This window comes from Labrenzia sp. 5N (assembly GCF_012395805.1).
GTDB lineage: Bacteria > Pseudomonadota > Alphaproteobacteria > Rhizobiales > Stappiaceae > Roseibium > Roseibium algicola.
In genome coordinates, this window is record NZ_JAAZTM010000020.1 from 230,687 (window position 1) to 346,029 (window position 115,343).

The following is a 115,343-nucleotide window of genomic DNA, read 5'->3' on the forward strand; positions in this document are numbered from 1 at the left end:
CGATCCCACGCGGGAAGTCATCATGGTCGCAATGACCATAAATGGTGCGCTCGCGGCAATTCTCGTGGGTGTCATCGCCTTCGAGATCCTGAAGTTGTGGCAAGCGCGGCGGCGTGGACGGGCTGCTGCTCGCCTTCACGTGAGGGTCGTGGCTCTGTTCAGTGTGGTTGCTGCTGTACCGGCCGTTCTCATGGCGATTCTGGCGGCGATTACATTGGACCGCGGCCTTGATCGCTGGTTCGAGGACCGGACGCGTCAGATTATCGACAACGCCCTGACCGTTGCTCAGGCCTATCTTCAGGAACACGCCAGGGTTCTGCGCGGCGACCTGATCGCCATGACCAACGATATCGACCGGGCAAAGGCGGTTTATGAATTCGAGCCGACCCGTTTCGATCAGTTCTTTGCAACGCAGGTTTCCCTTCGCGGTATCCTCGCAGCCTTTATCCTGAACGAAAACGGCGAGGTGGTCACCCGCGTCGTCATAGATCCCAACGCGGAAGTGCCGCTGCCGCCTGCCGACAGCTTCTTCAAGGCAAAATCCGGGGATCCGATCCTGATCGCACCGGGAAGTTCCAACCTGGTCGGCGGTGTCATGAAATTGTCCGCCTATGACAATTTCTATCTTTATGCCGTTCGCGCCATAGATCCGCGCGTTGTCGAATATCTGCGTCTTGCCGAGACGGGTGCTTCGCAATACCAGCAGATGGAGAATAGCCGCTTTGGCGTCCAGGTGGCCTTTGCTCTGGTCTATCTCGGCGTTGCGCTGGTGTTGCTCTTGTCGGCGATCTGGATAGGTTTCGGGTTTGCCAATCGACTTGTTTCGCCGATCCGAACGTTGATTTCGGCAGCCGACGAGGTGTCCAAAGGCAATCTCGTCGTCAAGGTTCCGACCGAGAAATCCGGTGGTGACCTCGCCAACCTGGGCGAAACCTTCAACAAGATGACCGGTCAGCTTCTCGGGCAGCGTGATGCGCTTCTGGCGGCGAACGAGCAGATCGACCGCCGCCGCCGCTTCAACGAAGCCGTTCTTTCCGGAGTGTCCACCGGCGTCATTGGCGTTGACGATGAAGCCTCGATCATGCTGATCAACCGCTCCGCCCTGGAATTGCTGCAGCTGGATGAAGTGCAGATCCTGAACAAGTCTCTGATCGAGGTGGTTCCTGAGCTGAACGACTGCATTTCCGATGTCTTGAAGAATGACAGTGACAGGGTTCCGGAAACGCAGATCGAGATCACGCGGGGCGGACGCCTGCGTACGATCAACGTGCGTATAACGAGGGAGCAGTCTACCCGGCGCGAACATGGTTTTGTGGTGACGCTGGATGACATTACAGATCTGGTTTCGGCACAGCGCAATTCGGCCTGGGCGGATGTTGCCCGGCGCATCGCGCATGAGATCAAGAATCCGCTGACACCGATCCAGCTCTCGGCAGAACGCATACGCCGCCGCTACGGCAAACGCATCGAGGAGGACCGGGAAGTCTTCGATCAATGCATCGACACCATTGTTCGGCAGGTGGGCGATATCGGTCAGATGGTGGACGAGTTCTCGTCCTTCGCCCGTATGCGCAAGCCAACGAAGACATCTGGAGATCTGCGCGAGGCGGTGCGCGATGCGGCGTTCATGCAGTCGGTGGCAAATCCGGAAATCAGTGTTACCGCGGATGTTCCGTCCAGTCCGGTGACGGCTGTCTTTGACGCGCGTCTCGTTGGCCAGGCTCTGACCAATGTGGTCAAGAATGCTGCGGAGGCGGTGAGTGCGCGCATTGGAGACGATTTGCCCAAAGGCAAGGTGACCGTGCATTTGCGCGGTGAACTGGAAGACGGCAGCGGCCGGATCGTGATTGATGTCATCGACAATGGCATCGGGCTGCCGGAAGAAAATCGCAGCCGGCTTTTGGAACCCTATATGACAACCCGGGAGAAGGGGACGGGCCTTGGCCTTGCCATCGTCCGCAAGATCCTGGAAGACCACGGCGGTGGCATCGAATTGCTCGACGCCCCCAAAACCAACCCAGAGGACACGGGCACGCTCGTTCGACTGACATTGGCAGCACATGCCGAGATCGAGCCGGAGACCGACCTGCAAAACCAGACTGTGACTGCCCATGGCGCATGATATTCTTGTCGTAGACGACGAAACCGATATTCGCGAAATGATTGCCGGCATCCTGGATGATGACGGTTATGGAACGCGGACCGCGCATGATTCAGACAGCGCCCTGGCCGCAGTGAAGGAGCGCAAGCCTTCGCTTGTCATTTTGGATATCTGGTTGATGGGAAGCCGCCTCGACGGCCTTGCCCTACTCGATATCTTCCGTGAAACGGATCCTGAAATGCCGGTCGTGATCATCTCCGGTCACGGCAACATTGAAACAGCGGTTTCTGCCATCAAGCGCGGGGCCTACGATTACATCGAAAAGCCGTTCAAGGCAGACCGGCTGGTTCATATCGTCGAGCGCGCCCTGGAAGCTTCCAGCCTGAAACGTGAAATCCGCGATCTGAAGCAGCGCAGCGGCGAAACCAGCGAAATCATTGGCAATTCCTCGGCAGCTCACAACCTTCGGCAAACCATCCAGAAGATTGCGGGAACGAACAGTCGTATCCTGATCGTCGGTCCTTCCGGTGCGGGCAAGGAGCGTGCTGCCCGGATGATCCACGACATGTCGCCGCGTGCCAAAAGCCCGTTCGTTGTGCTGAACGCTGCAACCATCACGCCGTCTCGGATGGAAGAAGAACTCTTCGGCATCGAGGATGAAAACGGCAATCTGCGCAAGATTGGTGCGCTGGAAGAAGCGCATGGCGGTACGCTTTACCTCGACGAAGTCGCCGACATGCCCGCCGAGACCCAGGGGAAAATCCTGCGGGTTCTCGTGGAGCAGAGCTTCGCTCGTGTTGGCGGCACCCAGAAGGTTCAGGTCGACATTCGCATCCTGTCCTCGACATCTAAAAATCTCGAAGAACACATTGCGTCGGGACTGTTCCGGCAGGATCTCTACCACCGTCTGAGCGTGGTTCCCCTGCGTGTGCCCGGTCTTGCGGAACGGCGTGAGGATATTCCGGTATTGGTGCATCACTTCATGCACCAGATCTCCGGTGCTTCGGGCATTCCGCAGAGGCCTATCGGTGATGACGCCATGGCGGTTCTGCAAACGCATGACTGGCCGGGCAACGTGCGTCAGTTACGCAACAACGTCGAACGTCTAATGATTCTGAGTCGCGGCGATCCGGACAGCACCATCACCGCGGATTTGCTGCCAGCGGAAATCGGAGAAACTCTGCCGAGCCTGCCCACGTCAGGTACGGGAGAACACCTGATGTCCGTACCGTTGCGGGAGGCCCGGGAGATCTTCGAGCGTGAATATCTTCAGGCTCAAATCAAGAGATTTGACGGGAACATCTCGCGGACTGCCGAATTTGTCGGTATGGAACGGTCTGCGCTTCACCGGAAGCTGAAAACCCTAGGCATGACCTGAGGCACTTCGGGAAGCGATAGGTAACGGCAAGGCGGGAAAGGGATCTTTCCATGAAAATCGTGATTTGCGGCGCGGGGCAGGTGGGCTACGGCATTGCCGAGCGTCTTGCTGCGGAACAGAACGACGTGTCCGTGATCGATTCTTCTCCGCAACTGATCAACGCCATTGGGGATCAGCTGGACGTGCGTGGCTTTGTCGGCCATGGCGCGCATCCGGACGTTCTTGCACAGGCCGGGGCCGAAGAGGCCGACATGATTGTTGCCGTCACGCTTTATGACGAGGTCAACATGGTGGCCTGTCAGGTGGCGCATTCGCTCTTCAACGTTCCCACAAAGGTCGCCCGTATCCGGGCGCAATCCTATTTGCAGGGGCGCTGGCGCAATCTGTTTTCGCGCGATCACATGCCGATCGACGTGATCATCTCGCCAGAAATCGAAGTTGGCGAGATGGTACTGCGTCGTCTGGCGCTTCCGGGCGCCGTCGAGACTGTCCGGTTTGCCGACGACCAGGTTGTTGTCGTCGGGATCATGTGCGAGGAGGACTGCCCGGTGGTGGACACTCCCTTGCGCCAGCTTACCGAACTCTTCCCGGACCTTGGGGCCGTTGTCGTCGGCCTTTATCGCAACAACAGGCTGTTTGTTCCCAAGAGCAGCGATTCCATTCTGACTGGTGATCTTGCCTATGTGGTTGCCCGCCGCGACCAGGTTCGCAGAACGCTGAGCATTTTCGGACACGAGGAACCGGAAGCGGCCCGTGTCGTGATTTGCGGTGGTGGCAACATCGGGCTCTATGTCGCCAAGGCACTTGAACAGCGTCAGTCCGGAACGAAGATCAAGCTTATCGAAGCCTCCCGTGAGCGGGCGATGGCTGTTGCCGATGAGTTGAAGCGATCGGTTATCCTGCATGGCAGCGCGCTGGATCAGACGATCCTGAATGAAGCCGATGCCGGCGATGCCGATACCATGGTGGCTCTCACCAACGAGGATGAAGTCAACATTCTGTCTTCCGTCATGGCGAAGAAGCTTGGCTGCAAGCGCTCCTTGTCGCTGTTGAACAATCCGAGTTACCCGGCTTTTGCCAACGCGCTGGGGATTGATGCGTTTATCAACCCGCGCGCCGTAACCATCTCTCGTATTCTCCAACACGTCCGACGTGGTCGTATCCGGGGCGTACATTCGCTTCAGAACGGGGCTGCGGAAATTGTCGAGGCGGAAGCACTTGATACGTCGCCGCTGGTCGGCAAGCCGCTTAGGGTTATCGATCTGCCGTCCGGTATCCGCATTGGTGCGGTTTTCCGCGGCGGCGAGGTGCTTACGCCTAATGGTGACCTGCAGATTCAGGCACAAGACCGTATCGTGATCTTCGCGGTTGCGAACCGCGTGCGCCAGGTAGAACAGATGTTCCGCGTCAGCCTTGACTTCTTTTAAGGCTGAGTGGCTTCTTTCTGGCCTTGCTTTTGTCTGACCGAAAGGTCAAAACTTACAAAAATACCAATCGGTTCGTTTCGAACCGTCCTGTTCTGGAGGAACCATGAGCCGGATTGCCTATGTCAACGGCCAGTATGTGCGTCATGCCGATGCTGCGGTGCATGTTGAAGACCGCGGTTATCAGTTTGCCGATGGCGTTTATGAAGTCTGTGAAGTCTGGCAGGGCAAGATCGTCGACGTTCCGCGCCATCTGGACCGCCTTGGCCGGTCCTTGAGTGAACTGCGCATAGACTGGCCAATGGCCCGCAACGCCGTGGAATTCGTGCTGCATCAGGTAGTCCGTCGGAATCTTGTTCGCAACGGACTGGTTTATATTCAGGTGACGCGTGGTGTTTCCAAGCGCGATCACTTCTTCCCGCCGGCGCATGTTGCACCGTCGATCGTGGTGACCGCCCGTTCGTCCAGCCCGACTGCTGCCAAGGCACAGGCCGAACAGGGTATCTCGGTGTTCAGTTATCCGGAAAACCGTTGGCCGCGCGTTGATATCAAGACCGTTGCGCTTTTGCCGAACGTGCTGGCGAAACAGAACGCCAAGGAACAGGGCGGCAAAGAAGCCTGGTATGTGGATGCCGACGGCAATGTCACAGAAGGCGGATCGACAAACGCCTGGATCGTTACCAAGGAAGGCGTGCTGGTCACCCGGCCGGCCGAGAGCGGAATCCTGCGCGGTATTACACGCGCCGTGGTTCTTGATCTCGTCCAAAAGGAAGGGCTGACGTTTGAGGAAAGACCGTTTAGCCTTGAAGAAGCTTTCGATGCGAAGGAAGCTTTCGTTACGGCAGCGACGACTGTCGTGATGCCTGTGACACGTTTGGACGGCAGGATTATCGGAAACGGTCATCCTGGATCGGTGGCAACCCGATTGCGCGAATTGTTCCATACTGCTACTGATTTGCAGGCGGTATGATTCGATTGGCCTCATTGGGTCGAAAGTACGAAACTATTTTAGACCGAGGCAGACGGTCTTGACTGGTGGGCTATACGAAAAGCGGGCGGTGCGTCAAACATTAGTCATTGATACTGAACGGCTTTTGACGGTAGGCTGCTGAAACGCCGGATGCTCGGCCGCATCCGGGGCAAATAGGATAAAAAGACTGATGGCTGAGCGCGCACAAAATCTCCAAGACACTTTTCTTAATCACGTTCGCAAGCAAAAAACTCCTCTGACGATTTTTCTGATCAACGGTGTGAAATTGCAGGGTGTCGTGACATGGTTCGACAACTTCTGCGTTCTGCTGCGTCGTGATGGGCATTCCCAGCTGGTTTACAAACACGCGATTTCCACAATTATGCCAAACGGACCTGTTCAACTGTTCGATCAGGCTGAGGAAAACGCTGAAAAGGCAAGCTGATTGAAACCGAAGTCTCGCGCAGACGATTTTTCTAAATCCAACGGTTCCGAGGAACCTGGCCAGAAATCTCTAAGGTTGAAAGATACTGGGGTGGACCGTCTGCCCCAGCCCTTCCGTGCGATGATTCTGGAGCCGGTTCTGCAGTTGCGTGGCGAGTCCGCGCAGACAGAACTTCGCGGCAATCGCAGCCCGGAGGCGCGGCTGGAAGAAGCCCTCGGCCTTAGTGCTGCCATCAATCTCAATATCGCGCATTCCGGCGTTGTCCGGGTCAACAATCCCAAGCCTGCAACCCTGTTTGGCGATGGCAAAGTTGCCGAGCTTGCCGGGATCGTTGCAAGCGAGGATCTGGATCTTGTTGTCATAGATCATCCGCTCACCCCGGTTCAGCAGCGAAATCTTGAACGCCGGCTGAAGACCAAGGTCATCGACCGCACCGGTCTTATCCTGGAGATCTTCGGCGACAGGGCCCGCACCAAGGAAGGTCGGCTTCAGGTCGATCTGGCGCATCTAACCTGGCAGAAGAGCCGTCTCGTCCGCTCCTGGACCCACCTTGAGCGCCAGCGCGGCGGTGCCGGTTTCATGGGCGGTCCGGGTGAAACCCAGATCGAGGCCGACCGGCGCCAGATTCAGGACCGGATCATTGCGTTGCAGAAACAGCTGGAACAGGTTCGCCGGACGCGTGACCTGCACCGCAAGAAGCGCAAGAAAATCCCGCAACCGGTTGTCGCGCTGGTCGGTTATACCAATGCTGGGAAATCGACGCTTTTCAATCGGATGACTGAATCTGACGTTTTTGCCAAGGATCTTCTGTTCGCCACGCTCGATCCGACCTTGCGCAAGGTAGCCTTGCCGCATGGCAAGGAAGTCATCCTGTCGGATACGGTGGGGTTCATCTCCGATCTTCCGACCCATCTGGTCGCCGCATTCCGGGCGACGCTGGAAGAAGTGCTTGAAGCGGATCTCATCCTGCATGTGCGGGACATTTCGCATCCGGACACCGAAGCGCAGGCAGAAGACGTCAAGAAGACGCTGACCGATCTTGGTGTTGACGCGTTGACGGGCGCGCCGATCATCGAAGTCTGGAACAAGATCGACTGCCTTGATCCGGCTTACCGCGACAAGTTGCTGGAAGATGCCGGTGAAGAGGGGCCGATTGCCCTTTCCGCGCTGACCGGCGAAGGGATCGAGCAGCTTTATGCCAGTGTCGATGCTTTCATGGCGCAGCACGACGACATCCTGACTGTGAAGATCCCTGTTGCCGATGGCGCTTTGCTGGCGAAACTTTATCAGATGGCAGAGGTGCTGGAACGCACCGATGCCGAAGATTTCGTAACGGCGGAAGTGCGCGTTTCCGACAAGCAACGTGGCCCGTTTCGCGAGCTTTATGCCGCTTATCTTTAGCTAGTCTGAAGGAAAGCCGGAACGAGCCGAGCAGGGGGAACTATTTGTTCTTCGCTGCCTGCCAGGCTGCTTCCATCTCATCCAGCGTCATCGCTTCAAGTGTCGTGTCCGTTTTCACTGCGTGAGCTTCAATGGCTGCAAAACGCTTGCGGAATTTCCGGTTTGTGCGCCTGAGAGATTCTTCCGGATCGATGTCCAGATGCCGGGCGAGGTTTGCAAGCGCGAACAACGTGTCGCCGAGTTCGTCGGAGATCCGGTCTTTGTCCGGAGCGGATTTGGCGAGTTCCTCGTCGAGTTCGTGGGTTTCTTCTCTGATCTTGTCCAGAACCAGTCTGGCATCGTTCCAGTCAAAACCAACCCTTGAAGCCCGTCGCTGCAGCTTTTCGGCTTCCTGAAGGGCCGGAAAGGCGGTCGGGACGTCGTCGAGAAAGCCCTTTTGCGCTTCTTCCATGCCGAGCGCTTCCCTGGCGGCTCGCTTTTCCGCTCGCTCTTCAGCCTTGATCCGTTCCCAGATACCTTTGACCAGTTCCGGTTTTTCTCCGTTTTCGTCACCGAAAACATGCGGGTGCCTGCGGACAAGTTTTTTTGTAATGGCTTCGACCACATCGCCAAAGTCGAAGTGGTCGTCTTCTTCAGCCATGCGTGCATGGTAGACGACCTGAAGCAACAGATCGCCGAGCTCCTCGCGCAGTTCCACCAGGTCGTTCTTGGCAATGGCGTCCGCGACTTCGTAGGCCTCTTCCAGCGTATAGGGCGCGATGGTCGCGAACGTCTGTTCCAGATCCCAGGGACAACCGGTCACAGGTGTTCTGAGCGCTGCCATGATTTCGATAAGGCGGGAAATGTCGCGGCTGGGAGTCATGGAGTGGAAACATCCTGTCTGCTTGTCATCCGGATGATGCCTTTTGGCATATCCGGGATGACAAGTGGAGAGGCAAATCACCCCCTGACGGACGGATGCCAGAAGGTGACGGCGCGTTCCAGGAGCGCGACGAGGCCGTAGAACAGCGATCCGGCGAGGGCGGCAACGGCGATTTCTGCCCAGACCATGTCAACGTTCATGCGGCCGACCTCCGTGGAGATACGGAAACCCATGCCGACGATTGGTGTGCCGAAGAATTCCGCGACAATGGCGCCGATCAGGGCGAGCGTCGAATTGATCTTCAGCGCATTGAAGATGAAGGGCATGGCCATCGGCAGACGCAGCTTGAAAAGCGTCTGCCAGTAGTTGGAGGCATAGGTGCGCATCAGGTCGCGTTGCATGGCATCAGAAGCGGCAAGACCTGATACCGTGTTCACCAGCATCGGGAAGAAGGTCATGATGATCACGACCGCTGCCTTGGACGGCCAGTCGAAGCCGAACCACATCACCATGATGGGGGCGACACCGATGATCGGCAGTGCAGATACCAGATTGCCGATCGGCAGCAGCCCGCGGCGCAGGAACGGCACCCGGTCCACCAGAATTGCAGTGATGAACGCCGAACCACAACCGATGGCGTAACCGGCCAGAACGGCTTTCAAGAAAGTCTGGCGAAAGTCAGCCCACAACGTTGGCCCGGAATTGGTCAGGCGAACCCAGATTTCGGAAGGGGCTGGCAACAGAACCTTCGGAACGCCCGCGCCAGTGACCACGATTTGCCACAGTACAAGAAGGGTAATGCCAAAGAGTGCCGGAATGGCGAGGTTGATGAGCCGGGCTGCAAGCGGCGACAGGTTTCGCCATGTGGCAAGACGCTCAACGAAGAGCCAGGCCGCTGCCCAGGTTGCTGCTACCAGTGCCCAGAAACCGAGCGTGGCCTGCCCGACATGGTGCGAGGAGGTTGAGATCAGCAGCCAGGCAGCAATGGCGGTAATGATGCCGAGGACAACGTCTCCAAAGGGGTTGCGCATGAAGCCAAGTTCGTAGCGTACACCGGCGACTGCCAGGATGACCAGGCAAAGAGCCAGACGCGGTACATCCATGATGCCGTAGTCCGGTCCGAAGATCGGACTGAACAGACCAACTACCACCATGGCTACGATGAACCAGGCCAACAGCGCCGGCATATCGAGGCGGCTCTTTTTTGCGGTCATGGTGCTCATCCGGCCATCCCCATGCGTTTCAGCGTGCGCTTCTCGATCATGCCTATCAGGGCAACCAGGGACCCTGCCAAAAAAGCGGCCATCAGAAGTGCCGACCAGATCTGGACAGTTTGGCCGTAGTAGGAGCCGGCAAGCAAACGCGCGCCGAGACCGGCCACGGCACCTGTCGGCAGTTCACCGACGATCGCTCCGACGAGAGAGGCAGCCATGCCGATTTTCATTGATGTGAAAAGGTAGGGCACTGCATAGGGCAGGCGCAGTTTCCAGAAAGCCTGGAAGCGCGTCGCCGAATAGGTGTGCATCAGGTCCATGTGAATGACTTCAGGTGATCTCAGTCCCTTCACCATGCCGACCGTGACCGGGAAGAAGGACAGGTATGTGGAGATCATCGCTTTGGGCAGCAAACCTGAGATCCCGACGGCGTTGAGAACGACGATGATCATCGGCGCGATGGCCAGAATGGGAATGGTTTGCGAGGAAATGACCCACGGCATCAACGATTTGTCGAGAACACGCGAATGAACGATGCCAATTGCCAGAAGAATGCCGAGTGTCGTGCCGATCAGAAACCCGAGAAGCGTCGAAGAGAGTGTGATGCCCGTGTGATAGACCAGCGACCGTTTGGACGTGATCTTCTTGTTTACCGTCGTGTCCCAGATTTCCACAATCACCTGGTGCGGCGCAGGCAGGACCGGGCGCTCCTGGTAAAGCGTATCGGTGACCAGTTGAGAGAACCCGACATCACTTTGTCCGGCGCGCTCATACATGTCTTTCTGGAATGGGGTGTTGAGTGCAACTGCAGCGACATACCAGAGCGCTATGATCGCCAATACGACGACAGTGACCGGACCGACCGTTCCAGACATCAGGCCGGCAAATGGGTTCATGCTACGGGTCTGCGAAAGAGAGGCGTCAGTCATGTATCCGCACCTTTCCCGCAATCGCAGAAATGCGCTGCCAAACCCTGGTCGCAAGACCACCAAGAGCCTGAATTTCCACGGCAGGGTCGACATCCACAAATGTCGCGGGTCGATGCGATTTAGTCTTCATAGGAGTGCCCTGCCTTCAGTCCATCGCGCACCCGGTGGGCGATTTTCAGGAACTCCGGTGTCTCGCGAATATCAAGACTGCGGTTGCGAGGCAGATCGCTTTCGATCACGTCGTAGATACGGCCCGGGCGCGGGCACAGCACGACGATCTTGGTCGACAGGAACACCGCTTCCGGGATCGAGTGGGTTACGAAGACAACGGTCTTGTTGGTCTTGGCCCAAAGCTGCAGCAATTGTTCGTTGAGATGGTCGCGGACGATTTCGTCGAGCGCACCGAAAGGTTCGTCCATCAGGAGCAGATCCGGCTCGACGGCGAGGGCGCGGGCGATCGACGCGCGCTGCTGCATGCCGCCTGAAAGCTGCCAAGGATACTTCTTTTCGAAGCCGGTGAGGTTCACCAGCTCCATGTTTCGGGAAATCCGCTGTTGCTGCTCGGCCTTTGAAAGCCCCATGATTTCGAGAGGCAATGCCACGTTCTTGGCAATCGTGCGCCAGGGATATAGGGCGGCAGCCTGAAAGACATAGCCATAAGCCCGATTGAGGCGTGCTTGTTCCGGAGAGACACCATTGACCGTGATGGACCCCGCGGTCGGCTTTTCAAGATCGGCGATGACCCTGAGCAACGTGGTCTTGCCGCAACCCGACGGACCGATGAAGGAAACGAAGTCTCCCTCTTCGATCTTCAAATCGATGTCTGAAAGCGCGTGAACCGGGCCGTCGTTGGTCTCGAATGTTAGCGAGAGGTTCTCGATATCGATCACCCGGTTCGGGCTGGCGCTTTGTTTGTTTTCCACCATTTCGGTGTCCTTTGCGCTGGCAAGTGCAGTCATCAAGTTCCTCGCGGCACGAGTCGGGTCCGGATTGACATGTTCGTTTCTTGAAGGCCCCGCCTGTTTGAAAGGCGAGGCCGGATTGGATCAGACGCCGCTGGCAGGAATGCCGGTGCGTTCCACCTTACGCGGTGCCGTCAGTTCCTTCCACGTGCTTAGCGCCTTGTTGACGGCCTGATACGGCTTGCGGGCGACAAATTCACCATGGCCCTGGCTGTGGTTGACGGTGCCGTCTTCCACCGCGACGCGGCCACGGGTGAGTGTGTAGCGCGGCAGCCCCTTGACGGCCTTGCCTTCGAAGACGTTGTAGTCGATGGCGGACTGTTGGCTGGAGGCGGAAATGGTTTTCGATTTTTCCGGATCCCAGACGACAAGATCGGCATCAGCGCCAACCAAAATTGCTCCTTTTTTCGGATAGATATTCAAAATCTTTGCAATATTGGTTGAAGTGACTGCGACGAATTCATTGGGCGTCAGGCGACCTGTATTCACGCCATATGTCCACAACATCGGCATCCGGTCTTCAAGACCACCGGTGCCGTTCGGGATTTTGGTGAAATCGCCGACACCGGTGCGCTTCTGATCGGTGGAAAATGCGCAATGGTCGGTCGCAACCACCTGCAAGGAGCCGGACGCGAGACCTGCCCAGAGGCTGTCCTGGTGTTTCTTGTCGCGGAACGGAGGCGACATGACCCGGCGTGCGGCGTGGTCCCAGTCGGCGTGCTTGTATTCGCTGTCATCGAGCGTCAGATGCTGGATAAGTGGTTCGCCATAGGCACGGATGCCGTTCTGGCGAGCCCGGCGAATGGCCTCGTGTGCCTGTTCCGAAGACGTGTGAACGATATAGACCGGTACACCAGCCATATCCGCGATCATGATGGCGCGGTTGGTTGCCTCGCCTTCCACTTCTGGCGGGCGGGAATAGGCATGTGCTTCGGGGCCATTGTTGCCTTCCGCCAGCAGCTTTTGCTGCAAGGTGGCGACGACATCGCCATTTTCCGCGTGCACGAGCGGCAAGGCGCCAAGCTCAGCGCAGCGTGAGAACGAGGCGAACATCTCGTCGTCATTCACCATCAGGGCGCCCTTGTAGGCCATGAAGTGCTTGAACGTGTTGATGCCCTTCTGCTGGACGACGGTCTGCATGTCGTTGAAGACCTGTTCGCCCCACCAGGTGATCGCCATGTGGAAGGAATAGTCGCAATGGGCCATTGAAGACTTGTTGTCCCACATCTGCAGGGCTTCCAGCAGCGACTGGCCGGGTGAGGGCAGGGCGAAATCAACGACCATGGTCGTGCCACCGGCCAACGCTGCGCGTGTGCCGCTGTCGAAATTGTCTGAAGAGAATGTGCCCATGAACGGCATTTCGAGGTGGGTGTGCGGATCGATGCCACCCGGCATGATGTAACAGCCGGTCGCATCCAGGGTTTCGTCACCGGACAGGTTGGGGCCGATTTCGACAATGCGGCCACCTTCGATTTTCACATCGGCTTCGTAGGAAAGATCGGCAGTTACAACCGTACCGCCCTTGATCACTTTGCTGGCCATTTGTGTTCCCCTTCTCGTTTGTTCACTCGTCCGGTGCGAAGCGCCGGAAATTTCCTTCGTCAGCCTGCCTCATGGACAGGTTTGTACCGGTGACGTCAGATCCCGGTCTTTCAGGATCATCGCAATGTTCTGCCGCGCTGCGACTTCGCAGGCTTCTTGAAAGTCTATCGGCCGGTCCGTGTATTCTGCATCGAAGATCGGCTTGCCTGCCCGGACATAGGCGTTGACGTCGTCGCACCATTTGTCCTGAAAACAGCTTTCGGCGATCAGGAAGTCCATGTGGTTGATCAGATCGGCAGTCAGGTCGGGCACATTCTTCTGCCCGATGCCGAGATCGAGCGAATGGGCAATGGCGGCCAGTCTGGCGACATAGGCAACAACGTCGTCTGCGGTGATCGGAAACCCGCTGTCGTTGTCATGAACGTCCATGTTGTCAGGTTCAATCGCGTCGAAACCCTCGTTCTTGCAGGCTTCGAAGCGGGATTTCATGATCGGAAGCAGGACATCAAGACGGCGGATATCGAGAAAACGCTCGTCCGGCCAGTCTTCGTAGGTTTTGCCGAGCAAGTCATCCGGAAATACCTTGAAATCCTCGGAGGTATTTTCCAGGGTTCCGATGCTGACATAGCAAATGGTGCGGACACCTTTTTGCCTGAGAGCCGCCAGATCATCCGGCGTCACCAGGTCGGGGTGCAGATCCAGAACCCTGACATTCCTGTCGAGATCGACCGGCTCCGTGAGTTGCCAGTCCCAGCTGTCTCCAACGGAAAAGGCAAAGGCAGGTGCTGCGGCCCAAAACTGGGCGCAGACCATTGCCAATGCCTTTCCATTAAAAGTCATGTTCCTCTCATTTCCCTGCAACGGGCCTCGGTTCAGGACCGGGACAGCCAGGTGTTCGTTCAATCCGGTCGCTGACGCGACAGGTTGGCCGATGTTTGTGCTATTCCACGATCCCCGCTGTTTCGACCACTGCGTGGAACAAGACATCAGCACCCGCTTTCGCCCAATCCTTGGAGATCTCTTCTGCCTCGTTGTGCGACAGACCGTCGACGCAGGGGCACATGATCATCGCAGTCGGCGCGACCTTGTTAATCCAGCAGGCATCGTGACCGGCGCCGGAGATGATGTTTTGATGGGAATATCCGAGACGCTCGGCAGCGTTGCGAACCGCCTCGACGCATCCCTTGTCGAATTCTACCGGGTCGAAACCGCCGACTTTTTCAAATTCGACGTCCAGTCCCATGTCATCGCAGATCTTCTTGGCGCCTTTCTTCAGGCGATCTTCCATATCCTTGATGACGGCAAGATCCGGAGAGCGGAAATCGATCGTGAAGACAGCCTTGCCGGGGATCACGTTTCGTGAATTCGGGAAAACCTCGATGTGGCCGGCTGCACCCACAGCATGTGGAGCATGCGACCAGGCGATTTCATCGACCAGTTCAAGAATACGGGCCATGCCGAGGCCGGCGTTCTTGCGCATGGGCATCGGCGTGGAGCCCGTATGGCTGTCCTTGCCGGTTACCGTCACTTGCGTCCAGGAAAGGCCCTGGCCGTGGGTCACGACACCAATATCCTTGCCCTCGGCTTCCAGGATCGGACCCTGTTCGATGTGGAGTTCGAACATTGCGTGCATCTTGGTCTTGCGCGCACCGACTTCTTCATCACCAACCCAGCCGATGCGTTTCAACTCATCGCCGAACTTCAAGCCTTCGTGGTCGGCCCGGTCATAGGCCCAGTCCTGTGTATGCACACCTGCAAAGACGCCTGACGCAAGCATTGCCGGTGCAAAGCGAGTGCCTTCCTCGTTGGTCCAGTTGGTGACCACGATCGGGTGTTTGGTCTTGATACCGAGATCGTTCATGGTTCGGATGACTTCCAGTCCGCCGAGCACGCCGAGAACGCCGTCATACTTGCCGCCGGTCGGCTGTGTATCGAGGTGCGAGCCGACATAGACGGGCAGGGCGTCCGGGTCTGTTCCCGGCCGGGTCATGAACATGTTGCCCATGGTGTCGACCGCCATGGTCATGCCGGCTTCCTCGCACCATTTCTGGAACAGCTTGCGGCCCTCGGCGTCGGCATCGGTCAGGGTCTGGCGATTGTTGCCACCGGCAACACCTGGACCGACCTTTGCCATCTCCATCAGACTGTCCCAGAGGCGTTCTGCGTTGATCCTCAGGTTTTCGCCGGGGGCTGCCATGCTTGTGTCTCCTAAAACGTGTCTTTGTCTCTTGTCTTGCCGGATATCAGTCGATGGCGTTCAGCACGCTGCGCAGCTTGCCGAACAACTCGTCGATCTGTTCCTTCGAAATAATCAGCGGCGGGGACAGGGCGATGATATCGCCAGTCGTGCGGATCAGCAGCCCGTCGTCGTAGGCCTTCAGGAACGCCGAGAACGCCCGTTTCGTCGGTTCTCCTGCAATTGGCGTCAGTTCGATTGCGCCAATCAGGCCGAGGTTGCGAATGTCGATGACATTCGGGCAATCCTTGAGCGAATGCAGGCCGTCTTCCCAATATTGAGCAAGGTCAGCCGCACGTGTCAGCAGGCCTTCTTCATCGTAGGTGTCGAGTGTTGCAAGAGCGGCTGCGCAGGCGAGCGGATGCGCGGAATAGGTATAACCGTGGAACAGCTCGATCATGTGTTCCGGGCCGGTCATGAACGTATGATAGATGTCCGATGTACAGAACACCGCCCCCATCGGGACGACGCCGGACGTGAGGCCCTTCGCTGTTGTGACAAGATCCGGCGTTACACCGAAGAAGTCAGTCGCAAACGGTGACCCCAGACGACCGAAACCGGTGATAACTTCGTCGAAAATCAGCAAAATGCCGTGCTGCGAGCAGATTTCGCGCAGGCGTTCCAGATATCCCTTTGGCGGGATCAGAACCCCGGTCGAGCCGGCAACCGGTTCAACGATGACAGCTGCGATGGTCGATGGATCATGAAGCTGAATGATACGGATCAGCTCTTCTGCATATTCAGCGCCGTTTTCCGGCATGCCGCGGGAGAATGCATTGCGCTCGGGATCGTGGGTATGGCGCATGTGGTCGACGCCGGTGAGCATCGTGCCGAAGGTCTTGCGGTTGGAGACGATGCCGCCAACCGATATGCCGCCAAAGCCGACACCGTGGTAGCCACGTTCACGGCCAATCAAACGGGTGCGAGTGCCCTGACCGATCGCGCGCTGATAGGCGAGCGCGATCTTTAGCGCGGTATCCACGCTTTCAGATCCGGAATTGGTGAAAAAGACATGGTCCAGCGGGGAGGGCATCATGGCCACGAGGCGCGCAGCAAGTTCAAATGCCTTGGGATGGCCCATCTGGAAGGCGGGCGCATAGTCCAGCTCGGCAATCTGCTTCTGGACCGCTTCAACGACCTTGGGACGGGAGTGACCGGCGTTGCAGCACCAGAGGCCGGCCGTGCCGTCGAGAACCTGGCGGCCGTCGGCGGTGGTGTAATGCATGTCCTTGGCCGACACGAACATGCGTGGGGCCTGCTTGAATTGCCGATTGGCCGTGAACGGCATCCAGAAAGCTTCGAGATTGTTGGTGGCAGCCTGGCTCGATGCTGACATACGTCCTCCTTGCGACCCTTCGTGCTTGAAGCGGCCGACTGTTGCTGATTTGTGATGGAAGGAATAGCACGCGCACTGCGTCAACGGCAGTGCCGACTGCGCTGGTCCTCTCCCCACACTGTTCCCTGGCGTTCCGGATGGGCTTTTGCCTCTTTCCCGTTCGCCTAAATCCTCTGTCTGGCCTTGCAGCCGCCCCGGTTTGCCGGGATTTCCGAACTGGCCGATGGCTGCCGTTTGTTCAAGACATCCCCATTGCGAGGGACGGATCAATCGACTAGCCTTCTGACCATCTGGTCAATTTACCCTAGGAGGGATTTGACCAAATGGTCAAGATGCAAATCCGGTCGTCATGACTAATTTCTGGTCATTCTCTCCGGTGCTGAACTTGCCAGTTGTGAAATCGGTGTTTTTTCCGGAAAAATGCCATGTGGTTTGGGTGTAGGGTTGCGACCCTTCTCGGCAGAAGACGGAACGGTAGATGGCGGATTTGGGCGAGCAGACGCAGGCATCCTTTAAATCAGGCGGGCTGAGCCGGATCCAGGAAAAGAACCGGTCCCTGATTCTGGAAGCGGCGCTTGGCGAGTTTTCCATGAAGGGATTTTCCGGCGCGACAGTTGAGCGGATCGCTGCAGATGCGGGAATGTCGAAGTCCAACCTGCTCTATTATTTCTCCTCCAAGGAGGCGATCTATAGCGCGACGCTGGCCCATATTCTGGAGGTATGGCTTGCCCCTTTGAAAACGCTCAATCCGGATGGGGAGCCGGCGCAGGAACTGGCTGCCTATATTCGCCAGAAGATCGAAATGTCTGCCAGGTTTCCGGAAGCCTCAAAGCTGTTTGCCAACGAAGTGATGCAGGGCGCGCCACAGATATTGCCGATCCTGCAAACGGATCTGAAGCGTTTGGTGGCCGAAAAAAGTCAGGTGATCGAAGACTGGATAGCGGCAGGCAAGATGCGAAGTGTCGATCCTGTCCATCTCATCTTCACGATTTGGGCAACCACCCAGCATTACGCGGACTTTTCGGTGCAGATCAAGGCGTTGACCGGGAAGGACCTTTCCGACGCGGCCTTCCAGGCCGAAACGGAAGCTGCGGTGACGTCGCTTATCTTGAACGGTGTCGGCCTGAAGTTGCCGGCCGAGAGCGATCAGGCGGTATGAGCGGCGAGACGGACGATCCCTTTGCTGCTTCAAAGATTGCGGTGACCGGACGGCTGTTCATCCTCAAGGAGGATCTCACAGAAGATTTCATTCGCGCCTCCGGGCCTGGCGGGCAGAACGTCAACAAGGTCTCAACGGCAGTTCAACTTCGGTTCGACCTTGCCGGCAATGAAACACTTCCCGAAGACGTCAAGACGCGAGCGGCGAGGCTTGCAGGCAGCCGGCTGACACTGGGCGGCGAGATCGTCTTGCAGGCGGATCGGTTCCGGACCCGCGAACGGAATCGGGAAGACGCGTTGGAGCGTTTGCTGGACTTGCTGCGAAAAGCTACGGAAAAGCCGAAACCCCGCAAGGCCACGAAACCGACCCTCGGATCCAAGAAGCGTCGTCTCGACGCCAAGAAACAACGTGGTCAGATCAAGAAAATGCGCGGCCGTTCAAGTGGTTACGACGGTTAGCGGACGTAGAGCATGGCGTCGATTACATGACCGTGCCGTACATGCGTGCAGCAACCCTAGATATATTTACCTATAGTTCACGTTAAACAAGATTCAAGAAGATGTCGCTAGTGTGGTACGGGAAAACACCTACCTAAAGGCGATTTCTTATGACGTTGTTATTGCCGCAAAGTGACTGGCGAGAAATCGTCGACGCATTTAGTCGTTCTCAAGCGATCATACAATTCAAACCCGATGGCACAATTTTGGAAGCGAACGAGAATTTTCTCAGGACCTTCGGGTATTCACTGGATGAAATAAAAGGACGACATCACAGGATGTTCGTCGATCCGGACTATGCGAAGTCGTCCGATTATGAACGTCTTTGGATCGCTCTGGCGAAGGGAGAGTTCCAGTCTGCTGAATTTGCCCGGATTGCCAAGGGAGGCAAGGAAGTCTGGATCCAGGCAACCTACAATCCGGTCATCAGCAGGTCGGGGACCGTTCGTAAGATCGTCAAGATCGCGACCGATATTACCGAGAAGAAACGAAAGGCGCTTGAAGCCCAGGGGCAGATAGATGCAATCAACCGGTCGCAAGCCGTTATTCAATTTGATCTGGACGGCACGATCCTCGATGCGAATCCGAATTTCCTGAAGTCGCTCGGTTACGAACTTTCGGAAGTGAAGGGCAAGCACCACAGTCTGTTTTTGGATCCGGAAGATCGGAAAAAGCCAGAATACAAAGCTTTCTGGCGCAAGCTTGGAGAAGGGGCTTACCAGAGCGGCGAGTTCAGACGCCGGCACAAGGACGGTAGGGATATCTGGATCCTGGCTTCCTATAACCCGATCCTCGATGCGGCTGGTCACCCGTTCAAGGTCGTGAAATTCGCGACCGACGTAACCTCCGAAAAGCTTCGAAACGCCGAATATGAAGGTCAGATCGCAGCAATCAGCCGTAGCCAGGCGATGATTTCCTTCACCAGGCAAGGGATCATTCTCGACGCGAACGAGAACTTCCTGCGTACGACCGGGTATTCTGCCGCTGAGGTGGTCGGTAAACACCACCGCATGTTTGTGTCACCCGATTACGCACAGAGCAAGGAATATGCCTCATTCTGGAAGGAACTGGGGGACGGGAAACATACGTCGGCCATCTATCAGCGTTACGGCAAGAGTGGCGCTCCTATCTGGCTGCAGGCGACCTACAATCCGATCTTCGACGCGTCCGGTAGGCTCATCAAAATTACCAAGTTTGCCACCGACGTTACGCAGAACATGAAGTCACGACAGACAGCCATTGCGGCCGCCGAAGAGACACTTGGAACTGTTGAGCAGACAGTTGCTTCTGCCAGGGAAATTACCGGCTCTGCACAAGATGTGTCGCGTGGAATGGACGAGGCGCAGCGGGCAGTCGATGACATGCAAACGCGCTCCGAAGCAGCCGGAAGATCCACCGAAACTCTCCGCAATGCTGCGGCTTCCATGGACGATGTCGTGCAGCTGATTTCGAAAGTTGCGGATCAGATCAACCTTTTGTCTCTCAACGCGACGATAGAGGCCGCACGCGCAGGCGAGGCGGGACGGGGCTTTGCTGTTGTGGCGAACGAGGTCAAGGACCTCGCGAGCCAGACATCTCAAGCAACAACGCGCATTTTCGCCGAGATCGAGGAGATGCAGACCGTTGCAGGAGCTGTAGATGAAGCGCTGAAGGCCATCCAGTCGTCAATCACCGAAGTGCAGGAATTGGTTCAGGGAACATCAACTGCAGCAGAACAGCAATGCGCTGCGACTGACGAAATCAGCAGCAAGTTGATGCTCGCATCCGAAAATGTTGCGTCCGTCTGCAGCAATCTGGACAATTGGGTCGTCGGCATGGAAAACCGGCGGAAAAGCGAGCGAACCCGCGTGCATCAACATGCCGAAATAAGGTTTGGTCAGAATGAGTGCGTGCAGTGTTCTGTAAGGGATATTTCCGAAAATGGGGCACGGATTCATTTGGCTAATGCCGGAAATGTTCCGAACCAGTTCACTCTCCATTTCAACGATGGGAAGTCTGAGAGGACATGCCGTGTTGTGCGCCGGGACGGAGACTACATCGGCACGGAGTTTGTGAAGAATGCTCTTGCATTGAGCGCATGATGGTCAAGTTTCAGATATCCCGTTCTGCGCGAGTAATGCTGTGGGTGATCAGACGATCGATGATCTCCGGATAGCTGACGCCGCTTGCAGCCATCGCTTTTGAATACATGCTGATATTCGTAAAGCCGGGGATCGTGTTTAGTTCGTTCAGCAGGAAATTCATTTCCTGCGTCACAAAGAAATCGACACGAGCCATGCCGTCGCATCCCAGGGCTCTGAACGCCTTTGCCGCCAGATCCTGCATCCGGCCTTCGACATCGTGCGGCAAATCTGCGGGCACCTTCAAGGCCGCGCCATCTTCGTCGACATATTTTGCGTCATAGGTGTAAAAGCCATGGCTTTCGGCAGGAACAATTTCGCCCGGCCTGGAGACGAACAGCGTGCCGTCGCTTTCCTCCAGGACCGCGAATTCGATTTCGCGGCCAAGAACGAACTCCTCGGCAAGAAGCTTGTTGTCGTGCTTGAATCCTTCCTTCAACGCGGCCTCAAAGTCGTCTGCCGTCTGAACCTTGCTGACACCGACCGAGGAACCCTGGCGGGCAGGTTTGATGAATACAGGCAAACCAAGTTCACGCTTCAGGAGTTCGAAGTTCGGCACATCGTCCGGCCGAATTGTGAGTGATTTGGCCGTGGGGAGGCCGGCCTCGATGAGAAGCCGTTTTGCAAGATCCTTGTCGAGTGCATTTGCAGACCCTGCGATACCGCATCCAACGAGCGGAACCCGGGCCACTTCAGCAAGACCTTGCACTGCACCATCTTCGCCATGGAGGCCATGAAGCACGGGAAAGACCGCATCGAGCTTGGCAAAGTCACGAGGCAGCCCGTTTTCATCCAGTGCAATCACCCGGCCACGGCCACCTGGAACCGGACAGATTTCAATACCTGTTGTCGGCCGTGCCAGATGTCCATTTTCAAAATTGCTCAACAGCCATTGTCCTTCACGGGTGACGTAGACCGGAACCGCGTCATACTTGGAAGGATCGAGCGCGTTCATGACATTTGTGGCGGAAAGGACCGAGACTTCGTGTTCCGCAGATCGCCCGCCAAACAGGATGGCTACACGCAGTTTTTGAGAAAGATGGGCCAAAAAAGGTCTCCGGTAGAATCGAATATGCAAATCAAAAGCTGCATCAGCGATAGCGCGATATTGTGGCTACGCAAAGTCTGGCTGGCGGCGTACTCGGGTCCAATTCACTGAGACCCGGTTTGATCGCACGATAAGACAGTTTTGTTAGTAAATGGCACCGTTTCGCCAGGACGAAGGAGAGGGGGCAGGGATGGTATCTAGAAACGCTATACTGCCCGGAAAAGCCGAACGGGCGCCTTACCTTGATGAACTGACCTTCATGGGGAGTATCAAGCCCCATTGTGTCGCCTGGGAGCTACCAAACACTTCAAAGCCTGCCTTCTCATACGCTGAAATGGCACGAGTGTTGTCCGGGTGGGGATCGGTCGCAACGACCGGAACGCCGGCCTCGAACAGTGCCTTCAGGTGCTGCGCGATAAACGCAGGGCCGTGCCCTTTACCTGTCATGTCTGCTTCGCCGATGTACTGATCGATGCCCCGAGATCCCTTGGGTAGCGAGAAAAAGTGGTGATCTTCCCAGCCGTGAACGCTGTAGTCCTGCAAGTAGGCGAAGGGGCGCTGGGTTGTCTCAACAATCCAGCGCTTGACCCGAGTGTCTTTGAGTTTTTGCGCAGTAAAGGGCTCGGCCGTGTCCCACCACTTACGGACATGCGGTCGCGACTGCCATTCCGCCAAGAGAGGTAGATCTGCCGGGGTCACTTCTCGAAAAGTGTAACGTTCGCTTGCTGACATATCAGAACAATATCATACAGACATAAGCACCGGCGTCAGGCGCGTCGATACTGTGTGCGGTTCAGACTAGCTGCGAGAAGTGCAGTGTTTTTCGGGGAATAACCTAGTAATAACAGTAGCTTATGAACTTGTGCGGGAGGGGGTGTCCAATCCGGATCTGTGATCTGCCGGAGATGAGAGGCATTGTTTGACGCAGGTTTTGAACCGCCGCAAAGGCCATTTTCACTCGGCAACGACTTCTTTTCCGGGGGGCATTTGGCTGGCATAAGATGCTGATTTGATTAGTTCTCATGGTAACAATTGATTGGAAAAGCAACCGTGGACAACATGGAAATCGACCGAAACACAGTTGCGCTTCTCATACGCCAGCAGTTTCCACATCTTGACCATCTACCAATTAAACCGGTTTCCAAACAGGGCTGGGACAACGCCACCTTCAGGCTCGGTGATGCTCTTTTCGTGCGTCTGCCACGAAATTAATCCTATGCCGAAGCAGTGAAGAAAGAAGCGCATGCGCTGGTTGTCTTGGGTGAGCATCTGTCCATTGAAGTGCCGAGTGTCGTCGCTGTCGGCCTGCCAAGCGAGACATTTCCGCTACTGTGGTCGATAAGGCGTTGGGTCGAGGGAGATACACTTGAAAGCGCTGACGGTGTGAAACCGGAAACGTTTGCGGTTTCGCTTGGCAAAACCCTGTGTGATTTGAGAGCGATCGATACGGTTGACGGGCTCATTGCAGGCAAGCACTCATTCTATCGCGGGTGCCATCCCAGCGCTTACGGCGACGAAGTTCAAAAGAGTTTGAATGTCCTCGGCAGCAAGGTGGACGCAATGCGGTGCCTTGAGGTCTGGCAGCGTGGCATGACGTCAGCCTGGACGGCCAGACCTGTCTGGTTCCACGGAGATGTGGCGGTCGGAAACATCATCGTCACCAATAGCGTTGTCAAAGCTCTCATAGATTTCGGAACCTGCGGTATCGGTGATCCTGCCTGTGACTTCGTTATGGCCTGGACGTATTTCGATCCCGAATGCCGGAAGATTTTCCGGGATGCGTGCCAGATAGATGATCAGACCTGGCAACGGGCCAGAGCATGGGCGCTTTGGAAAGCTCTGGTTTGCATGTCCGGTCTTTCAAGCCCGGACACCGATGGAACGCAAGCCAAAGCTCTGCAAGCTATCTGCAATGACGTCAACTAGCCGACACAGCCAAGGTCCGGCGCTTGAGCAATGGTGAGATAGCCCGATAGGTGACATTTGTTGCTGGGGAAGATGGAGGGCTCCCAATCCACATCACTAATTCGCATAATCAATATTATGGAACATTTATAACAAGGCGTGATTGCCTTGCTTTGCCAATGCCTTAGTGATGGATCCGTTTGGCGTTGCCAGTCAGTTTGTGTTGCTGAGCGTCATTCCGCGCCTCAGTCGTGCTGTCGTATAGATCAATCGCTGTCGTCCGCGTCGATCACCTTTCGGGCGATTTCAAAGGAAAAGCCCGCCCGGCACATTGCAGCCAGATCCTTGTCGCGCCGGTCATCTCGCGTTCGTGTGGTTCTGTATGGACCAAGCCGTCTGCGTCTTGCGAAGATCCGAGCGGCTTCCTCGTCGCTGCGTTCGTCTTGTGCCAGCACCGTGTGTATCGTTTCTCTGTCAACGCCTTTGGCAGCCAATTGAGCTTCGATTTTTCGCGTTGAGCCACCGCGGCGCCGCAGCCCGGCAGTCTTGGTTTCCGCGTAGGTTTTGTCGTTGACGAGACCTGTCTGAACGCATTTTTCAACGACTGCATCGATCAGGTCGGCATAATCGGCCGGATCGAGTTCCAGGCTCATGCAGGCTTTCAAAACCTTGCGTTCAAGAACCTTGCGAAGATTGGCGGCCGATGTCGCATAGCGTTCCAGGTAATGAAGCGCAGATTTGATCAGCCGATCTTCCGTCGGTTGTTTGTAGCGTGGCTTACCAGCCATCGGTGGTTAGAGCGCTTTCTTTGCCTGTGCCTGTGCCTGTGTCTTCAACGGACAGGAGCATACCATCATAGGCAGGTTCTATGGTTTCAGGCAGTTCCGCTGACAGGATATTGTAGTCCAGGTCATTGTGAAGATTGGTGAAAATGGTGCGTTTGGGAGCAATTCTGGAAGTCCAGGACAGCGCATCCGCCAGGCAGAAATGGCTTGGATGAGGTCTGCGGCGCAAGCAATCCAGAATCAGAAGATCCAGATGTTTCAACTGGTTGAGGCTGTTCTCCGGAATGTCCGAGACATCGGGGATGTAGGCTGTGTCACCAATGCGAAATCCAAGTGCATTGATCTCTCCGTGGACAACCTCGAAAGGGTCTAAGGTGATCGGACCGCCGTTTCCCTCAATGGTGACTGGTGTATCCGGACGAAGATCACGGCGTTCCAGAATTGGCGGATAGTTGGAGCCTGCCGGTGTTTCAAAGCAGTAGCTGAATGCTGTGAGAGCCCTCGCGCTTGTCGCTTCGTCCATATAGACGGGAACTCTTTTGCCGGATTGCACCCAAAAGGCCCGCAAATCGTCGATACCATGCAGATGATCGGCATGCGAATGTGTATAGACAACCGCATCCAGGTGATTGACGTTGGCAGCCAGCAATTGCGACCTGATGTCGGGTCCGCTGTCTATCAACACGGTTGTGCACTCGTTATCCACACGCTTTTCCACAAGAAGCGCACAGCGGCTGCGGCGGTTCTTCGGTTCACTGGGGTCGCAATCGCCCCAATCATTGCCGACACGCGGCACGCCTCCGGAAGAGCCGCATCCTAAAATGGTCAGCGTCAAGGTCATGAAGCAATCGCTTTTGTCTGCAGGTTCTGACGAGGCACCTTGCTGAAGAGCCTGAAGAAATTCTCTGTGGTCTGCCGAGCTATCTCTTCTTCCGAAACGCCCCTGGTTTCCGCCAGAACCGCCGCGGTCATCGCTGTATAGGCTGGTTCGTTGCGTTTGCCGCGTCTCGGCTGCGGTGCGAGATATGGGGCGTCGGTTTCCACCAACAACCGGTCAGCCGGCAATTCACGGGCAATGTCACGGATCTCTTCCGAGCGCTTGAAAGTCAAAATTCCGGAAAAGGACACATAAAGGCCTAGCTCTATTCCTGTCAGTGCAAGGTCTCGGCCGGACGAAAAGCAATGCAGCAGGGCCGGGAAGGCCCCCTTCCCCATTTCTTCGCGCAAGATGGCTGCCATATCGTCATCCGCGTCGCGTGAATGAATGACCAATGGCAAGCCGGTGCGCCGTGCGGCTTCTATGTGGATGCGAAGGCCTTCCGCCTGTGCATCGCGCGGGGCCTTGTCATAGAAGTAGTCGAGACCCGCCTCGCCGATGGCAACCACCTTGGGGTGGTTCGCCAATTGCACGATTTCGTCGGCCGGAATGCCGCGCTCCGTGCCGGCGTTGTGCGGATGGGTGCCAACCGAACAATAGACTTCCGGATATTCCTCGGCGATTGCCAGAACTTGGTCAAACTTGCGGATGTGGGTGCAGATGGTGACCATCAGTTCCACGCCGGCCGTCTTGGCCCGCGCGATCAGATCGGCACGTTCGCCGTCAAAATCCGGGAAATCGAGATGGCAGTGGCTATCGACAAGCATTGAGGATCCAAATGAGTTTGATCGGTATGGCGCATATAGGTGGTACTGCCGCCTTTTAACAAGAGAATCGGAGCTTGCCCAAGTCACGAACTCTCGCTCGTGACGATTTCCAATCTGTGTTGCCGCCTGGTGGGCCTTGACGGGTCAGGCTGCACGCAAAGCGAAGAAAAAATCCAGCACGACCTGTTTCTTGTCGAGATTGAGCGCGTCCGCATCCCGGATCGCCTTGTTCATTTTTTCCCAGATCTCGACGATCCCGTGTGCGTCACGCACACCCTTGCCAAGATCCCGGCGCATACGGTCATGCAGCCAGATCTGAACGATGTGCTGGAAGCTTTCCCAATTGTCGGATTGGCCGCGTGCCGCCACCAGGTCCGCCAATGCATGCGCAGCGGCAAGATCGAGATGTTGCGGACGGTCGGCGAGCTGACGAACGCCCTTTGCTATTGCAAGACCATCTCCCGAAAGCAAAGTGATGGCAGATCGCAAGCTGCCGTCGGCTGTTTGAGCGAGTTCACGAAGGTCATCCGCCGAGGCAACCGATCCGCCAGACAGGTCCTGCAGGCCCTGACCAACCTCTTGCTCGCTTAAGGGATCCAGATCGAGGCGCCGGCACCTGGACCGGATTGTCGGCAGCAGCCGGCCTGGTGCATGGCTCAGCACCAGGAACAGGCATCGTTGCGGTGGTTCTTCAAGGATCTTCAGGAGCGCGTTGGCGGAACTGATGTTCATGTCGTCCGCAGCATCGACAATGCAGATCCGCCAGGCCTTGGCGGATGCTGTGGTACCGAAGAAGGAAACGGTTCTGCGCACCTCATCTACCGGCAGGTCGGCTTTGAACCGTTTGGATTTCTCGTCCCAAGGTCGACGCAAATGCAGAATGTTCGGATGCCCGCCAGCCTTCAGCTGTCGGGACACTGGATGGTCGGGCACAACCGCAAGGTCGCGCGCGGCGGCAACCTGCTGTCCGAACCTGTCCGGATTTGCGATCACGAAACGCGCGAAACGAAAGGCAAGCGTTGCCTTTCCGATCCCCTTTGGACCACCCAGGATCCAGGCATGATGAAGCCGCTCGGACCTGTAGGCGTCCAGAAGAGCCTGTTCCGTTTTGGTGTGTCCGATCAGGATGTCCCGCTCATGGGGCAACGGATAGCCAGGAAGAGCATCAACTTCAGGAATGTCGATCGGTGCATTGGCACGGGCCATCAGTGCGCCCCTTCAGCAGTGACGCCCGATGCGCCGCCTTCATTCAGGTCGCCGGCAAAGGTTTCCTGCACGGCATTGCGAATGGCCGTTTCGACCTCGGCAGGCTCCTTGGCACCGTCGATCACGGCAAATCGGTAGGATTCGCTCTTGGCGAGTTCGAGGAAAAGTTCACGTCTTCGCTGATGGACCTTGAGCTCTTCCCCTTCGAACCTGTCCGGGCCGCCGCTGTCATCCGTGCGAGAACGTTCCGCCACACGTCCAAGCCCGACTTCTACCGGAACGTCGATGAGGATCGTCAGGTCGGGATAGATTCCGGCAACCGCGGCCGTTTCCAGCAGTTTCAAATAGTCGCGATCTACGCCCGCCTCGCCCTGATAAACCCAGGTCGAATCGGCGTAGCGGTCGCAGAGAACCCAGTCGCCTCGCTCCAGCGCCGGTTTGATGGTGGTATCCACATGGTCCGCGCGTGCCGCGGCAAAAAGCATTGCTTCGCCGCGAGGACCGAGATCCTTTGCGCCGCCAGACAACAGCATTGCACGGATCTTCTCAGCCCCTGGCGAGCCGCCTGGTTCGCGGGTTACGACAACGGATAGCCCCAGACCTTCAAGATAGGTTTTCAGGCGGGCGATCTGGGTCGATTTTCCGGCCCCCTCGCCACCTTCAAAGGTAATGAAATGTCCTGGCACCCTATCCCGGCTCCGCTAGTTCTTGTTGGTCTTTGTCACCGGCTTTAGCAGCAATTGCAATCTTTGTGCACCGTTTACCCGATCCAGCCGAACAGCAGCTCCTGCAGACCGTCCAGAGCCCTGCCGATCATGGTGCCTTCCGCAACAGCGCCACCGGTTACCAATGGAGAGCGGTAGACGATCCCATCCTTGCCGATGACCCGGATTTCGCCAACTTGCTCTCCAGCGTTGACTGGCGCGGGGAGCGGTCCGTTGTAGATAACGCGTATCCTGTAATCGAGTGTGCCACCTCGCGGCAGCAGCACGTCAACGCTTTTCTCGGACACCAGCGGAACACTGCTGGTCACACCGCCAAACACCCGGCCGTCTGCAACAACATCGCCCGCTGAAAACAACGTCTGAACGGAAAAATACTCCCAGGCGCCTTCGATGACCTCCTTGAGTGTCTGAAGGCGGTGTTTGTCCGACGAAAGACCCGCAACCGCGGCAATAACTCTGCGTCCATTCCTGTCCACCGAACCGAGGCCGGAATATCCTGATTCTGCATCATTGCCGCCGCCGAGGCCGTCAAGGTTGCGGATTTCACCGAGCAAGGGGTTTTTGTTGCGCTGGAAAATCTTGTTCCAGGTGAATTCCGGGATAGCGAACATCGGATAAAGATCCGCGTGGCTCTCCAGAATGTATTCCGCAAGCCTTGCCTGATCACGGACAGTGGTCTGGCTTGGGACTTCCGGATAGCCAGTCGGGTTGCCGAAGCGGCTGTTCTTCATGCCGATGGATTGCGCGAATTCGTTCATGCGCACAGCAAACGCTTCTTCGGACCCGTCCAGGCATTCGGCAAGCACGATCGCGGAATCGTTGCCATTGTGAACCAGCAATCCCTTGAGCAAGTCTTCAACCGAGATATCGGATTTGATCGCGGCGAACATTGTGGCACCACGACCCGAGGGAGCGCCGCCGGTTCGCCAGGCGTGTTCGCTGACCTTGCAAGTCTGATCAAGCGAGAGATCGCCTTCTTTCACTGCCTTGAAAACCGTTGCGGCTGTCATGACCTTGGCTAGAGCGCCAGGAGCGAACGGCTGGTCAGGTTCCTTGGCAAAAAGGATTGTGCCGGAGCCGGGCTCATAGAGGAAAGCCATCGGAGCTTTCGTCACGATGGTTTCGGCTGCATTCCCTGGGAGAGCGAACGCAGAGACGACAAAAAAAGCAGAGAACGCCCCTCGCCCTACAAGGCGACGAGACGCTCTCAAAAATCCGGATACAGAATATGCGGAGGCCATGAACCGCTTGCCCTATTTATAGATACAGGCGCGGCGTGTGGAAGAAGCCGGACCTACTCCGGGTTCCGGGCCGATTAGCCGTCGTTTTCCAGTTTGACCACCAGCTCACGCATCGAAAGGCCCGTGTCGGCCACATTTGAAAGCAGCGAATGCGCGTCGGAAATTCGGCGGTTCGCAGCAAATGAGGAAATTGCACTGCCTGACACGAGACCTGCGGACGTTCCCGGCGCCGGGACGCGCAGCACGCCGAGTGTTCCTTCCGCGGGCGCAAGACCCGGAGCGGAATAGGCCGATTCGACCGGCTCGAAGCGGTTGTTGGACGCAACTTCGATTGTCGGCTTGCCGGCTTCGAATGCCTGCGCCGGATCGAAGGCAACCGTCAAGGTTGTCTGCTTCGCCCGGAAAGCCGTGGTCGTGGATGCGGTGGTCAGATAAGGACGTGCGCTTGGCGCCGGAACAGCCCCGAAGGTGACCTGCGGTGTGATTTGCTGAGGCGCAACCTGCTGCGGTTCGGCCTGTGCCAGCATTGTGCCCGGCATTGTCGCGCCAGGTTCGACCGCACCTGGGCCACGGTAAGAGGCCATAAGGAAGCCTTCGTCCTGTCCGTGCAACGGTGCACGACCGACGTACTCGACCTTTACCTTGCCGATGCCGGCGCTTTTGGTGCCAAGCATCGTTGCTGCGCGTTCAGACAGGTCGATGACGCGGTTGCCGTGGAACGGGCCACGATCATTGACGCGAACGATCATCGAGCGGCCATTTTCCACGTTCGTCACGCGGGCATAGGACGGCAGCGGCATCGTCGTGTGCGCAGCAGTGAGGGAGTTACGGTCGAAAACCTCGCCGTTGGCTGTCTTGCGACCGTGGAAAGTCGGCCCATACCAGGAAGCCAGACCGGTCTTCTTGTAGTCCGGATCTTCCTTTGGGTAGTACCACTTGCCGGCAATCTTGTATTTCTTGCCGACGATATAGCGTCCGCCACCCTTCGGCACGGGTTGGCCTTCAGCAACCATTTTCGGGCTGCCTTTGACACCATATTTTTCCGGGCTGAATTTTGATTTCTGCTGCTGCGGCGCGGTGCTGCAGGCTGCCACGGCCGAAACCGCTGCCGCCACAATCAATCCCGTGCGCAACTGGGCGCTGAGTTTCCGTGCAGGACGCGATTTACCATCAAGCGTCACAGCTGGTTCCCCTGAAGACGTTCCTGCCACCTGGTTTGTCACCCGGCAAGATTTCCCGCCTGTCCCTTGCATACTGCCGTCCTACTCACTTACGCGCTGGCGGCCCCGCAGCTCACGCGATCATTCCGGCGTGTGGTTCGGTCCACACCGGTTTTCAAGGCATTGTTCCGATCATCAGATCAGTCCCCGCAAGACGCACTAGCCCCCGCTGCACATCCCGCATATGCCCTTGTTAAAGCGTAGTTTTATTACTTCAAAGTAAACTGCCCGTCGAGGCCGCCACGTTGCCCAAATTCAACTCTCCACCGGATTCAGACGACCCGAGGTTCATTTCTCAAAGGCTGTTTGTTGTAACAGTCTGAAATATATGACTAAAAACTGCGTCAATTTGCCTGCCGCCGGCTGTTGCGCACAGGACACAGGTGAGAAGAAATCGTCATTCGGATCAGTTGTGACGTACATCACATTCAGACCTGTCAAATCAGCCTAGGGTGAACTCATTGCTGATGACCGCCCTGTCACAGCAATGCTGGACCCCACCTCCAGCTTCGGCCGCCGGTTCAAAACCCTGCCCACGACACCGGACCGGCGGCCCCTACCCTTTGGCGATGTTCCTGCGCCCGCACTGCCCGTCCTGCCCCTGTGTGCAAGCGGCGCGGGAACATCCCAAAGGAGCTTGATTTCCCCGCACATCCACACGATTTCGCCCGCCTGAACTTCATGCTGGTGATTCCGGCTTGACTTTCCGAGTGAGAAAAAGGAAACGGTTTGCACAGCCGGGCCGCCAAGGCGCCGGCATGGTGAGGTGGCCGAGTGGTTTAAGGCAGCGGTCTTGAAAACCGCCGTGCGTGAGAGCGTACCGTGGGTTCGAATCCCACCCTCACCGCCATTTTTTTCTCAGGACATTTCAAATTGATCCCGCGGCCCGTGCACGTATGCATTGGTATCACGCGTAATTTGATGCAGATTTCTCTTTCCCCTATCATCTGATCCGGAGGAACCGTCGCTTGTTGCGGCGGCGGCTACTGGGAGGAGATAGCCGGCATGTCAGTGATGCACGAGCCCTGGCTTGTTGCGCTGTCCCTGGTGATGGCCTTTCAGGGCAGTTTCGTGGGCTTGAACCTTGCCGTTCAGGTTCGCAGCGCGATTGACCCGAGACGTCGGCTGTTGCTTGCAGGGGCAGCGTTGACCGTCGCCCTTGCCATCTGGTCCATGCATTTCGTCGGAATGCTGGCAGCCCGTCTGCCTGTCGCCGTCGATTTTCTCGTTCTGCCGACACTGCTGTCGTTTCTCGTCTGTGTACTCGTTGTCGGCATTGCTGTTTTCGCAGCGAGCAATGCGCGGCTGACCCCGATTCGCCTCGGCCTTTCCGCTTTTGTTATGGGAAGCGGTATTTGCACCATGCATTATCTCGGCATGTATGCCCTGCATGGGTCTTTGCGCATGGAGCATGACCCGGCCTACGTTTTTGCCAGCTTCCTGATTGCCTTCAACGCAGCCGGTCTCGCCATGTGGCTTCTTTTTGGCCTCGGCCGCCGCCCTCCTCTTGTCATTTCGGCAGCGGTTCTGGCGCTTGCGATTTCAGCCATGCATTACACGGCCATGGCAGGATTGACCTATGAAACGCTGCAACCGGTTTCAGGTACTCTTGCACCAGCCCTGAGCCCCGGAATGCTGGCTATTCTCGTTTCCTGCGTAGCATTTCTGGTGTCGGGCCTGTTCCTGCTGGCCCTCGTTCCAGCCCAGGAAGACCAGACTGATCGCGGCATGGTCAGGAACCAGATGCCAGAGGAAGAGCTGCGTGCGGCAAGTGAAGACAAGCAGGGCCAGTCAGCGCAAGCCGTTATGGCTGTCAGCGTCAAATCCGCATCCGGATTGCAGGCGGCGGCTCAAGCGGTCCGGCCTGGTCAGCCACTTGGCAAGGGAATGCTGCCGATCGAGCGGGATGGCCAGAAGACCAAGATCGGCGTGCTGGATATATATGCCATTCACGCGGACGCCCATTACACACGTCTGTATGACGGCAGCAGAGAATTCTTCTGCCCTCTTTCCATCAGTGAAGCGGAACAGCAGCTTGATCCGCGCACTTTCAACCGTGTCCACCGAAGTCACATCGTCAATCTCAGCCGCGTTGTCAGCTACAAGCGCTCCGGTGACGGTGGAGTTCTTATCCTTGCCGGCCAGGCGGGGCAGAGTGTTCCTGTCAGCCGGTCTCGTTGGGGGCGGGTGAAAGCGCGATTGAAGGCGCTTGGGCAAAACAGACATCAAAGCCACGCGGGTCATGAACAGCCCGCTGCCGCCCAATAACCAGATCATCGGTTAGGTTCACTTTCGGTGTTGCAGTGCATGCAAGACCGCAAAATACGCCGTTCGTGCAAATGGGCATCAAGCGGACACTCTTCATGGTGGTGGTATTTGTGGCCTGGACCCCTATTGTAAGCTATTGTAATTACCTTGTTTTTTCGAAATCATCTGAATTTAAGCCGTGAAATGCGTCAGAAGAGCTGTCGCAGTTCGTGCAGGACAGCACGTCATCCGTGTAGCCAGACAGGCTGTTTGTGCAAGCGTTCTTGAGTGTGCGCCGCACTGTTCCGCACCCTTCTCAAACGTGAACAATTCGGCCGTTTCCAGCGTCCGGACACGACGTTGCCGGTGAAAGGCGAAACCAATCGCTTTTCGGGAAGACCGGCATCCGGCCCTGAGGTGGCCGGCAGAGGGAGGAGAAAGACGTGATACCTGGTGCATTCACCTATCACCGGCCAACGTCCGTGGCGGAAGCTGTCGCGATCCTGGTCAGCCATGGCGACGAAGCGCGGCCACTGTCCGGAGGCCATAGCCTGATCCCCATGATGAAGTTGCGCATGGCAGCGCCGGAACATCTGGTCGACCTTGGTGGGATTGCCGATCTCAAAGGCATTTCCGACGACGGCGGCACGATCACCATTCGCGCCATGACCACGCAGCATGAGCTGATCGCCTCGGATCTCTTGGCGTCAAAACTGCCGATCATTCGCGAAACGTCGCTTCTCATTGCCGATCCGCAGATAAGATATGTCGGCACCCTTGGCGGAAATGTCGCCAATGGCGATCCGGGCAACGATATGCCGGCGCTAATGCAGTGCCTGAATGCGACCTATGTTCTGACCGGGCCGGACGGCGAACGTGAAGTGCCTGCACGCGACTTCTATGAGGCGGCCTATTTCACGGCCCTTGCGCCTGAAGAAATTCTGACAGCCGTTCGTATACCCGTCCCGCCTGCAGGGCATGGCTATGCCTATGAAAAGCTGAAGCGCAAGGTTGGCGACTATGCGACAGCCGCAGCTGCCGTGGTCCTGACGTTGGAAGGTGGCAGAGTGTCCTTCTGTTCGATTGCCCTCACCAATGTCGCGGATACACCGCTTTTTGCGAAGGAAGCCGGAGAAATTCTGGCTGGTTCGACACTCGATACGGCAACCGTTGCCCGCGCGGTCGCGGCGGCTGAGGCGATCACCAAGCCCGCTTCGGACGGACGTGGACCTGCAGAATATCGCACCAAGATGGCAGGCGTGATGTTGCAGCGGGCGCTTGCAAAAGCTGCATCGCGCGCATCCAGCTGAACCAGGATCGAGGGAAACGACTATGAGCGATATTGAACAGATCCCGGTCTCCATGACCATCAACGGCAAGAAGGTGCAGCGTTTTGTTGAACCGCGCACGCTTCTGATCCATTTCCTGCGAGAGGACCTCAACCTCACCGGGCCGCATATCGGTTGCGAGACCTCTCATTGCGGTGCCTGCACGGTTGAGCTGAACGGCATGTCCGTGAAGTCCTGCACCATGTTTGCCGTTCAAGCAGACGGCGCGGAACTGACCACCATCGAAGGCATGGCCAATGCGGATGGTACCTTGTCCGCGCTTCAGGAAGGCTTCCGGCAGATGCACGGGCTGCAGTGCGGCTTCTGCACCCCGGGAATGATCCTGCGTGCACACACGCTGCTGAAGGAAAACCCGAACCCCACGGAAGAAGAAATCCGCATGGGCATTTCGGGCAATCTTTGCCGCTGCACCGGTTATCAGAACATCGTCAAGGCGATCCAGTACGCCGCTGCGAAGCTGAATGGCACTGAATTTCAGGAGGCTGCAGAATGAACGACATGACCCCGACACGGGAACAGCGCGAAGCCGCCCTGGAAGGCATGGGCTGCAAACGCAAGCGTGTGGAAGATATTCGCTTCACGCAAGGCAAGGGCCAGTATGTCGATGATGTGAAACTGCCCGGGATGGTGTTCGGCGATTTCGTCCGTTCTCCCTATGCCCACGCCAAGGTCACGAAGATCGACGCTTCCGAAGCGTTAAAACTGCCTGGCGTGATCGCCGTGCTGACGGCGGAAGACCTGAAAGGCGTCAATCTTGCGTGGATGCCGACACTCGCCGGTGACGTGCAGATGGTGCTGGCCGATGGCAAGGTGCTGTACCAGAACCAGGAAGTCGCCTTCGTGGTGGCCGAGAACCGCTACATCGCCGACGATGCCATTCAGCTGGTGGAAGTCGAATATGAAGAGCTTCCCGTCCTGACGGACCCTTTCAAGTCGATGGATCCTGACGCTCCGGTTCTGCGGCCGGATCTCGACGGCAAGATGGAAGGCGCACACGGGCCGCGCAAACACCACAACCACATCTTCACCTGGGAAGTTGGCGACCAGGAAGAAACCGACAGAGCCTTTGCTGAAGCCGATGTCACCATCAAGGAGCTGATCTCCTATCACCGGACGCACCCCTCACCGCTCGAAACCTGTCAGTGCGTTGCATCGATGGACAAGATCAAGGGCGAGTTGACGGTCTGGGGAACGTTCCAGGCACCCCATGTCATCCGAACGGTAGCCTCTCTACTCTCGACTATTCCGGAGCAGAAGATCCATGTGATCGCGCCGGATATCGGCGGCGGTTTCGGCAACAAGGTCGGGGCTTACCCCGGTTACATCTGTGCCATCGTTGCCTCCATCGTCACCGGAGTGCCGGTGAAGTGGGTCGAGGATCGGATGGAGAACCTTTCGACGACGTCCTTTGCTCGCGATTATCACATGACCGCGGAAATCGCTGCGAAGAACGACGGTACCGTCACTGGTCTCAAAGTGCATGTTCTGGCTGACCATGGCGGCTTTGATGCCTGTGCCGATCCGTCGAAATGGCCGGCTGGTTTCTTCAACATCGTCACCGGGTCCTACGACTTCCCGGCAGCGCATCTGGCTGTCGACGGGGTCTATACCAACAAAGCCCCGGGCGGCGTCGCCTACCGCTGTTCGTTCCGCGTAACGGAGGCGGCCTATTGTATCGAGCGGGCGATGGATATCCTGGCCCAGAAGCTCGACATGGATCCGGCGGACTTGCGGATGAAGAACTTCGTCAAGCCGGAGCAGTTCCCCTATCACTCGGCCCTTGGCTGGGAATATGACAGCGGCGACTATCACACCGCCATGCAGAAGGCGATGGACAAGATCGGCTATCGCGAGCTGCGCGCTGAGCAAAAAGCCAAGCAGGAAGCCTTCAAGCGCGGCGAGACCCGCGAGATCATGGGCATCGGCGTGTCGTTCTTTACCGAGATCGTTGGTGCCGGACCGTCGAAGAATTGCGATATCCTAGGTGTCGCAATGTTTGACAGTGCGGAAATCCGCGTGCACCCGACCGGCTCGGTGATTTCCCGCATGGGCACCAAATCGCAAGGCCAGGGGCATGAAACCACCTGGGCGCAGATCATTGCCACGGAAATCGGTATTCCGGCCGCCGATATCATGGTGGAGGAAGGCAACACGGATACCGCGCCCTACGGTCTGGGGACCTATGGTTCACGCTCTACACCGGTTGCCGGTGCCGCGATTGCGCTTGCGTCTCGCAAGATCCGCAACAAGGCGCAGATGATCGCGGCGCACATGCTGGAAGTTTCCGAATACGATCTGGAATGGGACGTGGACGGCTTCCAGGTGAAAGGCAATCCGCAGGCACGCAAGTCCATGAAGGAGATTGCCTGGGCTGCCTATCACGCCCCGCCTCCAGGCATGGAACCGGGTCTTGAAGCGGTCAGTTATTATGACCCGCCCAACATGACCTATCCGTTCGGCGCCTATCTCTGTGTAATGGACATCGACGTCGACACCGGCGTTGCAAATACACGGCGGTTCTATGCGCTGGATGACTGTGGAACCCGGATCAACCCGATGATCATCGAGGGACAGGTCCATGGCGGTTTGACCGAGGCCTTTGCCATCGCGATGGGTCAGGAGATCCGCTACGACGAGATGGGCAACGTGCTGGGGGCGTCCTTCATGGACTTCTTCCTGCCGACGGCGGTCGAAACACCGCATTGGGAAACGGATTTCACCGTCACTCCCAGCCCCCATCATCCGATCGGGGCAAAGGGTGTGGGCGAAAGCCCGAATGTCGGTGGTGTGCCGGCCTTCTCCAATGCGGTGAACGACGCCTTCAAGTTCCTCGGGTCGACCCATATCCAGATGCCGCATGACGCCTGGCGGATCTGGCAGGCGGCCAAGGACCTGGGTGCGCACGCATAAAGCACTACTAACCGCAGGCTGGCTCCTCCGGGACAAAGTCTGCGGTGACGTTCCGATCGTCCTCTCGTGACTGATTCTGGATCAGCACCTGAAAGACGATGGATGCGACCTTCTCACCGAACGGACCAGCATGACCCAGACCAAGGATCAGATAGCGCTTCAGCTCGCGGATGCCGGTTACATCGCGGACGAAGGTCTTGCGACGGCACTTCTCCTGACCGGAATGCTCGGGCGGCCGCTGCTTCTGGAAGGAGAAGCCGGCGTCGGTAAAACGGAAGTGGCGAAGGCTCTGGCGCGACTTGAGAACACCGATCTCATCCGCCTGCAGTGCTATGAGGGCCTCGACCGTTCCGATGCCATCTACGAGTGGAACTATCAGCGCCAGCTTCTGGCCATCAAGGCGCGGGAAGGGTCTGGCGACAGCGCGGAAACTGTCGAGGAATCGATTTTCTCCGAGAAATATCTACTGGAACGCCCCCTTCTGGCGGCCATCCGAAAGGACGTGCCGCCGGTTCTGCTGATCGATGAAATCGACCGGGCAGATGAGGAATTCGAGGCATTCCTGCTTGAGATCCTGTCTGACTTCCAGGTGTCGATCCCGGAACTCGGAACGGTTCAGGCAGTTACAATCCCACGCGTGGTACTGACCTCAAATGGTACGCGCGAACTCTCGGACGCATTGCGCCGGCGTTGCCTTTATCATTTCGTCGATTACCCCTCGCCCGACCGCGAAACTCGTATTCTGCTGGCACGCGTCCCGGATCTGGATGCTGCGCTCGCCCAACAGATCGCCGAACTCATGAACAAACTGCGCAAGGAAGACCTTGTGAAGGTTCCAGGCGTTGCCGAAACCATCGATTGGGCGGCTGCTCTTCTGGGACTTGGTGCCAGGAACTTGCAAGACAGCCGGGAACTTGTTTTTGAAACGCTTTCCTGCGTTCTGAAAACCCGTGAAGACAGCGCCAGGGTCAGCCGCGAAGTCACCGACAGGTTGCTTGGAAAGGTGGCTTGAGCAATGTCCGGCCTTTTCCTTGAAACCAGAGCAGACATCGGGCCGATCCTGAGGCTGCGGCTGGCCGGGTTTGTCCGCTCGCTGCGTGACAGCGGCTTCAAGGTCGGATTGGCCGAGACCCGTGATGCCAGCCGGTTGCTGTGTTCGCAGGTAATACAGCGCCCTGGAAGCCTGAAGGCTGCCTTTCGCAGTCTTTTTTGCGGACGCTTGTCCGACTGGCACCGTTTCGACGACATTTTCGACGCCTATTGGACCGGCAAGGGCGTCAAATCTGGGGTGAAGGTCACCGGGACCAGCACGCGCAAGGGCATGAAGACCATTCGCGAGCTGATAGACGCAAGTGGTAACCGCCAGGAGACAATTGCGGGCGACGTCGAACGCCTTCCCGGTGAAGAGGATGAGGCGAGCAACGACGCTCCCTCCGGGCGGCGGGAAGGCGCGAGCATTGCCGCAAACCTCGGCAAGGTGGATTTTCGAGATCTCCACGATCCGGACGCCCTTAAGCAGGCCCATGACCTTGCCGAACGTCTTGCCCGTGCGATGCGCATACGTCTGACCCGCAGGGATCGTCAGAAACGAACAGGCCGAAAGCTGGATCTGCGCCGAACCATCCGGCGTTCCATTGCTCATGGCGGGACCCCCATCGAGCTTGTGCGTAAAGGCCCACGTGAGAAACAGCTCCGGCTGGTGATCCTGCTCGATGCGTCCGGATCGATGAACAACTACACGGGTGTCTTCACTCGGTTCGTGCACGGCTTGCTGGATAACTTCCGCGAAGCCGAAGCGTTTGTCTTCCACACACGCCTTGTGCATGTCTCGTCGGCTCTTTCCGAGCGCGATGCAGGCCGTGCGCTCGATCGCATGGGCCTGATGGCACAGGGGATCGGCGGCGGCACGAAGATCGGCGCGGCGCTGGCCGACTTCAACAGATGGCACACCGCCCGTGTCGTCCACTCGCGCACCTGCGTCCTGATCCTGTCGGATGGCTACGACACAGGCGCGCCGGAAGCACTTGGCGATGAGATGGCAAGGTTACGGCGGCGCTGCAGGCGCATTGTCTGGCTCAACCCGCTGCTTGGCTGGCAGGGATATGAACCGACAGCCGGGGGCATGGCCGCCGCCTTGCCTCATGTCGATTTCTTCGCGCCAGCCCATAACCTCGCCAGCCTTGAAGCCCTAGAGCCTTATCTTGCGAGACTTTGAACGATGGGAGATGTCGAGATGAAACATTCTGTTCCCGTGTCCGGCAAAGAGGCCGCGCCAGAGGTCGTGCAGGACCTACCCCGCCTGATGAACCGTTTGCAGGGTGACAACGAACCCTTCGTTCTGGCAACCGTTGTACGCACCATATCGGTGACCGCAGCCAAGGCGGGCGCGAAGGCCGTGATCGACAGGAATGGGGATATTGTCGGCGGCTGGATCGGCGGTGGCTGCGCAAGATCGGCTGTCATCAAGGCGGCAAGGTCCGCTTTTGAAGATGGTCAGACACGATTGATCTCCCTTCAACCGGCGGACCTGCTGGCCGAGATCGGCGTAGAAGCCGGTGAAGAGCGCGAAGGCATTCAATTTGCCAGGAACATGTGCCCAAGCCAGGGGACCATGGATATCTTCATAGAACCGGTTCTGCCGCGGCCCATGCTTGTCATCTACGGCGCCAGTCCGGTTGCCGTGGCCCTTGCGAGCCAGGCGCCGTCCATCGGGTTTGACCTGACCTTCTGCGCACCTGCAGAAGACCTGCCCGTCTTTTCAGGTGCGGGCAAAAGAGCAGAAGGGTTTGACAGTCCCGTTCGAAGCAACGGGCAGATCTACTCCATTATTTCGACCCAGGGGCGCGGCGATCTGGCGGCCCTGAAGGCAGCTCTTCTGACGGATGCGCGCCACATCGGGTTTGTCGGGAGCCGCCGGAAGATTGCTGCCCTGAAGGCGAAATTGCGCGACGAAGGCGTAGCGGACCAGACCCTCGACCGGATCGAGGGGCCCGCAGGCCTCGATCTGGGAGCCATTGCTCCGGAAGAAATTGCACTCTCCATTCTGGCAGAACTCCTGATGATCCGCCGCAGCGGACACCGCCAGACCAACATCCATCACATTTGACCCCACCAGGGAAGCAATCACATGCAAATGAACGACAGTCAGCGGATCGAAGCTCCAAAGCACAAGGTTTGGGAGGCATTGAATGATCCGGAAGTCCTGAAGGCCTCTATTCCGGGATGTGAAGACCTGATCAAGCATTCCGATACTGAACTTGAGGCGAAGGTTCGTCTCAAGGTGGGCCCGGTAAAAGCAACTTTCGGCGGCAAGGTGACGCTCAACGATCTCGATCCGCCGAACGGTTACACCATTGAAGGCGAAGGCTCCGGCGGGGTAGCCGGCTTTGCCAGAGGTGCTGCAAAGGTTCATCTGGAAGAAGACGGTCCTGACGCGACGATCCTTCACTACGAGGTCGATGCGAAGGTTGGCGGCAAGCTGGCGCAGCTTGGTGCCAGATTGATCGATTCAACCGCCAAACGGCTTGCCGGTGAGTTTTTTACAGCCTTCGGCGAACAGGTCGCCCCGGGGAAACCGGCTGCGACGAACGAAGTGGAAGCCGATACCGCGCCAGCAGACGCTTCTCCTTCAGATGGCGAAGAGAAGAAGGGATGGATCAAAGGCCTTTTCACCGGCAAGAAAAAGCAGAACGTGGCTGGTGACGAGGATAAGATCGACGAACCTGCGGAATAAATCCCGACTGCAAGAGCCGCTTGCCTGGCTCTTGCAGATGTTCAAACCGGAGGAATTGTTATGGCACATACCGAAGTTCAAGCCATGAGTGGCATTCGCGAAATGATGCGTGATCCATCTCTGGTTCTGGCGCTCGTCACCGGTTCGGCCTTGACCGGGTTTTTGCTGGTGGCGCACGCCTGTTGTCTGGGCATCACCGACCAGCATTTCCTGCCGTTGGTTCAGATCTGCTCTTTCACCGGCTAAGACTGTTTTACGATAGATCAGCACAGCCTGCTTAAGGTCTGGGCATGGTGCATTCTTCACCATGCTGCCCATATTCTGCTCAGAATACCATTTGCTTTTGATTGGTTTTGACGAGTTCAATCCAGATTCTATTTCTTAAATTATTGAAACAATGTACGAAATTACCACCTTCGCCTTTCTGGCATTCCCCTTGCTTTGGTCATGATGTGCAGCGCGCCTAGGGATCCGGTCGCAAGACGACGCAGGACCGAGAGGTGCAAGCCGGTTGAGAGGCATATGCCGACATAGACCGGTGACACGGCGGGACAAAAACCCGGGAGACAACTGCACGAGGTTTCGCGCGCGCGAACCTGCTCCCGGCCGTGCGCAAAAACCTCATGACGTAAGTCCGGTTCTGATGACCGGGCCCAAGACAGGAGACGCGCACAGATGTTGAAATCGATTGCCAAAGCTTCCCTCCTCGCCGCAGCGCTGACGCTGCCACTTTCCCTCACTTCGGCCAGGGCCGAGGAAAAGACGGATTTCAAGGTCTGCTGGTCCATCTATGTCGGCTGGATGCCCTGGGGTTATCTGCAGGACAGTGGCCTCATGAAGAAATGGGCCGACAAATACGACATCTCCGTCGAGATCGTTCAGATCAACGACTACGTGGAGTCCATCAATCAATACACCGCGGGGGAATATGACGGTTGCTCCATGACCAATATGGACGCCCTTTCGATCCCGGCAGGCGGCGGTGTCGACACGACTGCGCTTATCGTCGGCGACTACTCCAACGGCAACGATGGCATCATCCTGAAGGACAAGACCGAGCTGGCCGATATCAAGGGACAAAGCGTCAACCTGGTGGAGCTTTCCGTCTCTCACTACCTGCTCGCACGGGCGCTCGACACGGTTGGTCTCAGTGAACAGGATTTGACGGTCGTCAACACATCCGATGCAGACATGATCGCTGCCTATCAGACGCCGGATGTCACGGCAGTGGTCACCTGGAACCCGCTCCTGTCTGAAATCGAAGCGGAAGCAAATGCCACCAAGGTGTTCGACAGTTCCGGCATTCCAGGCGAAATCATCGATATCATGATGGTCAATACCGAGACGCTTGCGGACAATCCCGCCTTCGGCAAGGCTCTTGTAGGCGCCTGGTACGAACTGATGGGGATCATGTCGTCAGACAGTGACGAAGGCATCGCGGCACGCACCGCCATGGCCGAAGCCTCCGGCACGGACCTTGCCGGCTACGACGCGCAGCTCGCGACGACCAAGATGTTCTACACGCCCGCAGAAGCGGTCGCGTTCACCAAGTCCGCTGAACTTCCCGAGACGATGAAATTCGTTGCCGAGTTCCTTTTCGACAAGGGCATTCTGGGTGAAGGGGCACCCAGCCCTGAATTCGTCGGCGTCTCTTTCCCGGATGGATCGATCTATGGCGATACCGGAAACGTGAAACTGAAATTCGACCCGAGTTTCATGACGATGGCAGCAGAAGGCACGCTCTAGGCTTCCTTTGCTGATCCGGTGTTCCGGCGCCTCGGCGCCGGAGCCGCAGCCATAGACTGATCGGACCGTTTCATGCGTATCATCAACCGGAAACCCTCCCGGGTCACCGCCCTGGCGCTTGGGCTCCTGCCTTTCGTGCTGACATTGGTCGCCTACGTGATTGCCAGCCATTATCGCCGGCTCGACAATCCGGCGGACAAGCTTCTCCCCTCCATCACCAGCATGGGAGAAGCCTTCTGGCGCATGGCGGCAGTGCCGGACCGGAGGTCGGGAGACCTTCTGCTCTGGTTGGATACTTTCGACAGTCTCTGGCGTCTTGGGACAGGGATGGCAGTGTCGACGCTTCTGGCAATCTCCCTTGGCATTGCAATCGGCTTCATTCCCCATATCCGAAGCGGACTGGCACCTTATCTCGCGACATTCTCGCTGATACCGCCGATCACCATCCTGCCGATCCTGTTCATCACCTTCGGTCTTGGCGAACTCGCGAAAATCGCCCTGATCGTGATCGGAACGGCACCGGTGATGATCCGTTCCACGGCCCAGGCGGTTCTGGACATTCCGCGGGAGATGATCATCAAGGCGGAAACACTTGGGGCCAGCGTCTTGCAAATGGTTACGCGGCTCGTGTTGCCGCAGGTGCTTCCGCACCTGATCACCAGCCTGCGGCTTTCTCTCGTGCCAGCGTGGATCTTTCTGATTTCAGCCGAGGCCATCGCCTCCACGTCAGGGCTTGGGTACCGGATTTTCCTGGTGCGTCGCTATCTCGCGATGGATGTGATCCTGCCTTACGTCGTCTGGATCACGCTGCTGGCCTTCCTGCTCGACAGAGCCCTGCTCCTCCTGTCGCGCCGCGCTTTTCGCTGGCACCATCTGGGAGGTGACGCGCTATGAACACTGCGTCCAAACTCTCGGTCCAGAACCTGGCAAAGTTATACGACGGCGTGCCTGTTCTCGAACGGGTCAACCTGGAAGTCCAGACCGGGTCTTTTTGCACGATCGTTGGAGCATCCGGCTGCGGAAAATCGACATTCCTGCGGATGCTGCTTTCCCAGGAACATCCAAGCCGTGGACAGATCCTCCTGGACGGCGCTCGCTTGCCACTTGAGCCGACACCCGATCGCGGGATCGTCTTCCAGAAATACTCGGTGTTTTCGCATCTGACCGTGGCTGAAAACCTCATCCTTGCGCAAGAGTTTGAATCGTCGCGCTGGACCGGGCGGCTTTTTGGTACTTCCCGCAAGGCGGCTTTTGGATCGTCCGACGACCTGCTTGACAGGATCGGGCTGCGACCAGCGGCAAACAAGTATCCGGCGCAGCTGTCCGGTGGCATGCAGCAACGTCTCGCGATCGCCCAGGCCTTGATCAAGAAGCCAAGCATCCTGCTGCTCGACGAGCCTTTCGGCGCGCTAGACCCGGGTATACGCGTCGATATGCATGAATTGCTTCTGGGGCTCTGGAAAGAGTTGTCCATGACGGTTTTCATGGTGACGCACGATATTCACGAGGCCTTCAAGCTCGGCACGCGTCTGCTGGTGTTCGACAAGATCCGCCACGACCCTCAAGCGCCACAAGCCTACGGCGCGACCATCACCTACGACCTGCCACTCAAATCGCCAACAGGAGCATCCTTGCGGTCTCCGGAGGCCATCGCAGGTGCAATCGGCGCCCCACAGTCAAACAAGCCCACTCCGTCTTTCCAAAGCATCCATACCCCAAACAATCAGGAATGAGGACCATCCCATGAGTTTCAATCGAGCCTCAGGCCCCAGGACGCACCACCTTGCCGCAGGTCATTTCACCCGAGCCCCCAACCGAAGACAGCATCATCCTGACTTCGACAAACTGCAATTGCGAGGTTGGAAGGCCGCTGAAAAGGAAGGTGCCCTGCCCTCTGCCGCGTGGGAAAAGGAAAAAGCCTGGGCACTGCGAATGGGATTGACAGGATCGGATAGTCTCACCGACAAATCGATCCCGACCTTTGCCCGTGGAGAACTGCCCCACTATGCGGGGATCAGCACCTTCCTGAAGGCGCCCTATATCGAGGATGTGACAAAGGTCGGGGCTTATGATGCGGCCGTCATCGGCATCCCTTTCGATGGGGGCACCACTTACAGACCTGGTACACGGTTCGGGCCGCAAGGAGTTCGGAAGATTTCCGCGCTCTACACGCCCTACAACTACGAGATGGGTGTCGATCTTCGGGAACAGATGACGCTTTGCGATGTCGGTGACATCTTCACCATTCCTGCCAATATCGAAAAGACGTTCGACCAGATTACGCGGGCGGTCTCGCACGTCGCATCGTCCGGAGCCTTGCCGATCATGATCGGCGGCGATCATTCAATCGGCTTTCCTTGCGTACGCGGGATTGCCCAGTGCACGTCCAAGCGCATTGGTATCGTGCATTTCGATCGGCATATCGACATTCAGGAAAAGGATCTGGATGAGCGGATGCATACGACGCCCTGGTTCCACGCGACAGATCTCGTCAACGTGCCGGCCGTCAATCTGGTTCAGATCGGTATCGGAGGGTGGCAGGTGCCGCGAGAAGGGGTGGAAGTTGCCCGGGAGCGGAACACCAACATCTTCACCATGCGCGATGTTGAGGAACTGGGATTAGCGGAAACGGCCGCACGGGCGCTGGAACTGGCATGGAAGGACGCAGATGCAGTCTATATCTCGTTCGATATCGATAGTGTCGACTGCGGCTTCGTGCCCGGTACCGGCTGGCCGGAGCCAGGTGGCTTTCTGCCGAGAGAGGCACTTGAGCTGGTGTCGCTGGTCGCGAAGGAAGGCATCTGCGGTCTGGAGGTCGTAGAAGTTTCACCACCTTACGATTGCTCCGACATCACAGCCCTTCTGGCAACTCGGGTGATTGTAGATGTTCTCGGGACCCTGGTTTCCCATGGAAAAATGGGTTCGCATAAATCCATCATCGACAAGCCGGTGTCCATTCCGGCCGGTCCGGACGTGGAGTAAGGCGATGGCGCGACATCATCACGGCCACGATCACCATGTTCACCACGATCATGAACATGGTCATCACCACCACCACCACCACCACACACATGACCACGATCACGGAGGTCTCGCGGGACATAATCACGTGGGCCCGGACCATCTGCATTCTCATGTTCATGGGGCCTCGCATGCGGACCGGGCCGAAGAACTGCAGGCACTTGCGGTGAGCTTCATCGACGGCTTTCGGGCTGCCGACGACAAGACCAGTTACCTGCGTCTTGCAGGCGTCCCGTTTCACCGCCCCGGTGCCGATGGTCTCATACAGCACCTTGTCGACGCAAAGATCGTCAGCAATTGGCAGGTCGGCACAGCCTCGCCGGCCTTTGCTTCCCGAGAACTCGTCTACATGAGTTTTCCAGGTTCAATGGTCCAAGCCCGGGAAACCATGACCTTCACCTTTGTATCCCTGTCGCAACGGTCAGACATTGACCTCATCGACATCCTCACCACTCGTCTGGCCCATGGAGATATCGCAGAATGAAACAGCTTTTGATGACGTCAATTCTTGCCTTGGCATCCACCCCTGCATTTGCACACCCTGGTGCGCACGGTCATCTGACCGGTTGGCAAGGCGCAGGTGAGCATCTGCTTGGCTCGCCATTTCATCAGCTGCTGCTCGTCGTGGCTGTTAGCGGGCTGGTTCTGGCCGTTTCCCTGGTCCGGAAATCGAAAAAAACCACGAGGAAACTGCCTGTAGAACGCAGGTCCTGAGGGTCTCTCTCGTTAAAGCGGGGCCCTTGATACCAACCGAGGTGTCAGAGCCCCGCCAAAGTGCTTTTGGAATGATCCGAGAAGAACAGGGTCGTTATGTCGTCGATCGCCATCGGACCGCCGAACAGGTAGCCTTGGCCGATGGTGCAGCCGATATCGACCAGTACATCGCGTTGCTCGACTGTTTCGATGCCTTCGATCAAGACCTGAGAGCCCATGGTTTCGGCAATACCAAGGACCATCTTGAGAATATCGCGAATTTTCTTGTCCTTGACCGCCTTGGTGGCAAACGACCTGTCGATCTTGATTTCGTCCCAGTCAAAGTCCGTCAGGTAAGACAGGGCGGAATAACCGACGCCAAAGTCATCCAGCGAAATGCCGATACCCAATGATCGCAACTCAACGAGTGTCGTCTGAATGCGGCGCAGATCGCTCATCAGGGTTGTTTCGGTCACTTCCAGTTTCAGCCTGGAGGCTGGCAGACCGGTCCGACCGAGGCATTCGTCGAGCATTGCAACGACGTCGTCGCTCAGAATCTGCGCAACTGAAAGGTTGACCGACAGGCTCAGGTCCGATGGCAACAACTGTACTTCCGAACACGATGTTTCCAGGATCTTCCATCCCAGCGATACGATATCGCCATTGCGTTCAGCGATCGGGATGAATTCCGAGGGTGAAATCCAGCCCAGTTCGGAATGGTACCAGCGTGCCAAGGCTTCAACGCCGAAAATCCGCCCGGTCATGAGATTGAACTGTGGCTGGAAGTGCGGAAGGCATTCGTTCGCCTCTATGGCGCGGGCAAGTGCGTTTTCGACGATTGTCCGCCGTTCCATTTCCGCGCGCATGGCCGGTTGGTAGGTCACGACGCGGCGGCGGCTGTAGCTGACGGCGTTACCAACCGCGAGATCCGCATTCCGAATGATGTCGGTGGCATCTCGATCGACGGTGGTTGAATCCGCATAGCCGATAGCTGGTGAAATCAGGAAGGATCCGAGTGCCGTTGGGACCGGGCGCAGGAAGATGTCGTGGATCCGGTTTGCGACGACGGAAGCAGTCAGCCCAACCTCTTCATCACTTACAGTCATGAGGAGAAATCCCTTGCCTCCTGAGCGGGCAAGGCAATTTACACCTTCCATCCGGTCTACTGCGTGACGCAACAGGTCCGCAGTCGATGCCAGGATAGCTTCCTCCGTTACAAGACTGAACTTGTTGATAGCCGGCAGTCTGGACTCCAGATCGATGTTGAGAATGCTCAAGGTCTGATCAGGAGCGAGTGTATCGTGAGCAGAGCGCACGATCTCTGCAAAGACACGGGAATTTACCAGGCCTGTAACACTGTCGTGGTCCAGCCGGTGCTCCAGAAGCCTGGTTTGCTCGCGAGTTGCCTCTGCCTGTCCTTGCAGCACCTGGCTGCGCTTGTTGGAGAACCAGATCCATCCAAGGCTGACCAGAAGGAAAACAACAACGAGCACGTCTTGTACAATCTGGTGGAAATGAAAGCTCTTTCTCGCCGCCGACATTTGCTTGGCAGCTTCTTGGGTCACCATCTGATTGATTTGTTGAAGGGAACTTCCTATCCCCTGCAAGATGATCAGTGCATTGCTCACGGAGGTCTGGTCATTGAGCGTATCCAGGAACGGTTTCACCCGGTTGCTCGTACGAACGATGTGGACCAGTTTGTCCTGGATGTAGTCCGACGGCCCCACAATTTCGCGATAGGCGTCGCTGGGCCACGTTTCGAAGGCGTTTAGCAGTGCTTCGTAGGTTTTTCCGGCCTCTGCAGCATCTTCCGGGCTTTTCAAGGCACTGTACCGTGCAATCAGTTTTTCCAGGGCCGTAGTGTTAAAGCGCAGCGTGTCGTTGAGGACCGAACGTTCCAACTGATCCTTGTGAAGGTAGTCGGCTTGCGCGCTATAGAGCGAGTAGGCGTTTACACCGAGCAAAAGCGTAAGGGAGGCGCAAAGCGCCGGAAATCCTATTCGCAACAGTTTATCAAAAATCATTGGCTCAACCGCCCTGATGACAGATTACACCGCCCCAATTGGAGCTTATCGATAGTCCTTTCCGGCCCAATGTCTCTGTCACAGACGAACCGGTGCCCCCCGGCTTGCCATTTCCGGTATCAGCGGCAGGCCATCTACCTGCTGCGCTGGACCAGCGGTGGATTACGCCCGATTGTTAGCGCCGCAAACTTTCACGAAACTTGCGAATAAAAAACGGTTGTAGACCCCGATCGCGGAAAGATCTTTCTGCCCTTCAATCCACGATGTAGGAATTTAGACCCGACAACGGTTAAGACCGTCTAAATGCCAAAAGACGCAACGTAAATTATGCTTGGTTTTGCGGTGGATAACGGGGATGGGCACAAGATTGCTGTCATGTTGCCATTGTTTACCCAAGGTTGTCTTGACGCGATCATTCCAACACGAAATCCTGCAGCTGGATCATGAAATCGTGTTGGGAGCGGGTGCAAATGCCGATCTTAAGGACACTCCGAGATGGGCTTACGCCAACCGGGCTCATTGTAGCGGCCAGTTTCTTCGGTGCCGCACTGACGCCGTCGATGATGCCGAGGGAACCAATTGTACAAGCGACCCTCGCCGCCGTGGCAGCGACGTTTGGCTATGAGGTGACCCTTCTGGCAAGGAGTGTCTGGCGTTATCTGGAGTTGCCGGAGCCCAGGGGACGTTTGTGGACACTCTGGCTCCTTGCCGCTTGCGGTATCAGTCTTGCGATCATGGTCTACAGTCTGTCGAAAGCTGCCAGTTGGCAGAACGCGACCCGTGAAGCTGTTGGTTTGCCGCCGCTCGAGAGCGCAGCGCCGTTCTTCATCGTCACTGTTGGCGTGTTGATCGCACTTTGCTTGTGGCTGGTTTTCCGGGTTGCAGGTGCCTTGCGTAGAGCCGTCGCTGTTGTTCTGGACAAGATGCTTCCGGGGCGCGTCGGCGTGGTCCTGTCCATCGTTCTTGTTGGCTGGTTCCTGTGGGCACTTGTCGATGGAGCCCTTGTACGTAATGCGTTTCGTATGGCCGATACGTCTTTTCTGGCTGCAGACCTGCTTCTTGAACCTGATATCGAAAAACCTGCGGATCCGGAAAAAACCGGTAGTACCCGGTCGCTGGTCAAATGGGAGGAGATGGGGCGTTGGGGTCGTCACTATGTCGCGACGGCTCCGACTGCAGCAGAGATTTCCGAATTCTGGCCGGATAAAGCCGTTGATCCTATCAGGGTCTATGTTGGACGAAGGTCTGGTGACACCGCAGAAGAACGCGCCCAACTTGCTTTGCGGGAACTGATCCGTGTCGGGGGTTTCGACCGATCGGTACTTGTGGTCGTGGTACCACCCGGCACCGGTTGGATGGACCCGGGAGCTCACGACACAATCGATTTCATGCTTGGCGGTGATGTGGCGACAGTGGCTGTCCAATATTCCTATCTGACCAGTTTTCTGGCGCTGCTTGCCCATCCAGACTACGGGGTAGATCAGGCTCGAGCCCTTTTCAACGCGGTCTATGCCCACTGGACGCAGCTGCCCAAAGACAGTCGGCCGGAGCTTTATGTTCACGGGCTCAGCCAGGGGGCCTTCAACTCCCAGGCGACACTTCCCCTGTTTGACATGCTGGGTGACCCGATCCAGGGCGCCTTTTGGGCTGGGTCTCCTTTCTTCTCGCGATATTGGTCGGAGGTCCGGGACCGGCGCAAGGCAGACAGTCCGGCATGGCGTCCGAAATACGGAAACGGCTCGCTTGTCCGGGTGATGGATCAATATGGCGGACTGGAGGGGAACTATGCGCCCTGGGGGCCAATTCGCGCGGTGTTTCTGAATTATGGCAGCGACCCTATCGTGAACTTCACGTTCGATACGGGCTTCAGGCCGCCAGCCTGGATGGCCTCACCGCGTGCGCCGGATGTTTCAGAAAAACTGTCCTGGTTTCCCGTGGTGACAATGCTTCAGATTGCGCTGGATTCCATGTTTGCGCTGGATGTTCCCAGATACGGGCACTACTACATTGCGCCTGATTACATCGACGGATGGGCTGCAGTTGTCGATCCGGACGGCTGGTCACCAGAAAGAGCGGAAGCGCTGAAAAAGATATTCGAGCGCCGTGATCCTGCGATTTAACGCCTGGAACCAATTGGTTCGACTATCGATTTTCCAGGAGGCTGGCCAGGCCACGCTTGAAGGTTTCTCCGGCTGGTTCTGCTGCTTTCACGATGTCCGCGACCTTGAAGAATTCCATGGTCTTGAAACGGCCGCCTGGCGGCTCAATCAACAAATCAGGTTGATTGCAGGCCAATTTGGCGGCGACCAACGAGTGAAGGGTGATCGAGAACGAGCCGATCCAGGTCTCCAGGCCGGTTGGAAGCCCGCTTTTTCGCTCTTCGAAATTGCTGCCAGTGACATCGACGGCGACTGTCGGAATGCCGTCGTCCTGAAAGACATCGAATGGTGTCGGGTTGACGAAGCCCCCGTCTATCAAAACCTGGCCGTCTATCCTGACAGGCGTCAAAAGCATGGGGAGAGCGGACGAGGCTGCAATTGCAGGCAGCAGGGGCCCCTCCTCCAGAACCACCTGCGACTGGGTGTAAAAATCCGTCGCAACGATCTTCATTGGCAGTTTCAAATCCGAGAACTGCTCGGCCAGGTCTTCAGGAAACACCGTTTCGAAAAGAACGATGGGATCGATAATCGCCGGACGGACGACATTGAAGAGCGACGACCAGGTTCGGCCATCCGTCAGAAACAACTTTTGAAGCAATTGCGTTTTCTGGGTGAAGAGATCAACTGCAAACTGTCGGATCTCTCGACCGCTCATACCGCTGGCGTAAAAAGCACCGAGGATCGACCCCATTGATGTCCCGGCAATTTCGACGGGTTTGACACCCAGGTCATCCATCACTTCCAGAATGGGAATGTGAGCGAATGCCTTTGCGGCTCCGCCACCAAGGGCCAGACGGAACCCCTGGGCAGAGCTGCGGCTGTGTGTTGTCATTTCTGCCTCTGGGGCGCTGCTGGCAGAGGCCAAGCCAGCCATGCTGCCAGATCCAGCAGCGGCCGCGGCGAGCATCAATTCTCGTCTGCGGATCATTCGTCAAAGGTCCGTATCGTGTGCATGCCGGCGATCCATCCTGGATGGAAACGAAATTATAGTTTCGTTTGTAGAGGTGTCGATGTTGCGATTCAACGTTGCGGAGATTTCTGCGCAAGTCTTCAATCAGAACGATCGCGATGGGAAGCAGGTGCTTTACACACAACATTCAGACAATCAGTCACCGGATATGAAAACGGCCCGGAACCACTGGCTCCGGGCCGTCCTGGATAGGTGATAACCGCGATTATTGCGGCAATTTGTCGTCGATACCCTGCACGTACCAGTTCATGCCGAGAATGGCTCCATCGTCGAGGGCGACGCCATCTTCAGCGGCAACCGAGCCGTCCTGCTTGGTGATCGGGCCGGTGAACGGCTCCCAACCGCCGGCGATCTTGGCTTCGGTTTCCTTGGCCATTGCAACAACATCATCCGGGAGATTGGTGTAAGGTGCCATCACGACGTGACCTTCGGCAAGGCCTGCCCAGGTGCTCTTGGGCTCCCAGGTGCCATCCATGACTTCCTGGATGCGTTCGATGTAGTACGGACCCCAATCGTCGATGATTGCCGTGTACTGGGCTTCCGGTGCGAACTGGATCATGTCGGATGCCTGACCGAAGCCATGCGCGCCACGTTCCTGTGCGACCTGAAGCGGTGCGGTGGAATCGGTGTGCTGGGTAATGACATCGGCACCCTGATCGATCAGCGCCTTTGCAGCGTCGGCTTCCTTGCCCGGATCGAACCAGGAATTGACCCAGACGACCTTCAGCTTGAAATCCGGGTTGACGGACTGAGCACCGAGCAGAAATGCATTGATGCCGGACACAACTTCCGGGATCGGGAACGAGGCGATGTAACCTGCGACGCCGGATTCGGACTGTTTGGCGGCAATCTGACCGATTATGTAACGGCCCTGGTGGAACTTGGAGTTATAGGTCGCGACGTTGTCGGCAGTCTTGTAGCCGGTCGCGTGTTCGAACTTCACATCTGGAAACTTCTTGGCGACCTTGATCGTCGGGTTCATGTAGCCGAAGGACGTGGTGAAGATGACATTGCAGCCTTCACGGGCGAAACGCTCGATCGCGCGCTCTGCATCCGGACCTTCCGGCACACTTTCAAGATATGCGGTTTCCAGCTTGTCGCCGAAATGCTTTTCCGCATCGAGACGACCCTGGTCGTGCTGATAGGACCAACCGAAGTCACCAACTGGTCCAACGTAGATAAAGCAGGCTTTGACGTCTGCAGCGTTTGCGGCAGAGCCGGCAGCTGCGAAGGCAACGGCGGCAACGGTTGCTTTCAAAAGAGATTTCATCTGGTTCTTTCCCCTCTGTTTCGATCTCTCTGTTGCGATCTTGTTTAAGGCCAAGCCCCCGATCGCACCGGGGCCGGGCCGACCGGTGGCTGGGAGGCTTACCGATCTGGAACGAATGGCTTGCCGAGACAGGCTGGCGTGTTGACGAGCGTCAGTCTGCGGTTTGCCGAAATGAGCACAAGCACCAAAATAGTCGCAAGGTACGGCAAGCTGGACAGCAGTTGGGACGGAATGTCCAGCTCAACTGCCTGGGCGTGGAGGTTCAGGACGCTGACTGCACCAAACAGATAGGCGCCAATAACCACGCGCAGCGGCAGCCAGGACGAGAACACGACCAATGCCAGCGCAATCCAGCCTCGGCCCGCAGTCATGTTTTCAACCCACTGAGGCGTATAGGCAAGCGACGTGTAGGCACCCGCAAGACCTGCACAGGCGCCGCCAAAAAGAACCGCTGCGAACCTGATGCGAATAACGGAATAACCAAGAGCGTGAGCCGACACGTGGTTGTCACCAACAGACCGAAGCACGAGGCCAAGCCGGGTCCGGAACAGGAAATAGGCAACTGCGATGACCAATGCGAAACTCACATAAACGAGCGCGTCCTGCTGGAAGAAGACAGGCCCGAAAAACGGAATGTCGGACAGTACAGGAATGTAGAGATCCGGCAGTTTAAGACCTGGAATGCCGATGAAGGCCTCCCCGATCAGGCCCGAGAAGCCGACGCCGAGGATGGTTAGGGCAAGACCGGTTGCCACCTGATTGGTTACCAGGACGAGCACCAGGAATCCAAAAAGTGCCGACATGGCCATGCCGGCGGCAATTGCCGCAAAGACGCCGAGCGTCCCGGATCCGGTCTGATTGGCGACGGCGAATCCGACCACGGCCCCCATGATCATCATGCCCTCGACACCAAGGTTCAAAACACCGGAGCGTTCAACGACGAGTTCGCCGATCGCAGCAATCAACAGCGGTGTTGCCGCGGTGATAACAGTCAGGAGAACGGCTTCAAACATGGGAGACCTCCCCTGCCGAACCACGCCGGCTGACAAATCTGATGCGATAGAGGATGAGTGTGTCGCAGGCGAGCACGAAGAACAGCAGAAGGCCCTGAATGACACTGGCAATCTTGTTCGAGACGCCCATCGCCGATTGCACCGCTTCGCCGCCGATATAAGACAATGCCAACACGAAACCCGCGACGATGATACCGAAGGGATTCAGCCTTCCCAGAAAGGCGACGATAATGGCTGTAAATCCATAACCGGGAGAGATGGTCGGGAGGAGCTGGTTGAGTGCGCCGGACACTTCCATCGTGCCGGCAAGGCCTGCAAGACCACCGGCAATTGCGAAGGAAAACAGCGTCAGTTTCTTTGCAGAAAAACCGGCAAAGCTGCCTGCGCGAGGACTTTCGCCCATCACCCTGATCTCGAAACCCTTAATGGTCTTGCCGAGGACCACCGCAAGCACGACTGCGACGATCAAAGTGATCGGGGCAGCATAGCTGAGTGACGTGCCAGGGACGGTGGACAACGTGGCAGCGTCGGAGAAGAGCGCCGATTCCGGGAAGTTGTAACCGCCGGGATCCCGCCACGGTCCGCGAACCAGGTAGTCCAGCAGGAGACTGGCGACATAGACCAGCATGAGGCTGGTCAGGATTTCGTTGGTATTGAACCTGGTTTTCAACAGCGCCGGGATCAGGGCCCAGAGTGCCCCACCGATAGCGCCGAAAGCCATCATCAAGGGAAGCGTGGCAGCACTTTCGAAGTCCGGCATCAGAATGGGCAGAGCAGAGCCGAACAGCGCACCGACGACGAACTGGCCTTCAGCACCGATGTTCCAGTTGTTCGACAGATAGCAAACCGACAAGCCGCAGGCGATCAGGATGAGCGGTGTTGCCTTGGCGATTGTCGCGTTGAGAGACCATTCTTGCGTCAGAGGTTCTATGAAGAATTTATATAATCCGAACAATGGGTTATGTCCGGATATTGAGAAAATGAGTCCGGCTGCGATTGCGGTCAGACCAACAGCGATCAACGGCGACAGCAGTGCCATCTTTCGGCTGTGCTCTTTTCTTTTCACGAGTTCGACGCGCATCAGGCAACCTCCCCTTGCGCTTCCGCGCCGCCTGCCATGAGCAGGCCGACCCGCTCGCGGTTCATGTCTGAAGTCGGCTCGGCCGCAGACAGATAACCTCTGGAAATAACCGCAATCCGGTCGGCGATTTCGAAGATTTCATCCAGGTCCTGGCTGATCACCAGCACCGCCGATCCGGAGCGGGCAAGGTCGATGAGTGCCTGCCGGATAAGAGCGGCGGCACCGGCATCGACACCCCAGGTTGGCTGGTTCACGATCAGCACACCAGGTTTGCGGTCCAGCTCGCGGCCGACTACAAATTTCTGAAGATTGCCCCCTGAAAGGGAACGCGCTTCCGGATCGTCATGGGACATGCGCACGTCGAAGGACTTCTTGATACGCTGTTCCATCTTGCCTGCATTGGCATTGGAGACGAAGAAACCACTGACCAGCTTGTCGCCGGTTCTGTGGCGCGTCAGCACGATGTTCTGCGATAGTTTCATGCCAGGTACGGCGCCGTGGCCGAGACGTTCTTCTGGCACGAAAGCCGCGTTTTGCCTGCGTCGCCAAGTAATGTTCCTGTTGCCGCAGGGCTTGCCGTCCAGAAAGACCATGTCGGCTGCCACTGGCATTTCGCCGGAGATCGCGTCGAAGAGCTCACCCTGGCCGTTGCCTGCAACGCCGGCGATCGCAACCACCTCACCGGCCCTGAGATCCAGCGAGACCTTGTTCAGCGCTGTTGCGAATGGCGTTGCGGCTTTTGCGGACAGGTTCTTCAGGGCAAGCCGGGTTTCGCCGATCTGCGGCTTTTGAGAGCTGGCGCTTACGGAGGCAACGTCGGCTCCCACCATCATGCTGGCCAGAGATGCCGGTGTTTCCTTGGTCGGGTCACATTCGCGCACCACCTGGCCATGCCGAAGGATCGTCGCGTGGTGACAGATGCGTTTGACCTCTTCCAGCCGATGGCTGATGTACAGAACCGCGCAGCCTTCCTTGGCCAGGCGCTCCAGCGTCAGGAAGAGAAGATCCGCTTCCTGGGGCGTAAGCACCGATGTCGGTTCGTCCATGATGATCAGCTGCGGTTCCTGAAGCAGGCATCGGACAATCTCGATACGCTGGCGGATGCCGACCGGCAAGTCCGCGACAATGTCGTCCGGATTGAGGGGCAAGCCATAATCGCGCGACACGGATTGGATCCGATTGGCAAGCTCAGACATTCGCCCCGGATTTGGCAATGCCAACGCGATATTTTCTGCAACCGTCAAGGCTTCGAACAGCGAAAAATGCTGGAACACCATCCCGATGCCGAGTTCGCGGGCAGCTGCCGGGTTGCCGATGTCGACCCGTTGGCCCTGCCAGAGAATTTCACCGCCGTCCGGCTCCAGTGAACCGTAGAACATTTTTACGAGGGTCGATTTGCCTGCGCCATTTTCGCCAAGGAGTGCATGTATTTCACCCTTGTTTATGACGAGATCGACCCTGTCGTTCGCCAGAATGTCGCCAAATCTTTTGGTCAGGCCCCGAGCATCGAGCAGAGTATCCTTTCCGGATCTGCTTTGCCGCGCCGTGCCGCCGTCCCCTGTCATCGTTTCTGTTTCTGCCACGCCGTCCCCCAAGCGAATGCCGCCTTATTGACCAAGTGTTAGTTTTTGTGCAAGCCCCCCGGCTGCAGCGGCCTGTTGATGATTTCCAGCTTCGTCCCGAACCAGCAGATCGACAGCTATTCCTGCAGCGATTGCAGCGGGTTGTTTTGATTTGACTGAAGTCACCCCGACGGGACAGACCATGTTTGCCGTCAAAGTGTCATTCAGCCCCCGGGCCTTCAGTCGTTTCAGGAAGCGCGCCCGCTTGGTTTTGGAGCCGATCACACCGCAATAGGCAAAGCGTTGTTGAAGCAAGGCACGTGCCATGATGTCTTCATCCAGGGCGTGCGAGTGGGTCATCGCCAGGACAAAGGCGCCATCAGGGGCTTGTTCAAGGCAGACAGCTGGATCAGGGTTTGAAACTTTCCGGACATTTCCCGGAACTGCCGCCGGAAACTGGTCCGCCCTGCTGTCGATCCATGTCACGCTGAAAGGCAGAGGTGCGAGCGCAAGGACAACAGCTTTTCCTACATGCCCTGCACCAAACAGATAAAGTTCGCGCCGCTTGCTGCCAAATTGCTCGATCAGCAGTTGCTTGCCCGTTTTTTGGTCAAGTTGAAGGAAGAAGCGGTTCGTTGAAACGTCCGGCAGCAGATCGCGTGTCTGCACCACACCGTTCACAACGCTGGCCTCGGTGGAAAACTGCGTTCCATCGATCTCCCGAAGCGAGAGTGTCTGAGCCATTTCAAGCGATGACGTTGTCAGCACCTCGATGGCGATTTGCGTACGCCCACCGCAGCACTGACCGAGGTCCGGGCCAAGCGAGACATTGTGGAGCTCGAAGCTGGCCACGCCATCCAGGATAGCTTTGTGTGCACGGCGGATGGCTTCGAACTCAAGCGTGCCGCCACCAATCGTGCCATAAAATCCACCACCAGCCGTTACCACCATACGAGCACCGTCTTCACGTGGTGTCGAGCCGTCGGCACGAGCAACGGTTACAAGTGCACAAGCGCCGTTTCGCTTCAAACAGTCGGCAATGTGCCCCCAGACCTTCATCAGGAGATCTTCCTCCGGCGCATATCCTGGACGGCTTTCATGATTGCCTCAGGTGTTGCCGGTGCGTCCAGATTGGGAACAACTCCCGGGCTAAGGCTCGCGACGGCATCATTGATCGCGCAAAACACTGCATTGGCCAACATGACAGGCGGTTCGCCAACGGCCTTGGACCGGTAAACGGTTGCCTGAGGGTTGCCGCTGCCTTCATAGAGACGGACGTTGAATTCCTCTGGAATGTCGGATGCTGTCGGGATCTTGTAGGTCGAGGGAGCGTGGGTACGAAGGCGCCCCTTTTCGTCCCAGACCAGTTCTTCGGTGGTAAGCCACCCCATCCCCTGAACAAAGCCACCTTCGATCTGCCCCAGGTCAATCGCAGGGTTCAGTGAATGGCCGACATCGTGAAGAATATCCACCCGGTCGACGGTCATCTCGCCGGTCATCGTATCGATTGTCACCTCGGCGCATGCGCCGCCAAAGGCAAAGTAATAGAAGGGGCGCCCGGTAGCGCTTTCTCTCTCCCACGTTATCCCTGGCGTTGCGTAATAACCTGCGTGTGAAAGCTGAATACGTGCCATGTGCGCCAGCTTGGCGACTTCCGAAAGGGCAAAGCTCTGGTCACCGACAACCACCTTGTTATCGCCGAAGAAGATTGCTTCCGGTCCGCATTGATGCAGTTCGCACAGGAAGGTTATCAGTCGGTTCTTGATTTCCTTCGCCGCCAGCTTGGCGGCCATGGCGTTGAGGTCTGTCCCGGAAGATGCAGCCGTTGGGCCCGTGTTGGGAACCTTTGAGGTGTTGGTGGCGGTGATGCGTACCTTGGTCAGGCTGACACCGAATTCCTCCGCAACAACCTGCGCCACTTTCTGATACAGCCCCTGGCCCATCTCGGTGCCACCATGGTTCAGATGAATCGAACCGTCGGTATAAAGATGAACGAGCGCACCGGCCTGGTTGAGATGTTTCAGCGTGAAGGAAATGCCGAACTTAACCGGTGTCAGGGCCAGTCCCTTTTTCAGAACAGCGTTGTTTTCGTTGAAGAAGCGCACATCATCACGTCGTGCCCAATAGTCTGAACTCTCTTCCAATTGGGCGATCAGGTCATGCATGACCTGAAACTCTTCCACCGGCATGCCGAAAGGCGTCAGGTTCCGTTCTCCGTCATAGAAATTCAGCTTGCGAATTTCGAGCGGGTCCTTGTCGAGACTGATCGCGATCGCATCGATCATGCGTTCGGCAGCGAGCATGCCTTGCGGTCCACCGAACCCGCGGAATGCGGTGTTGGAGCAGGTGTCCGTGCGCAAGCGCCGGGAGCGGATGAGTGCATCCGGGTAGAAGTAGCTCGAATCGGCATGAAACAGCGTTCGATCATTCACACCGAGTGAAAGATCGACGGAATAACCGCAACGGGCCAGGAATTCCATGTCGACGGCGCGGATGCGACCTTCGCTATCGTGGCCGACCTGCCAGTTGACCTTAAAGTCGTGCCGCTTGCCAGTCATGATCATGTCGTCGTCGCGGTCGAGGCGGATCTTGCAGGTTCGGCCTGTGTGACTGGCTGCGACGGACGCCAGGGCAGCCCATTGGTTCGCCTGCGATTCCTTGCCGCCGAAACCGCCTCCCATGCGGCGAACCTCAGCCGTGACAGCGGCATCGGGTACACCGAGCACCTTGGCAACCGTGTGCTGAATTTCGGTCGGGTGCTGGGTCGAGGAATACACCAGCATGCCGCCGTCTTCCTGTGGCTGGGCCATCGCGACCTGGCCTTCCAGGTAAAAATGCTCCTGTCCGCCGATTTTCATGCTGCCAGTGAGGATTTCCTCGGCTGCGTTCATGCCGGTTTCAGGCGAACCACGCCGGAACTGATAGTCCGGAAGCACTGTGGTGTCCGCGTCGACAGCGTCTTCAGCGGTCAGGATGGGGGTGATCGGTGCAATATCGATCTTTGCCTTCAACGCCGCTTTGCGCGCCAGGTCTCTTGTTTCGCCAACGACGGCAAAGGCGACCTGCCCGTAAAACAGGATTTCATCCTCGGCGAAAACAGGATCATCGCCAAAAGCGGATGAACAGTCATTCTTTCCCGGGACATCCTTCGCGGTCAGGACGGCAACCACACCTGGTGAAGCCTGAACCTCTTCAAGATCCATTGCCAGGATCCTGCCCCTGACAGCCTGTCTCGACCAGCCGGGCACAACGTGAAGCGTGCCAACGGGCTCGACCATGTCGTCGATATAGGTCGCCGTGCCGGAAACGTGTTTTGTCGCGCTGTCATGCGGCAACGCCTTGCGGACATGCTTCAGGGGTGTTGTCAGGTCGTTGGGATCAAGCTGCGCGGTCATGGCCTGCCTCCCGCTTGGCAAGCACACGGAGTTCTTCCGGTGCGGTGCCGCTGACCTCCATAAGAGCCTTTGCGAGCAACGCCCGCGCCGTTTCCATTCGGTACTCGGCACTTGCGCGCATATCTGTCAGTGGCGTGTAATCGGACAGCAATGCCTGCATGGCCGCGCCCCAGGTGGACGGATCGTCCAGCGAAGCTCCTTTCAAGGCAGCTTCCGCACCGGTTGCCCGTTTCGGTGTTCCAGCCATGCCGCCAAAGGCGATCCGGGCATCGGTAACCACCCCTTCTCCATCCACCGTCAGGCGGAATGCTCCCATGACGGATGAGATGTCCTGATCGAAGCGCTTGGTGATCTTGTAGCAACGGAAAGCCTGATTTGCAGAAAGCCGGGGCACGAAGAGACCGGTGACGAACTCTCCCGGTCTGCGATCCTGCTTGCCGTAGTCGATGAAGAATTCTTCCAGCGGCAACGCCCTTGAGCCTTCTGCGGAATGCAGTTCCAGAGTTGTCCCCAGAGCGATCAATGCGGGTGGTGTGTCGCCGATCGGCGAGCCATTGGCGATGTTGCCACCGACTGTTCCCGAGGCGCGAACCTGCTTCGAGCCGATCCGGCGCCAGAGTTCACCCAGGTTTGATGAAATGCCGGTCATGGCTTCTTCGGTCGCGGCATAAGTAGCCGTTGCGCCGATCAGCACCCCGGACGGACTGTCTTCGACACGGTCGAGGCCCTCTATTCGGCCAAGCCAAATCATCTTGGGCAAGTCGCGCAGATGCTTCGTGATCCACAGACCGACATCTGTCGCCCCGGCAACGAGGGTCGCATTGGGGTGCTGGCCGTAAAGAGCTGCCAAACCGTCAAGCGTTGCCGGCGAGGAAAAGAAGCAGTCGCTATCTCCGATGAAGACATCGCTGCTGTCGGTCAATTGCCGCAACTGTTCCCGCGTTTCATGAGCACGCCAAGAAAAAGCATCGTCTGCAGCGTCAAAACAAGAGTCCAACGCCGCGTCGATAATCGGCCTGTAGCCCGTGCAGCGACAAAGGTTTCCAGCCAGCCATTCGGTGACGGTCTTGCGTGATTTTTCCGCCCCTGCGTAATGATAGAGCGTGAAAAGCGTCATGATGAAGCCGGGCGTACAGAACCCGCATTGTGAACCATGCATCTCGACCATCGCGGCCTGAACCGGGTGGAGCCTCGTATCGTCGGAGAGGTCTTCGACAGTCACCAGTTCAGCGCCATCAATCATGCCGAGCAACTGGATGCAGCTGTTCACGGGCTGATAGACCAACTTGCCGTCGATCAATCGGCCAAGCGCGACGGTGCAGGCCCCGCAGTCACCCTCGCCGCAGCCTTCCTTCGTTCCGGTTTCGCGGCGGCGGAGGCGCAAGTAATCGAGAACGGTTTCCGTTGGACCGACATTCGCAAGTTCAACGATTTCACCACCCTTGAGGAAACGGATCGTGTCACGCATAGGCCTGATTCCCCATGTTAGCCAAAAACGGATCGGAGACATCTGATGCGTAACAGTTTGAACACTCCGCATGCATTGGGAGCATTGCATCACGAGCCGTAAAATGGTGGTCATGGAGTACCCGGTGCGAAGCATGCGGACGAGGTGCCTTACCCATGCTCCACAGCCTGCTCAGCAGGCCGCTTTCGGGCCCTACCAGGGCTGTATTCAGATCGTGCGTAGGCAAACGCCCCATCAGTTTTCTCCCTCGCACGGCGCATTGCCGCAAAACTGTCACAAAAAATGTGCCTTAAAAAAACATGGAACCAAAGCGCTCATTTGAGACCGCAATGTTGCCTATTTGGCATCAAGAGCTGAAAGTTGGTCCCTCAAAGCGAACACGGCATGGTCGAAAAACATGCCCGGCGCAAGCGCAAGAGCACGCAGAGACGACGTTACCACACAGAGTCGGTCGGCCTGAAGCGGCGTATCGGACAAAGGTTTGAAGATCAGGAAACCGTTGGCAAGGTCGTCTTCGCAACCGATCATCGTCTGAAAGCCAATTACCTGTTCCTCCCTGGCAAGGGCTCGCATCAGCCTGAGCGAATTGGCTTCCACATAAGTGCGCGAAGCGCCGGGTATCCGGCTTCGAACGATGTCCAGGCGGGTGCGCAGTGACAGTCCTTCTGCGGGCAGCGCCACCGGATATTTCAGGCAGTCTTGCAGTCCAAGTGTTTTCGCTCCGGCCAACGGATGATCCGGACGCATGAGTGCTCCGATCACGAGATCATGGTGAAAGGCGGTTGTGAGCGCCGAGGTCTCCGGCGGGTCGAAGGTGAAGCCGACATCCGCTTCAGCCGCCTCTACCTTTCGGGCGGCTTCTCTGGATGAGGAAATCGAGACATTCACGTGAATGCCGGGATAGCTCTTGCGAAAAGTGCTGATGACCGCCGGGAGGAGCTTTTCGGCAACGCTTTCGACGCTTGCAATCGAAACCGTACCGCGTCGCAGTCCCTTCAAGGCGTCGAGTTCGGCAACCGTGCCTTCGAAATCGGAATAGGTGCGCCGGATATGTGCCAGCAGCAACTCTCCGGCTTGCGACAGACGCAGGCGCCGGCCGACACGGTCAAACAACTGCAGTCCGAGAGCCTCTTCCAGCCAGAGAACCTGCCGGTTGATGGCAGATGACGCCACGTTGAGCTCCCGGGACGCGGCGCGGATCGAGCCGGCCTCGGCGACGGCCAGAAAATAGCGCATCGCCGGGCTGTAAAGATTTCGAGAAAGATCCTGTGCTCGTCCGGACCGCATGAAATTCCTGCTCTTAGGGGATCAGGACCGTGGTGCCGGTGGTCTTGCGGCCTTCAAGGTCCTGATGCGCCTGGACGGCATCGGCAAGCCTGTATTCCTGGTTGACGCCGATCTTGACGATGCCTTTCTGGACGACATCGAACAATTCGCCCGCGGTCGCTTCCAGTGCTTCGCGGCTGGCGATGTAGCTGAACAGCGTCGGCCGGGTTGCGAACAGAGAGCCTTTCTGGGCGAGGAGCGCCAGGTTGAAGTCGGCGATCGGCCCAGAGGACTGACCGAAAGTGACCCAAAGACCCCTCGGTTTCAGGCAGTCGAGCGATCCGGGATAAGTGTCCTTGCCGACACTGTCATAAACAACATCGCAGCCCTTGCCGCCGGTAATATCCTTTACCCTGTCGACAAAGTTTTCAGTCCGGTAATTGATCACGTGCTGGTAGCCGTGTGCCTTTGCAAGTTCGACCTTTGCTTCCGAACCGGCAGTGCCGATGACAGTGGCGCCGAGATGTGCTGCCCATTGACCGGCAATCAGGCCGACGCCTCCGGCAGCAGCGTGAAACAGCAGCGTCGTGTCCGGGCCAACGGAATATGTCTGGCGCAGAAGATACTGTGCCGTCATGCCCTTCAGCATCATGCCGGCAGCGGTCTTGTCATCAATCCCGTCTGGCAGGACGACAAGACGATCAGCGGGCACGATTCTTTCCTGCGCGTAGGCGCCGAGCGGGCCAACATAGGCAACACGGTCGCCGGGGCTGAGATGTGTCACACCCTCACCGACCGTCTGTACGACCCCAGCCCCCTCGTTGCCGGGGCTGAACGGCACGCCGGCAGGCGCGGGATAGAGGCCGGAGCGGAAATAGGTATCGATGAAATTGAGGCCGACTGCTGTGTGGCGGATGCGCGCCTCACCTGGGCCGGGCTCACCGACTTCGATATGTTCCCAGCGCATGACATCCGGTCCACCGGTTTCGTGTACGCAGATTGCTTGAACCATGACTTTATCCCCGGGGTGATGGGCCGAGACCGATTTGGTCTTGCGGCAATTGAAGTTGGCAAGACCATAAATGATTTCAACGCCATCGGAAAAGGTCATTCCGAAGCATAAATGGCATCAGGCGTTCGTGACGCTTCCTTCCGGTCAGCGCTTCAAGAGAAAGCGCGGCACAACACCGGCGCCTTGGTTCGCGCCAGTGCCAAAACTGTATTTTGAATGTAGGGAAAGGTCAGTCGACCCTGTCGAGCAATTGCTGAACAGCAGAGACCAGCAGCAGATAGAAGCTGGCTGCCGTGAATGCCCAAGCGAGCGGGCCGTTCAATGCCATACCGTCCAGAATTGCGTAGGCGGCCAATCCCATCCAGAGCAGTGTCACCGGCAAGGTAATCATGCGCCAGCGACGCACGCGGACAGGATGGACAAAGCGGACCGGAGCGAACGTCAATGCGCAGCACAAGAGCACGAACATGATCGTGAAGCTTTGCGATGGCGACAGAACCATAAGGCCGAAAACGACCATGTTCCATCCAGCGGGAAAACCCTTGAAGGATCCGTCGGGTGTCTTCATGCCGTTGTCGGCAAAATAAAGAGCGCCGGTAAAGACCACGAGCCCGTCACAAATCCAGTTCCAAGGACTTGTCAGCATCAAGCTCCAGGAAAGCGCGAAAGCGGGAAGAAACACGTAAGTGGCATAGTCGATCACGAAATCCAGCGAGGCACCGGACCAGCGAGGCAGACGCTCTGCAATCTTGTAACGGCGCGCCAGCGGGCCATCGATGCCATCGATGAAAAACGCCAGTCCAAGCCAGGCGAACATCTCCGCCCAGTTTTCACGCGCACCTGCCAAGAGGGCAATAAGAGCGATCGGAGCACCGGAAGCCGTCAGGATATGGATCAGGAACAGAGCGGGCTCAGTCCTCTCTTTACCTGGTGTAATATCCGCCACGGGGTTCCCTCACTTTATGATCTGAACGCAGTAAACTGGTGCATTTGCGTTCTGAGATGTGTGCGGTTCACGATTGACCCGCTGGCCCATGGATCACACACTGACGCTGATACGGTCCTTTATTGCAATCGTATGACAGTGTGAACCTAAAAAACAGTCCCCGCACCAATAGCAGTGAATTTAGGTTGCCGCATTTCCCAAAAGGATGAGGGAAACGAGGAGACCTGCCCAGACCAGCAGAACAGCCCCGATGGCAGGTGGCAGAATGCGGCTCGGGAACGTTTTTTCAATGGCCATCAACGCGCCGAGCAGCGCGATCCAGACGATGTTCATCAGGCCGACCGCGAACATGACAGTCATTACCGCCCAGCAGCAGCCAAGGCACACCCAGCCCTGCACCAACCCTTCCCGCAAGCCAGACATCGCACCCGGCCCAGCATCGTCACTGGCAAACACCCAGCGCGGATACCAGCAGCGCCGGAGACAGGCCTTCTTGGAGGGGGTGAACTGATATAAACCAGCGGCGAAGAGGACCGACGTCGTCAGAGCCATGCTTGCAGGTGCCATCATATCCGTCATGGCACCCGCCCTGGACAAAGCCCATTGCGCCGCGGTTGCTGCGACCGCGTAGCCAAGCCAGACCGCCAGATAGCCGAACATTGCGGTGACAACGAGAAGTACCGGCGTTGCCGTACTGCCGGACTGTGCCGAAAGCTCGGTGTAATAGGCCCGAAGCATCGGCACGGCCGTAGGCAACATCATGGCAAGGGCCATCATTGCCCACATCAGGAAGATCTTCACAAGATCAACTGTCGTCATGTCCGCACCAGGCATGCCGAATGTTGCGCTGGTCGGCAGGCAAAGAACCGCAAGTGCGGCCCGCGCTTCCGCAGGCAAACCTGCGAACTGGTTGAAACTGTTGAGAATCACCATGCCGGGTCCGGCTTCGCTCATATCCATGACCGGCACCATGTCGGCTACCATTGCAATCAGGTATGCCCAGCCGGCGGCGGCCAATATCGAGACCAGCACAAGCACTAGCGGCCAGCCACGCATGTTTTGTTCCGGCTTGGTGGAACCGGCCTGATTGGAAGATGTGCGCGTCAAACTCGTCATTTCGGCCTTTAGGTGGCGTGTGTGTCCGGGGTCTTGAGACGTCTTAGCGGATTAGTCGAGGCAGGCATTTGATCTTACTCATGGTCGACCTTGAATGCCCTGCGTGTATTCGTCCCGTTGATTTTGAGCCCGCAAACAGCAATTTAGATCTCAAGATCAAATCAGATGGAATTTTACCATGTCCAGCAGCCACGCGCCGGAACAGTTTGACATTGCAATCGTCGGCGGAGGGCCATCCGGGCGAATTGCAGCTCTTGCTCTGGCCCAGCAGGGATTGTCGTGTGTCCTGATTGCCCCCTCAATGGAAATCAAGGATGGCCGGACAACCGCGCTGTGGCAGCGTTCCATCGATCTGTTGCGCGATATTGGCGTCTGGTCGGACACAGAAGACAACGCCGCATCCTTGAAGAAGATGCGCATGATCGACAGCACGGGGCGGCTTTTTCGTGCACCTGAAGTGGTCTTCGACAGTTCTGAGCTTGGCCTTGAAGAGTTTGGTTTCAATATCTTGAACAGTGAACTTAACGCAGTACTTGAAAAATTTTGTGCTGCGCAATCCGGACTGGAGGAGATTTCGGACACTGTCGAGAGTGCCGAATTCGGAGACGATCACGCTACCCTCGTCACCAGTGGGGGTAGGACGATTTCAGCCAAATTGGCCGTAGCTGCAGATGGCCGCCGATCGACACTGCGTGAAGCAGCCGGGATTGAAGTCAAAAGCTGGTCCTATCCGCAGGTGGCTGTTGTTCTGAACCTTGAGCACCGGCTTCCACACCAGCAGGTCTCGACCGAATTCCACACTTCGACTGGTCCGTTCACACTGGTACCGCTCCCCGGCAGACAGTCATCACTTGTTTGCGTGGAAACTGCGGACGGTGCTGCAGATCTGTTGGCGATGACGGACGAGGACCTGGAAGCGGACCTCGAACGGCGGGCACATTCGATTCTGGGTCGGTTCAAACTGTCTACGAAACCACAAAGTTTTCCGCTTTCAGGACTGACTGCCACTTCCCTAGTTGGGCCGCGTCTGGCGCTTGTGGGCGAGACCGCGCATGTCTTTCCGCCCATCGGCGCGCAGGGTCTGAACCTGTCTTTGCGTGATATCCGGGACCTCATCTCCGTCGTGGCATCGGCCAAGCGCGCGCACGCCGACTTTGGTGGCAAGACCGTTTTGAGTGCTTACGAGAAGAAACGGTTCAGCGATATCCGGACACGGACAAACGCGGTGGACATGCTGAACAGATCGCTGCTGACAGGCTTTCTGCCGGTTCAGGCTGCGCGAAGCGCGGGCATGTATCTGGCCGGCAAGATTGGTCCGTTGCGGCGCTTGCTCATGCGGGAGGGCATCGCACCGGGAACCGCCTTTCAATTGCATCGATAGGCGGTTTTCGGGTGCTGCTTTCAAACCCGTGTCCGTGCTGCTGATCGCTTGGCGCTGTGATACGTCAGCGCCATGCCGATCATCTGACGGAGCGCATCCTCTGGTAACGGCCGACCTTGACTGAAGTGAACGCTTCTATCGCCGCCGAAGATGAGGTCCGGGAACATTGTACGCCAGTCAGACACCAGTGAGGACTGGCAATTGACAAAGAGAGCAACGTCCCCTGCCCCGGAATTGTCCCGGTCTATCCGGATTGTCGTTCCGGTTTTCGGGCACTTCGTCAGATAGCTGGCCTGACCCCATTTCATGGTTTCTTCCAGTTCTCCGATATCGTCGCGCTGCGTCGCCGTCTCGGCTATCAATGACCTGATGGTCAGCAGTCTTTCGCGGATATCCGCCGGATATCTTTCGAATATCGCAAGGACGTCCGGATTGTCTTTCACCACAAGTCCTCTTGTTGCGACCAGAATATCTGATTGGATTTTCTAGCCACCAGTTGGAAGGAAACCGCTCGTCAGCGCCCAGATGAAACCGGTAACGGTGATGATCGACAAGGCCGTTCCTATCAGTACGAAGCTAGACGCCCGCTGAACATACGTTCCATATTGCTGCGCAATTACAAAGACGTTTGTCGCCGGCGGCAGGCAGGACATCAGAACCGCGGTTGCGATCCAGTTGGGATCGAAGCCGCCAAGCCAGGTCAGAAGCAGAAAAATCAGGATTGGGTGCAGCAGCAACTTCACACCCAGCACCAGAGGCAGTTCCAGCGGTATCCGACCGATCGGACGAAGCGCAATGCTGACGCCCATGGCAAAGAGGGCGCAAGGTGCTGCCGCATTGCTGAGATAGCGCAGAAGCGTATCTATCGCTTGAGGTGGCTTGACCTCAAGCGCGGCGGCGAAGACGCCGGCAATCGTTGCCAGAATGAACGGATGGGTGAAGATCCTGACCACAATCTTCTTCAAGGTCCCGAGGATCGATTCTTCTTCGGTACCGGCCAATGCCATCATCAGCGGCGCCAGAATGAACATCAGTGCATTGTCAAAGGCCAGAATGAGCGCAGTCGGTACGGTTGCCTGCTCACCCAGAACAGCCAGCGTCAGCCCCGGCCCCATGTAACCGATGTTGGAATAGGCCCCGGCAATGCCCAGGATCGTGGATTCGCCGATGTTGCCGCGTGTTGCGACCACACCTATGCAGAAGGAGATCGCGAACACGATGTAGGTCGTGAAGGTCGTGGCGGTAATGTAGGACGCGTTTGCGAGCTCTTCGATCGGTGTCTCAGACAACAGACGGAAGAAGAGCGCCGGAAGGGCCAGGTAGATCACGAAGAAGTTCATCCAGCTCAGGCCTGCCTCGGGCAGGTTCTTGATCTTGCCGGCACCGAAGCCGAGAAGGATCAGTCCGAAAAACGGAAGAGCCAGTGAAATGACGTTCTGCATTCAAATACCAAAGATGAAGACGACGCGCTGTATCGCGGTTGGTTGGGTTTGAAGGCGCTTGCATCTTGCGCCTGGCTTGGATATGGACGCGTGACTTGGAGGTCACCTCGGTGATCCGCATTCCAATCAGGTCTGAGGGCGCATCGCAAGGCCCCAATCAGTCGGACAAGGTCGGAAGTGCCCTCTTTTCAGGACGGGCGGACAACATGAAAGCATTCGGTCGTAATGTCCCGCAAAAAAAAGCAGCGTAAACACCCGAAGCTCACAGCTGTGCAAAACCGGGTGGAAGGCTTTGCGCTGACGGTAGCCATCTGGCTGTTCCGCCTGATCCCCTTGGACGTTGCCTCCTATGTCATGGGCGCCTTCTGGCGTCGGCTCGCACCGTTCAATCCCAGACACAAGCGTGCTCTGCGCCACTTGAAGAAGGCCTTTCCGGGCATGCGGCGCGCGGAACGAGAACTGATTGTGCGTGGAATGTGGGAGAACCTCGGCCGCGTGGCAGCCGAAACTTTCCACATCGACCGGCTTCTGAAACAGGACTACCGGTTTGAAGCAGTTGCGGATGAAGTCACCGAACAGGTTCTGAACGGCGAGCGTGCCTGTTTGTTCGTCTCATTCCACAGCGCAAACTGGGAATTGTGTGTTCAGCCCGCCGTCCGGCGCGGGATCGAGATAACGGGCGTCTATCAGGCTCTGCGCAATCCAGAGGCCGACAAGGCCCTGCAGGCACTGAGGAAAGACCTCTACAAAGGTGGTCTTTTGTCGAAAAGCCACCAGACCGCTCGCAAGATCCTGGCGACCCTTAAAAGCGGCGGTATCGTCGCGATGATGGGAGATCTCAGGGAAACGCGCGGTGTGCAGGTGCCTTTTTTCGACCAGATGGCTTACGCCACGCCGGTCCCGGCTTCGCTCGCCCGGTCCTGCAACGTGCCGATTGTTCTCGGCCGGGTCGTGCGCAAAAAAGGCGTGCATTTCCGGATTGAGGCCCAGGCCGTCGAAGTGCCTGTAACGGATGACAGGCAGGCGGATATCGAGGTCGCAACCGCCAGGATCCACGCAATTTTCGAAAACTGGATCCGCGAACACCCCGAACAATGGATGTGGATCCACAAGAAGTGGGCGCCTCCAGGTAAAACGTCTGCCCAGAAACAGGCCCGGCGCGCAGCAGCGGCTCGTCTGGAAGACGATTAAGCCTGTTCGCCTTTCGGGGTATGGTTGCAGCGCAGCATTGACGTTATAGCTATTCCTCAAACTGGTGGAGGACAGCTGTTTCATGAAAACCCCAAGCGCATTCTACAAGCCGCTCGCAATCGGCGCGCCGGACCCGTATCGCGAGCTTCCCGTCTCGCTGGAGCGCATGATCCATTTCGTCCCTCCGCATATTGAAAAGATGCGGTCCAAGGTGCCGGATCTCATCAAGAACGTCGATGTCGTACTCGGCAACCTTGAAGATGCAATCCCCGCCGATGCCAAGACCGATGCCCGCAGGGGTTTCATTCAGATGGCGCAGGAAAATGACTTCGGGACCACTGGCCTGTGGACCAGGGTAAATTGCCTCAACAGCCCCTGGTTTCTCGACGACCTTCTTGAAATCGTTCCTGCGGTCGGAGAAAAGCTCGACGTGGTGATGCTTCCCAAGGTGGAAGGTGCCTGGGATATTCATTATCTCGACCAATTGCTTGCGCAGCTTGAAGCCAAGGCTGGTCTTTCCAAGCCGATCATGATCCACGCCATTCTGGAAACGGCCGAAGGCGTCAAGAACGTCGAAGAGATTGCAGCAGCCAGTCCGCGGATGCATGGCATGAGCCTGGGACCGGCAGACCTTGCGGCTTCGCGCGGCATGAAAACAACACGTGTGGGCGGCGGCCATCCCGACTATGCGGTCCTTTCAGATGCTGACGGCGCAGGTGGCCGAACCGCTTATCAGCAGGATCTTTGGCATTACACGGTCGGAAAGATGGTCGATGCCTGCCTGTCTTACGGCCTGAAGCCTTTCTACGGCCCGTTTGGTGATTTTTCCGATGCGGCAGCCTGCGAAAGTCAGTTCCGCAATGCATTCCTGATGGGCTGCCTTGGCGCGTGGTCCCTGCATCCGACACAAATCCAGATCGCGAAGAAGGTTTTCTCTCCGGATCCGGGCGAAGTCGCCTTTGCCCGCAAGATCCTTGAGGCTATGCCGGATGGAACCGGTGCCGTGATGATCGACGGCAAGATGCAGGATGACGCAACCTGGAAGCAGGCAAAGGTGATCGTCGACCTTGCAAAACTGGTTGCATCCAAGGACGCGGAACTCGCGGAGGTCTATGGCCTTTAGACTTTCGCAAGGCTCGTCGTCTAAGGTTTAATGTTACAATGCTTGCACGCCGGCTGCCGACACGGTATCCCGGCAGTGCATGCAGTATGCGGACGAGTAACCATGCGAACGGCAAAATTCAGAATTGGCCAGGTCGTCCGGCACCGGATCTACCCCTTCCGTGGCGTTATTTTCGATGTCGATCCGACCTTCAGCAATACGGAAGAATGGTGGAACGCCATCCCGGAGGACGTGCGTCCTTTGCGCGACCAGCCGTTCTATCATCTCCTCGCCGAGAACGAGGAGACCGAATATGTGGCCTATGTCAGCGAACAGAACCTGGAAGCGGATATGACCGGTGAACCGGTGCGCCATCCGCAGGTTGAAGAGATTTTCGAGGAACAGACGGACGGCTCATATCTGCCGCGCAGCGTAGAGATCCACTAATCGTCTCAATTCCCGACGATTTTCAGTCTTGATCTTCAAATATAAAAAAGGTCGGAACTTTCACAGTTCCGGCCTTCTTCAATTCTGGCAAAGCAGCTTCTTACTGGCTTTGCTTCTGAGCGTCGATCAGCTTCTGACGCGCTTCGTCAGCGCGCTTCTGCAATTCGCTCTGCAGTTCTTCCTGACGCTTTTGCAGCTCGGCAATGTTCATCGGCTCGCCGTCGTAAACCTTGGTGAAGCCGATCAGGGTCATCTTGAAGACGATTTCCTTGGCTTGCTGGTTATACGGCGCCACAATCACCTCACCGCCCTGCTTCATGGTGTTGATGAACGAGTCATCAATCGCCAGTTCTGCGTAGCAGGCATTGGGTGCGCAGATGCTGTACTTGCCCTGTACGGGCTTGCCATCATCGATCTGGATACGCACACCCGGCTGGATAAGAACGCCGGTCGGTACAGCGACCAGCAGTTTCTTGCGGGCTTCGCCCTCAGTTTCCTGAATAGCAATGTTACTCAGGAACTGTCCGGTATTTGTGCGCAATTCAATCGAAATAAAGCAGATTTCCTTCTGCGTGTTCGGATTGGTGTTACACGCTTTCGTCCATGGGCTTTTTTCTTCCTGGGCGATTGCGGGTGCACCTGCAAAAGAAGATAGGGCTACGAACGCACCTACTGCACATCCGAACAATCCTCTTTTCAAAACACTCGTCATCGATACGTCCTCAATCGTGCGTGTACGAAACTTTCGCGTTGTTCTGAGCCATTCCGGAACCAACCGCAAGGCCCGTAACGACATTCAAACCGTGAAACCATGGTAAGACACTTAATTTGGGCGAGAGGGTGGCCGATTTGCAACGCACCCCTGTCAGCGAATTGAAACCTGAATATCTTGCGGTTTGTTGCTTGTCCCGGGCGCGTCCGTGGGAACCCTGTGCTACTGTAATCGCTGAGAATCAACAGAATCTCCGGCGGTGGTGATGCGTAGTTCGATAGTTTCCGGTCTTCTTTTTCATGCCGGCAAGGCGATCGGTTTGGCAACCTCGTCTGCATGCCTGCTTGCCTTGACAATCAGCCTGCCCGCCAGCGCGGACGATGAAAACGTCCCCTGGACGCATGCAATCGCCATGCACGGGACACCTGCACTTGGACCTGACGAACCATTTCCCTATGCCAACCCCGATGCGCCCAAGGGCGGCACAATCACGCTTGGTGTACAGGGAACCTTCGACAGCCTGAATTCCTTCATTGTACAGGGTGGCTGGACCTCGGCACGTGGAATGCGCGAACGCGAATTCGGCAACAACATTCTGGAAAGCCTGATGGTCCGCTCCTATGCAGAACCCTTTTCCCTTTACGGTCTTCTGGCGCAACGTGTGCGCATGCCGGACAGCCGGGAGTGGATCGAGTTCGAGCTTAATCCGGATGCAAGGTTTTCCGACGGGACGCCAGTCACAGTCGATGATGTCATCTTTTCTCTGGAAGTGATCCGCGACAAGGGGCGCCCGCCCTATCGAAACTGGTATGCAGCTATCACCGAAAAGCAGGTCACCGCACCGAACCGGTTGAAGCTGGTATTCGAAAACGGTGAAAACCGCGAACTGCCGCTGTTGATCGCGTTGGCTCCAATTTATTCCAAGGCAGCCACGGACGCGGAGAATTTCGACAAATCGTCGTTGAACCCGCCGACCGGCACAGGGCCGTACACCTTCAAGACGATCGAGCCAGGCAGGCTCGTCGTTTATGAGAAGAACCCGGACTATTGGGCCAAGGACCTGCCTGTCAAAGCCGGTTTCGACAATTTCGACGAGATCCGGGTAGAATATTTCCGCGACGAGACGACCTTGCAGGAATCCTTCAAGAAGGGTCTGGTCCAGGCGTTGCAGTTCCGGGATCCTGCCCGTTGGGCAACGGGGCTTGATTTTCCGGCAGTGAAAAATGGCGATGTTCTCAAGCGGGCAATTCCGCTCGGGATTCCCGCCGCCATGCAGGGCATCGCATTCAACACCCGCAAAGACCAGTTCTCCGACCCGGCCGTGCGCAAGGCCTTGCGCATGCTTTTCGATTTTGAATGGGTAAACCGCAATCTCTATTACGGACTTTACACGCGCACGGCAGGGTACTGGGACAATTCCGAGCTTTCATCGGTTGGCCGTCCGGCAAGCGACCGGGAAAAGGAATTGCTGGCTCCCTTCCCTGACGCCGTCGATCCCGAGGTTATGGACGGCACATGGCGTCCGGCGGAAGCGGACGGTTCAGGACGTGACAGAAAGGTGCTGCGGGCAGCGCTGGAAGCCTTCGGCGAGGCCGGTTACAGCCTCAAGGACGGAAAACTCCTGCACTCCGAAAACGGCAATCAGCTTTCCTTTGAAATTCTTGCCAAGAATGAGGACGAAGAAAAGCTGGCTCTCGCCTATATCCGTACTCTTGAGTTGCTCGGCGTATCCGCAAGCGTACGCAGTGTAGATCCGACGCAATTCGAAGACCGCAGGACGAAACGCGAGTTTGATATGGTGTTCAACACCTGGTTCTCCTCGCTGTCCCCTGGCGCTGAGCAATATGGACGCTGGTCGTCAAAAGCAGCGGAAACGGAAGGATCCTTCAACTTTGTGGGCGCACATGAACCGGCGATCGATGCGATGATCGACGAGATTGTCGGTGCAAGGAGCCGCGACGAATTCGCGGCTGCCGTTCGCGCATTCGACCGCGTTCTGATTTCGGGAGCCTACGCAGTCCCGCTTTATCATGTCGCGGACGATTGGGTGGCGCACTGGAAGCAGATCGTTCCGCCGCAAAACGAGTCGCTCTACGGCCACGAGTACGACACCTGGTGGTCGGCCACGGCGCAATAATCGGACCAATGGACGAAAAACAAGATGAAAGCCACGCCTGAAAGCCTGTCCACGGAGTATCATGAGAGCGGAGCCTGGTCCGATGTGCCGCTTGATGAAATGTTCCGCAAGACAGCCGCAGAACACCCCGACCGGCTTGCGCTGGTTGATGCTCCCGACAGGGCTACCTGGACAGGTGGCGCTCCCCGAGCGTTGAGTTATGCCGAAGCCGATCGGGAAATTGATCGTCTTGCCGCTTTCTACACCACCGTCGGGCTGTCATCCGACCATGTCGTCGGTGTCCAGGCTCCCAACACAGTCGATACCGTAATCGCGATCCTGGCAGCCCTGCGAGCAGATCTGATCATTTCTCCCTTGCCATTGCACTGGCGGCAGAAGAACGTTCTGGAAGCCTTGAACTCCATAGGCGCCAAGGGATTTGTCGCGGCTGACCGGGTAGAAACACGCGAGGTTGGTGTTGCCGCACGCGATGTTGCTGCAGACCTGTTCTCGTTGCGGTTTGTTTTCGGCCTAGGCAAGGACGTTCCCGATGGTTTGATCGAATTGGGGCCGATGCTTGCCGAAATGGGTGACGATCTGAAGTTCACTCCGAGTGAGCGCCCTGATCCGGCTGACCACACTGCGACCATCTGCTGGAGCCGAAGCGGAGAGGAAAACGTTCCGGTTACACGCTGCCATAACCATTGGGTATCGGTCGCACATATGATCGTACAGGAAGCTCATGTGCGCGATGCCAGCGTGATGGTCCTCCCCTATTCGCTCAGCGGCTTGACCGGCCTGGGCGGAGGACTGGTTCCGTGGTTGCTGACCGGCGGCACCTTGCATCTGCACCACCCGACTTCACTTGCCAATCTCGCTGCTCATGCCAACGAAGTTCAGGCGGATATCGTCATGACACCCGGGCCGCTGGCACAGACGCTCGACCGTAAACTTGAAAACACCAAGACGACGCTACTTGCAGCCTGGAATATTGCGGCCCCGCACCCGACGACTTTCGTTGCGAGGCGCCGTCTGATCGATCTTCACATCGCTGACGAATTCGCACTCGTTGCCAAGGCGCGAGGTCCCTCGGCGAAGATGAAGGCCACCGCGCTGGGAAAGCATAGCGGGCCGATAGGGTGTGAAAGCGGGCCAGCCCTTCTCGAGATTGCGGTCACCGACGAGGTAGATACGCAAGCTCCAACGCTTCTGGTGAAGGGACCAATGGTTCCCGATGTCGGGTGGCGAACCATCAATGGTGACCAGCGGCGCGTCCGCTGGGAAGGTACCGGTTTTCTGAATACCAACATCAAGGTTGAACTGACGGATGGCGGCATCGCAGGTTTCGGTATCCCGGGCCACTATGCCCTTGGCACCGGCAACCTTGAAACGGTGGATGTTGTCTACGCAGGGTACCCGGGCGTCAAGGAAGCTGCTGCCTTCATAGTGGAAGATCCTCTCCTCGGAGCCAGGATGTACGCAGCGCTTGTACCCGAGGCCGGGAACGTTCCAGATGCTGGTGCCTTTTTCGCGTATCTGGATGCCGAAGGCGTGGACCTTGCCAAGATCCCCCATCGTGTGTTGATTTTACAGTCTCTGCCGCGGAACGAGGATGGAACCATCAGCCGGGAACGGCTGACCATGCGGACACAGCGATTGCCTGCTGCCGTGGCGTAGGTGGGGATAAGGAATGGATGTTGAAACCTCGCTTTCCTGGCGCGGCCCGTATTGGTATGCGGGACGTCGGCCAAGGCGGAGCAGCAATGGTGATGCGCCAGAAGATTTAGACGTGTCACTTATCAGCATGTTCGACCGTCGCAGCAAGCTGCCCATGGCGCTGCCTGCAGCGATCGTGGTTGATATCAGCATCCTGGAAGACGACCGGAGAGACGAATTCTTTTCCTGGCTGCTTCCGCAAATCAGACTCCTGGCAAGTGAAGTCCCTTTCTACATCCTCACCGGCAGCGACGATATTCTGCCCCCCGTTCTGCAACCGACTGCAATCATCGACAAGGTCGTTCCCGATGAAGTCCTGCTGATGTTGATATGCATTCATCAGCGCGCATTGCTTCGGTCAGAGGAAGCCCAACTTCGCAGACGAATTTTTGGCAGGATTCCAGGTTTCGGGAGCGCTCCGCATCATTCAGGAACCAGCAGCCTGCTTGTCGTTGGCCTGAGCGGTCGGTTTCTGGAATGGCAGGACGCCAGTGAAGAAAAGGTCGAGGTTGTCGGTGCATTCGACGGCAGCATGGCCGTCGAATTCATGTCCAAGCGCGCATTTGACGCCGTGGTCATTGATGCGCCCTTTGAAGATGCCGTCGACTATATGCAGCAGATCCGCAGGGATGCCCGCTTCGCGGGGTTGCCGGTTCTGGCTGTCTGTGAGCGGGAGGAAGATCTCGTTCAACTGTTCCGAAACGGAGCTTCGGACGTGCTGGTCGGAGAAAACCGCAAGGAAACCCTTGCCCGCCGACTCAACTCCGCCACCCGTTTCGGCAAGAGGCGCCGTCTTGCAGACAGGGTGCTTGCGGAAAGCCACATGTGGTTGCGCCAGCAGATCCATCAGGGCGGGCTTGGCGTTGATGAATATACGAATTATCTCGAAGCCTGCAGCAATGGCCTTGCGGCGCGCGGCCTCGATCTTTGGGAAATGAGGCTTCAGCCTGAAAACTTCGGCATTGCGGTCACTTCCGCTGAAGAACTTGAAGACATCAACACGACCTTGCTGTCCATCGCGGACGCCACGAGCCGGGACGAGGATCTTGTCTGCCTGGTGAAGGACTTCGGGCCGGTTGCCGTCTTGAAGAACGAGGCTGGCACGACAAGGCTGCAGAAGCGGATAAGCTCGATCCTCACACACACTGTTCTGTGAACAGACGCTGGTCTGTATGCGTCTTTTGTCTATTGCCTTAACACTGCCGCGAATTTGGGGTTGGCATATTTGTCAGAGTCTTTAGCCTGACAAAAATATCTCCAACGTTCTGGATGTCCGATGACCCTATCATCCGCCCTTACCGTCGATGTCGTATCCGATGTAATGTGCCCCTGGTGCTTCATTGGAAAAAGACGCCTTGAAGCGGCGTTAAAGTCGGTTCCGCAGCTCGATGTGCTGGTTCGTTGGCACCCCTTTCAGCTTGACGCCACCTTGCCGAAGACTGGCAAGGACAGAAAACAGTATCTGAGCGACAAGTTCGGTGGTCTGGAGCGGGCGGATACGTTCTACAAACAAATCCGTGCAGCGGGACAGGAGGAAGGCATCAACTTTGCCTTCGACGATATTACATTGTCGCCGAATACCCTTGATTGCCACAGACTGATCCTTTGGTCACGTGACGACGATCTTCAGGACGAAGTCGTTGAGCTTTTGTTCAAGGCCTATTTCCTGAATGGAGAAGATCTGACACGCCCCGAGGTTCTTGTGCGAATTGCCGAGGAAGCAGGGATGCAGTCTGATCTGGTGGAGCATCTATTGGGAACCGAAACCGATCTCGACAAGGTCGAGGCCCAGATTGCCAATGCTCAAAAGTCCGGGATCACAGGTGTGCCATGTTTCATTATCGATGGCAGGTTTGTTCTGGCAGGTGCCGAAAAACCGGAAACAATTGCCGCAGCGCTTCTGCATGCCGACGAAACACGGACCGATCCACAAGCGGCAGTTTCCAATTAAAAGCAGCTTGAGTTGCCGAAACAAAAAAGCCCCGCACGAATGCGGGGCTTTTCTGATTTTGATGACCTGAAAAGATCAGCCGCGCAGAATGGAACGGCCTGCATAAACCGCCTGTGCGCCCAGTTCTTCCTCGATACGGATAAGCTGGTTGTACTTTGCGAGCCGGTCGGACCGTGCGAGTGAACCGGTTTTGATCTGGCCGCAGTTGGTGGCAACCGCGAGGTCAGCAATGGTGCTGTCCTCGGTCTCGCCCGAGCGGTGGGACATCACAGCGGTGTAGGCAGCCTTGTGTGCGGTCTCGACGGCGTCCAGCGTTTCGGACAGCGTACCGATCTGGTTGACCTTGATCAGGATCGAGTTGGCAACGCCGAGGTCGATACCCTTGCGCAGACGCTCGGAATTGGTGACGAACAGGTCGTCGCCGACCAGCTGGCACTTGTTGCCGATAAGGTCGGTCGTCGCTTTCCAGCCGTCCCAGTCGTCTTCTGCCAGACCGTCTTCGATCGAGATGATCGGGTAGCGGGAAACGAGATCGGCGAGATATTTTGCCATTTCCTCAGGAGCCAGCGTCTTGCCTTCACCTTCCAGCACATATTTGCCGTCCTTGAAGAACTCCGTCGATGCCGCGTCCAATGCCAGGAAGACATCTTCGCCTGGCTTGTAGCCGGCGGTTTCGATCGCCTTCATGACGAAACCGATAGCTGCGTCTGTCGATTCCAGATTAGGAGCAAAGCCGCCTTCGTCACCAACATTGGTGTTGTGACCGGCTGCGTTCAGTGCCTTTTTCAAGGTGTGGAAAATTTCAGAACCCATGCGCACAGCATCGCCAAGGGACTCAGCGCCAACCGGCATGATCATGAATTCCTGGAAATCGATCGGATTGTCGGCATGCGCGCCGCCATTGATGATGTTCATCATGGGAACCGGAAGCGTGCGCGCAGACGTGCCGCCGACATAGCGGTAGAGCGGCAGACCGGACGCCTGGGCAGCGGCGCGGGCAACCGCGAGCGATACGCCCAGTATGGAGTTGGCGCCAAGACGCGACTTGTTGTGTGTACCGTCGAGATCGATCATGGCCTGGTCGATCTGAAGCTGATCTTCAGCGTCCAGACCGCCAACGGTCTCGAAGATTTCGCCGTTCACGGCATCAACTGCATTCTGGACACCCTTGCCCATGAAGCGGTCACCGCCATCGCGCAGTTCGACAGCTTCGTGTGCACCGGTGGAAGCTCCGGACGGAACGGCTGCCCGGCCGAAGGAGCCGTCCTCCAGGAAAACGTCGACTTCAACGGTCGGGTTACCACGGCTGTCAAAGATCTGACGGCCGATAACATCGATAATGGCGGTCATGGAAAGAACTCCCTTGTCGCATGCACCTGAATTGGCGGTCTGCCGGAGAATATCCGGCCGTTTGGAAGCCGGAGTACCGGCGTTTTTCCGGAGCTCTTGCCCCTCAAAGGAAAGCCGCACACGAGGTGCGGCTGAAATTGACTATTCTGCAGCGGTTGCCGGTGCCTTGACGACGTTGTCCAGTGCCTTCAACTGGGCCAGCAACGCTTCGAGTTGGTCGAGCGGCACCATATTCGGACCATCTGACGGGGCGTTGTCCGGATCAGGGTGCGTTTCGATGAAGAGACCTGCAACACCCACGGCCACTGCAGCACGCGCAAGAACAGGTACCATTGTCCGGTCACCGCCGGTGGAAGCACCCTGCCCGCCCGGTTGCTGCACGGAATGTGTTGCATCAAAAATGACCGGCGCACCGGTCTGTGCCATGATCGGCAGCGAACGCATATCGGTAACAAGCGTGTTGTAGCCGAAGCTGGCGCCGCGTTCGGTCAACATGACATTGGCATTGCCCGAACCGGTCACTTTCCCCAGAACATTTTTCATGTCCCAGGGCGCCAGGAACTGGCCTTTCTTGATGTTGACCACGCGGCCGGTCTTTGCGGCAGCCACAAGCAAGTCCGTCTGGCGGCAGAGGAATGCCGGGATCTGCAGGACATCGACAACTTCCGCAACCGGTGCGCATTGCTCGGGGCTATGCACATCGGTCAAGACCGGCATGCCGAATTTTTCCTTCACTTCGGCAAAGATCGGCATGGCTTCTTCCATGCCAACACCCCGTTTTCCTGCGAGAGATGTCCGGTTGGCCTTATCGTATGAAGTCTTGTAAATGACGCCGATACCGAGACGATCCGTAATTTCCTTGATCGCGGCTGCGCATTCCAGTGCGTGTTCGCGGCTTTCAAGCTGGCACGGGCCGGCAATGAGACTGAAAGGCGCATCATTGCTGAAGGTTACATTGCCAACGGAAACTACGCGGTTTGCCTCGGTCATTTTCCACCTTATGCCATGCGGTTGCCGTTTGAGCGCGGCAACTCGTTCAGGAAACAAGTCCGATCTTGGAACTTGCGGAGTTCCATAGCGTTCTTTTTGCCTGCCCGCAACATCGCTATGGCGGAAAGCGGACAGGTCTTAAATCGATTTAAAAGTGTGTAGTCTCACCCCGACATAAAATGATCACTTTGTCGAAGTTATTGCGTTAGTATTGCAGTGCACAAGCTTGCAACCGGTCATAGACCTGAGGGTCCGGCTAATTGCCACTTGGGCTAACTGCAACGTCGCGCCCGCGGACGATCTGAGTTTAGAACGTGTATTCGACGGCTCATGTGACTATTAGTGGGTAAAAGAAGATTGAGTTCGTATTTGTAGACCATCGGAAGGCCTGACATGAACAAGCCCATTCGCAAAGCGATCCTGCCCGTGGCAGGTCTTGGCACTCGGTTTCTGCCCGCGACCAAGGCAGTACCGAAGGAAATGCTGACGATCGTTGACCGTCCGATCATCCAGTATGTGGTGGATGAAGCACGGGCCGCAGGTATCGAACATATCGTTTTCGTCACCGGGCGAAACAAACAGGTTATCGAAGACCATTTCGATATGGCCTATGAGCTGGAAGATACCCTCAAGGCGAGAAACAAGACTGCTGCTCTGGAACTGCTTGAAAAGCACCGCCCGGTTCCGGGTGCCACTTCCTTCACCCGTCAGCAGGCCCCGCTTGGCCTCGGCCACGCTATCTGGTGCGCACGCGATATTATCGGCAACGAGCCCTTCGCCATTCTGTTGCCGGACGTGATCATCAAGTCTCAGGTCAGCTGTCTCAAGCAGATGGTAGACCTCTATCAAAATACGGGTGGCAACATCATCGCCGTGGAAGAAGTTCCCGAAGACCAGACAGATCAGTACGGCATTGTGGAACTCGACGGAGAACTCGGTGCAAATGCGCACAAGATCTCAAACATGGTCGAAAAGCCTGCCCCCGGTACGGCACCTTCCAATTTGATGATCACCGGCCGCTACATTCTACAGCCGGAAATCTTCGATCTCCTGTCCAACCAGGGCAAAGGTGCAGGTGGCGAGATCCAGTTGACCGACAGCATGCTGGCCTTGATGAAGGAACAGCACTTCGCGTCGCTCAAGTTCGAAGGTCGGAGCTACGACTGCGGTAACAAGGCCGGCTTCCTGAGCGCCAATATCGCATTCGGCATGGACGATCCGAAACTTGCTCGGGAACTGGTTCCGTTCATGGAAGAGATCATTCGCAAACCCCTGGCCGCCGAATAATTTGCGATCGTTTTCACTGCGGACTTGAAAAGGTTCGCCAGAAGCCTTTAGGAGTGGGCCGGGTCTTGCGCAAGACCCGGCCCTTTCCGTTTGCTCCAATCCCGGATGCCTCATGCACGACAATTCCATTCACTCCACCAAGATCGCGGTTATCGGTCTGGGTTATGTCGGTCTGCCCGTGGCGGTGGCCTTCGCTGCGAAGGGTTTTGACGTTCTCGGGTTCGATATCAACGAAAACCGGTTGAACGAGTTGCGCAGCGGTCAGGACAGCACGTCGTCTGTCGATGACGCAGATTTGCAGCAGGAAACGCTGGTATTTTCCAACAACGAAAAGGATCTGAGCGATAGGGATGTCTTGATCGTGGCCGTGCCGACACCTGTCGATCACGCCAAACGACCTGACCTTTCGCCTTTCAGAAACGCAGCAGCAACCGTCGGTCGCAATCTGAAACCAGGGGCCATCGTTGTCTTTGAATCTACCGTGTATCCGGGGGCAACCGAAGAGATCGCAGTTCCCGTCCTCGAGACGGAATCGGGGCTGCTCTTCAACAGGGATTTTGCCGTCGGTTATTCGCCAGAGCGCATAAATCCCGGCGATACCGAGCGAGGCTTTGCGGACATCACCAAAATCGTTTCGGGTTCCAGCCCGGAAACAGCCGAAACGCTCAATACGCTCTATGGAGCGGTTGTCACGGCTGGTATTCACCTTGCTCCGTCGATCCGCGTAGCGGAAGCGGCGAAGGTGATTGAGAACACACAACGCGATCTCAATATTGCTCTCATGAACGAACTGGCGATGCTATTCCACCAGATGGGCATCGATACCCGGGACGTGTTGAAGGGGTCTTCGACCAAATGGAACTTCCTGCCGTTCCAGCCGGGACTGGTCGGGGGGCACTGCATCGGTGTCGATCCCTATTACCTGACCCACAAGGCACACGAGATCGGCATGACACCTCAGGTTATTCTGGCAGGTCGCGGTACCAACGAGGCAATGCCGGCGTTTATTGCAGGCAAGATCATCCAGGAAAGCGTAAAGCTTGGCATGCCCATGCCTCCGAAAGTTGTCGTTCTCGGCATCACCTACAAGGCGAATGTGCCTGATACCCGTAATTCCAAGGTCGTTGATCTCATCAGGGAGCTGGAAAAGTTTGGGGCGCGTGTTCAGGTCTGTGATCCACTTGCACATCCCGATGAGGTTGCGGCCGAATATGGAATCACCCTCACCCGGCAAGAGGACCTTGATGCTGCGGATGTTGCCGTGCTTGCGGTCCCCCATCGGCATTTTTTCCAAGATGGAAGCGGTTGGCAGGTCCTGAAAGACGTCCTGAAAGATCAACGCGGCCTGGTCGCTGATATACCGGCGCTTTTGGATCGCTCCACTTGTCCGGAGGGAATCCAGCTCTGGCGCCTTTGATTTTACAGGACTATTTCACGGTTTTGTTGTGCCGCGGTACGCGTGACGAGAATTCGCAGTTCAAGGACTGCTGAAAAACGGATCAAACTGCCGGGAATTGCCGCAAGGGTTTGCTCGTATTTTAGCAATCTGAAAAGGGTTTCGAGCCGTATACTATTCGGGTTTCAGGAAAGGAGACACCGAACATGGCTCATGCTCGTTTCTGGAAGATGGTGGCGGTGGCCGGCGTCAGCGCGTTGCTGGCTACAGGGTCTGTCCGCGCCGAAGAAGGCCTCGATAGCAGCGCCTTTCACAAGATCATCAAAAATCAGATGAGTGCGTTTGCGACGGGTAATGCCCAGGCTGCCTTCTCGTTCGCAACCAGTTCCTTGCAACAGCGGTTTCAAACACCAGAGTTCTTCATGGAAATGGTGCGGCAAGGCTACCAGCCAGTTTACAAGCCTCAAAGCGTGACGTTCGGCCGGTCAAAAATGACCAAGCTCGGGCCAACGCAAGAGGTCTATGTAACCGGTCCAAATGGTCAAAACTGGTTAGCTCTCTACAGTTTCGAGCAACAGGATGACGGCAGTTGGAAGATTTCCGGGTGCTATCTGACCAAAGCGGATGGATTTTCCGCCTAGTCAGTTTCAGCCTGAACCTGGATTGAGTGTGCCGGGTTACAGCGCGGCAATATCGCCGCGCGCCCAGTCTTCCTTGGTCTTTGCGTAGAAGTCTTCGAAAGACCCGGCGTCAATCGCGTCGCGCATGCCCTGCATCAGGTACTGATAGTAGGCGATGTTGTTCCAGGTGAGCAGCATGCCGGCCAGTCCTTCGCCAGCTCGCACCAGATGGTGCAGATAGGCTCTGCTGTAGACGCTAGACGCGGGACAGGTGCTCGCCTCGTCCAGCGGGCGTGGGTCGTCCTGGTGACGGGCATTCTTGAGGTTGACCTTGCCATAGCGCGTATAGGCGAGACCGTGACGTCCTGCGCGGGTCGGCATCACGCAATCGAACTGATCAATCCCGCGCTTCACGCTTTCCAGAAGATCGTCCGGTGTCCCAACGCCCATCAGGTAACGTGGCTTGTCCACCGGCATAACTGGCGTCGTGATGTCGAGCATGCTCAGCATGACGTTCTGAGGTTCACCAACGGCCAGACCGCCAACCGAATAGCCTTCAAACGGCATTTTGCCGAGTTCTTCTGCCGAGCGAATACGAAGGTCGGGTTGATCGCCACCCTGAACGATACCGTAAAGCCCCTGTCCTTTCCCTGGTCCACCCATGACTTCGAACTGGTTGCGAGAGCGTTCTGCCCATCTGAGAGACAGCTCCATAGCTCTTTGGACTTCTTCACGGGGGCTCGGCAACTTGATGCACTCGTCCAGCTGCATCTGTATATCTGACCCGAGGAGACCCTGTATCTCGACTGAACGTTCCGGTGTGAGATGGTACTTCTGACCGTCAATGTGGCTTTGGAAACGCACACCATCTTCATCCAGCTTCCGCAACTGAGCCAGCGACATCACCTGGAACCCGCCACTGTCGGTCAGGATCGTGTGAGGCCAGTTCATGAAGGTGTGCAGTCCGCCAAGTCTGGCGACCCGTTCAGCAGTCGGGCGAAGCATCAGGTGATAGGTATTGCCGAGAACCACGTCTGCACCGGTTTCACGCACCTGCTCCGGGTACATCGCCTTCACAGTTGCCTGAGTGCCAACCGGCATGAAAGCGGGAGTGCGCACGACACCGTGGGGCGTCGTGATTTCGCCGCGCCGCGCCGCGCCGTCCGTGGTGATCAGCTTGAAGCTGAAGGTCTTGCCGGTTTTTTCGGTCATGATTGGTCCTCAGACAGCGCCTTCCTGCGGTAAAAGCAAGGAAGCGTCGCCATAGCTGTAAAAACGGTATTCCTGAGAAATAGCGTGTGCATAGGCACGCCGCATCGTGTCCAGACCCGAAAGAGCCGACACCAGCATGAACAATGTAGAACGCGGTAGATGGAAGTTGGTCATCAACGCGTCGATCGCCTTGAAGCGATAGCCGGGCGTGATGAAGATCGAGGTTTCACCCGCAAAGGCGGCTATGGCGCCACTTGCCTGGGCGGAGCTTTCAAGGATCCGCAGGGATGTCGTGCCGACGCTGACAACCTTGTTTCCCCTTGCCTTGACGGCCAGAAGTGCGGCAGCGGTCTCTTCGGAGATTTCGCCCCATTCTGCGTGCATCTTGTGATCTGCGGTGTCTTCCGCCTTTACCGGCAGAAAGGTGCCGGCTCCGACATGCAGTGTTACGCGGTGCTGTTCGATACCGCGCTCGCTCAATGCCTTCAGCAGTTCAGGCGTAAAATGAAGACCCGCAGTCGGTGCGGCAACGGCACCGTCCTTTTCGGCAAATATCGTCTGATAGTCCTTGCGATCCTGGTCGTCTTCGCCACGCTTTTGCGCAATATACGGTGGCAAGGGTATGTGTCCAACGGATGCGATTGCAATGTCGAGATCAGGTCCGGACCGGTCGAAAGTCAGCAGTACTTCACCGCTGTCGCCCTTTTCGGTCACTTCCGCCGTTAGCCGTGTACCGAACCCTTCGAAAAGGACAGTATCGCCAACCTGCAACTTCTTTGCCGGCCGGACGAAGGCCTTCCAGCGGTCCGGCCCGGTGCGCATGTGCAGCGTCGCCCCGATGCCCGCGGTAATGTCTCCTCGCAGACGTGTTCCTTCAAGCTGTGCGGGTATCACCTTGGTATCGTTGAAGACCAGCGCATCACCGGGCTCCAGCAACAGCGGCAATTCGCGAACACCCGTGTCGGACAGTTCAGGTTCAGCACCTGGTTTAACGACAAGCATGCGAGCGGAATCACGTGGCCGAGCCGGGCGCAAGGCGATCCGCTCGTTGGGAAGAACAAAGTCGAATTGGTCGACGCGCATGGTGATTTGCTACTGACGGATCTCTGGGAGGTTTCGGGGTGCGGCGCCATTCCATCCAGAGCGGCAACCGGACTTTCAGTCAGCGGCTCTTACTGGTGACGGCGGAGCAGGTCAACCGTCTGAGGGTACATCCAAAACAAAACAGCGCGGATGAATGATCCGCGCTGCATCGTTAAAGCCACTTTCAGGTGGTTCAGGCCGCGTCGGCCGCCACTTTCAAGGAGACGATATTGTCCGGATTGGAAACCGGTTCGCCACGCTTGATCTTGTCGACATTGTCCATGCCTTCGATCACTTCACCCCAGACGGTATACTGACCGTCAAGCCAGGGTGCATCGGTAAAGCAGATAAAGAACTGGCTGTCACCGGAGTTCGGGTCCATTGCGCGAGCCATGGAGCAGGTGCCGCGCACGTGCTTCTCATTGCTGAATTCCGCTTTCAATTTCTTGCCGGAACCACCAGTGCCAGTCCCCTGCGGGCAGCCGGTCTGTGCCATGAAGCCGTCGATTACGCGGTGAAACACGATGCCGTCGTAAAAACCTTCGCGGACCAGTTCCTTGATGCGTGCGACATGCGTCGGCGCGAGGTCCGGCTTCAGTTCGATAACAACCGGTCCCTGGCTGGTTTCCATGAGAAGGGTGTTTTCGGCGTCTTTGATTTCAGCCATCGAGTATCTCCTTGGGTATTTTCGAAATTGTAGTCGCGTGAACGTTATTGTGCGTCCGAGGCGACCTGCATCTTGATGATCTTGTCCGGATTTGCCGGCGGTTCGCCGCGGGTGATGTTGTCGACGAATTCCATACCATCGACGACTTCACCGAATACGGTGTACTGGCCATTCAGCCAGTCGCCATCGCCGAACATGATGAAAAACTGGGAATTGGCGCTGTCCGGGCTAGCGGAACGTGCCATGCCGAGCGTGCCACGCTTGAACGGTGCGTTGGAAAACTCAGCCTTCAGGTTAGGTTCGCTGGAACGGCCCGTGCCGGTGCCCGTCGGGTCACCGGTCTGGGCCATGAAGCCGTCGATGACGCGATGGAAGACGATCCCGTCGTAAAACCCTTCGCGGGAAAGCTTCTTGATCCGCTCAGCGTGAGCCGGAGCAAGGTCCGGACGAAGCTGTATGACGACGCGTCCGTCCTTCAAATCGAGATAAATTGTGTTTTCCGGATCGGTGCCTTGGGCACTGGCGGCCGAAGGCAGGATCAGAAGTGAAGCCAGAACGGCAAAAATTGCAAAAAAGCGCGACACTGGAGACTCCTAAGGTTCAGGTCTAGAGCTTGGCTTTGAATTACGCGCCGGGTTTCGCGCGCGATCTCAATGGTTCGGCAACCGGTTCCGGCACAAAAGCGGAGATTTCTCCGCCCATCTTCGCGATTTGACGTACCAAGGTGGCCGTGATGTGGCGCACGTTCGGAGAAGCCGGAAGAAATACCGTACGAATGTCCGGTTCCAGCGTGCCGTTCATGCCCGCCATCTGCATCTCGTAGTCAAGATCCGTGCCGTCCCGCAGACCGCGAACCAGGTAAGCGGCGTTTTGCTGGCGTGCCGTTTCGATGACCAGATTGTCGAAGGCGATGACATCAATCCGTTCAGCTTCCTGCGGAGTGAATTCCGAACGAGCCGAAGCATGGATCAATTCGACCCGTTCCTCGAAGGAAAACAGGGGAGACTTGCCGGGGTGAATGCCGATGGCAACCACCACCTTGTCCGCCAGCGCAAGCGACTGACGCAATATATCCATGTGGCCATTGGTGACGGGATCGAAGGATCCAGGATAAAGCGCAATACGATTCATGGCACCTTCCTTACTCTGCCTGCACCGGCCTAACAAGTAGAACGCAGGCATGAACGCGTCTTTTGCCAGTAACTGACATTGTGTGACGACCGTCACAACTCTCTTTGCAAACCTAGGTCAAAGTGGCTCCATCGAAATCAATTGGCGTGAGCAGGAGCCAGCATCATGAGGAGCACTACTACAATCGACCGGACCGCAACGGCTATCGCGGTACGTCCTTTCGCCTTTCAGGCAAAGGCAATCGATCCGGCCGGACAATTCAAGATGGCCGCTATTTTCGTTCTGGCGTTGTTGACGATGATTGCCGCAGGCATGATGAGCATGCACCCGAGCAAAGCGTCGCAGGCAGAAGGTCTGACCAGCCTGGCAACGCAGGGACTTGCTTCCACCAAGTCCGACCGCGCTGTGCAAATTCCGGCATCAAAAGCATGTGAAACACAAGCTTGGGGCGCCTGGAGCGAAGACTGTGCAGCGGCACTGACCGGTGCGAACCGTGTACGCAACGTGTCCTTTGTCACCGTCGAGAAAACGGCACCCACCGTAAATGAAACAATTCTGGCCCGTTACCCCGTGGCCAACTGAGCTTCGTCTCAAACCTCCCTCCCCGTAACGGCAAACAGCGGCTCAGGTTCCACCCTGGCCGCTGTTGTCGTTTTCAGGTCTAGCCAATCAGAGATCAGGCTTCCGGAGGCGTTTCATCTCCTTCGGCGGAATCGTTCCCGGCGTCATTCTCACCCGGTTCAGCTGAACCCTCAGCTTCTCCTTCCAGGGCGTCTTCGAGGACGTCGTCTTCATCGACTTCGGAGATCCCTTCGACCGCAACGACTTTTTCGTCGGCTGCCGTCTTGAAGACGATCACGCCCTGAGTCGCACGCCCGGCGATGCGGATACCGTCCACCGGACAGCGGATCAACTGGCCACCATCCGTCACCAGCATGATCTGGTGGCTGTCCTCGACAGGGAAAGACGAGATCAGGCCGCCATTCCGGCTGTTGACAGCCATGGCCGTGATGCCTTTGCCGCCTCGGCCGGTGACCCGGTACTCGAAGGAGGACGTCCGCTTGCCGTAGCCGTTTTCAGAGATGGTCAGGATGATCTGCTCGGCTGCACTCATCTGAGCGTAACGTTCCTGAGGCAGATCGCCGGCAACTACGCCCTCTTCATCTGCACCATTACCGTTCTCATCTGCTTCTCCACGCATCGCACGGGAAAGCTTCAGGTAAGCGGCGCGCTCTTCTGCCGTCACATCGATGTGGTGCAGGATCTGCATGGAGATCACACGATCCTCATCGGCCAGACGAATTCCGCGTACCCCGACAGAATTACGACCAGCGAAGACACGAACATCCGTTACGGGGAAGCGGATACACTGACCGAAGTTGGTCGTCAGCATAACATCGTCATGTTCAGAACAGGTGTCGACGCCGACAATCCCGTCACCGTCTTCCAGCTTCATGGCAATCTTGCCGTTCCGGTTGATGTTGACGAAATCGGACAGTTTGTTGCGCCGGATGGTGCCACGAATGGTCGCGAACATCACATCCAGGTTTGCCCAGCTGTCCTCGTCTTCCGGCAATGGCAGGATCGAGGTGATCTGTTCGCCCTGTTCGAGAGGTAGCAGGTTGATCAATGCCTTTCCGCGCGAGGTCGGTCCGCCGAGTGGAAGACGCCACACCTTCATCTTGTAACAGATGCCTCGCGAGGAGAAGAACAGAACCGGCGTGTGGGTATTGGCGACGAACAGCCTGGTGACGAAATCCTCGTCCTTGGTTGCCATGCCGGACCGGCCCTTGCCTCCGCGTCTTTGTGCACGGTAGGTCGCCAGCGGCACGCGCTTGATGTAGCCACCGTGAGACACGGTCACGACCATGTCTTCGCGCTGGATCAGGTCTTCTTCGTCGAAATCTGCCCCGCCTTCGATGATTTCGGTTCGGCGCGGAGTTGCAAATTCTTCCTTGATCTCAAGCATTTCGTTGCGAACGATCTCCTGGATCCTGGCCCGGGAGCGCAAGATGTTGAGATAGTCGGAAATTTCCGCACCGATCTTGTTGAGTTCTTCCTCGATTTCATCGCGGCCCATCGCCGTCAGGCGCTGCAGACGCAGATCGAGAATGGCTCGTGCCTGTTCTTCTGACAGTTTGTAGGTGCCGTCGTCCTGCACCATGTGGCGCGGATCGTCGATCAGAAGAATGAGCGATTCAACATCCTTTGCCGGCCAGTTGCGCTCCATCAGCTGTGCTCTCGCCGTTGCCGGGTCCGGAGCGCTGCGGATGAGCTTGATGACTTCATCGATGTTGGCAACAGCGATGCCCAGGCCCACCAAGATGTGGGCACGGTCACGGGCTTTCTTCAGCAGGTAGCGGGTGCGTCGCTGGATCACCTCCTCGCGGAAGGAGACGAAGGCGCGCAGCATGTCGGAGAGGTTCATCTGCTCCGGCTTGCCGCCGTTCAGAGCAACGATGTTGGCGCCGAACGATGTCTGCAACTGACTGAAACGATAGAGCTGGTTCAGGATCACGTCCGGAACCGCATCGCGCTTCAGCTCGATCACGACCCGCATGCCCGAGCGGTCGCTCTCGTCACGGATGTCCGAGATGCCCTCGATACGCTTGTCGCGCACCAGTTCGGCAATCTTCTCGATCATCGTCGATTTGTTGACCTGATACGGGATTTCCGTGACGATCAGTGCCGTCCGGTCCTTGCGTACTTCTTCGACGTCGACTTTCGCCCGCATGACGATCGAACCGCGGGCCGTTTCATAGGCACTACGGATACCCGACCGACCGAGGATCATGCCACCCGTTGGGAAATCCGGGCCTGGAACGATCTGCATCAGTTCTTCGAGTGACATCGCCGGATTTTCCATCACGGCAATGGCGGCATCGATCACTTCGCCCAGGTTGTGCGGCGGAATGTTGGTTGCCATGCCGACTGCGATACCGCCGGCACCGTTGACGAGGAGGTTCGGGAACTTGGCAGGAAGGACGACGGGCTCACTCTCGGAGTTATCGTAGTTTTCCTGAAAGTCGACCGTCTCCTTGTCGATATCGTCCAGCAGTTTGTGGGCGACCTTTTCAAGACGGCACTCAGTGTAGCGCATGGCCGCGGCTGGATCGCCGTCGATGGAGCCGAAGTTACCTTGCCCGTCAATCAACGGCAGTCGCAGCGAGAAATTCTGCGCCATGCGCACCAGCGCATCGTAAATCGCGCTGTCGCCATGCGGGTGATACTTACCCATGACGTCACCGACCACGCGGGCCGACTTGCGATAGGGCTTGTTCCACTCGTAGCCGTTTTCGTGCATCGAGTAGAGAATGCGCCGGTGAACCGGTTTGAGGCCGTCGCGGACGTCAGGCAGCGCACGCGACACGATCACGCTCATCGCGTAATCGAGATAGCTGCGCTTCATTTCATCGACGATGGAGACCGGTTTGATATCGGACGGGAGACCGTCAGTGGGCGTGCTATTGTCCTGGTCAGCCAAGGAAGACACTCATTTCATTGTTATTGCTTGCTCTTTTATATCCGATTCAAGACGCCGCTCCAAATTCTCGGCGCTTTTCCACCTAAGTAATAGAGGTTTAATTTCAATGTCTTACGAGGAGTATACACAGGGGGCAAAAATCATTTGGCTTGAGAACATGCCACCACATCGCAAAGCTCTATAGTAAGGCGACAAAAGCGCCTTAAAAACCGGTCCGGGAATCGCCATGCTCGACTACTACATCAACGCCTTCGCGACCCTATTTGTCACCATTGATCCGGTCGGCCTGGCCCCGATGTTTCTTGCAATCACGGCTGGAATGAGCAAGCACGACAGGCGCAAGGTCGCCATTCGGGCAACCATTACGGCGGCGGCCATACTCCTTGTTTTTTACGCGTCCGGACAGACGGTGCTGAATGTACTCGGCATCTCCGTTTCCGCTTTCAGGGTCGCCGGAGGCATCCTGTTGTTCCTGATCGCGATCGAGATGATTTTTGGCAAGCGCCAGGCGCGTAAAACCGAAACCGCCGAAAAGGCGATGGAATCGGAAGCGCATCATGGAACGATCAATGAACTCGCCATCTTTCCTTTGGCGATACCGCTTATTTCGGGACCTGCGGCAATCTCCGCGATCATCCTGTTGTCCAGTCAGGCTCCGGATACCCTCGCCTATGCAGGCCTCGGCGGCGTCATCGCGATCATCCTGCTGAGTTGCATGGGTGCCTTTCTCTTGGCTGACAAGATTGAACGGCTCCTGGGAGAAACCGCACAGCTGGTTATCACCCGTCTTCTCGGCGTGCTGTTGGCAGCTCTATCCGTACAATTCGTTGCGGACGGCATTTTGGCCTTTATCCGCACCTGACTGAGGCAACGCTTAACGGTCCAGGTTCAACTTGTATTCTTGTGGCGAAACACCGTGCACCGTGTCTCGTGCCCGGATGATGACCTGTGACACGCCCTCTGGGATCGTGATGCCCGATTGGGATCGCGTGAAGGGTTGCTCGTCGACATGGGGGTGAAGGAGCACTCTCTCGCCTAACAATTCTCCGTCTGGCGTAAAGACCTGCCAGAGGTCGGCGTAGTGGTCCCAACCCGTATCGTCATGCCTGAGAGTTACTGCGAAGGTCCATGTGCCTGCAGATCCGGTTGCTTTTGCCGAGACAATCTCGACCTCACCTGCCCGTGCTGAGCAGGCTCCGAACACTGAGGACAGGAGCAACACCGCAAGCGCTGTCGAACATCTTAGGTTCATGACGCATTTCTCCCTTGGATTTCGCGGGAGCATCCTCGCAACGGGCCGCGGATTGACAAAGTCACGAATGCGTCAGGAGGCTCAATGGTTTGCGAGCGACAAACGAAACTCATCTGCCTGGAAAAACGTCAGCCTGCCTGCTGAAGGTGGCTGTCCCGTTTAAACCCTTTTGGCCAGAGCGTCTTGTTTTCGTTCCCCCAGCGTGCAAGGGCCTTCACCACCGGCTCCAGCGACACGCCAAGGTCGGTCAGTTGATATTCAACCTTCGGCGGAACAACAGGATAGACGGTCCTCACGATCAACCCGTCAGCCTCCATACTACGGAGTTGAGCGGTCAAGATCCGTTGTGTGATGTCCGGAAGCGCTTTCTGGAACTCGTTGAAGCGCATGACTTCTTTTTCCATCAACAGGAACAGAATGACGCCTTTCCACTTGCCGTCGATCAAACTGAGCGCTGCTTCGACAGCACAGCCCGGATGGCAGCCATAAACGTCCTTGACCAGTTTGGGTCCTGATTTCCTAACGGTATCCATTTTGTGCCTAAGGTTCTTTTTTGTGAGTTACGGCTAGAATTGTGCATTCTTGCGCCAAACAATTTTATGATCAATTTGATTGGTACGCAAATCAGGAGAACACAGCATGCGTGCCATCGGATTTTTTGAACCACTTCCTATTGATGACCCAAAGTCGTTGACTGATCTCGACCTACCAAGGCCGGCGCCTTCCGGAAAGGATCTTCTCGTTGAGGTCAAGGCTGTTGCGGTCAACCCAGTCGACACCAAGGTGCGGCAATCCCGAACTTCGCAAAACGGCGCGCCAGTCGTCCTTGGATACGACGCGGCCGGGATCGTCGCCGAAGTGGGTCCTGACGTTACCAGCTACAAGGTGGGCGATGAGGTCTATTATGCCGGCGACATCACCAGGGACGGAACCAACTCGGAGTACCATCTCATTGATGAACGCATTGTAGGCCGCAAACCCACGAGCCTGAGTTTTGCCGAGGCAGCAGCCATGCCCTTGACGGCGATCACCGCCTGGGAAGCCCTGTTCGACCGGCTGAAGGTGAATGACCCGGTTCCAGCTGGTTCGAACACTCTCCTGATCATTGGCGGTTCGGGAGGCGTCGGTTCCATTGCGGTTCAACTTGCCCGCCAATTGACGAACATGACGATTATCGCAACTGCTTCAAGACCGGAGAGCCGTTCCTGGGTGAGTGAGCTTGGTGCGCATCATGTTCTCGATCATTCAAAACCGATGGCGCCTCAGATCGAAGCTCTGGGACTGGACGCCCCCGGCTATGTTTTCTCGACAACGCACACAGAGCAACACGTAAACGATATTGCAGAATTGATCGTGCCACAGGGCCGTTTTCTGCTCATCGACGATCCCGACAACGTCAGCATTGGGCCCTTCAAACTGAAGGCGATATCGATCCACTGGGAGATGATGTTTACCCGTTCCATGTACCAGACGACCGATATGGATGAGCAACGCAAGCTGTTGAACAACGTCGCTGACCTTGTTGATGCAGGCAAGCTCAAGACCACATTGACGGAAGTGATTGAACCCATCAATGCAGATAATCTGCGCGTCGCGCATCAGAAGATTGAAAGCAATAAAACCATTGGGAAGATCGTTCTTGCCGGGTTTTAGGATCAAGTGATGCCGTTTAACAGGTGACACTTAGCTCCTCTTGCACATTCAGGCCGCTATCTTCATGCTTTCGCTGGAGGCTTGGAGATGGCGGAACACAACGTTGAAGACATTCGGATCAAGCTCTTGTCGCTCAAGTCCGAACTTGAAACATTGAGCGAATTGTCCGGGGAAGCCCGTGCCACGGTGGAGCTAGATCAGCAATCAGTCGGTCGATTGTCGCGTATGGACGCGCTTCAAGGACAAGCGATGGCACAGGCATCCGAACGGCAGCGCCGGGCGACAATCCAGAAAATCGACGCGGCCTTATCAAGGTTGGAAGCTGGCGAATACGGTGACTGCGTGGAGTGCGGTGAAGAGATTTCCGTAAAACGGCTACAGGTAGATCCGGCCGCAGCATTCTGTATCAAATGCGCAAGATAAGGGCACACATTTCGCTCTCAGGCCTATTGCTCGAAATGTCGACGCAAGCCTGTCAGGAAATCCGACACATTTCGTGAAATCTCAACCAGCGGGAACGCCTTCAACCGAGATTCCGTCCAGTCTGACTGCGGAGCAAGCTGCCTCTGCAGTTCGATTAGTGCTTGTCGTTCCCCGATACCAAGCGGAAGTTTTTCAGCCGCTGCCAGGAGCAGCAGTTTCTCATGAATTTGCCGCAGGACGGAAAGCGCCTCTCCCATCCGTTCCGTAAGTCCGGGATCTTCCCGCCATGTGTGCCCGTGAAACACTTCCTGCGTCACACGTTGTCCTGCACCGTGACAATCATAGGTAATGCATCCACTGAATCCGAGACGCGACCTGTCATCGAAGATAGCACAACGTCCGCAGCTATCCAGGTTCGGGCAAACCTCGCCTGCTGCCTTGTCGATACCAAAGGACTCGGATTGGTCAAATGCAAAGACAACACAGCAAAGGGCTGCACAAGAAGCGCAGTCTGGTGTCAGTTCCGGATGCCGCGGTGTATTCATTCACGCTCAAATCTCAACAAGGCGCTGAGCCACCAATTTCGAGAACTCGTTTTGTGATCTTTCGAAAGCCTGTCGGGTATTCAAATCTATAAAGTTGAGCAATCCAGTCTCTTTTCAAGAAGAGACTTCTTCCCCGTCAACTCTGACAGCCATGAAGGACTTGGTCAAAAACAGGAATTTTTCCTGCTTGACGAGCGCATCATTGAAAAGCGCCTTGAACATGGACTTGCTCAGCAGGCGCGCACTTTCGACGATTTCGACGGCCTCATCGGTATTGGCCCCCTTTGCCCAATGCCCCAAGGAAAAGTGAGCAACAAGCCAGACCCTTAAAGGCTTCGGCAGCCAATGGAAAAAGAGCGTCATGCAATGCGGCTCAATGGGAAACCAGAAATTTGGTGTCTGGACAAAATAACCACCGTGAAAATCCCGGATATTTGACGCAAACCGCTTCATTTGCGCCCAGTCACCAACATGCTCGATTACCGAGTTTGAATGGATCAGGTCATAGTCCTGAGGGTCCAGGTAACTCCAGATGTCTTCTGTGGCATTACCTGTCAAAAAATCAAATCTCCCGTCTGCCTCAAAGGCTTGAGATCCCGGTAGATTTAAAAGGGTAATCTGTACGTTGTTGCGATCCAGAAAATCTTTGTCGATGATGTTCCAATATTGAACAGTCCCGCCAATATCTAGTATTTTTACACGGCCCTTCTCAGAAAACTTACTCTCTATCAATTCACAAAAATACTTAATTCTCTTTTTTCTTACTGCTTTGCCGAGACTGAAGCCGTCATTTTCATATCCAGAAATAATTTTAGTTAATTTACTCACTTCAATCATTCCCATCTTTATTCGGCGAAGCAACTGATAGAGCAACAGTTTGTGGACTGTTTATATGAGCGCCTGCAAATATTCAGTTAATCGAAGCAAATTGCAGTTCGCTCACAGCATCGAGGCGCTATAAACAAAAGCAAATGCACGAGCACAAACATTGACCTTTCGCCAATGCATGCAGGCTCGACAATCGTTCGTGCAATCACGTTCCTGCGTTCGCAGAGTTACCTGCGATTTTTCGGTCCGCCCACGTCAAGACCCGCCAAGCGACGTCGGGTCCAAGTGATCCAAAGCCTTGCTTATTCCCACTCAATAGTGCCGGGTGGTTTTGACGTAATGTCATAGGTTACGCGGTTGATGCCCTGCACCTCATTAATGATACGGGTTGCCGTCTCACCCAGGAAATCATGCGTGAAGGGGAAATAATCGGCAGTCATGCCATCGACTGACGTCACGGCTCTCAACGCGCAGGCGTAGTCATATGTGCGGCCATCGCCCATGACACCGACCGTTCGCACTGGAAGGATGGCAACGAAAGCCTGCCAGATATCGTCATAGAGACCGTGCTTACGGATCTGGTCGATATAGACCGCATCAGCCTTTCGAAGAATTTCAAGTTTCTCGCGGGTGATTTCACCCGGACAACGAATGGCAAGTCCAGGTCCCGGGAAGGGGTGGCGGCCGATGAACTTCTCGGGAAGGCCGAGTTCACGGCCAAGCGCCCTCACCTCGTCCTTGAAGAGCTCACGCAGCGGCTCGACCAGCTTCAGTCCCATCTTTTCCGGCAACCCGCCGACATTATGATGCGACTTGATGGTGACCGACGGACCTCCGGAGAAGCTGACGCTCTCAATCACGTCCGGATAGAGCGTACCTTGAGCGAGAAACTCAGCGCCCTCAATCTCATTCGCATGTTTCTGGAAAACGTCGATGAACAGTTTTCCGATGATCTTGCGTTTGGTTTCCGGGTCGGAAACGCCGTCCAGCTCTCCCAGGAACAGTTCGCTCTCATCCGCATGGATCAAGGGAATGTTGTAGTTATCCCTGAACATGGACACCACTTCTTCCGCCTCGTTCAGGCGCAACAAGCCGTGGTCCACGAAGACACATGTGAGCTGATCCCCGATCGCCTCATGGATCAATACAGCAGCAACGGAGCTGTCGACACCACCGGACAGACCACAAATGACCCTCTTGTCACCGACCTGCTCGCGGATGCGCGCAATGGCGTCGTCCTTGTAGGCTCCCATGGTCCAGTCACCGGTGAAGCCGGCAAGTCGGACGAAATTCTCATAGAGCTTCTTGCCGTTCGGCGTGTGGTGCACTTCCGGGTGAAACTGTACGGCGTAGAAGTTTCTCTCCTTGTCCGCGGTAATCGCGTAAGGAGCGTTTGGCGATGTGCCGAAGACCTCAAAGCCTGGTGCGATCCGGCTGACATGGTCGCCATGGCTCATCCAGACCTGTTCTTTCCCGTCGGCAAACCATCCGTCCAGGATCGACAGTTTGTTCTCGACAGGTGTCACGAATGCTCTGCCAAACTCGGCCGTGCCGCCACCGCCGGAAATCTTGCCACCGTCAACCTGTCCGCCCAGCTGTTGCATCATCACCTGTTGGCCGTAACAGATCCCCAGGATCGGAACGCCCATCGTGTAGACACTTTCCGGCGGACGCGGTGAACCGGCTCGCGTAACCGAATCCGGGCCACCTGAGAAAATTACCGCCTTGGGCGAAAACTCGCTCAAAAAGGCGTCGGTAACGTTCTGATATGGATGGATTTCGCAGTAGACATTTAACTCGCGCAGGCGCCGCGCGATGAGCTGCGTGACCTGGGAGCCGAAGTCGATGATAAGAAGGCGCTGATGCTGGGTCATGGCCAGCTTCTAACCGGTCTTTTGAGTAAAATGAACCCGAATTTCACAGCCGATGCTGTCCCGCACAAGATTTTGCCGCCAACTCCTGTTCCGCGGCTTTCTTGTGTCGTAACTTTGGCGGGCAAATGTTTCCGGCGGACAAGCTGTGTACGGCTGAATTTCGCTTTTGACCGGCGCGCGCCTGCTCCTTAGGTTAACCATAAGCCCCCGTGCTTCGTCTCCGGTGAGACAAGCTGCTGGCAGGTGCTTTTAGGAAAACCGACCCAGATGACCGCAGCTGCCCGTAAAGCGTTTGAAGAAGCCGTAGCCCTTGAAAATGCGGGCAATCTTGACAGGGCGCTGGTGTCTTATCTGAAAGCCCAGGAACTGTCGCCGGACGACACGGAAATTGCCTACAGAACGGCATCCGCGTTGCTCCAGACCGGTTATCTGGACGAGGCGCAATCGCAGTTGCGCCGCATCGTGTTTGCCGAACCAGACCACCTGAATGCTCGCGCGAGCCTCGGGAACTGTCAGTTGCTGCTCAGTGACATGGCAAACGCCCGGCAAAATTTTGCTGATGTGCTCGCCCAAGCACCAGACAATCGAAACGCGCTCTATGGTCTTGCGAGTGTTTTGCTGAAAGAAGACAAACCCGAAGAAGCTTCCGTTCCGGCCCGACGCCTGGTCGAGCTATTGCCGGATACGCCAGCTGTCTTGTCTCTTTTCGCAGACACACAGGCGCGTGTTGATCAAAAGGCAGCAGCGATCGCTGCTTATCGGAAAGCGCTGAAGGCCGATCCGGATTACGGTCCTGCACTAATTGGTCTTTCGCAGACATTGCTGCTGCGTAAGCGCTTTGACGAAGTGATCGAACTGACGATCAGGGCAAGTGAGCGAGCGCCGGCAGATCCGCTTCCCCTGGACCTGTTGTCCGATGCACTTGCCGGGAAAGGCGCCCTGGAAGATGCTCGTGAAGCCGCGCTTGCCGCGTTGAAGCTATCTCCGAGATCAATACAGACCCTCGTTCGGCTCAGCAGTATTGCGCGTAAGTTTGGAGATCATGGTGCAGCTCTGAAACACGCCCTGGCCGCGCACGATCTCGACAAATCAGCAAAAGAACCTCTGAATGCACTTGGAGCCGCCCTCGCCGCACTCAAATATTCCAACCAGGCCAGATCGGTCCTGACGGCCATGTCTCGAGGCGACGGTCTGGAGCCGGCCATTCGAGAACTCGTAGAAGGCCTGGTTGTCGCCGAAAGGAAATCACCGGAAGCAGGCCCAGTGAGCTCCCCTGCGACTTCAGCAACGGAAGAACCCTCGTCAGATAATCCCGACGTTGCTGTAAAAATCGCTCAAGAAACAGAAACCAAACAGGAAATTCAACACCAGGAAAGCCTGGAGCCCGTGACTTCGAAGAAGATACTCGCAACAGACGGCGATCAATTGCCGAACGTTCTCGGGCTGCGCCGTCAGGACAGATCCTGACGGCAAAAACTGTTTGAACTCACTGCACCCGCCGGAACAGGGCAATGAAGAAACCGTCCGTTTGGGTCGACCCGGGCGTCAGCAGAATGTCACCACGGTCGGAAACGTATTTCGGGTGCCGTGCATCCGGCAGAGTTGTTTTCCAGATATCCAGCGCTGAAACAGACTGGAACGATGGATTTTGCTCCAGGAACCAGTCCGCCTGGGCCTGGTTTTCCTCACGCAGGACGGAACAGGTCGCGTAGGCAAGACGTCCCCCCGGCTTGACGTATCTGCTCGCGCTTTCCAGTACACGGCGCTGGTCTTCGATGCGATCCTGCAAGGCCTTTTCCGCCAGCTTCCACTTGGAGTCCGGTCGGCGACGCCACACGCCGGTCCCCGTGCAAGGGGCGTCGATGAAAACCAGGTCCATCTGATCGACAAGATCGTCGAGGCTTGAAGTTGCCGGATCCCTCACCTGAATGTTTCGAACACCGGCCCGCTGCAGTCTTTCGTGGATCGGAGCAAGCCTGAGACGGTCGGCGTCATAGGCGTATAGCTGCCCCTTGTTCTGCATGGAGGCAGCCAGAGCCAGTGTCTTGCCACCACCGCCAGCGCAAAAGTCCAGCACCTGTTCGCCAGGTTTGGCTTGTGCTAGATGAGCCGCCAGTTGGCTGGCCTCGTCCTGCAATTCAAACCAACCCTTTCGGTAGCCTTCCTCAGCCTGAACATGCGGCATTCGGCCAAGATCAGGCTTGGCCTCGATGCGCGCACCAACCGGTGACAGCGGTGTTGCCTTTGCCCCGGTATGAGCCAGCCGCTTGAGAACCTTGTCCCGGTCAGATTTGAGTGTGTTGGTTCTCATGTCGACCGGAGCGCGTGTTGCCAGCGCCTGGCCTTCTTCAATGGCACTTTCGCCGAAGACGGTCTCAAAATGCGGCCAAAGCCATTCCGGAATATCTGCCTGTTCAAAAGGCAATGGCGTGCTGTCAGGCTCCTGCGAGAGGCAAGCGATTTCATCAGCTGACAATGCAGCCGGAGCATGATGATCCTGCTCAAGAACGTCGCTTAACGCCTGCAGGCCTTTGCCCCAACCCAGGCAATAGGTCGCAAGAACAACGGCTCTTGCCGAACCGTCTTTCATTCTTGCACCAAGCGAAGCCTTGTTCCGAAGTGCGTCAAACACGAGATTGCCGATGACCGTCCGGTCACCGGAACCTGCAAACCGGTGCGCGGAACCCCAGTCTTTCAGGGCAAGCTGCACAGGCCTGTGCCGCGTTTCCACTTCAGTCAGGACTTCAATTGCCGCCGCCAGGCGTCCGCCATCTTTCATGCTGTTCCTTTGCGGGGCGCCTGTAGCAAAGCGCCCCGATACCGAGAGGTTTAAACGTTGGACGGGTAATTTGGGCTTTCCCGTGTAATCGTCACATCATGGGCATGGCTTTCTCGCAGGCCTGCACCAGAGATCCGAACAAAACGTGCCTTTTCCTGAAAATCAGGAATGTTGCGGCCGCCAACATAACCCATGGCAGCCCTCAAGCCACCTGCCAGCTGATGCAGAACGCTGCCAAGCGCACCTTTGTATGGCACCTGACCTTCGATACCTTCCGGTACAAGCTTGAGACTGTCGCGTACTTCCGCCTGGAAATAACGATCGGCCGAGCCACGTGCCATGGCGCCGACGGACCCCATGCCCCGATAGGATTTGTAGGATCGTCCCTGGTGCAAATAGACCTCGCCCGGGCTTTCTTCAGTGCCTGCCAGAAGAGAGCCGACCATGACGGACGCCGCGCCGGCGGCAATCGCCTTGGCCAGGTCGCCAGAAAATTTGATGCCGCCATCGGCGACCACAGGTACGCCCTGCTTGTCCGCTTCGTTCACTGAATCCATGATGGCCGTTAGCTGCGGAACGCCGACGCCAGCGACAATTCGGGTGGTGCAAATGGAACCCGGGCCAATGCCGACTTTTACCGCATCTGCACCGGCATCAATCAAAGCCTTGGTTGCGTCACTGGTTGCAACGTTGCCTGCAAGTACCTGCACGGAATTGGAAAGGCTTTTTACCCGGCCGACCATGTCGAGGACCTTCTGGGAATGGCCATGGGCCGTGTCGACCACAAGTAGGTCCACACCTGCGTCGATCAGACGTTCTGCACGGGCAAATCCTTCTTCCCCGACGCTGGTTGCTGCCGCAACGCGTAACCGGCCCTGATCGTCCTTGGACGCATTCGGATTGAGCTGCGCCTTTTCCATGTCCTTGACGGTGATGAGACCGATGCAGTTCCGGTTGTCATCCACGACCAGAAGCTTTTCGATGCGGTTCTGATGGAGGAGCCGCTTGGCATCATCCTGGCTGACGTTCTCGTTGACAGTGACGAGACCGTCCTTCGTCATCAGTTCATGGATTTTCTGGTCGGGATTGGAAGCAAACCGCACGTCCCTGTTTGTCAGGATGCCAACCAGCTTGCCAGTGGCCTGACCACCTGATCCGCCGTTTTGAACGACCGGAACGCCGGAAATGCCATACCGTTTCATCAGCTCAAGAGCGTCCTGCAGGGTCGCATCCGGCCCGATGACCAGCGGATTGACCACCATCCCGGATTCGAACTTCTTGACCATCCGGACCTCTTCGGCCTGCTGGTCGAGAGAAAGGTTGCGGTGAATGACGCCAATGCCACCTGCCTGAGCCATGGCGATTGCCAGACGGCCTTCGGTAACTGTGTCCATCGCCGACGAGATGATCGGAATATTGAGTTCAAGTTCCCGTGTGACCCGGGTGCGCAGGTCTACTTCACCCGGCATGACTTCCGAGTGGCCAGGGATCAGCAAGACATCGTCGAACGTCAGGGCTTGCTGTCCAGTGGTAGGGACATAGAAGGATGCCATTGCCAATTCCCCTTTGTAAAAAAATAGCTGAGACGCACGCTTTGATCAAAAGCCTGCATCTTTCGAGTCGCTTCGGCTGTGCCGGAGAAGTTGGCGCGGGTCAATAACACGCAGGTGACAGAAAGAAAAGGGGGTGACGCCCGCTATGAGGCGTTCCCCCTGTCTGTCTCGGCAAACCGGCTTCCCGGTCGACTTGAAAACGGTTCAGTCCGGATCAAGATCACTTCCGCGAAAGCCCTTCGCGATCACATACAGTTCCGGGCTTTCCTTGCGACTCGCCGGCGGTTTCAGATGGGCGACCGATTTGAATTCGCGTTTCAGGTCGTTAAGCAGTGCATTTTCCGTCCCGCCCCGAAAAACCTTCGCCAGGAACGAGCCACCCGGAACGAGGTTGCGTCTCGCGAAATCGATTGCGATCTCGAATAGATGCGTCGTGCGCAAATGGTCGGTCTGCTTGTGGCCGGTGGTCGGCGCCGCCATGTCGGACAGAACGACATCGGGCTTGTGGCCACCGAGCGCTTCCAGCAAGGCGGCTGGAGCATCGTCGTCCAGGAAGTCTTTTTGCAGGAATGTCGTTCCTCGCACGTGGTCCATTTCCAGATAGTCGATCCCGACCACCTTGGGCGCTTCCACGGAGGACTGTACCCTTTCCACCGCAACCTGACACCAGCCACCTGGTGCGCAACCAAGGTCGACCACCCGGTAACCGGGTTTCAGCAATTTGTGCTTGTCGTCGATCTCTATCAGCTTGTAGGCAGCTCGCGACCTGTAACCATCCATCTTCGCGCGGCGCACGTATGGATCGTTCAATTGCCTCTGCAGCCAACGCGTGGAGGATTCGCGCCGACCAGCGGACGTCTTCACCTTGACGTGGAGACCTCGGTCGCCTGTTCCCTTTTTGCCCTGACTCATGTTCTGTTCCCTTGGCGCCCGCGATTATGCCGGGAGCCGTTTTTGCGGTGCGACCAGACACCATCGGCCGCCATCAATTCTGTAAGAATGCCTTCGCGAAGTCCTCTGTCCGCGACGCGCAGACGTGAGCAACTCCAGCGGCGGCGGATAGCTTCCAGGATGGCACAACCTGCCAGAACAAGATCAGCCCTATCCGCACCAATGCATGGATTATCTACGCGTGCCTCATAAGGCATGTCGCGCAGCTGATCAATCATTCTGGAGACGTCCCCATCTTCCAGCCAGGTTCCGTCGACCCTGCGCCTGTCATAACGTTTCAGGCCCAGATGGACACCGGCCAGTGTGGTGACCGTACCAGATGTTCCGAGCATATGGACCCTGCCCGACGCGATAGCTTCGGTCAGGTTATTAGCAAGATTGAACGCTGCCAGATGTTCGGCGGCATCTTCAATCATGGCTTCGAAGATATCCGGTGTCACGTGAACACCGCCGTGCCTCTCTGCAAGGTTGACGACGCCGACCGGCAACGAGATCCAGGACCGGATGAAGCGGGTCAATGCATAGCCCCGCGCGCCACATCGGTTGCGCAGGTCCAGCCAGACGATCTCCGAGGACCCTCCGCCGATATCGAACAGAATCACACCATCGGCGTCGTGATCCACAAGCGAAGCGCATCCGGCGACTGCCAGGCGAGCTTCTGTCTCGCGGTTAACGACCTCGAGCGCCAAACCTGTCTGCGCCTTCACCCTTTCGATGAAGTCAGCACCATTTTCGGCTGCCCGGCAGGCCTCTGTCGCGATAAGCCTTGAGCGAGCAACCCCTCTGTCGGCAAGTTTCCGATGGCATTGGGCAAGAGCATCGATTGCCCGCTCCATGGCCGCATCGCTCAACATTCTGTTCGAGCCGACACCTTCTCCGAGGCGCACTATTCGGGAATAGGCGTCGACTACACGAAATCCGCGATCTTCAGGTCTGGCAATCAAAAGACGGCAATTGTTGGTCCCAAGATCAAGCGCGGCATAAAGCGGTGAGTTGTTCCTGCCCGCAGACCGATCATATGGTGCAGGATTACGAGAACCGTCGACCTGTCCCTTCCGGCTTGCTGACGGGCGATTTTCACCATCCCGACGCACGCGCAATTCATGATTACGGTGGGAGGCTGTATCAGTACTCTTTTCGAGTGTCTTTGGGCTGACAACGATGTCGTCGTCGTTTGTCCTTGCAACAGGTGCTGATTCTGCTCCGTTGGCGGACTGTTTGCGCCGTCGGCCGCGTCTACGGGCTGCCTTCTTTCCCTTCAGGCTCGTCGTGGTGTCAGGTTGTCGTTCCGCACCATCTTGGTTCAGTCCGCCTGCCTGGACGTTTTGCACGACCTCACCAACGGCTGCCCGCCCGCGCTTCCGTTTTTTGCGACGTTTCTGGGAAGTGGACGCACCCTCACCCTTTCGCGCAGGCTGTTCCTGCGCGGCGAGTGCTTGATCGACGGGTCCGGTCACAGCACTGGACGGAATTCGCCCGTCCGTATCAGGCACTCCGTTGACGACACTGTTTGCCTGTGTCGCAGAGTTGCCTTTGGGGCGCTTGCCAGACTTGCGCTTTCGGCGTCGTCTGGATGTTCCCCCGGGCTCCCTGGGAGCCCCGCTGGTTCCGGACACATCAGGGGTACGACGCCCTTTCTCGGGCGGTTCCTGACCTGACTGAGTCACGTTTTTGCCTTTCAGATCTCCAGTGCTGCCGCCGTTTTTCAAGGGGCGCTGCTGGGGACTGCGTCTTTCGTTGACAAAACTGTAACAGGTTGCCCCTCGCCGGAAAAGCTTTCCTTGAAACGAATGCATACAGTCTTTCGCGAGACTTTCCACAGGCATGCAATTTCACAAAAAAGTCGTCGACGGGTCTTGCAATCGTGAATGTGATGGATGTATATGCGGCACACCAATCGAGAGCGACCAATCATTTCGCCCTGTACCGACGATTGGCAGCTCGCCTTATGAGCATTGTTGGGGAATAGGTTAACGGTAGACCCACGGACTCTGACTCCGTTAGTCCTGGTTCGAATCCAGGTTCCCCAGCCAAACTCTTCTTCTGAAAAAACTAGCCTGATGCAGAAGACACACGTGTCCGTGTCGGTTTACATCTAGTTCCGTTTGATCAAGTTGCCTGCCGTCTGATTACCTTGGTGGCACAGCGCAATGCGCCATTTGCATGGGCAAGGCTTTCCCAGCCGAAGACCAGTTTGGGATCGAAGCCGAGACCCTTCCAGATCCTGGCGTTCTCCGCATCGAATTCCGTGAATCTGCTGTCTTCGCCGAAGCATGGCAACCACATGATTGGTTTGCCATTTCCCTCTCGTACCGCATTTTCCAGAAGAACGTTGTTGTAGAGTCGCGGCCTGACTGCGTTCTTTACGTCGACCCCAAAGGGAACTGGATTGCGGATGATTTCGAAACCCTGGTCCCTCAACCAATGTTCCGACGCATCGAGAAGTCTCTTTTCCCGCTTTGCCTTGCTGATGGCTTCTGGGGCCACGGCCACCGGGTCTGCCAGCAATAACAAGTGCTTGCCGTTGTGGCGCAAACCTGTTGGAGAAACATATCTGTCGACATGGCTTTCGCACCGCTCAATGGTCGTAACCAGATCCGGCCGCAAATGAGAAAATGAAAGGTCTACGAGCAGATCATTCGCTGTTTGCCAGTCCAGGTCTCCCTCACGGTTAGAATCTGCAGTGTTCTTGCCGGCCCTGTTTTTATGAGTATCGACGGTGGGTTTTTCGAACAGATCTTGTCTTCGGTATCCCCAATAGCAGACAGGTCTGTTATCGAGTTCACCGATACGCCGATCTGCGGCAAGCAAAGTGCTCTCACCGCCATACTTGTTGGAGGCTGATCTCAGCCGGCTTGTGTGACCGATGAGACGAAAGCCCTCACCAACGATCTGGTCTCCACCCGGCAAAAAGAGTGGGAGATCGTGGCAGGCGACAGAGAGTTGTTCGGCCAGTAACCTCGGCAAGATGCCCCTGGGCCAGTCGCATGCTGGAGCGGCAATCCGCAGGTCGTTGCCTCGCATTTGTACCAGGATGGAATCCTGTGCCCAAATATCTGCACTTTCAAGCGGCATAGCGCCTGCCACGACAATGTCATAGCGACACTCGGTTTGTGTTTCGATCCAGCTTCTTGCAGCCACCTCGTTAAATGAATCTGCAAATACCAGGATTGAAACGCTCGAAGGCATGGCCTTGAGCAAATTTCCGATCGCGGCGAGTATCTTTTCGGCGTGAGGATTGCCGGGATCAAAGACCTTTTGAGGTAGTGAGATCGCTATCGTTTCAATCAGACCGCCACAATCCGGCACGATTGACCATGTGGTCCTGGCTTTTAGAATCTCCATTTTCATTAGCTGTCACCTGCCGAGAACTTCTTTTTCAAGTGACTTGAGAAAAAGGGTGTTCTGTATCTTCCAACTGTCCTGACCATCATGCGTCTCAATCTCGATGTTCTCTTTCAGATTGGTCAGGAGCTTTTGAGCGTCTTGCCGTTTCAAGCTCTGCTCGAACTCAGGCAGGCACTTCAGAAAGTGAGCGCTTTCAGCTTCGGAAAGTCCTGTTTCGCTGAGCACGCGCACCCAGGTGCGCGTGGAAAAATGCAGACCGGTTGCAGCTTTCAGCAATGCATCATGTGCACTTTCGGCAATGAACCCGCCTTTCAAAGCTGCAGAAAGCGTCGCCTCCGCATCCACCAGCGCCAGTGTCAGCGGGCAATAGCCCAGTTCTGCCGGAGCGTGCGAAACAGCAACATCGGCATCCGATTGACGCCTTCCCGTTTGATAGTCTGTAAAAATTGCCCCAACACCAACCATCCCGAATGGGAAACACTCTGCAGCCCGTAATGCGCCCATGCTGGCCGCGCCGTACACCTGGCACCCCTCCTGTAGGGCGAACAGGATTTCCTTGTGCCAGACAGAAGGGGTGGAGTTGAAGTAACCATCAATCAATCCGATCACGCGGCGCCCCTGCCCCACGGCTCGCAGAATGTCTCCGCGTGCGGCAGGTGGGAATACGTCCAGGCCGTCAAAAAGATCGCCGGCCAAGCCGTGAACGCTCGGTCCTGCAAAAACGACGGGTTTCAACATGCAGTGCTCAGCACTTCCGTCGTCAGCAGTATCGAGTTCATGGACATTTCGGAGAAGCTGCCGGAATGCGCGTCAAGGCCTGTGACGATCGTCCTCACCACGTGAACGTCCGGGACCGGCGATTTGAGCGGAAACATGTAGGCATCTTCAATGCCGGCCGCCCGCATCAGCTTCAGGACATCCTGCCACCCCATGGACGACTGCCTTGCAGGGCGGAACTCAGCCTCAAGTTTGGCAAGAGGAATGAGTGGTGGCTGGTTCCTGGCTACGCCATCCTTGGACTGCTGAAAACGATCCATCGCAAGGTCGTCGCGCGCACCGGCGATGTCCGTCAGACGTGACTGCACCGCTTCAAGCAAGGCTGCGAGTATCGCCTCGGCAACGTTCGTCCGGCAGGCAATTCCGGCAGGAGCACGCGAAATGACACCGGATGGCCCATTCACCTGCCGCGAGATGACAGCGGCAATGACCGGAAGTTTCACGCGTCCTGGAAGGGCGTATATGTGAAGATCAAGCCCGGCTTTTGAGACCTTTTCCAGAATGGCGTCTAGATCGGCGTTCGCGCCCTCGTAGTCGGTGACCTCCCGGATGTTGTTTACGAACAAACCGAAAGTATCGACCACGCTGGAGGCGTCATGTTCCACGAGTTCAAGCAGGGCGTGTTCGATGGCCTTGTCGATCGAGAAATGTGCCGCCAACCCCTGGGATGTCATACGGAAGGCATGACGGTCCCAAGGCATGTCGCTACGCATGTCCATCCCGACCAATTCGTAGGGTGCGAAGCGTTGCTCGCCGGAAATCAGGGACGTTCCAGGAACCCAGGCGCGCTGGCGGGTCGGGTCGAGCTGATGCGGGTTGACCCTTGCTAGATCAAAGAACGGAATGACGCTCCTTTGCTGGCGCGCCATGTCTTCGATCGTCGCGAACTCCGTGACGTGCTGTCGAGGTTGTTCGGCGACAGCACATTCCACGGCTTCCATGATCGCTGAAATCTTCGCCTGATCGTCGGTCACACCTTTTCCCTGGGAAACGGAAAGAGACCTGGAATTCGGCCTGGTTGCGAACCAGACCGGTATCCCGATCGTGTCCAGCCCGGTGATCTCACCCAATCTGGTAATGCCGTAGCTGCGCAGGAATTGCGGAGAGAAAGGATCGGATTGCACAGCGAATACCTCCTGTAGCGGTGCGATTTTGTCAGTCAGGCCGCCTTCAGGATCAATCGTCTGAAAGCACGGCATCCTGAAGCGTGTCGGTATTTCCGGAATCAGAACCGGAGCCGGTCTTGGAAACCGGATCCTGGATTGGTGCCCAGCTCAGCCTGTTGAGGTCCCAATCGCTGTCATCGACATCAGTGAGGAAGGCAAAATCGACATCCGAGATCGTGCTGCCCTGTTTGATTGCCTGGTAGATACCTTCCGACTCGACCTGGCTGAGGCTTGTTTCCGGATTGCCGTCACTTTCGGCGAACAGGACGCGGGCAGCAGCGGCGATGCGTGCATAGCCGTCGACACCTGCATTTTGCGCTTCGTAGGCCAGAATTGTCTGGTGCGACACACGAGATACGCGCAGCGGATCCATCCGCAAAAAAACAACTCCATGACCGCGTTTTCCGATCACGTAAAATGACGAATTAGGCATAATTTTCTCCTGTAAATGGGTTTACTTAGTCGAAGCCGGCGAGTTTCAGACCTTCCAGAAAGATCTTGTTGTTCTCTGGATTCTTGTCTGGTTGGAAGCGAACGATTTCCTGTGCGGTCATCCCCGGATAGACGTCCATGAGACGCCGCGCATATTGCCTTGCGCTCTCGATTTGCCCGTCGAGAGCGAGGCTTGCCGTCAGGACGCGCAATGCGGGTTCCTCGTCGTCCATCTGCTTGCACAGCCGGACCGCCTCTGCGTAGTCGGCCAGCTTGAAGGCAATGCTCGCACCCGCCCACCAGTAGATGTCCGGTGCAAGTGGATTGAGATCGATCGCGTGCTTGAAACGCTTCCAGGCGTCCTTGGGCTTGCCGAAATGCGCAAGCGCATCTGCGTGCTGTATGAGCAGATCCGAAGAGTTTGGGCTCAAGGTCTCGGCTTCCTGAAACTTGGCTTCCGAGGTCGTGTAATCACGTTGGTAAAGCGCGATGACCGCAGCCATCCAGTAGCCGATACCGGCCGTCGAATCGATCTCGATGGCTGCGTCCGCTTCCGCCTTGGCGCGGTGAAGAAGGTGCGGATCCGTCCCCCCGAGCAGCAACCATTCCAGTTGCATTGTCTGCGCTATGCGAGCGCGGGCGATGGACAAATCCTTGTCGTACGTGAGACCTTGCCGGAATTCCTTTCTGGCCCGGCGTATCATGCTCAGATTACAGGTCTTGATGAGGTTCTGTCCCCGCAAGACGTGCAGATAGCTCTGGGCATTGATCGACCGACCGGAGTCGAGCATCTGTCGCTCGATCTGCTGGGCGAGATTGGCTGCCACGGTTTTTGCAAGAAGCCGGAAGGTATAGTGAAGGTCCTCCGGCTCCATCGAATACTCCGCAGACCAGATGATCTCCCCTGTGCCGTCATCGATAACGGTAAAGGAAATCTTTTGGCTGCCCGGAAGCAGAAAACTCTGCACGGAGTAGTTGGACCGAATTTTTTCCCAGTTGCTTAAATTGCCGCCGCGAAAGTCACGCATCGTACTGAACGGCGAGACCACGACAAATGTCTTGAATCTGGAGAAACTGTTCGCGACATCCTCGACGAATGCCTCGGCAAGCTGCGCATCCGGATGTTGATCGATGTGGCGGGGCGACGAAAAGGCAACGCGCGGAACCGGTGGTTTGGGAGGTGCCGGACGCTCCTCAACCGGTTTGACCCCCGTCGGTGCGACCCAGACAGTTCCTGAAGACTTGCCGCTTGTATTGCCAGGTACGCGAGGCAAGGCAGGATTGAGAACCGAATTCATCAACCGGTCGATACGATCGACGCCATCCTGATCGCCACACCTGCCATAAGCTTTTGAAATGATACGATAGCATTCGGGGCTGTCAGGTTCGAAAGCCAGAAGCCGATCAGCGATCTTGCCGATGTTGCCGCCACGATCCGCTCCGAAGCGTGTTGTTTCCTCAAGGGCTGCTGCTGCTCTGTTAAACAGCTTCTCCCTCAGGCTCGCGCGCTCGGTCAGCAGCCAAAGGTTCAGCTGTTCACCTTCGAACTCCATGCCATCAAGCAGTTCACCGGTGAACTGCTCTATCCCGGACATCATGCCTTCAAGGTCGGTAGCCTTGCAGGACTGGAGAAAAGCGGACAGATCGGAACTTTGCGCCCCGGGCCCAAGACTGATTCTGGTCTGGGTCGTTTCAATGAGCGGTCCGGCTTCGGGCTGCCTGCTTTGAACCCTCACAAGCAGTTGCCTGAGGTTTGCCATGGCCCTGGTTTGGGCGACATCCTCCCAAAGCAGGGCAGCCGCCTTTTGACGCGCAAGCTCGTTGCCAGGAACAAGCAACAATACTGCAAGCAACGCGTATCCCTTGGCAGGAAACGGGGTATTCCGCGAGTAATACACTGACGGAACGCCAAGTAGTCGAATATTAGTGCCTGAACTACTTTTATTCATCACGTTGCCCCCTGGTAATTTTTTCTAACACAGTTCCCCCCACAGAAGAACACCACTGCCGTGACGGAGTCACGCCTGTGTGACGGCGCTATTGGGAATGTAGCTTTGCCGAAGGGACGAAGAGTGATCACACTTCGCGGCCAATAGCAAAAAACTACGTATTATCAGATAGTAAGGAAACCATTCATGTCTGGTAAGATCTCCTTCAGGAGGACCTATGCGGGGTACGGAGACAATGTACGACCATTTGAAAGGGCTAACGACATAGGATCCGTTATTACGGAATTTCTTTGGTACGAAGGTTCTCCATTTTATCCTCTTGGCGATTTGATCTCCGCAAATATCAGTTCTGTCTGGCTTGGTGCGGGAGAGCCGACGAAAGACGATGAAGACAATCTGGATCTCGTTTTCAAAATGCCTGAAAGCGACGGGGGCAATTTTTTCGAAATCGTCCTCAGGTCCAGCGGTGGCACTTCTTATGGCGGCTGGGCCTGGGGTCAGGATCTGGAAGTAACCGACACAGTGGTTTCCGGTCACAGAGTGCTTGTCGCTCATGCAAACGAACTTAGTGTATTTCTCGAATATTCTCTCGAAAAAGGAAAATACGTTCAGCGAAACGTAGAATCCGATTGCAAGATCACGACTTCTACAGTCAGAAAACTGACGAAAATGGCAAAGAGACACTGATTTTTTTAGGAATAACTAGGCACACCGAGCGTATTTGAGGTGAAAACGCCGCTTTTGTTTGAGGCCATTGAAAGAATTAACCGTTCAAAGAAGTTCGTTCATCTTCTTTGAAAGCCCGGGCCGCTCCCGGAAGCAACTGATTGTATCCCACCACAATCGCTTCCGGGGGCGGTCTTATTCGTTCAACCAACCCCGGAAGTTCCAAGAAGCCCTTGGCTAACCGGCCATCCGGTCGGTGCTTTGTCGTGTAGCGGTTTTCAGTCGGTTGAACCCCATGGAGAGATGTGCTCGCCTAATCAAGGCTGCGGCCTGGAAGTCTCCAAGTCGCACAGCATTCGAAATTTCCGCGATTTCGCCACAGAAGATGGCGACCTCTGTTGGCAGGTCCTTCTCATCTATCAAAGTCAGCCAGATGCGACAGGTCTTGTAGAACAGCTTTTCAGAAACCTCGCGCAGCGGCATGTTCAGTGTGAGCTGCAAAAAGGCCTGAAAGAAATCGATATTGAGTCGGGCAAAAACCGCACGATCCGGCGTTGAGCTCAATCGCTCCGCCCGAATTTTGAGACTGTTGAATGTGGCTTCCAGTTCCGAGTCGAGAGACCGCGGGCCCAACCTGCCGGTCAATTCATTCAACTCAAGCCTGAGTTCATAGACCTGCGCCAGTTCTTCCAGATCCACTTCAGTCACAAGTGTGCCTACGCCTTGCTGCGACAACAGCAGCCCGTCTGCTTCGAGTATCTGCAGTGCCTTGCGCAATGGCGAGCGACTGACACCGAATTCCGATGCCAATGCCTCTTCACTCAGTTGCATTCCAGGAGGATAGACAAGCATGCAGATCCGGTCTCTCAGAACGGAATACATGATCTGAAACCGTTCCTGGGCGCTTGCGGCCTGGTTCAACAGGTCTGCAACGTCGGCCGTCGCTGTTATGTCCTGATCGGTCATGAGGCCTGTAACAAGGTCCTTTCCAGTCCCGTGAGCATGTCGAGACATTTTTCGAGCTGGTCAACGGCCAGATATTCATCAGGCTTGTGCGCCTGTGCGATGGAGCCCGGGCCACAAACCACAACGGAAAGCCCCAGGGCCTGAAACAACCCGGCCTCAGTGCCAAATGAAACGACATCACACAGGTTTGCGCCAGTGAGCGATGTAACGATGTCCCTTGCTTCGTTTTCCGGCATCACGGCCAGTCCGGCGACTTCTCCTATAATTTCGGTGACAATCTCAGCATCGGGATAGACGGACGTCATTTGAGGCAACAGCACGTCCTGGCAATAGGCTTCGAGGGCAGACTTTATCTCAAGTGCGTCCTGCATCCGAACCGGGCGCATTTCCCACTCCACCGCGCAATGCCGAGCAATGACATTGCGTGCAGAGCCGCCGTCTATCCGGCCAACCTGAAGTGTGGTCCATGGCGGTGAGTAGCGCTCGCTGTCCGGACCTGACTTGTCCTTCATGGTTTCTGCCAGCTCCATCATCCTGGTGATGAATGCGGCGGCGACGTGGATAGCGTTGACACCCTTGTCCGGTTCGGAGGCATGCCCATCGGTGCCGTGGAACGCTGTCGTATATTCGTAACACCCCTTGTGCCCCTCAATGACCCGCATTTCCGTCGGCTCACCAATAATCGCTACGGAAGGACGAATATCACTGCGCTTCAGTTCCTCAACCAGATGCCTTGCGCCAAAGCAGCCGACTTCCTCATCATAGGTCAAGGCGACATGCAGCGGACGTTTCAGGTCGAGTAGCGCATAGTCCTGCGATTTCGCGAGGACCGCAGCGATATAGCCTTTCATGTCGCAACTGCCTCGCCCGTACAGCAAGCCGCGTTCTTCACGCATCTGATACGGGTTGCTGGTCCATTCCACGGGATCTGCCGGGACGACGTCCGTGTGCCCTGACAAGACAATTCCGCCGGAGACATTTGGGCCAATTGTTGCGAACAGGTTGGCTTTCTTGCCGGTCGCATCCTTGGATACCGTCACTTGAGCACCAGCTTCACGAAGCAGGGTCGCGGCAAAGCTGATCAATTCAAGATTGCTGTCTGCCGAAACCGTCGGAAAACCGATCAGGCGATCCAGTATGGAAATCGTCCGGGTCAACAAGTCCGAGCGCATATTCACCTCAGGACTTCACGAACAATCTGCGGGGCCTGTTGCACAGGCATTCTGCAGGCCCGTTTTCCTTGATGAGGATGCTCTCGGTGATTTCCAGTCCCCACCCATCCATCCAAAGCCCCGGCATGAAGTGAAAGGTCATGCCGGGCTTCAGAACGGTGTTGTCTTCTTCGCGAATGGAAATTGTGCGTTCGCCCCAATCAGGTGGATAGGAAATGCCGATCGGGTACCCTGCCCGCGCGCCACGCTCGATCCCCGCGGCCTCAAGAGGTTTCGCCAATGCACGTGCGATGTCACCCGCGGTATTGCCGGCCCTTGCGGTGTCCAGGCCGGCTTCGAGCCCCTCGACCAACGCCTTCTCGGCATCAAGCAGGTACTGTTCCGGCTTGCCAAGGAAAACGGTGCGGCACAACGGGGCATGATAGCGGCGAAAACAGCCGGAAAGTTCGAAAAATGTCGCCTCCCCTTCCTGCATGAAACGTCCGTCCCACGTCAGGTGCGGAGCGGACGCATCCGCGCCACTGGGAAGCAGCGGCACGATAGCCGGGTAGTCCCCCCAGGCGTCATCCAATCCTCGGATGGCGTCGGCGTAGATCTCTGCAACAAGGTCGGCCTTGCGCATACCCGGCACAACACGCTCCAAGACGCCGTCCATGATTTTCTCGGAAATCCTGGCTGCCTTGCGCATGAACACGAGTTCTTCGTCGGATTTGACCGCCCTCAACCAGTTGACCATGCTTGTGGCGTCGATGAATTCAGCGTTCGGCATCTCACTCTGCAGCGTCAGGAACGCCTTGGCCGAGAAGTAGTAGTTCTCAAGTTCAACGCCAATCCTCTTGTTCGCGTACCCCCTCAATTCCAGCAGCCTGGCAAGGTCCTGCATGGGGTGGCGTTCAGACGACTGAATGAAATGATCGGCGTAGGAAGCGACGCGTGCGTCGTCCATCCAGACAGTTCGACGGGCACCATTGGCATCTTGCCTGCGTCCCCACCAGATCGGTTCTTCGTCCAGAAAGACAACGACCCCCTGATGCACATAGAAAGACCATCCGTCATAGCCAGTGGTCCAGGCCATATTGGAAGGGTCCTCGAGAAACAGGACATCTATTCCCCGTTTGGACATGTCGGTACGGACAAGATCGAGACGGCGTTGATACTCGGCACTGCTGAAAGGAAGGTCGTGACCTGGCATGATTGGGCCTCGTCGTTTATTTGTACACAAATAAGAACTCAGCCATTTCAGAAATCAAGAAAATAAACACATTCAAACATCATCACTTGCACTTTATGGGTCATTTGTACACAAATGAGGATGTTCCCCCTTGCAGGATCTTCATGATGACCACGAGCGATACCGGAAACAGTCCATGCAACTGACGCTTACGGATATTTTCGAAGCGCGAAGAGCCATCGCCGGGCGAGTGGTCAGGACACCCCTCCTGCCCTCGCGATTCATGACAGAACAAACCGGACAGCCATTTTTCCTGAAGATGGAGACGATGCAGCCAACAGGCGCGTTCAAGTTGCGCGGTGCGACGAATGCGGCCCGCAATGCGCCCGAAGGCACCACGACGCTCACATGCTGTTCGACCGGAAATCATGGCCGCGGAGTTGCCTATGCGGCACGGGAACTTGGTTTGAACGCCGTGATCTGCATGTCATCCCTGGTTCCGCAGACCAAGCTGGATGGCATCAGAGCCCTTGGGTCTGAAACTCGCATCGTCGGCAACAGCCAGGACGATGCCCTTGCCGAGTGCCGTAAGCTGGGTCAGGCAACCGGCGTCTTTGAAATCTCACCGTTCGACGATCCATACGTGATTGCAGGCCAAGGCACCATCGGACTTGAGATTCTGGAAGATGTTCCAAACCTCGACACCCTTTTGGTCCCCCTGTCAGGAGGCGGGCTTGCCGCGGGTGTCGCGCTTGCCGCAAAATCCATTAACCCACAGGTCCGTGTTGTCGGACTGACCATGGACAGAGGCGCGGCGATGAAAACATCGATCGACGCCGGCCGGCCAGTGGAAGTGCCAGAGGTAGCAAGCCTCGCGGATTCGCTTGGAGGCGGCATAGGCCTCGACAACCGGCTTTCCTTCGCAATGTGCCGGGATCTTCTGGACGAGATCATTCTGGTAACTGAAGGCGAAATCTACCGGGCCATGCAGGCTCTTTACTACGAGGATAGTCATGTCGCGGAAGGCGCTTGCGTGGTTGGCATTGCAGCAATCCTGGCCGGAAAGCTGACCGCGCCAAAAGGTCCGGTCGCAACGATTATTACGGGTCGAAATGTCGACATGGTTCAATTCACAAAAGTCATGACCGGTCAGGACGTTATGCTTGGGGACTATCTGTTGGAGGGAAAACCTTATGGCGCATGAAATCAGGTTGGTGAACGAGGCCGAT

103 protein-coding genes and 2 tRNA genes (2 of these 105 running past the window's edge) are annotated in these 115,343 nt (G+C 56.7%); 47 read left to right on the forward strand and 58 right to left on the reverse strand.

All coding sequences use genetic code 11. The annotated features are described in order from the left end of the window. The 6 genes from HEP89_RS21635 to hflX all read left to right on the forward strand — a co-directional run. A protein-coding gene (locus tag HEP89_RS21635; protein WP_168693011.1) for a PAS domain-containing sensor histidine kinase crosses the window boundary here: on the forward strand, positions 1 to 2,122 show its 3' portion. It extends 143 nt beyond the left edge of the window; only the last 2,122 of its 2,265 coding nucleotides appear in the window; the start codon falls outside the window, past its left edge; its stop codon occupies positions 2,120 to 2,122. After that, on the forward strand, positions 2,112 to 3,479 hold the full coding sequence (locus HEP89_RS21640) for a sigma-54 dependent transcriptional regulator (protein WP_022998586.1): 1,368 nt from the start codon (positions 2,112 to 2,114) through the stop codon (positions 3,477 to 3,479). The genes HEP89_RS21635 and HEP89_RS21640 overlap by 11 nt, the downstream gene beginning before the upstream one ends. A 50-nt stretch (positions 3,480 to 3,529) precedes the next feature. After that, positions 3,530 to 4,906, forward strand: coding sequence for a Trk system potassium transporter TrkA (trkA, locus tag HEP89_RS21645; RefSeq protein WP_022998587.1), 1,377 nt, complete (start codon positions 3,530 to 3,532; stop codon positions 4,904 to 4,906). Positions 4,907 to 5,009: 103 nt separating this feature from the next. Beyond that, positions 5,010 to 5,873 carry a D-amino-acid transaminase gene (locus tag HEP89_RS21650; protein ID WP_022998588.1) on the forward strand — a complete coding sequence of 288 codons (864 nt, stop codon included), beginning with the start codon at positions 5,010 to 5,012 and terminating at the stop codon, positions 5,871 to 5,873. A 187-nt stretch (positions 5,874 to 6,060) separates the two neighbouring features. Then, the gene (gene hfq, locus HEP89_RS21655; RefSeq protein ID WP_173006241.1) at positions 6,061 to 6,318 is read left to right on the forward strand and encodes an RNA chaperone Hfq; all 258 of its coding nucleotides are present in this window, start codon (positions 6,061 to 6,063) and stop codon (positions 6,316 to 6,318) included. Positions 6,319 to 6,438: 120 nt separating this feature from the next. Beyond that, entirely contained in the window at positions 6,439 to 7,719 is a 1,281-nt protein-coding gene (gene hflX, locus HEP89_RS21660; protein WP_168693491.1) for a GTPase HflX, read from the forward strand. A 40-nt stretch (positions 7,720 to 7,759) separates the two neighbouring features. On the opposite strand, the gene mazG is transcribed toward hflX, so the two are convergent. The 8 genes from mazG to HEP89_RS21700 all read right to left on the reverse strand — a co-directional run bounded on the left by mazG (position 7,760) and on the right by HEP89_RS21700 (position 16,800). Beyond that, complete coding sequence (gene mazG / locus HEP89_RS21665; protein WP_168693012.1) at positions 7,760 to 8,581, reverse strand: nucleoside triphosphate pyrophosphohydrolase; 822 nt, start codon at positions 8,579 to 8,581, stop codon at positions 7,760 to 7,762. A gap of 77 nt (positions 8,582 to 8,658) precedes the next feature. Then, complete coding sequence (locus tag HEP89_RS21670; protein ID WP_077292827.1) at positions 8,659 to 9,804, reverse strand: ABC transporter permease; 1,146 nt, start codon at positions 9,802 to 9,804, stop codon at positions 8,659 to 8,661. Next, positions 9,801 to 10,691: an ABC transporter permease gene (locus tag HEP89_RS21675; protein ID WP_168693492.1), complete on the reverse strand. Its 891-nt coding sequence runs from the start codon at positions 10,689 to 10,691 to the stop codon at positions 9,801 to 9,803. The genes HEP89_RS21670 and HEP89_RS21675 overlap by 4 nt, the downstream gene beginning before the upstream one ends. Before the next feature lie 152 nt (positions 10,692 to 10,843). After that, positions 10,844 to 11,650 carry an ABC transporter ATP-binding protein gene (locus HEP89_RS21680; protein ID WP_152507646.1) on the reverse strand — a complete coding sequence of 269 codons (807 nt, stop codon included), beginning with the start codon at positions 11,648 to 11,650 and terminating at the stop codon, positions 10,844 to 10,846. A gap of 120 nt (positions 11,651 to 11,770) precedes the next feature. Continuing rightward, positions 11,771 to 13,228, reverse strand: coding sequence for a dihydropyrimidinase (gene hydA / locus HEP89_RS21685; protein ID WP_168693013.1), 1,458 nt, complete (start codon positions 13,226 to 13,228; stop codon positions 11,771 to 11,773). Positions 13,229 to 13,297: 69 nt separating this feature from the next. Next, a complete protein-coding gene (locus HEP89_RS21690) occupies positions 13,298 to 14,068 on the reverse strand; it encodes an endo alpha-1,4 polygalactosaminidase (RefSeq protein WP_062488724.1) in 771 nt (256 codons plus the stop codon). A gap of 100 nt (positions 14,069 to 14,168) precedes the next feature. Further along, positions 14,169 to 15,425 (reverse strand): Zn-dependent hydrolase, encoded by a 1,257-nt coding sequence (locus tag HEP89_RS21695; protein ID WP_168693014.1) that lies wholly within the window; start codon positions 15,423 to 15,425, stop codon positions 14,169 to 14,171. Between the two features lie 46 nt (positions 15,426 to 15,471). Further along, the gene (locus HEP89_RS21700; protein ID WP_168693015.1) at positions 15,472 to 16,800 is read right to left on the reverse strand and encodes an aspartate aminotransferase family protein; all 1,329 of its coding nucleotides are present in this window, start codon (positions 16,798 to 16,800) and stop codon (positions 15,472 to 15,474) included. Between the two features lie 478 nt (positions 16,801 to 17,278). Here HEP89_RS21700 and HEP89_RS21705 point away from each other — a divergent pair, with 478 nt between their 5' ends. The 3 genes from HEP89_RS21705 (at position 17,279) to HEP89_RS21715 (ending at position 20,537) form a co-directional block, all read left to right on the forward strand. Beyond that, the gene (locus HEP89_RS21705; RefSeq protein ID WP_168693016.1) at positions 17,279 to 17,959 is read left to right on the forward strand and encodes a TetR family transcriptional regulator C-terminal domain-containing protein; all 681 of its coding nucleotides are present in this window, start codon (positions 17,279 to 17,281) and stop codon (positions 17,957 to 17,959) included. Further along, on the forward strand, positions 17,956 to 18,417 hold the full coding sequence (arfB, locus tag HEP89_RS21710) for an alternative ribosome rescue aminoacyl-tRNA hydrolase ArfB (protein WP_077292831.1): 462 nt from the start codon (positions 17,956 to 17,958) through the stop codon (positions 18,415 to 18,417). Before HEP89_RS21705 ends, arfB begins: the two co-directional genes overlap by 4 nt. 149 nt (positions 18,418 to 18,566) lie before the next feature. Continuing rightward, on the forward strand, positions 18,567 to 20,537 hold the full coding sequence (locus HEP89_RS21715; protein WP_168693017.1) for a PAS domain S-box protein: 1,971 nt from the start codon (positions 18,567 to 18,569) through the stop codon (positions 20,535 to 20,537). Positions 20,538 to 20,547: 10 nt separating this feature from the next. On the opposite strand, the gene HEP89_RS21720 is transcribed toward HEP89_RS21715, so the two are convergent. Both HEP89_RS21720 and HEP89_RS21725 read right to left on the reverse strand, forming a co-directional pair. After that, positions 20,548 to 21,624 (reverse strand): D-alanine--D-alanine ligase family protein, encoded by a 1,077-nt coding sequence (locus tag HEP89_RS21720; protein WP_168693018.1) that lies wholly within the window; start codon positions 21,622 to 21,624, stop codon positions 20,548 to 20,550. Between the two features lie 237 nt (positions 21,625 to 21,861). After that, positions 21,862 to 22,356: a GNAT family N-acetyltransferase gene (locus HEP89_RS21725; protein ID WP_168693019.1), complete on the reverse strand. Its 495-nt coding sequence runs from the start codon at positions 22,354 to 22,356 to the stop codon at positions 21,862 to 21,864. A gap of 495 nt (positions 22,357 to 22,851) precedes the next feature. Here HEP89_RS21725 and HEP89_RS21730 point away from each other — a divergent pair, with 495 nt between their 5' ends. Further along, on the forward strand, positions 22,852 to 23,550 hold the full coding sequence (locus HEP89_RS21730; protein WP_197923269.1) for an aminoglycoside phosphotransferase family protein: 699 nt from the start codon (positions 22,852 to 22,854) through the stop codon (positions 23,548 to 23,550). Positions 23,551 to 23,795: 245 nt separating this feature from the next. On the opposite strand, the gene HEP89_RS21735 is transcribed toward HEP89_RS21730, so the two are convergent. The 7 genes from HEP89_RS21735 to HEP89_RS21765 all read right to left on the reverse strand — a co-directional run bounded on the left by HEP89_RS21735 (position 23,796) and on the right by HEP89_RS21765 (position 30,251). Next, positions 23,796 to 24,317: a regulatory protein RecX gene (locus tag HEP89_RS21735; protein ID WP_152506524.1), complete on the reverse strand. Its 522-nt coding sequence runs from the start codon at positions 24,315 to 24,317 to the stop codon at positions 23,796 to 23,798. Beyond that, the gene (locus tag HEP89_RS21740) at positions 24,307 to 25,155 is read right to left on the reverse strand and encodes an MBL fold metallo-hydrolase (RefSeq protein ID WP_168693020.1); all 849 of its coding nucleotides are present in this window, start codon (positions 25,153 to 25,155) and stop codon (positions 24,307 to 24,309) included. The genes HEP89_RS21735 and HEP89_RS21740 overlap by 11 nt, the downstream gene beginning before the upstream one ends. After that, a complete protein-coding gene (locus HEP89_RS21745) occupies positions 25,152 to 25,958 on the reverse strand; it encodes a TatD family hydrolase (protein WP_168693021.1) in 807 nt (268 codons plus the stop codon). The genes HEP89_RS21740 and HEP89_RS21745 overlap by 4 nt, the downstream gene beginning before the upstream one ends. Before the next feature lie 144 nt (positions 25,959 to 26,102). After that, complete coding sequence (locus tag HEP89_RS21750; protein ID WP_168693022.1) at positions 26,103 to 27,164, reverse strand: DNA polymerase III subunit delta'; 1,062 nt, start codon at positions 27,162 to 27,164, stop codon at positions 26,103 to 26,105. Continuing rightward, positions 27,164 to 27,850: a dTMP kinase gene (gene tmk, locus HEP89_RS21755; protein WP_168693023.1), complete on the reverse strand. Its 687-nt coding sequence runs from the start codon at positions 27,848 to 27,850 to the stop codon at positions 27,164 to 27,166. Before tmk ends, HEP89_RS21750 begins: the two co-directional genes overlap by 1 nt. Positions 27,851 to 27,924: 74 nt before the next feature. Next, positions 27,925 to 29,004, reverse strand: coding sequence for a D-alanyl-D-alanine carboxypeptidase family protein (locus tag HEP89_RS21760; RefSeq protein WP_208984167.1), 1,080 nt, complete (start codon positions 29,002 to 29,004; stop codon positions 27,925 to 27,927). A gap of 200 nt (positions 29,005 to 29,204) precedes the next feature. Continuing rightward, positions 29,205 to 30,251: a septal ring lytic transglycosylase RlpA family protein gene (locus HEP89_RS21765; RefSeq protein WP_062488734.1), complete on the reverse strand. Its 1,047-nt coding sequence runs from the start codon at positions 30,249 to 30,251 to the stop codon at positions 29,205 to 29,207. A gap of 859 nt (positions 30,252 to 31,110) precedes the next feature. On the opposite strand from HEP89_RS21765, the gene HEP89_RS21770 reads away from it, so the two are divergent. The 16 genes from HEP89_RS21770 (at position 31,111) to HEP89_RS21845 (ending at position 46,070) form a co-directional block, all read left to right on the forward strand. Further along, a tRNA-Ser gene (locus HEP89_RS21770) sits at positions 31,111 to 31,200 on the forward strand. A 155-nt stretch (positions 31,201 to 31,355) separates the two neighbouring features. Further along, positions 31,356 to 32,618 (forward strand): MHYT domain-containing protein, encoded by a 1,263-nt coding sequence (locus HEP89_RS21775; RefSeq protein ID WP_062488735.1) that lies wholly within the window; start codon positions 31,356 to 31,358, stop codon positions 32,616 to 32,618. Positions 32,619 to 33,040: 422 nt separating this feature from the next. Next, a complete protein-coding gene (locus tag HEP89_RS21780; RefSeq protein ID WP_062488736.1) occupies positions 33,041 to 33,907 on the forward strand; it encodes a xanthine dehydrogenase family protein subunit M in 867 nt (288 codons plus the stop codon). Positions 33,908 to 33,938: 31 nt separating this feature from the next. Then, positions 33,939 to 34,439, forward strand: coding sequence for a (2Fe-2S)-binding protein (locus tag HEP89_RS21785; RefSeq protein ID WP_062491642.1), 501 nt, complete (start codon positions 33,939 to 33,941; stop codon positions 34,437 to 34,439). After that, positions 34,436 to 36,856, forward strand: a complete 2,421-nt coding sequence (locus HEP89_RS21790; RefSeq protein ID WP_168693024.1) for an aerobic carbon-monoxide dehydrogenase large subunit — start codon at positions 34,436 to 34,438, stop codon at positions 36,854 to 36,856. Before HEP89_RS21785 ends, HEP89_RS21790 begins: the two co-directional genes overlap by 4 nt. Before the next feature lie 130 nt (positions 36,857 to 36,986). Continuing rightward, complete coding sequence (locus HEP89_RS21795) at positions 36,987 to 37,868, forward strand: MoxR family ATPase (RefSeq protein WP_168693025.1); 882 nt, start codon at positions 36,987 to 36,989, stop codon at positions 37,866 to 37,868. Positions 37,869 to 37,871: 3 nt separating this feature from the next. After that, a complete protein-coding gene (locus HEP89_RS21800; RefSeq protein ID WP_077292843.1) occupies positions 37,872 to 39,071 on the forward strand; it encodes a VWA domain-containing protein in 1,200 nt (399 codons plus the stop codon). Positions 39,072 to 39,158: 87 nt separating this feature from the next. Further along, on the forward strand, positions 39,159 to 39,962 hold the full coding sequence (locus HEP89_RS21805; RefSeq protein ID WP_156912549.1) for an XdhC family protein: 804 nt from the start codon (positions 39,159 to 39,161) through the stop codon (positions 39,960 to 39,962). A gap of 21 nt (positions 39,963 to 39,983) precedes the next feature. Then, the gene (locus HEP89_RS21810; protein ID WP_207106377.1) at positions 39,984 to 40,589 is read left to right on the forward strand and encodes a carbon monoxide dehydrogenase subunit G; all 606 of its coding nucleotides are present in this window, start codon (positions 39,984 to 39,986) and stop codon (positions 40,587 to 40,589) included. A 60-nt stretch (positions 40,590 to 40,649) separates the two neighbouring features. Then, on the forward strand, positions 40,650 to 40,835 hold the full coding sequence (locus HEP89_RS21815; protein WP_077292845.1) for a hypothetical protein: 186 nt from the start codon (positions 40,650 to 40,652) through the stop codon (positions 40,833 to 40,835). A gap of 429 nt (positions 40,836 to 41,264) precedes the next feature. Continuing rightward, positions 41,265 to 42,335, forward strand: coding sequence for a putative urea ABC transporter substrate-binding protein (locus HEP89_RS21820; RefSeq protein WP_077292846.1), 1,071 nt, complete (start codon positions 41,265 to 41,267; stop codon positions 42,333 to 42,335). Positions 42,336 to 42,407: 72 nt separating this feature from the next. Continuing rightward, positions 42,408 to 43,229, forward strand: coding sequence for an ABC transporter permease subunit (locus HEP89_RS21825; protein ID WP_077292847.1), 822 nt, complete (start codon positions 42,408 to 42,410; stop codon positions 43,227 to 43,229). After that, positions 43,226 to 44,068, forward strand: coding sequence for an ATP-binding cassette domain-containing protein (locus tag HEP89_RS21830; protein ID WP_077292848.1), 843 nt, complete (start codon positions 43,226 to 43,228; stop codon positions 44,066 to 44,068). The genes HEP89_RS21825 and HEP89_RS21830 overlap by 4 nt, the downstream gene beginning before the upstream one ends. A 10-nt stretch (positions 44,069 to 44,078) precedes the next feature. Beyond that, positions 44,079 to 45,317 (forward strand): agmatinase family protein, encoded by a 1,239-nt coding sequence (locus HEP89_RS21835; RefSeq protein WP_077292849.1) that lies wholly within the window; start codon positions 44,079 to 44,081, stop codon positions 45,315 to 45,317. A 4-nt stretch (positions 45,318 to 45,321) separates the two neighbouring features. Continuing rightward, a complete protein-coding gene (locus HEP89_RS21840; RefSeq protein ID WP_077292850.1) occupies positions 45,322 to 45,840 on the forward strand; it encodes a hypothetical protein in 519 nt (172 codons plus the stop codon). After that, positions 45,837 to 46,070 carry a hypothetical protein gene (locus tag HEP89_RS21845; protein WP_077292851.1) on the forward strand — a complete coding sequence of 78 codons (234 nt, stop codon included), beginning with the start codon at positions 45,837 to 45,839 and terminating at the stop codon, positions 46,068 to 46,070. Before HEP89_RS21840 ends, HEP89_RS21845 begins: the two co-directional genes overlap by 4 nt. Positions 46,071 to 46,114: 44 nt before the next feature. Here HEP89_RS21845 and HEP89_RS21850 read toward each other — a convergent pair whose 3' ends face one another. Beyond that, positions 46,115 to 48,073, reverse strand: a complete 1,959-nt coding sequence (locus tag HEP89_RS21850) for a bifunctional diguanylate cyclase/phosphodiesterase (RefSeq protein ID WP_168693026.1) — start codon at positions 48,071 to 48,073, stop codon at positions 46,115 to 46,117. Positions 48,074 to 48,543: 470 nt separating this feature from the next. Here HEP89_RS21850 and HEP89_RS21855 point away from each other — a divergent pair, with 470 nt between their 5' ends. After that, the gene (locus HEP89_RS21855; protein WP_077292853.1) at positions 48,544 to 50,193 is read left to right on the forward strand and encodes an alpha/beta-hydrolase family protein; all 1,650 of its coding nucleotides are present in this window, start codon (positions 48,544 to 48,546) and stop codon (positions 50,191 to 50,193) included. 22 nt (positions 50,194 to 50,215) lie between these two features. Here HEP89_RS21855 and HEP89_RS21860 read toward each other — a convergent pair whose 3' ends face one another. The 12 genes from HEP89_RS21860 to HEP89_RS21915 form a co-directional block, all read right to left on the reverse strand. Next, complete coding sequence (locus tag HEP89_RS21860; RefSeq protein WP_286201068.1) at positions 50,216 to 51,064, reverse strand: patatin-like phospholipase family protein; 849 nt, start codon at positions 51,062 to 51,064, stop codon at positions 50,216 to 50,218. A gap of 343 nt (positions 51,065 to 51,407) precedes the next feature. Continuing rightward, positions 51,408 to 52,472, reverse strand: coding sequence for a BMP family ABC transporter substrate-binding protein (locus HEP89_RS21865; protein WP_022998629.1), 1,065 nt, complete (start codon positions 52,470 to 52,472; stop codon positions 51,408 to 51,410). Between the two features lie 98 nt (positions 52,473 to 52,570). Next, complete coding sequence (locus tag HEP89_RS21870) at positions 52,571 to 53,485, reverse strand: ABC transporter permease (RefSeq protein ID WP_168693028.1); 915 nt, start codon at positions 53,483 to 53,485, stop codon at positions 52,571 to 52,573. Continuing rightward, positions 53,478 to 54,569 (reverse strand): ABC transporter permease, encoded by a 1,092-nt coding sequence (locus HEP89_RS21875; RefSeq protein WP_236034826.1) that lies wholly within the window; start codon positions 54,567 to 54,569, stop codon positions 53,478 to 53,480. The genes HEP89_RS21870 and HEP89_RS21875 overlap by 8 nt, the downstream gene beginning before the upstream one ends. Then, positions 54,566 to 56,131 carry an ABC transporter ATP-binding protein gene (locus HEP89_RS21880; RefSeq protein WP_168693493.1) on the reverse strand — a complete coding sequence of 522 codons (1,566 nt, stop codon included), beginning with the start codon at positions 56,129 to 56,131 and terminating at the stop codon, positions 54,566 to 54,568. Before HEP89_RS21880 ends, HEP89_RS21875 begins: the two co-directional genes overlap by 4 nt. 42 nt (positions 56,132 to 56,173) lie before the next feature. Continuing rightward, positions 56,174 to 57,187: a xanthine dehydrogenase accessory protein XdhC gene (gene xdhC / locus HEP89_RS21885; RefSeq protein ID WP_168693030.1), complete on the reverse strand. Its 1,014-nt coding sequence runs from the start codon at positions 57,185 to 57,187 to the stop codon at positions 56,174 to 56,176. Then, positions 57,187 to 59,523, reverse strand: a complete 2,337-nt coding sequence (gene xdhB / locus HEP89_RS21890; RefSeq protein WP_168693031.1) for a xanthine dehydrogenase molybdopterin binding subunit — start codon at positions 59,521 to 59,523, stop codon at positions 57,187 to 57,189. The genes xdhC and xdhB overlap by 1 nt, the downstream gene beginning before the upstream one ends. Then, a complete protein-coding gene (gene xdhA / locus HEP89_RS21895) occupies positions 59,507 to 60,991 on the reverse strand; it encodes a xanthine dehydrogenase small subunit (protein WP_168693032.1) in 1,485 nt (494 codons plus the stop codon). Before xdhA ends, xdhB begins: the two co-directional genes overlap by 17 nt. A 336-nt stretch (positions 60,992 to 61,327) precedes the next feature. After that, complete coding sequence (locus tag HEP89_RS21900) at positions 61,328 to 62,278, reverse strand: LysR family transcriptional regulator (protein ID WP_022998636.1); 951 nt, start codon at positions 62,276 to 62,278, stop codon at positions 61,328 to 61,330. A gap of 13 nt (positions 62,279 to 62,291) precedes the next feature. Continuing rightward, a complete protein-coding gene (locus HEP89_RS21905; protein WP_031268497.1) occupies positions 62,292 to 63,269 on the reverse strand; it encodes a quinone oxidoreductase in 978 nt (325 codons plus the stop codon). Positions 63,270 to 63,498: 229 nt separating this feature from the next. After that, positions 63,499 to 64,215, reverse strand: coding sequence for a CDP-alcohol phosphatidyltransferase family protein (locus tag HEP89_RS21910; RefSeq protein ID WP_168693033.1), 717 nt, complete (start codon positions 64,213 to 64,215; stop codon positions 63,499 to 63,501). Between the two features lie 180 nt (positions 64,216 to 64,395). Next, positions 64,396 to 65,331, reverse strand: a complete 936-nt coding sequence (locus tag HEP89_RS21915) for a DUF2182 domain-containing protein (RefSeq protein ID WP_168693034.1) — start codon at positions 65,329 to 65,331, stop codon at positions 64,396 to 64,398. Between the two features lie 178 nt (positions 65,332 to 65,509). Here HEP89_RS21915 and HEP89_RS21920 point away from each other — a divergent pair, with 178 nt between their 5' ends. Beyond that, positions 65,510 to 66,712, forward strand: a complete 1,203-nt coding sequence (locus tag HEP89_RS21920; protein ID WP_168693035.1) for a UbiH/UbiF family hydroxylase — start codon at positions 65,510 to 65,512, stop codon at positions 66,710 to 66,712. Positions 66,713 to 66,732: 20 nt separating this feature from the next. Here the strand turns inward: HEP89_RS21920 and HEP89_RS21925 are convergent, their stop codons facing one another. Both HEP89_RS21925 and HEP89_RS21930 read right to left on the reverse strand, forming a co-directional pair. Next, the gene (locus HEP89_RS21925) at positions 66,733 to 67,155 is read right to left on the reverse strand and encodes a DUF1801 domain-containing protein (protein ID WP_168693036.1); all 423 of its coding nucleotides are present in this window, start codon (positions 67,153 to 67,155) and stop codon (positions 66,733 to 66,735) included. A 42-nt stretch (positions 67,156 to 67,197) separates the two neighbouring features. Beyond that, the gene (locus HEP89_RS21930) at positions 67,198 to 68,154 is read right to left on the reverse strand and encodes an AEC family transporter (RefSeq protein WP_168693037.1); all 957 of its coding nucleotides are present in this window, start codon (positions 68,152 to 68,154) and stop codon (positions 67,198 to 67,200) included. Between the two features lie 225 nt (positions 68,155 to 68,379). Between HEP89_RS21930 and HEP89_RS21935 the strand changes: the two genes are divergently transcribed. The 3 genes from HEP89_RS21935 (at position 68,380) to hspQ (ending at position 70,894) form a co-directional block, all read left to right on the forward strand. Continuing rightward, positions 68,380 to 69,345 (forward strand): lysophospholipid acyltransferase family protein, encoded by a 966-nt coding sequence (locus HEP89_RS21935; protein WP_168693038.1) that lies wholly within the window; start codon positions 68,380 to 68,382, stop codon positions 69,343 to 69,345. A gap of 82 nt (positions 69,346 to 69,427) precedes the next feature. Beyond that, on the forward strand, positions 69,428 to 70,468 hold the full coding sequence (locus tag HEP89_RS21940; protein ID WP_168693039.1) for a CoA ester lyase: 1,041 nt from the start codon (positions 69,428 to 69,430) through the stop codon (positions 70,466 to 70,468). Between the two features lie 102 nt (positions 70,469 to 70,570). Continuing rightward, positions 70,571 to 70,894, forward strand: a complete 324-nt coding sequence (gene hspQ, locus HEP89_RS21945; RefSeq protein WP_022998644.1) for a heat shock protein HspQ — start codon at positions 70,571 to 70,573, stop codon at positions 70,892 to 70,894. A gap of 100 nt (positions 70,895 to 70,994) precedes the next feature. On the opposite strand, the gene HEP89_RS21950 is transcribed toward hspQ, so the two are convergent. Continuing rightward, positions 70,995 to 71,606, reverse strand: coding sequence for an invasion associated locus B family protein (locus tag HEP89_RS21950; protein ID WP_022998645.1), 612 nt, complete (start codon positions 71,604 to 71,606; stop codon positions 70,995 to 70,997). A gap of 265 nt (positions 71,607 to 71,871) precedes the next feature. Here HEP89_RS21950 and HEP89_RS21955 point away from each other — a divergent pair, with 265 nt between their 5' ends. The 4 genes from HEP89_RS21955 to HEP89_RS21970 all read left to right on the forward strand — a co-directional run bounded on the left by HEP89_RS21955 (position 71,872) and on the right by HEP89_RS21970 (position 77,389). Beyond that, positions 71,872 to 73,743, forward strand: a complete 1,872-nt coding sequence (locus HEP89_RS21955; protein WP_168693040.1) for an extracellular solute-binding protein — start codon at positions 71,872 to 71,874, stop codon at positions 73,741 to 73,743. Between the two features lie 24 nt (positions 73,744 to 73,767). Beyond that, complete coding sequence (locus HEP89_RS21960) at positions 73,768 to 75,399, forward strand: class I adenylate-forming enzyme family protein (RefSeq protein ID WP_077292865.1); 1,632 nt, start codon at positions 73,768 to 73,770, stop codon at positions 75,397 to 75,399. Positions 75,400 to 75,511: 112 nt separating this feature from the next. After that, complete coding sequence (locus tag HEP89_RS21965) at positions 75,512 to 76,594, forward strand: hypothetical protein (protein WP_209014792.1); 1,083 nt, start codon at positions 75,512 to 75,514, stop codon at positions 76,592 to 76,594. Positions 76,595 to 76,714: 120 nt separating this feature from the next. Continuing rightward, positions 76,715 to 77,389 (forward strand): DsbA family oxidoreductase, encoded by a 675-nt coding sequence (locus HEP89_RS21970; protein ID WP_152510783.1) that lies wholly within the window; start codon positions 76,715 to 76,717, stop codon positions 77,387 to 77,389. Positions 77,390 to 77,464: 75 nt separating this feature from the next. Here HEP89_RS21970 and eno read toward each other — a convergent pair whose 3' ends face one another. Both eno and kdsA read right to left on the reverse strand, forming a co-directional pair. Further along, entirely contained in the window at positions 77,465 to 78,739 is a 1,275-nt protein-coding gene (eno, locus tag HEP89_RS21975; RefSeq protein ID WP_031268504.1) for a phosphopyruvate hydratase, read from the reverse strand. Between the two features lie 141 nt (positions 78,740 to 78,880). Beyond that, complete coding sequence (gene kdsA, locus HEP89_RS21980) at positions 78,881 to 79,729, reverse strand: 3-deoxy-8-phosphooctulonate synthase (RefSeq protein ID WP_077292867.1); 849 nt, start codon at positions 79,727 to 79,729, stop codon at positions 78,881 to 78,883. A gap of 393 nt (positions 79,730 to 80,122) precedes the next feature. Between kdsA and galU the strand changes: the two genes are divergently transcribed. From galU to HEP89_RS21995, 3 genes are all read left to right on the forward strand, one after another. Next, entirely contained in the window at positions 80,123 to 81,016 is an 894-nt protein-coding gene (gene galU / locus HEP89_RS21985) for a UTP--glucose-1-phosphate uridylyltransferase GalU (RefSeq protein WP_022998652.1), read from the forward strand. Positions 81,017 to 81,128: 112 nt separating this feature from the next. Next, entirely contained in the window at positions 81,129 to 82,433 is a 1,305-nt protein-coding gene (locus HEP89_RS21990; RefSeq protein WP_168693041.1) for a nucleotide sugar dehydrogenase, read from the forward strand. Between the two features lie 185 nt (positions 82,434 to 82,618). Continuing rightward, the gene (locus HEP89_RS21995) at positions 82,619 to 83,053 is read left to right on the forward strand and encodes a DUF4864 domain-containing protein (RefSeq protein WP_022998654.1); all 435 of its coding nucleotides are present in this window, start codon (positions 82,619 to 82,621) and stop codon (positions 83,051 to 83,053) included. Positions 83,054 to 83,089: 36 nt separating this feature from the next. Here the strand turns inward: HEP89_RS21995 and tgt are convergent, their stop codons facing one another. From tgt to coaD, 5 genes are all read right to left on the reverse strand, one after another. Next, positions 83,090 to 84,244 carry a tRNA guanosine(34) transglycosylase Tgt gene (gene tgt / locus HEP89_RS22000; protein ID WP_077292869.1) on the reverse strand — a complete coding sequence of 385 codons (1,155 nt, stop codon included), beginning with the start codon at positions 84,242 to 84,244 and terminating at the stop codon, positions 83,090 to 83,092. A 9-nt stretch (positions 84,245 to 84,253) separates the two neighbouring features. Continuing rightward, positions 84,254 to 85,327, reverse strand: a complete 1,074-nt coding sequence (gene queA, locus HEP89_RS22005) for a tRNA preQ1(34) S-adenosylmethionine ribosyltransferase-isomerase QueA (RefSeq protein WP_077292870.1) — start codon at positions 85,325 to 85,327, stop codon at positions 84,254 to 84,256. A gap of 193 nt (positions 85,328 to 85,520) precedes the next feature. Continuing rightward, positions 85,521 to 85,994, reverse strand: coding sequence for a peptidylprolyl isomerase (locus tag HEP89_RS22010; protein WP_022998657.1), 474 nt, complete (start codon positions 85,992 to 85,994; stop codon positions 85,521 to 85,523). A gap of 44 nt (positions 85,995 to 86,038) precedes the next feature. Next, complete coding sequence (locus HEP89_RS22015) at positions 86,039 to 86,578, reverse strand: peptidylprolyl isomerase (RefSeq protein ID WP_209014793.1); 540 nt, start codon at positions 86,576 to 86,578, stop codon at positions 86,039 to 86,041. A 40-nt stretch (positions 86,579 to 86,618) separates the two neighbouring features. Then, the gene (gene coaD / locus HEP89_RS22020) at positions 86,619 to 87,125 is read right to left on the reverse strand and encodes a pantetheine-phosphate adenylyltransferase (RefSeq protein WP_168686852.1); all 507 of its coding nucleotides are present in this window, start codon (positions 87,123 to 87,125) and stop codon (positions 86,619 to 86,621) included. 165 nt (positions 87,126 to 87,290) lie between these two features. On the opposite strand from coaD, the gene HEP89_RS22025 reads away from it, so the two are divergent. Next, positions 87,291 to 87,707, forward strand: coding sequence for a hypothetical protein (locus tag HEP89_RS22025; RefSeq protein WP_022998660.1), 417 nt, complete (start codon positions 87,291 to 87,293; stop codon positions 87,705 to 87,707). A gap of 94 nt (positions 87,708 to 87,801) precedes the next feature. Here HEP89_RS22025 and gyrA read toward each other — a convergent pair whose 3' ends face one another. Beyond that, positions 87,802 to 90,609: a DNA gyrase subunit A gene (gene gyrA / locus HEP89_RS22030; protein ID WP_168693042.1), complete on the reverse strand. Its 2,808-nt coding sequence runs from the start codon at positions 90,607 to 90,609 to the stop codon at positions 87,802 to 87,804. Between the two features lie 226 nt (positions 90,610 to 90,835). Between gyrA and HEP89_RS22035 the strand changes: the two genes are divergently transcribed. After that, positions 90,836 to 91,471 carry a MarC family protein gene (locus HEP89_RS22035; protein ID WP_022998662.1) on the forward strand — a complete coding sequence of 212 codons (636 nt, stop codon included), beginning with the start codon at positions 90,836 to 90,838 and terminating at the stop codon, positions 91,469 to 91,471. 12 nt (positions 91,472 to 91,483) lie between these two features. Here the strand turns inward: HEP89_RS22035 and HEP89_RS22040 are convergent, their stop codons facing one another. Both HEP89_RS22040 and HEP89_RS22045 read right to left on the reverse strand, forming a co-directional pair. Next, entirely contained in the window at positions 91,484 to 91,861 is a 378-nt protein-coding gene (locus HEP89_RS22040) for a hypothetical protein (RefSeq protein ID WP_077292874.1), read from the reverse strand. A 128-nt stretch (positions 91,862 to 91,989) separates the two neighbouring features. Further along, positions 91,990 to 92,394, reverse strand: a complete 405-nt coding sequence (locus tag HEP89_RS22045) for a helix-turn-helix domain-containing protein (RefSeq protein ID WP_022998664.1) — start codon at positions 92,392 to 92,394, stop codon at positions 91,990 to 91,992. 106 nt (positions 92,395 to 92,500) lie between these two features. Between HEP89_RS22045 and HEP89_RS22050 the strand changes: the two genes are divergently transcribed. Continuing rightward, positions 92,501 to 93,514, forward strand: a complete 1,014-nt coding sequence (locus tag HEP89_RS22050; protein ID WP_168693043.1) for a zinc-binding alcohol dehydrogenase family protein — start codon at positions 92,501 to 92,503, stop codon at positions 93,512 to 93,514. 87 nt (positions 93,515 to 93,601) lie between these two features. Continuing rightward, positions 93,602 to 93,937 carry a TraR/DksA C4-type zinc finger protein gene (locus HEP89_RS22055; protein ID WP_152506561.1) on the forward strand — a complete coding sequence of 112 codons (336 nt, stop codon included), beginning with the start codon at positions 93,602 to 93,604 and terminating at the stop codon, positions 93,935 to 93,937. Positions 93,938 to 93,960: 23 nt separating this feature from the next. Here HEP89_RS22055 and HEP89_RS22060 read toward each other — a convergent pair whose 3' ends face one another. From HEP89_RS22060 to guaA, 3 genes are all read right to left on the reverse strand, one after another. Beyond that, on the reverse strand, positions 93,961 to 94,482 hold the full coding sequence (locus HEP89_RS22060) for a hypothetical protein (RefSeq protein WP_168693044.1): 522 nt from the start codon (positions 94,480 to 94,482) through the stop codon (positions 93,961 to 93,963). Between the two features lie 114 nt (positions 94,483 to 94,596). Continuing rightward, the gene (locus HEP89_RS22065) at positions 94,597 to 95,319 is read right to left on the reverse strand and encodes a class I SAM-dependent methyltransferase (protein WP_168693045.1); all 723 of its coding nucleotides are present in this window, start codon (positions 95,317 to 95,319) and stop codon (positions 94,597 to 94,599) included. Positions 95,320 to 95,612: 293 nt separating this feature from the next. Beyond that, complete coding sequence (gene guaA, locus HEP89_RS22070) at positions 95,613 to 97,184, reverse strand: glutamine-hydrolyzing GMP synthase (protein ID WP_062488775.1); 1,572 nt, start codon at positions 97,182 to 97,184, stop codon at positions 95,613 to 95,615. A 267-nt stretch (positions 97,185 to 97,451) separates the two neighbouring features. On the opposite strand from guaA, the gene HEP89_RS22075 reads away from it, so the two are divergent. Then, positions 97,452 to 98,651 (forward strand): tetratricopeptide repeat protein, encoded by a 1,200-nt coding sequence (locus HEP89_RS22075; RefSeq protein ID WP_286201069.1) that lies wholly within the window; start codon positions 97,452 to 97,454, stop codon positions 98,649 to 98,651. A 19-nt stretch (positions 98,652 to 98,670) separates the two neighbouring features. On the opposite strand, the gene HEP89_RS22080 is transcribed toward HEP89_RS22075, so the two are convergent. The 4 genes from HEP89_RS22080 to HEP89_RS29755 all read right to left on the reverse strand — a co-directional run bounded on the left by HEP89_RS22080 (position 98,671) and on the right by HEP89_RS29755 (position 104,083). Then, positions 98,671 to 99,963, reverse strand: a complete 1,293-nt coding sequence (locus HEP89_RS22080; RefSeq protein ID WP_168693047.1) for an RsmB/NOP family class I SAM-dependent RNA methyltransferase — start codon at positions 99,961 to 99,963, stop codon at positions 98,671 to 98,673. A 50-nt stretch (positions 99,964 to 100,013) separates the two neighbouring features. Then, complete coding sequence (guaB, locus tag HEP89_RS22085) at positions 100,014 to 101,516, reverse strand: IMP dehydrogenase (protein WP_168693048.1); 1,503 nt, start codon at positions 101,514 to 101,516, stop codon at positions 100,014 to 100,016. Positions 101,517 to 101,720: 204 nt separating this feature from the next. After that, a complete protein-coding gene (locus tag HEP89_RS22090; protein WP_022998673.1) occupies positions 101,721 to 102,428 on the reverse strand; it encodes an RlmE family RNA methyltransferase in 708 nt (235 codons plus the stop codon). After that, positions 102,425 to 104,083 carry a Ppx/GppA phosphatase family protein gene (locus tag HEP89_RS29755; protein WP_286201076.1) on the reverse strand — a complete coding sequence of 553 codons (1,659 nt, stop codon included), beginning with the start codon at positions 104,081 to 104,083 and terminating at the stop codon, positions 102,425 to 102,427. Before HEP89_RS29755 ends, HEP89_RS22090 begins: the two co-directional genes overlap by 4 nt. Positions 104,084 to 104,426: 343 nt before the next feature. Here HEP89_RS29755 and HEP89_RS22100 point away from each other — a divergent pair. Then, positions 104,427 to 104,500 (forward strand) — tRNA-Gln (locus tag HEP89_RS22100). Between the two features lie 76 nt (positions 104,501 to 104,576). Here HEP89_RS22100 and HEP89_RS22105 read toward each other — a convergent pair. From HEP89_RS22105 to HEP89_RS22125, 5 genes are read right to left on the reverse strand one after another with little or no spacing between them, the layout of a single operon-like run. Beyond that, a complete protein-coding gene (locus HEP89_RS22105) occupies positions 104,577 to 105,818 on the reverse strand; it encodes a hypothetical protein (protein WP_168693049.1) in 1,242 nt (413 codons plus the stop codon). Between the two features lie 6 nt (positions 105,819 to 105,824). Then, complete coding sequence (locus HEP89_RS22110; RefSeq protein WP_168693497.1) at positions 105,825 to 106,550, reverse strand: TfuA-like protein; 726 nt, start codon at positions 106,548 to 106,550, stop codon at positions 105,825 to 105,827. Further along, complete coding sequence (locus HEP89_RS22115) at positions 106,547 to 107,716, reverse strand: YcaO-like family protein (RefSeq protein WP_168693050.1); 1,170 nt, start codon at positions 107,714 to 107,716, stop codon at positions 106,547 to 106,549. The genes HEP89_RS22110 and HEP89_RS22115 overlap by 4 nt, the downstream gene beginning before the upstream one ends. Before the next feature lie 52 nt (positions 107,717 to 107,768). Next, on the reverse strand, positions 107,769 to 108,191 hold the full coding sequence (locus HEP89_RS22120; RefSeq protein ID WP_168693051.1) for a hypothetical protein: 423 nt from the start codon (positions 108,189 to 108,191) through the stop codon (positions 107,769 to 107,771). Between the two features lie 25 nt (positions 108,192 to 108,216). Then, the gene (locus HEP89_RS22125; RefSeq protein WP_168693052.1) at positions 108,217 to 110,043 is read right to left on the reverse strand and encodes an SARP family transcriptional regulator; all 1,827 of its coding nucleotides are present in this window, start codon (positions 110,041 to 110,043) and stop codon (positions 108,217 to 108,219) included. 282 nt (positions 110,044 to 110,325) lie between these two features. On the opposite strand from HEP89_RS22125, the gene HEP89_RS22130 reads away from it, so the two are divergent. After that, entirely contained in the window at positions 110,326 to 110,826 is a 501-nt protein-coding gene (locus HEP89_RS22130) for a hypothetical protein (RefSeq protein ID WP_062488783.1), read from the forward strand. Between the two features lie 216 nt (positions 110,827 to 111,042). On the opposite strand, the gene HEP89_RS22135 is transcribed toward HEP89_RS22130, so the two are convergent. From HEP89_RS22135 to doeA, 3 genes are read right to left on the reverse strand one after another with little or no spacing between them, the layout of a single operon-like run. Beyond that, positions 111,043 to 111,771: a GntR family transcriptional regulator gene (locus HEP89_RS22135; protein WP_062488784.1), complete on the reverse strand. Its 729-nt coding sequence runs from the start codon at positions 111,769 to 111,771 to the stop codon at positions 111,043 to 111,045. Further along, the gene (gene argE, locus HEP89_RS22140) at positions 111,768 to 112,943 is read right to left on the reverse strand and encodes an acetylornithine deacetylase (protein ID WP_197923273.1); all 1,176 of its coding nucleotides are present in this window, start codon (positions 112,941 to 112,943) and stop codon (positions 111,768 to 111,770) included. The genes HEP89_RS22135 and argE overlap by 4 nt, the downstream gene beginning before the upstream one ends. 7 nt (positions 112,944 to 112,950) lie before the next feature. Further along, complete coding sequence (gene doeA, locus HEP89_RS22145; protein ID WP_168693053.1) at positions 112,951 to 114,135, reverse strand: ectoine hydrolase DoeA; 1,185 nt, start codon at positions 114,133 to 114,135, stop codon at positions 112,951 to 112,953. 175 nt (positions 114,136 to 114,310) lie between these two features. Here doeA and eutB point away from each other — a divergent pair, with 175 nt between their 5' ends. Then, a complete protein-coding gene (gene eutB / locus HEP89_RS22150) occupies positions 114,311 to 115,318 on the forward strand; it encodes a hydroxyectoine utilization dehydratase EutB (protein WP_055654207.1) in 1,008 nt (335 codons plus the stop codon). Continuing rightward, on the forward strand, positions 115,308 to 115,343 hold the start of the coding sequence (locus HEP89_RS22155; protein ID WP_168693054.1) for a cyclodeaminase. It continues 960 nt past the right edge of the window; the window shows 36 of its 996 coding nt (coding positions 1-36); its start codon is at positions 115,308 to 115,310; the stop codon falls past the right edge of the window. The genes eutB and HEP89_RS22155 overlap by 11 nt, the downstream gene beginning before the upstream one ends.

What these genes read in the sequence shown, in the direction of transcription:
- tgt (WP_077292869.1), bottom strand. Translation starts at nt 84,244, where the DNA reads ATGACCGAAAAAACCGGCAAGACCTTCAGCTTCAAGCTGATCACCACG.
- HEP89_RS21750 (WP_168693022.1), bottom strand. Translation starts at nt 27,164, where the DNA reads ATGGCCCGTGCCAATGCACCGATCGACATTCCTGAAGTTGATGCTCTT.
- HEP89_RS21650 (WP_022998588.1), top strand. Translation starts at nt 5,010, where the DNA reads ATGAGCCGGATTGCCTATGTCAACGGCCAGTATGTGCGTCATGCCGAT.
- HEP89_RS21680 (WP_152507646.1), bottom strand. Translation starts at nt 11,650, where the DNA reads ATGGTGGAAAACAAACAAAGCGCCAGCCCGAACCGGGTGATCGATATC.
- HEP89_RS22075 (WP_286201069.1), top strand. Translation starts at nt 97,452, where the DNA reads ATGACCGCAGCTGCCCGTAAAGCGTTTGAAGAAGCCGTAGCCCTTGAA.
- HEP89_RS21805 (WP_156912549.1), top strand. Translation starts at nt 39,159, where the DNA reads ATGAACCGTTTGCAGGGTGACAACGAACCCTTCGTTCTGGCAACCGTT.
- HEP89_RS21935 (WP_168693038.1), top strand. Translation starts at nt 68,380, where the DNA reads ATGTCCCGCAAAAAAAAGCAGCGTAAACACCCGAAGCTCACAGCTGTG.
- xdhC (WP_168693030.1), bottom strand. Translation starts at nt 57,187, where the DNA reads ATGAAGGTCTGGGGGCACATTGCCGACTGTTTGAAGCGAAACGGCGCT.
- HEP89_RS21790 (WP_168693024.1), top strand. Translation starts at nt 34,436, where the DNA reads ATGAACGACATGACCCCGACACGGGAACAGCGCGAAGCCGCCCTGGAA.
- HEP89_RS21745 (WP_168693021.1), bottom strand. Translation starts at nt 25,958, where the DNA reads ATGCTTGTCGATAGCCACTGCCATCTCGATTTCCCGGATTTTGACGGC.
- HEP89_RS21835 (WP_077292849.1), top strand. Translation starts at nt 44,079, where the DNA reads ATGAGTTTCAATCGAGCCTCAGGCCCCAGGACGCACCACCTTGCCGCA.
- HEP89_RS21800 (WP_077292843.1), top strand. Translation starts at nt 37,872, where the DNA reads ATGTCCGGCCTTTTCCTTGAAACCAGAGCAGACATCGGGCCGATCCTG.
- HEP89_RS22045 (WP_022998664.1), bottom strand. Translation starts at nt 92,394, where the DNA reads ATGGATACCGTTAGGAAATCAGGACCCAAACTGGTCAAGGACGTTTAT.
- HEP89_RS21850 (WP_168693026.1), bottom strand. Translation starts at nt 48,073, where the DNA reads ATGATTTTTGATAAACTGTTGCGAATAGGATTTCCGGCGCTTTGCGCC.
- hydA (WP_168693013.1), bottom strand. Translation starts at nt 13,228, where the DNA reads ATGGCCAGCAAAGTGATCAAGGGCGGTACGGTTGTAACTGCCGATCTT.
- HEP89_RS21735 (WP_152506524.1), bottom strand. Translation starts at nt 24,317, where the DNA reads ATGGCTGGTAAGCCACGCTACAAACAACCGACGGAAGATCGGCTGATC.
- HEP89_RS22050 (WP_168693043.1), top strand. Translation starts at nt 92,501, where the DNA reads ATGCGTGCCATCGGATTTTTTGAACCACTTCCTATTGATGACCCAAAG.
- HEP89_RS21955 (WP_168693040.1), top strand. Translation starts at nt 71,872, where the DNA reads ATGCGTAGTTCGATAGTTTCCGGTCTTCTTTTTCATGCCGGCAAGGCG.
- guaA (WP_062488775.1), bottom strand. Translation starts at nt 97,184, where the DNA reads ATGACCCAGCATCAGCGCCTTCTTATCATCGACTTCGGCTCCCAGGTC.
- HEP89_RS21845 (WP_077292851.1), top strand. Translation starts at nt 45,837, where the DNA reads ATGAAACAGCTTTTGATGACGTCAATTCTTGCCTTGGCATCCACCCCT.
- HEP89_RS21960 (WP_077292865.1), top strand. Translation starts at nt 73,768, where the DNA reads ATGAAAGCCACGCCTGAAAGCCTGTCCACGGAGTATCATGAGAGCGGA.
- coaD (WP_168686852.1), bottom strand. Translation starts at nt 87,125, where the DNA reads ATGAATCGTATTGCGCTTTATCCTGGATCCTTCGATCCCGTCACCAAT.
- HEP89_RS21840 (WP_077292850.1), top strand. Translation starts at nt 45,322, where the DNA reads ATGGCGCGACATCATCACGGCCACGATCACCATGTTCACCACGATCAT.
- hspQ (WP_022998644.1), top strand. Translation starts at nt 70,571, where the DNA reads ATGCGAACGGCAAAATTCAGAATTGGCCAGGTCGTCCGGCACCGGATC.
- xdhB (WP_168693031.1), bottom strand. Translation starts at nt 59,523, where the DNA reads ATGACCGCGCAGCTTGATCCCAACGACCTGACAACACCCCTGAAGCAT.
- HEP89_RS22135 (WP_062488784.1), bottom strand. Translation starts at nt 111,771, where the DNA reads ATGACCGATCAGGACATAACAGCGACGGCCGACGTTGCAGACCTGTTG.
- HEP89_RS21700 (WP_168693015.1), bottom strand. Translation starts at nt 16,800, where the DNA reads ATGTCAGCATCGAGCCAGGCTGCCACCAACAATCTCGAAGCTTTCTGG.
- argE (WP_197923273.1), bottom strand. Translation starts at nt 112,943, where the DNA reads ATGCGCTCGGACTTGTTGACCCGGACGATTTCCATACTGGATCGCCTG.
- HEP89_RS21900 (WP_022998636.1), bottom strand. Translation starts at nt 62,278, where the DNA reads ATGCGGTCCGGACGAGCACAGGATCTTTCTCGAAATCTTTACAGCCCG.
- HEP89_RS21950 (WP_022998645.1), bottom strand. Translation starts at nt 71,606, where the DNA reads ATGACGAGTGTTTTGAAAAGAGGATTGTTCGGATGTGCAGTAGGTGCG.
- HEP89_RS22065 (WP_168693045.1), bottom strand. Translation starts at nt 95,319, where the DNA reads ATGATTGAAGTGAGTAAATTAACTAAAATTATTTCTGGATATGAAAAT.
- HEP89_RS22010 (WP_022998657.1), bottom strand. Translation starts at nt 85,994, where the DNA reads ATGGCTGAAATCAAAGACGCCGAAAACACCCTTCTCATGGAAACCAGC.
- HEP89_RS22130 (WP_062488783.1), top strand. Translation starts at nt 110,326, where the DNA reads ATGTCTGGTAAGATCTCCTTCAGGAGGACCTATGCGGGGTACGGAGAC.
- eno (WP_031268504.1), bottom strand. Translation starts at nt 78,739, where the DNA reads ATGACCGCCATTATCGATGTTATCGGCCGTCAGATCTTTGACAGCCGT.
- HEP89_RS21795 (WP_168693025.1), top strand. Translation starts at nt 36,987, where the DNA reads ATGACCCAGACCAAGGATCAGATAGCGCTTCAGCTCGCGGATGCCGGT.
- HEP89_RS21855 (WP_077292853.1), top strand. Translation starts at nt 48,544, where the DNA reads ATGCCGATCTTAAGGACACTCCGAGATGGGCTTACGCCAACCGGGCTC.
- HEP89_RS21915 (WP_168693034.1), bottom strand. Translation starts at nt 65,331, where the DNA reads ATGACGAGTTTGACGCGCACATCTTCCAATCAGGCCGGTTCCACCAAG.
- guaB (WP_168693048.1), bottom strand. Translation starts at nt 101,516, where the DNA reads ATGGCATCCTTCTATGTCCCTACCACTGGACAGCAAGCCCTGACGTTC.
- HEP89_RS21740 (WP_168693020.1), bottom strand. Translation starts at nt 25,155, where the DNA reads ATGACCTTGACGCTGACCATTTTAGGATGCGGCTCTTCCGGAGGCGTG.
- HEP89_RS22120 (WP_168693051.1), bottom strand. Translation starts at nt 108,191, where the DNA reads ATGCCTAATTCGTCATTTTACGTGATCGGAAAACGCGGTCATGGAGTT.
- eutB (WP_055654207.1), top strand. Translation starts at nt 114,311, where the DNA reads ATGCAACTGACGCTTACGGATATTTTCGAAGCGCGAAGAGCCATCGCC.
- HEP89_RS22090 (WP_022998673.1), bottom strand. Translation starts at nt 102,428, where the DNA reads ATGAGTCAGGGCAAAAAGGGAACAGGCGACCGAGGTCTCCACGTCAAG.
- HEP89_RS21675 (WP_168693492.1), bottom strand. Translation starts at nt 10,691, where the DNA reads ATGAACCCATTTGCCGGCCTGATGTCTGGAACGGTCGGTCCGGTCACT.
- doeA (WP_168693053.1), bottom strand. Translation starts at nt 114,135, where the DNA reads ATGCCAGGTCACGACCTTCCTTTCAGCAGTGCCGAGTATCAACGCCGT.
- HEP89_RS21930 (WP_168693037.1), bottom strand. Translation starts at nt 68,154, where the DNA reads ATGCAGAACGTCATTTCACTGGCTCTTCCGTTTTTCGGACTGATCCTT.
- HEP89_RS21920 (WP_168693035.1), top strand. Translation starts at nt 65,510, where the DNA reads ATGTCCAGCAGCCACGCGCCGGAACAGTTTGACATTGCAATCGTCGGC.
- HEP89_RS21860 (WP_286201068.1), bottom strand. Translation starts at nt 51,064, where the DNA reads ATGACAACACACAGCCGCAGCTCTGCCCAGGGGTTCCGTCTGGCCCTT.
- HEP89_RS21705 (WP_168693016.1), top strand. Translation starts at nt 17,279, where the DNA reads ATGGCGGATTTGGGCGAGCAGACGCAGGCATCCTTTAAATCAGGCGGG.
- HEP89_RS21995 (WP_022998654.1), top strand. Translation starts at nt 82,619, where the DNA reads ATGGCTCATGCTCGTTTCTGGAAGATGGTGGCGGTGGCCGGCGTCAGC.
- HEP89_RS21970 (WP_152510783.1), top strand. Translation starts at nt 76,715, where the DNA reads ATGACCCTATCATCCGCCCTTACCGTCGATGTCGTATCCGATGTAATG.
- galU (WP_022998652.1), top strand. Translation starts at nt 80,123, where the DNA reads ATGAACAAGCCCATTCGCAAAGCGATCCTGCCCGTGGCAGGTCTTGGC.
- HEP89_RS21775 (WP_062488735.1), top strand. Translation starts at nt 31,356, where the DNA reads ATGTCAGTGATGCACGAGCCCTGGCTTGTTGCGCTGTCCCTGGTGATG.
- HEP89_RS21870 (WP_168693028.1), bottom strand. Translation starts at nt 53,485, where the DNA reads ATGTTTGAAGCCGTTCTCCTGACTGTTATCACCGCGGCAACACCGCTG.
- xdhA (WP_168693032.1), bottom strand. Translation starts at nt 60,991, where the DNA reads ATGCGTGACACGATCCGTTTCCTCAAGGGTGGTGAAATCGTTGAACTT.
- trkA (WP_022998587.1), top strand. Translation starts at nt 3,530, where the DNA reads ATGAAAATCGTGATTTGCGGCGCGGGGCAGGTGGGCTACGGCATTGCC.
- HEP89_RS21815 (WP_077292845.1), top strand. Translation starts at nt 40,650, where the DNA reads ATGGCACATACCGAAGTTCAAGCCATGAGTGGCATTCGCGAAATGATG.
- HEP89_RS21820 (WP_077292846.1), top strand. Translation starts at nt 41,265, where the DNA reads ATGTTGAAATCGATTGCCAAAGCTTCCCTCCTCGCCGCAGCGCTGACG.
- HEP89_RS21825 (WP_077292847.1), top strand. Translation starts at nt 42,408, where the DNA reads ATGCGTATCATCAACCGGAAACCCTCCCGGGTCACCGCCCTGGCGCTT.
- HEP89_RS21670 (WP_077292827.1), bottom strand. Translation starts at nt 9,804, where the DNA reads ATGAGCACCATGACCGCAAAAAAGAGCCGCCTCGATATGCCGGCGCTG.
- HEP89_RS21695 (WP_168693014.1), bottom strand. Translation starts at nt 15,425, where the DNA reads ATGGCAGCCCCCGGCGAAAACCTGAGGATCAACGCAGAACGCCTCTGG.
- HEP89_RS21725 (WP_168693019.1), bottom strand. Translation starts at nt 22,356, where the DNA reads ATGTCAGCAAGCGAACGTTACACTTTTCGAGAAGTGACCCCGGCAGAT.
- HEP89_RS21690 (WP_062488724.1), bottom strand. Translation starts at nt 14,068, where the DNA reads ATGACTTTTAATGGAAAGGCATTGGCAATGGTCTGCGCCCAGTTTTGG.
- arfB (WP_077292831.1), top strand. Translation starts at nt 17,956, where the DNA reads ATGAGCGGCGAGACGGACGATCCCTTTGCTGCTTCAAAGATTGCGGTG.
- queA (WP_077292870.1), bottom strand. Translation starts at nt 85,327, where the DNA reads ATGCGCGTCGACCAATTCGACTTTGTTCTTCCCAACGAGCGGATCGCC.
- HEP89_RS21715 (WP_168693017.1), top strand. Translation starts at nt 18,567, where the DNA reads ATGACGTTGTTATTGCCGCAAAGTGACTGGCGAGAAATCGTCGACGCA.
- HEP89_RS22105 (WP_168693049.1), bottom strand. Translation starts at nt 105,818, where the DNA reads ATGAAAATGGAGATTCTAAAAGCCAGGACCACATGGTCAATCGTGCCG.
- HEP89_RS21880 (WP_168693493.1), bottom strand. Translation starts at nt 56,131, where the DNA reads ATGACAGGGGACGGCGGCACGGCGCGGCAAAGCAGATCCGGAAAGGAT.
- kdsA (WP_077292867.1), bottom strand. Translation starts at nt 79,729, where the DNA reads ATGACCGAGGCAAACCGCGTAGTTTCCGTTGGCAATGTAACCTTCAGC.
- HEP89_RS21905 (WP_031268497.1), bottom strand. Translation starts at nt 63,269, where the DNA reads ATGGTTCAAGCAATCTGCGTACACGAAACCGGTGGACCGGATGTCATG.
- HEP89_RS21990 (WP_168693041.1), top strand. Translation starts at nt 81,129, where the DNA reads ATGCACGACAATTCCATTCACTCCACCAAGATCGCGGTTATCGGTCTG.
- HEP89_RS21865 (WP_022998629.1), bottom strand. Translation starts at nt 52,472, where the DNA reads ATGAAATCTCTTTTGAAAGCAACCGTTGCCGCCGTTGCCTTCGCAGCT.
- HEP89_RS22080 (WP_168693047.1), bottom strand. Translation starts at nt 99,963, where the DNA reads ATGAAAGATGGCGGACGCCTGGCGGCGGCAATTGAAGTCCTGACTGAA.
- HEP89_RS21830 (WP_077292848.1), top strand. Translation starts at nt 43,226, where the DNA reads ATGAACACTGCGTCCAAACTCTCGGTCCAGAACCTGGCAAAGTTATAC.
- HEP89_RS22040 (WP_077292874.1), bottom strand. Translation starts at nt 91,861, where the DNA reads ATGAACCTAAGATGTTCGACAGCGCTTGCGGTGTTGCTCCTGTCCTCA.
- HEP89_RS21810 (WP_207106377.1), top strand. Translation starts at nt 39,984, where the DNA reads ATGCAAATGAACGACAGTCAGCGGATCGAAGCTCCAAAGCACAAGGTT.
- mazG (WP_168693012.1), bottom strand. Translation starts at nt 8,581, where the DNA reads ATGACTCCCAGCCGCGACATTTCCCGCCTTATCGAAATCATGGCAGCG.
- HEP89_RS21940 (WP_168693039.1), top strand. Translation starts at nt 69,428, where the DNA reads ATGAAAACCCCAAGCGCATTCTACAAGCCGCTCGCAATCGGCGCGCCG.
- HEP89_RS22025 (WP_022998660.1), top strand. Translation starts at nt 87,291, where the DNA reads ATGAGGAGCACTACTACAATCGACCGGACCGCAACGGCTATCGCGGTA.
- HEP89_RS21640 (WP_022998586.1), top strand. Translation starts at nt 2,112, where the DNA reads ATGGCGCATGATATTCTTGTCGTAGACGACGAAACCGATATTCGCGAA.
- HEP89_RS22035 (WP_022998662.1), top strand. Translation starts at nt 90,836, where the DNA reads ATGCTCGACTACTACATCAACGCCTTCGCGACCCTATTTGTCACCATT.
- HEP89_RS22055 (WP_152506561.1), top strand. Translation starts at nt 93,602, where the DNA reads ATGGCGGAACACAACGTTGAAGACATTCGGATCAAGCTCTTGTCGCTC.
- hflX (WP_168693491.1), top strand. Translation starts at nt 6,439, where the DNA reads ATGATTCTGGAGCCGGTTCTGCAGTTGCGTGGCGAGTCCGCGCAGACA.
- HEP89_RS22060 (WP_168693044.1), bottom strand. Translation starts at nt 94,482, where the DNA reads ATGAATACACCGCGGCATCCGGAACTGACACCAGACTGCGCTTCTTGT.